The organism is Acinetobacter sp. NIPH 817 (assembly GCF_000368405.1).
GTDB lineage: Bacteria > Pseudomonadota > Gammaproteobacteria > Pseudomonadales > Moraxellaceae > Acinetobacter.
Map to the genome: position 1 here is coordinate 846,323 of NZ_KB849420.1, position 115,343 is coordinate 961,665.

The following is a 115,343-nucleotide window of genomic DNA, read 5'->3' on the forward strand; positions in this document are numbered from 1 at the left end:
CTCGCTGTACTTTGCTTTAATGGCCCATGCAATGAATCTCCAATTCCACGGAAATCAAAGCTTAATACATCATAGCCTTGCTGGCTTAACCATGTAGCAAAAGAATGATAAAAGTTTTTGGTAATACCTGTTGCTGGACAAATCAAAACAGGATGTACCGATTTCTTTGATTGAGTTGGATAAAATTGTGCAGCAAGTTGATAACCATCTTCGCAGGTCATCCAAAATGATTCAAAAGTGTTATCCATAATATTACGTAATAATTGGCTTATTAATGACTTTAATTTACATGAGTTCCAAAACGATACTTGATTAAAATGTGACTATAAAGTCAAGATTTGTGCTATACAGCTCATTAAATTTTTTAATAAAACGAATAATTGGAAAAAAGATGGATTTACCGAAAGCTGTACAGTTGGCAATTGTGTTTAGTGGCATATTTTTATGGGTAGGAATGTTCACTGGGGTGTGGAAGTATTGGCAAATACGGCGTTCAGAGTTACATCGTGCCCACTATTATGTTGATATTGCTCATCGAAGTAGTTTGCTGTATGCGGCTGCTAGTCTCATTCTTGCTGTATTGAGCTATTTTACTGTTTTAAATGAAAATGTTGCTTTGTGGTGTGTGTTAGCTAATATTTTCTTTTTTAGCTTTTCAATATTGGTTTATATCATACATGGGTGTTTACAGGACACGACAAATCAATTCAAAACTCCCCATCGGTTGGGCAGATTTAATTTACCTTCGTGGATGATGTCTTTTATGATGGTGGGATTAATTGTGACTGAACTATTGGCTACAGCTATTTTAGTTATTGGAACAATTTTTTTATTTGTAGGTGTATAAAAATGGATGATTGCTCATCCATTTTTTAAGAATTCAAATTTTGTTGACTAAGACGTCTTTTAGCTAGTTTTCGCATCTTATGATCGACAAAGGCCCACACACAAAATATGAAAGAAACGACCATCGCATACATAAAGTATTCGGGTTTCAGATTTCCTTTAATCATACCTTGAAACAGTAAAGTCAGCATAAGAGCAAGCGGTGTTACTCCATAAACAACTGAATCTTTGCTGTTCAGAGTGTTAATGAAGACTTGTTTGTTGAAATGTAATGATAACATCTCCATCCCTCCTTGTGGTTGCGCTAAAACCTAATGTTTTAGTCAAGAATAAGTTTTAAGTTTAATGTTGTACTGCTATTTTTGATTCAGTTCAATAGCAAATAGAAAATTTTTTGAGCAGTTTTATAAAAACCTCTATATTTATAAAGGTTTAACGTATCAAAAAAGTAAATGTTTAATATTTTTGTATGAAATACTTATTCTTTTAGAAAAGAGAAATTATTTAAATGAAAAGTGCATTAATTTCTCTTTCCTGGGATTTTGCTTTAGCTATTATATTTTTTTAAAAAAACTATCGATCGCATGTTGAGCAATTTCTGCATCTTCAAAAGATTGAACACCCGATACACCAATAGCACCTAAAATTTCACCTTCATAAATAATCGGTATTCCACCTTCTAACATCCCTTGAGCACTAGGCATACTTAAGAAACCAAGACGCCCACTTTTTAGAAGTTCTTCGTAAAATTTTGACGGTCTACCTGATATTGAAGCACATTTTGCTTTTTCTAGGCATAGATGTGTAGTTAGAGGAGAAGCACCATCTAATCGTTTCATGAATAATAGAGAGCTTGTTTCGTCAACAATTGCAATGCTGACTTTAAAGTTGTGTTCAATTGCATATTTTTGAGCTTCTTCCATTAAAAACTCTGCATCTGCTAATGTTAGGTAATATTTAGTTTTCATTGTTGCTCTTCTTTCCTGAGTAGCTAAAAATTATTTTAGTGTAATTTTACAGTAAAAATTAATTATATCTATAGTTGATTTGTCATTAAAAACTAGTGGGGAAATAAAATGCTGGTTGGGTAAACACAGCATTTTATTCAATATATAAAATCATGTTTGGATAAAACTCGATTTCAAAAAAAGTCACTAGATTAAATGCTTTTGAATTTAACTTTGTCGATAATTACGGTAACTGCAAGAACAACTAAAGATGGGATTAACCAAGCTAAGTTTTGTTCATTTAATGGTAAATGCTGAAGGAATTCAGGTAAATAATTGCTGAAGCCTGCAACTTTAAGGCCATCGATAATACCGAAAATTAAAGCAATACTTGTTACTGAACCGACAATGAAAGAAGGTTTATGCCAAAATTTCCAGAAGAAGCTCAGCATAATCACCACAATTGCTGGTGGGTAGATTGCACTTAAGACAGGTACTGAAATAGCAATCAGTTTAGTTAGACCAAGATTCGAAATAACGAAAGAGAAACCAACTAAAATAAATACTAAAAGCTTATATGGTAATTTCGTTAACTGAGCAAAGTACTCACCACACGCACAAGTTAAGCCAATTGCTGTAACCATACATGCTAAAAAGATTAGTCCAGTTAAGAATAATGAACCCATATTTCCAAAAGCATGTTGTACATATGCATGTAAAATTACTGCGCCATTTGCTGCATTTGGTGCTACTTCATGGCTACCTAAACCTAATTTGAATAAGCTTAAATAAACTAAAGTAAGGCCAACACCTGAAATGAGACTGGCAATAATTGCATATTTGGTGACTAACTTTTTATCAGTAACGCCGCGAGAGTAAATCGCTTGAATAATAACGATACCAAATACTAGTGCACCTAACGTATCCATAGTGAGATAACCGTTTACGAAGCCCTCTGAAACCGGAGATGTGACATAATGGTTGATCGGAGCTGGTACGTAACCCGCAGGAATCATTACTGCTGCAATACCTAAAATTGCTAAAGCAATAATTTTTAGTGGGGCAAGTACATGTCCTACAGTATCCAATAACTTGTTTGGATAAAGTGAAACTACAGTTACAAATGAAAAATAAATTGCGCTATAGATTAAAAGACTACTACTTGAGGTTCCAAAATAAGAGGAAAAACCAATTTCATAAGAAACAGTAGCTGTACGTGGGGTAGCAAATAGAGGGCCGACTGATAAATAACAAACAACAGTTAAAATCAGACTTGCTACTCGACCTAAGGGAGAGCTAATAATTTCAATGGAACCCTGCATACGAGAGAGTGCCATGATGGTAATTACAGGTAAGCCGACAGCCGTAATTAAAAAGCCTAGTGCAGCTAACCATACGTGCTCACCAGCTTGTTGAGCAACGATGGGAGGAAAGATAATATTGCCAGCCCCAATAAAAAGGGCAAAGGTCATAAAACCTAAGGCAATAATATCTCCGGTACGAAGATGTTGCATAAATTAAAGATAATAAAAAAAGAAGGAATTTTAGAGCAAAAGTAATCATGATCAAGCGCTAATTTATGTGAAAAAGCTTTTTTTCAGGGGGTTAAAACCATATATAGTGTTATAAGCGTTTGTTTGGTTAAAGTATGTACTTGAAAGGCCAGAAAAAGGGGAAAAGAACTTCTTTTTAAGTTCTGACTTTTTATAAAAAATATGTAAGAATAAAAATATAAATTTTTATTGTGAATGCCGAATATTTAAGCAGTTTAGGCTTTTGGTCTGACTTATATTCATCCTAAAATATTTTGACTTACCTTAGGTTTTTGTAGGGAAGGGCATGTTTCTTGTCTGCGAGGATAGAATTGAATGAGAGCTTCTACTGTTACCATTAAAACTGAACAAGATCTGGAAAAGTTAAGAGTTTCTGGGCGCTTGGCTGCACAAGTTTTAGAAATGATAGAGGCCTATATTAAACCGGGCGTATCTACTGAGTATTTAGATAACCTCTGTAATGACTATATTGTAAATAATTTAAAAGTTATTCCTGCTAATGTGGGATATCACGGTTTTACAAAAACGATATGTACTTCAGTCAATGAAGTTGTTTGCCATGGCATACCATCGCCGAATAAAATTTTAAAAGATGGCGATATTATTAATATTGATGTTGCAATTATTAAAGATGGTTATTTTGGTGATACGAGCCGCATGTATTTTGTGGGTAATGTAAATCCACAAGCAAAAAAATTAGTTGATACAACTTATGAAGCGATGGTTGCTGGTATTCACACTGTTAAGCCAGGAGCTACATTAGGTGATATTGGTTATGCTATTCAGTCGGTTGCTCATCGAGAAGGCTATAGTATTGTTCGAGAATATTGTGGACATGGGATTGGTAAGATCTATCATGAACAACCTAATGTTTTGCACTATGGGCAGCGCGGGCAAGGTTTGGTCTTAAAGAAAGGAATGGTTTTTACCATTGAGCCAATGGTAAATGCAGGTAGACCGCAAGTGAAAGAGTTAAATGATGGGTGGACCGTCATTACTCAAGATCATTCATTATCTGCTCAATGGGAACATATGGTGGCAGTAACGGATACTGGCTTTGAGCTATTAACTCCATGGCCTGAAGGTGTGGGAAACTATCCTGTAATTTAAAAAATATAAAAAAGTTCGATAATTTATCGAACTTTTTTATATTAACGCTCAGAAAGATGTTCAACTAAGTAATCAATGAATACTCGAACAGCGGGTAGCAAACCTCGGCGTGATGGATATACGGCATGTAATATTCCATGAGGTGCTTTCCATTCAGGTAAGATTTGTAAAAGTTGTCCAGACTTCAGAAAATCTTCTGCTGCACTCTCTGGTAGTAAAGCGATACCACAATTTTGACTCGCCAATTGCGCCAACATATGTATGTTCGTACCCATCACAATAGGGCTGACTTTGATTTTCTTCTGCTCATTGTCTGGTCCATGCAAAAGGAATTGCTGATCAAGGTGCTCTTCAGAAAGGCTTAAAATACGATGTTCGCTTAGCTGTTCAGGAGTTTTTATATCACCAAACTCATTTAAATAAGCCTGACTTGCAAATAGGCTCTGTTCTATGACAGCAAATTGTCTAAGTACTAAACTCGGGTCATCATCTAATTTTGAGCGAACTCGTAATGCGATATCAATCCCTTCATTAATCACATCTACTCGACGGTTACTGACCATCAGTTGCAAACGAATTTCTGGATATTTTTTTAAGAAAGCAGGTAGGATTTTTGGAAGTTGATTTTGAGCAACATCAACTGGAACACTAACTTTAACAACACCTCTAGGTTGAATACTTAAGTGATCAACTAAGTCATGGGCAGCTTGAGCAGCATTCATCATGACTTGAGCATGTCTGTAAATATCCATCCCAATATCTGTAACAGCAAAATGACGAGAACTGCGCTGGATTAAGCGAACCCCTAAGTTTTCTTCTAAGCTGTAAACGCGACGACTTAATTTTGATTTTGGTATATCCGTTACACGCTCAGCAGCACTAAAGCCACCATGCTCAACAACAAGAGCAAAACAATAAAAATCATCAAGATCGGTGAGCATTAAAATATCCTATTTCTGCAACAACCATGATTTTACATTATTATTTTTGCAACGATAATTCTTATACTAAATTTTTTGTAAGTGGGGGGTAAATTCATTGCTAATTCATAGAAATATTTTTTGAAATTATATTGTAATTACGTTGTGTGTTTTATGTATGTATAAAAAAGGATTTATAGGTTATCTATAGAACTATTTATCAATCTCTTCTACACTATATTTTTTTCTACTTTTCAAATCTAATGCCTTATCAATTGATAGAACTTAACCATGCCTCTACAAATATTGAATGTCCATTTTGCAAACAAGCGATAATTGACTGGGCACAAGAGCAATATGTTCAACCATGTGAACATACTTTATTTATTGCCATGGATTTGGGCTTTGAATTTGTTGCAGATCGATTTGAAGAGTGCATGAACCAGAGCGTGGATGACTTACACGAAGATCCAAATATGAATATTTTTGAAGCTTTGACTACAACAGCTTATGAAAATTTGATTGTTTTAAAATCTGATTTAGGTGTGGAAGGTTTATTCCGCTATGTTGGGGTAAGCGATCTTTAAAATTAAGAGCATAAAAAAGCCAATCTATTGATTGGCTTTTTTATTATTTACGCTTCTGGTGCAGCGCTATATTGTTCAACTAATGGTTTTAATTCACCATTTTGGAACATTTCTAGCATAATATCGCTACCGCCAATAAGTTCGCCATTTACCCAAAGTTGCGGGAATGTAGGCCAATTCGCAATTGCTGGTAACATTGCACGAATATCAGGATTTTCCAGAATATTTACATATGCAAATGGACGACCAATTTGACTGAGCGCTTCTACAGCACGTGCAGAGAAACCACATTGTGGAAACTGTGGAGTGCCTTTCATGTAAAGTAAAACGGGATGCTTCGCAATTTGATCGCGGATTAACGCTTCAGTATCACGTGCTTGTTCAGTCATAAATAGATCCTCAACTAATCTAGCAGCATTATAGGGGGTGTTTATGTTGCTTTGCAAACCACCTTAATGCCTAAAGTTGCATTGAATATTCAATATTTTATTGTATAAACCGAAGTGATAGCGAAAAGCGGACGAAATTTTAGATAAATGATTGATGAGACTTTTCATCAGAGCCAGTTTTTGTTTATATAAACCCTTCTAAAAACCTCATACAGACAGAGTTCGTTATGACTGATATTACCCTAGCTCCAATACAACCTGATCAACCGTCACACTTAATGGCTACTTATGGTCGCCAAGCGATCAGTTTTGTACGAGGCCGAGGGGCATATCTATATACTGAAGATGGTACAGAATATCTAGATGCTTTAACGGGTATTGCTGTATGTGGTTTAGGTCATGCTCACCCAGTTATTGCAGAAGCAATTGCAGAACAAGCAGCAACACTTGTGCACACAAGTAATCTATTTGAAATTCCTTGGCAAACTGCTGCTGCTCAGAAGCTTGCAGAGGTTTCTGGTATGGAAGAAATCTTCTTTTCAAATAGTGGTGCTGAGTCAAATGAAGGTGCGATTAAGATTGCTCGTAAATTTGGTACTCAACAAGGCGTACGTTTACCAAAGATTATTGTGGCAGAACAATCTTTTCATGGTCGTACTTTAGCAACACTTTCAGCAACTGGTAATAAGAAAGTACAAGATGGTTTTGCTCCTTTAACTAATGATTTTATTCGTGTGCCATTTGGGGATGTAGAAGCAATTCAAGAAGCTGCATTGCAGCATCCAGATATTGTTGCAATTTTGATTGAGCCAATTCAAGGTGAGGGTGGTATTAATACTGCTCCTCAAGGCTTTAGCTATCTTGAAGAAGTCCGTAATATTTGTAATCAGCACAACTGGCTAATGATGTTAGATGAAATTCAAACAGGTAATGGCCGTACTGGTAAATATTTTGCATATCAGCATACCAATATCGTGCCTGATGTTTTGACGACTGCGAAAGGACTTGGAAATGGTTTTCCAGTTGGAGCAGTAATGACACAAGGTAAAGCTGTTGGTTTATTAGGACCTGGTAGTCATGGTTCTACCTATGGCGGTACTGTATTAGGTTCTCGTGTGGTTTATACAGTAATTGACACAATTCAAAAAGAAAATGCTGTAGAAAATGCGGCAGTAGTAGGACGTTATATTGTTGATCAACTTCGCACACAGTTAGCTGACAAGAATGTTCAGGTGCGTGGTTTTGGTATGATGATTGGTATTCAATTACCTAAAGACTGTGCTGAACTCGTTGCCATTGCTCGTGATCAGCACAAGCTTATTATCAACGTTACAGCAGGTTCGGTGGTTCGTCTTTTACCGCCTATTAATATGACTCAAGCGCAGGCTGATGACTTATTAGAACGTTTAGTTGCTTTGATTAATAACTATCTTTAAGTTTCGGTATTAAAAATGGGCATCTATATGCCCATTTTTTATTTCGAATGATTAACCAGAAATATACTGCTTTAACTGTTCAATTAAGTTTTTCTGATCTTCCATTGCTGCTTTTACCAAGTCACCAATAGAGATAAAGCCAACTAATTTTTCATTGTCCAATACAGGTAAGTGACGTAAGTGACGATCTGTCATAAGCTGTAAGCACTCTTCAACTGTGTTGTTTAGGCTTACTGTAAGCACCTTAGATGTCATAATTTCAGCAACTGTAGTGCTATATGAAGAACGTTCCATCAGTGTCACTTTTCGTGTGTAGTCACGTTCAGATAGAATTCCGACAACTTTTTCACCTTCGGCTACCACTAACGCACCAATTCCTTTATCAGCCATGATCTTAATCGCTTCAAGGACAGTGGCTTCAGGAGAAATTGTAAAAATATCTTGCTCTGATTTGTTTTTGATTACTTGTGCAACGATTGTCATTTCTTCTGTCCTGTGTTTTATCATTTTGTTTTAAATTAGCCTGATTTTATAAAAATGCAAAGACTTGGTAGTCATTCAAATACAAGTTTTACACTCAAGCGTTCAAAAAGCATTCTAATAGAGGTTAAGAACCTAAAGAAACTTTAGGCTCCTTGCCAGTGCGGATGTTTAAAAAAGAAATGTTGCATTTGTTGGGTAGATAATTTCAACTTGCGATGAGAAGAATTAAACAAAGCTGGTGTAACGTTGAGTCGAGTTAAGGTTGGTAATAAAGACTCGTGAAAATCTTTAGGAGTAATTCTTCTTGGTTTGTAATGTGGCCAATGTTCTTTAGCGTAGCGATGAGCTTGCAATCCATTGAGCCAGAAGGGAAAAATAAAGTCTTCTTGATCTGATTTAATTGCCCAGCCCTGATGAAATAATCCCCAGAGAACTCCGCAATACATCATCGTTCTTAAAATATAAATTTTGATCATCAAGTCTTTTGAAACCGGTTGCAGATTGCTTAAACTATTCATTGTCAAATTAATGGTTCTTAACTTATCTTGCTTATTATAGAAAAATCAGATGACATTTCAGTTTAAACAGGTATCAAATCGTAAACAAATATTCCCAGCTATAAAAATGCCACATGAGAACGTCAATATGATTAAGGCGTTGACATTAGCGTTAGACAAACGAAGTGCGTAGCAAATTATATTTAGAATGCTTTTTACAGGCGTAAAAAAACGCCACCTGAGCCATGACTGAAGTGGCGAAGTAAGGCTTTATATAAATTGATAACTTTGTGTTTTTACGGGTACAAAAAAACGCCACCTAAGTGACGTCTCTTTATGCTTGCATTGTGGCTAACTTTTGCCAATATTGTGCTTTAAGTGAGTCACGTTCAACACGGAAACCTTGATAATACAATTCTGCTAAGAATAGAGCGGCTTTACCATGCCCAGCGCGAGCAACTTCTTCTAACTGTGTAACTGCATCTTGAAAGTTCATTTGAGAATGAATTGTGTTTACTGCAGTTGCATATACATGTTCTAAATCATGATGAGAGATACGTTGAATCATAGAAAACTCCTTATTGTAATTATGATTACTTTTTTCTAAAGGCTAGTGCCTTTAAATTAATTTAACTTAGAATTATTAAACTAATATTACAAATTGATGGATTTGTCAACTATTTGTCATTTCGTTTAGTTCACTATTAGGATACATGATTAAACATTATTCACAAATAATTTTGATTAAAATCAATATGAGAATAAAAGACAAGGAGAATAAAATATGACAAATACAATCGACGGCTTTGTTTTTGACACGCCTCCTAAAGAGGAACAAATTATAGAACTGGCCCATTATCACCGTAAATTATTAGATGAAGCTATCTTTCATGAGGAAATCCATTTAGGGGATTACTGTCTAGCACAGCGTAAAAGGGTGTTTGATTTTGCTGGTCATTTGGAACCCGCCCAAAAAAACTGGTTTTATCAAGTTTATGATGGGGAGCTTCGAAAAATTGCTGATGAAGACGAATTGCATCCAGCAGATGCAGAAGAAGGGTTAAGTATTTTTGCTATGTTTTTAGTCTTGGTGATTATTGCGGCAATTTTATACTTTTCCGTCATTCGTTCACTAATAAGTTAAACATACTCATACTATCCAGTAAGGTATGATTATTAACCTTACTGGATGTTTGATCTTGTACTTATGAGTATTGAACCCTACACTACACTAATTCGAGGTAGGTCATGCTCATATTCAAACAAAATTTTCTTAAATTAAAGTCTGAGTTAAAAGTTGATCAATGTTTTAACCTGTTTGTGGTTATTGTCATTGGCTGTATTTTTGTGCTGTCATATTTAGCATTACTTCGGCCTATTAGTCCGGATCAATATCAACGAATTATACAACTTTCTCATCAGGCTACTTATCCAAGAACTCAAGACATGGCTGAGTTGCTTATAGCTCAGTCAGAAATTCATCGAGCTGAGTATTTAAAGTTAATGCATGCGTACCAATTTGAGGGTGCTCATATTAAGCAATATCCAGCACTCGCTCAGGAAGATACCCAGTAATTGGATTAATCAGGCTAAATCTTGGTTTCCAAAGCTTTTTGAGCACTATTGTGGCAGGCAAAATTTTGAATTTATGCTAAACTTTATCTTTTTAAACGCGCTGCTTTTCAAGGAATCCGCATGGAGCAACAATCGAATATGCAAAATAAATTCTTGATAGATGCTGAGATCGGTGATGACGATGTCACATTACCTAATTTACCTGCTATCGATGTTCCCATCGTTGAATCTCCTGTTAAATCGCAAGAAAATATTGAAGCAGCCAAAGTTGAATTAGCTTCTACAGAAACTGCGGTTGAACAACCAAAAACTGGTTTTTTTGGCCGAATGAAAGAGGGGTTAACCAAAACTCGTCGTAATTTCGCTGATGGTATGGTCAATATCTTGATTGGCGGAAAAGAAATTGACGATGAGTTACTTGAAGAAGTAGAAGAGCAATTATTAGTTGCAGATATTGGTGTTGAAGCTACTAAAACGATCATTACCAATTTAACAGAGCGTACAGCTCGTGGTGATTTGATCTATTCCCACTCTCTATATAAAGCGTTACAAGAAGAGTTGGTTGCTTTGCTGGCCCCACGTGTTAAACCTTTGCATATTGATCCTAACAAATCGCCTTATGTGATTTTAATGGTTGGGGTAAATGGTGTTGGTAAAACTACAACTATTGGTAAATTAGCGAAACGTTTGCAAGGTGAAGGTAAAAAAGTGATGTTGGCTGCTGGGGATACGTTCCGTGCCGCAGCGACAGAACAATTACAGATCTGGGGTGAGCGTAACGATATCTCTGTGGTAGCTCAAGGTCACGGAGCTGATAGTGCTTCTGTTATTTTTGATGCTTTTGAAAGTGCTCGTGCTAAAGGAATTGACGTATTAATCGCAGATACGGCAGGTCGTTTACATAATAAGAGTAACTTGATGGAAGAACTCAAAAAAGTTAAACGTGTGATGCAAAAAATTGATGCAACTGCACCTCATGAAATTATGTTGGTAGTAGATGCTGGCACAGGGCAAAACGCGATTAACCAAGTGCAAGAGTTTGACCAAGCTGTGGGTTTAACTGGTATTACAATTACCAAGTTAGATGGAACTGCGAAAGGTGGCGTGCTCTTTAATATTGCAAGTCGTACTCATGTGCCAATTCGTTTTATTGGTGTTGGTGAAAAAATTGATGATTTAAGACCATTCTCGGCTAAATCATTTGTTGCGGCGCTGTTTGAAACTGATAAGTAAAACGGTTGCTAGCATTCAAAAGCTTCACTAAATGTGAAGCTTTTTTTATATGTATATCTTTTTTTATTGTTGCGAAAATAAAACGAACTGTCATATTTTTAATGCTGATTATGAAAAATGACTTTAATACACTGTATTCATTCCCAAACAACGGCCCTTGGTCAAGCAATAGGTAGGAAATAACAAAATGTCTACTTTCTTAGATAAAATTAAAAATCGTCGTACTATTTATGCAATTGGTAAAAATGTTGCATTAGATCGCACTAAAATTGAAGAAACAATTCGTGAAGCGGTTAAACATAGTCCATCATCATTCAACTCACAATCTTCACGTGTGGTGACACTATACGGTGAATCACATGCTAAATTCTGGAATTTAGTTCGTGAAGCATTACGTAAAATTGTTCCTGCAGACTCTTTTGCTGGTACAAATGCAAAAATTGATAGCTTTGTTGCTGGCGTTGGTACGGTTTTATTTTATGAAGACCAAGCTGTTATTAAAAGCTTACAAGAGCAATTTGAATTATATGCAGACAACTTCCCAGTTTGGTCTGAGCATTCAACTGCAATTGCACAGTTTGCGACTTGGACAGCACTTTCAGAGCTTGGTTTAGGTGCTTCTTTACAGCACTATAACCCGATTGTTGATGCTGATGCTGCTGAAGCATTTGATGTGCCAGCAAATTGGAAATTACGTGCTCAATTGGTATTTGGTTCAGTGGAAGCGCCAGCAGGCGAAAAAGCATTTATTAATGATGCTGATCGTTTCAAAACTTTCAACTAATTGAAAGTTAAAAAAGAGTACCTACTTAGGTACTCTTTTTTTTTATGTGTTTTTTGAATTAATAAAAAGGTTAAACCAACGGAAATTGATAAAATTCAAATGCATATTTAATAATAATAAATCGAAAAATTAGCGGATCACTGCACTGTCATAAAATAGTCACAATCATATTGCATATTGCTCATGATTTCATAGCTTATCAAATATAGAGAAAGAGACAGATGACTTTAAGATTAGGTGTTGCTGCAATAAGTTTATTACTCAGTAGTTCGGTATTTTCAGCAGTTACAATTACAGCGCCAGAGGAAATTGTAATCCTTGCTGTGAATGGTCAAGAAGTCAATTCTGGGTTATTTCGTTCATCTAAAAATAATTATAAAGTTGATGCGGGTGAAACTAGCTTAAGCGTGCGCTATCAAGAATATTTTGAACATTTAAATGGTGAGCATGACATTGTTAAATCTGGTGTAGTCACAATTCAAACGCCTGCATTGCAAGATGGGAAAACTTATAAGCTTTCGATGGTAGATGTACCTAAAGATTATGAAAATGCGAAAAAATATGCTGAACAACCAACAGTTGCTTTATACAGTGCAAATAATGAATTAATTGTGAAACAAACGGGCGCAAACAATGAAGCTAAGCCATGGTTTGCAACTGGCTTGTTGGGTAAAGTAACTGACTTTACAACTAAATCATCTAAGCCACAGCCTGAAGCAGTATATGCATCGGCTAAACCTGCTTCTGCTCAAGTTGTTGTGCCAACTGCAACGTCTATGGCAGTAACAGGTGGAGCACAAACGAATGATCAACGTTTAGTTGAAACTTGGCAGAAAGCATCTAAAGCTGAGCGTCAAAAATTCATGGCATGGTTAGCTGAACAATCAAATTAATTAATTGCTATTTAAAATAAAGCCGATTTAATATCGGCTTTATTTTTAGAATTTTTATAAATAGCCTAAGTACACTTTATGAATAATTTGAATTTCCGTTTATCTTCATTTGCTGATATTCCACAGCTTGTAGATTTAATTAATAAGTCTTATCGAGAACAGCAGGGTCGAAGTTGGACAACAGAGCTAGAATGGGTAAAAGGACTACGTATTACAGAGCATCAATTAGAAGAGCAACTACAACTTAGGAATTCAACATTATTGGTAGCGGAAACTGAATTTTCTAAAATTATTGCGTGTGTAGGGCTTACATTTGAAAATAGTCAGGTTGAGATTGGAACATTCTGTACGGATCCTCAAGTCCAAAATATGCGAGTGGGTCGGTCTGTTTTAGAGTATGCAGAGCAATATGCATTGAAAGAAGGTCCACATCTGACTAACGCCGTAATGCATGTACTAGATGTCCGTTCTGAATTGATCGCTTATTATGAAAGACGTGGATATGTGAAAACGGGTAATGAACAGCCATATCCAGTTGAGGCAAATGTAGGCATGCCAAGGGTGCCTATTAAGTTGGTTGAAATGAAAAAAGACCTCATTTGAGGTCTTTTTGATTTAGGTTAGAAACCAGATGTAATAGCCTAAAAGCATGAGAGGCCAAGCCACCCATGGGCTAAATAGCCATTTCCATAGCCAGAAGTTGGGGACGAAACCTACTCCGTAAATAAATCCACCAGAAATACCAATCATCACCAGCATAAGCTGGCTATGATTGTAATGTCCGTTAGCATCTAGCATGAGTGAAGGGTAAACCAACAAAATTGCAGCAAGAGGCAATGCCAACAGAAAAGAAAGGGCCATTGCAAATGCTTGAGCTTTTCGATGATTTGATGCTGTCATTGCTTTTGCCATCATTTATTCCTCATCTAAATCTTGATGATGTTCGATATAAAGCGCGCTGAGTACGCCCGCAAAACATGCCATCAAAATGCCTAGGATCCATGCGAAATACCACATTGACTTCTCCTTAATACAAGCTATGCGAGTTTGACTCGATATGTTTGTTAGTGATGACTCCCCACATTTTGTAATAAGACCAACTGGTATAGATCAAAATAAGAGGAACAAATATGCAGGCTGCGACAGTCATAACGCCTAAAGTAAGGTGACTTGATACAGCATCCCACATCGTCAAACTAGAGTTAGGATTGATACTAGATGGAAGCAGGAACGGAAATAGGGCAAAACCAGCAGTTAAAATTGCCCCTACAATCATTAAACTTGTGCCAGTAAAACTTAAGCCCGCCTTTGCTTTTGAAGATGAGAAAATTGCGATGATTGCACCTGAAATTGCCAGAACTGGGGCAACTTTAGTAATTGGATAAGTGCTGTAATTATTCATCCAACCTGGATTGCTATTAGTCACCACTTCTTTAGCTAAAGGATTAAGCGCAGCATTTGGATCTATGGCAACAGCATAGCTATAACCTGGCACTTGTCCGAAATAGAGCCATGCTCCAATCACAAGGAAGCAAATTAAAAATACAATTGCCATAATTTGAGTAGCTTTGGCAGAGCGTTGTTTTAAAACTTCATCTGTACGCAACATGAGCCATGCACCACCATGCGCACAAAGCATAGATAGACTCACAACACCGCAGACTAGAGCAAATGGATTGAGAAGGGCAAAAAAGCTACCTGTATATTCAGAGCGTAATGTGTCATCTAAACTAAAAGGAATGCCTAAGAATAAATTACCAAATGCCACACCAAACACAAGTGCTGGAACGGCACCGCCAATGCAAAGGCCCCAATCCCAAGAATTACGCCATTTTGTATTATCTAGTTTAGAGCGATAATCGAAACCGACCGGTCTTAGGAAGAGTGCGAATAAAACTAACAATAGTGCCCAGTACATGCCAGAAAAGGCAACTGAATAGACCATTGGCCAAGCAGCAAATAGTGCACCGCCCGCCGTAATAAACCAGACCTGGTTCCCATCCCAGTGTGGCGCAATCGTGTTGATTGCAGCACGGCGTTCGCTATCGGTTTTTCCAACGAAAGGCATGAGAGCCATAGAACCCATATCAAAGCCATCAGTCAGAGCGAAGCCGATCAGAAGTACGCCAACTAACACCCACCAAATGATTTTTAATAATTCATATTCAATCATGATAAGGCCTCCCCATTAACAGCTGCTTTTGGTTCTTGCTTTTCAAAATGATATTTGCCAGTGTGCAGAGAGCTTGGTCCTAAACGAGCAAACTTGATCATTAAATACATTTCAATAATTAAAAGTGCTGTATAGAACGCTGCTAAGGCAAGAATCGAACCCCATACATCACCAGTACTTAAACTTGAAGTAGATAGGTGGGTTGGTAAAATTTCTCCAATAGACCAAGGTTGGCGGCCACCTTCAGCAACATACCAGCCTGTTTGGGCTGCAATCCAAGGAAGCGGTAGCGCAAACAATGCGTATTTAAGTAACCAAGGTTTGTTTTCAGCATTTCTTTTTGCTACAGCCCAAGTCGCTAAAATGAAAAGAAGTAGCATTAAGAAACCAGAGGCAACCATTGCGCGGAAAGAGAAAAATAGCGCTGTAACATTTGGAACAGTATCTTTTACAGCAGCTTTAATATTTTGCTCGCTTGCATCAACTACATTTGGTGCATATTTCTTAAGAAGTAGGCCATAACCTAGATCTTTTTGATTTTTCTCAAAAGAAGCCAATAATTCTGGTGAGCGATCGCCTGCACGTAATTTTTCAAGTTCAGCATAGGCAAGCATACCGTTACGAATACGAACTTCGTGCTGCTGCATGAGGTCTTTAAGACCAGTAACTTCTTTGGTTGTTGAGCGAGTTGCAATTAAACCTAATGCATATGGAATTTTAACTGCATAATCTGTCCGCATCTCTTCATGATTTGGTACGCCAAACAAGGTAAACGGAGCAGGAGCAGAGTGAGTATCCCATTCGGCTTCTATCGCAGCGAGTTTAGTTTTTTGAACATCCCCTAACTCATAACCAGATTCATCGCCTAACAAAATTACTGAAAGTGTAGATGCAAGACCAAAAATCGCAGCTATTGCAAATGAACGACGTGCGAAAGGTAGATCACGTTTTTTAAGCAAGTAGTAACTTGAGATAGCAAGTACAAAAATTGCACCAGTTACATAACCCGCAGATACAGTGTGGACGAATTTAACCTGAGCTACAGGGTTAAAGATAAGCGCGCCGAAATCAACTAATTCCATACGCATCGTTTCAAAGTTAAATGCGGCACCTACTGGATTTTGCATCCAACCATTCGCCACTAAAATCCAGAGCGCTGACATGTTAGAACCTAAAGCGACTAACCATGTTACGCCTAGATGCTGAACCTTAGTTAACCGGTCCCATCCAAAGAAAAATAGACCTATAAATGTCGACTCGAGGAAGAATGCCATAAGGCCTTCAATTGCTAATGGTGCACCGAAAATATCACCTACATAGTGTGAGTAATAAGCCCAGTTTGTTCCAAACTGGAACTCCATTGTTAAGCCAGTCGTAACTCCTAAAGCAAAGTTAATACCAAATAATTTTCCCCAAAATTTAGTCATATCTTTGTAAATTTCTTTACCAGAAATGACATAGGTGGTTTCCATGATGGCAAGGATAAATGCCAAACCTAAAGTTAAAGGGACGAAAAGAAAGTGATACATTGCGGTCATTGCAAATTGAAACCGCGAAAGATCAACCACGCTTTCAGAAATCATCAACGTGTCTCCTTAATGTTGGAAATGTTATCGCCAGCAATATGCTCGGCGACCTGATTGTCGAAATTTTTGGGGATGGTGGGAGCATCAAACCAAATATGTTTAATCGTTAAAAGAAGCACTATTTTTATTATTAGAATAATAGTGATTTCTTTAATTAAGCGACTATTAAGATTTTGAAAATTAAGGCTCATTAATTAAACCTCATTTGATATTAATTTTATTATTAATCAAAATATAATAAAAATAAACATTAAATATATTTAAAATGAATATTTAAATTATTAACCTTTATAAAACAATTGCTTAGTAATTTAAAATAAATAACATACTAAAATAGTTTGAATTGATTATTAATTCCCACTAAAACACTTGTAAATAAAATTCTAAAGTTTATTAAAATAGTTTGTTTTAATTAAATACCAACTAAAATGGTTGAGTATAATATTTAGTAATCTTATCTCTAACTAAATTAGTCGGAATAATAAATGATTAATTAAAAAGAGAATAATAAAATCAGGGCGCAATGAAGCCTGCAAAAAGTGATAGGAAACTACGAGAATAATTAAGAGTTAATCGGGTGCAAAAAGATCGTTGGATACAGAAATTTTCTTAGCTACATAATGGCTTTTATGTACTCTGACAAGAATAACTTGAGAGTATAATTCGAGTTCGCCGTATTCTGGTTCTACTTGAACGTAGTGGAGTTGACCAAATTCATCACGCACGCGGGCTTGGGCAGAAAATCCAGGTCTGGCATTACCACTGGAAATCGTCGCTAATCGCCCTAAAAGGTTATAGTTGGTGTGAGTGAGCTTGGGCTTAATTACTTGGTCAAGGCAGTGGATCATGAACACAGTAAAAAATATTGCGATTACAAGAGCTGGGACGATTAAATAAAAAGGGGAAATAAAATAATGCTGTATTGCGAAGAAAGAGAGTTGTAAAAAGTAGCCTGCATAACTGAAATTGATGAGTAAAAAAACGAAAATTAGAGCTTTAGAAAATTTAACATTAAGTAGCGGTGAATTAGAAAGCCAATGGGGCGCAATTTTTTTGAGTAATTGACTTGGACGGAGTCCAATATACATACCAATGGTTTCTACCACGCTGAGCAATATCAAAGCCACTACACTTAAGTGAAATGGCATAAGATAATAATTGAAAAAGAAATCAGCCATGGCAGAAACTCTAATGTTTATAGCTTCAGTCTACGATATAGATACCGCCATCTGAATGTACTTTAAGCTCAACTTTATTTAAAAAATCGCCTAAACATGGTCCAGAAATACATTCACCTGTTTCCACGGTAAATAAAGCACCATGAGTAGAGCATTGGATGTATTCTTGATCTTGATCAAGAAATTGATTTTCTAAATATTCAAGCTCAGTTTGCAAATGAGGGCATAAATTCTGATAAGCATAGAATGCGCCGTCACGTTGCGTAACGAAAATAGTTGTTCCTTGTAAAGTGTCAAAAGCTCTAGCTTCACGCTCAGGAACTTCTTCCGTCATACAGATCCTTTCCATTTCAAGCACATTCCTTCTGAAAATTTTCAAGAAGTTTAGCATAGTCATTAATTGCTAAACGTGGACCAAATTGAGAAACAACTTCACTCGAAATTAAGACAGCTAACTGTGCAGCAGCATTTAAATCTTGATGATGGTTGAGGGCATAAAGGAATGCGCCTGCAAATGCATCTCCTGCACCATTTGTATCAACGGCTTCTACATGACGGCCTGCCACATGGAAATGTTGGGTAGGGTTAGAAACTAAAGCACCTTTAGCACTTTGTGTAATGACTACTGTATGATTTTTAAAACGTAATTGGGCAAGAGCATCTTCTACAGATGTTGTATTTGTATACATTAAGGCTTCTTGTTCATTACAAAATAGTAAATCTACGCCATCATCCATAAGTTCTTCCAAGCCTTCGCGAGCGTATTGCACCATCGCAGGATCTGAAAGAGATAGGGCAATTTTAACACCATTTGCTTTTGCAATTTCTCTCGCTTGTTTTACAGCTTTACGCGCTGTTTCACTTGTAGAAAGATAACCTTCAATATAAAGCCATTTTGCTGTTTTTAATGGTTCAAAATCGATTTGATCTTGAGAGAGTTCAGCAGTGATACCTAAATAGGTGTGCATTGTACGTTCAGAGTCAGGGCTAATGAGTACCATGCAAGTACCTGTCACACCTTCACTGATAGATTTTGGAGTAGTCTTAATGCCAGCTTCATTTAGACCTTGCAGATAGATTGAACCTAAATCATCGTTACCAACGCGGCAACCATAAAAAGCAGTTCCACCTAATGCACTAAAGGCTACAGTAGTATTCGCAGCAGAACCACCACTTGCTTGACCTTTATAGTCTTGGTGCTGTTTTAACTCTGCATAAAGAGCAGCTTGAGTGTCACCATCGGACAACTGCATTGTGCCTTTTTGCAAGCCTTGTTGATTCAGAAAATCATCAGACACTTTAAATTCTTGGTCGATTAATGCATTACCAATTGCAAAAAGATCTACAGTTGCCATATGTGTTGTCACAAATAAAAAAATCAGGTTGCTAAGTTTACACCATTGCTTGGTTTTGCTGTAGTTTGTTGAATAAAATTCAGTTAATTCAAAAAATAATGGAGAAATATTGTTGTTTGAATATTCGTGGGATTAGAAGATAGGTCCTTGATATAAAATTGATAAGCTTTTTATTTAATATCTATCGTATAAATAGAATTAAAAGCTTTTGTTCTGGTAGGATAAAACGTTCATGGCTATGTGCTTGATATCAAAGCCGTGGCAATGAAAACTAATACTCAACAAAAACATAGTATTTTACTTGGCTTTTGTTCGCCAATCTCAAGCTGACTCAGGCTATAATGAGACTTATTCACTTATCCGATATGTTAGGAGATCACATGACTGTAGATGTCACTGAAACCATTTCTCAAACTGTTCACCCTGCGTTTCAGTTGCTACGTCAGCACCATGTAGAAGCATTAGATATTTTAGTGTCTGAATATAAGCATAAAGTCACAGGCGCGGTGCATTATCACTTGGCAACTGACTATGATGAAAATGTATTTCTTGTTGCTTTTAGAACACAGCCTATGGATTCTAAAGGCACGGCACATATTTTAGAACATACCGCTTTGTGTGGATCTGAAAAGTTTCCGGTACGTGATCCGTTCTTTTTGATGATTCGCCGTTCTTTAAATACGTTCATGAACGCTTTTACAGCAGCAGATTGGACTGCGTATCCATTTGCTACTCAAAACAAAAAAGATTTCCAAAACTTACTCTCTGTTTATCTTGATGCGGCATTTGCTGCTAATTTGAATCCGCTTGATTTTGCTCAAGAAGGTATTCGTATTGAACTAGAAAATGGACAACCTGTTTATAAAGGTGTGGTTTTTAATGAAATGAAAGGTGCGATGAGTGCACCGTCTGACCAACTTTATCATCAGTTGGCTCATCATTTATTTCCTGAAACGACCTATCATTACAACTCAGGCGGCGACCCGAAAGATATTCCTGATTTAACGTATGAGCAGTTAGTCGATTTTTATAAGGTACATTACCACCCAAGTAATGCTGTTTTCATGACCTTTGGTAATCAAACAGCATATGAATTACAAGAGCAATTTGAAAAACTAGCTCTGCATAAATTTTCTGCTGGAACAACTCTATATTCTAAGCCGGAAAAACGTTTAGCAGCACCAATTGAAGTAACAGAAAATTATGGTGTTGATAGTGATGATTTAAAAGATAAAACTTATCATGTTCTATCTTGGTTATTACCAGAAGCAAATGATGTGAAATTGCGTTTGGGAATGCGTTTGGTTGAAGGAATTTTGTTAGAAAATTCAGCTTCACCACTGCGTCATTACTTAGAAACTTGTGGTTATGCTCAATCAACAGGTCCATTAATGGGCGTAGATGACAGCAATTTTGAAATGACTTTCTACTGTGGTGTCCAAGGTTCAAATCCTGAACATGCACAAAGCTTTAGAGAGGGTGTTTTAAATATTCTGCGTGATGTTGCTGCAAAACCAATTGACAGTAATTTAGTCGATGCAATCTTGCATCAGATTGAGTTGCATCAGCGTGAAATTAATGGTGACGGTACACCTTATGGCTTAAGTTTAATTTTAAATGGCTTAAGTGGTGCGATTCACCACAACGACCCAATTCAAATTTGGGATGTTGATAGCGCAATTGCACAAGTTAAAGAAGAGTTGAAAGACCCAATGTGGTTATCAAATCTGATACAAACACATTTGCTTGACAACCCACATCGTGTGCAAATGACTCTAGTTCCAGACCCAACTAAGTCTGTAAAAGAACAAGAAGCAGAAAAAGCACGTTTAGCTGCTATTGGTGAAAAGTTAACAGATGCTGATAAGGCTGAAATTGTTGCTAATACCAAGGCGCTAGAGGAACGTCAGGATACTCCAGACAACCTTGAACTATTACCAAAAGTAGGTTTGGAAGATGTACCTGCTGACTTACATATTGTGCAGGGTCAGTTACGCGAAATTCTTTGTAATCGTATGGATACGCCGTTGAATTTGTACCATGCCGGTACGAACGGTATTTACTATCAACAAGTACTCATTCAGATTCCTGATGATATTGTGAAGTCACCTTATTTTAATTTGCTTTCTATCTTGATGGGCGAAGTGGGTGCAGGTGAGTATGACTATCTTGAACTACAAAACTTACAAACGGCGGTAAGTGGCGGTTTAGGAATGGGCGCTTCATTACGTAGTAAAGTTGACGACAAAGATAAAATTAGCGCTTGGTTAACCTTAACGACTAAATCGTTAACTCAGAAGTTTGATGCAATTCATTTATTAAAATTAGCATTTGAACAGCTTCGATTTGATGAGAAAGAGCGAATTATTGAGTTATTGCAACAACGTAAAACACGCTGGCAATCTCGCTTATCTGGAGCAGGTCATAGCTACGCAATGCAAATCGCATCACGTAATATGAGTGCATTGGCTCAACGCGACTATCAAAACACTGGTTTAGGTGCATTAAACTGGTTAGGCGAGCTTGTTACTAAGATTACTCAAGACTCTGCTGCATATGATGATCTGATTGCAGAATTAAAACGTATTCATCGTAAATTATTGCAAGCACCTAAACAGTTCTTGCTTGTATGTGAAGAACATCAGTCTGAACGTTTGGTTGAAGAAGTGCAGAATGTTTGGGATAAACTAAACGTTGATGCAACCGCAACAGAGTTAACTCACGTAGAACAGGCAAATGATAATAATCATGAAGCATGGTTAATTCAGGCAAATGTTCAGTTCTGTGCTTCAGCCTATCAGGCGGTGGATGTGTCCCATCCAGATGCAGCTCCGTTAATGGTATTGGCAGCTTATTTACGTAATGGCTTTTTACACAGCGCCATTCGTGAGAAAGGCGGTGCGTACGGTGGTGGAGCAAGTTATGATGGGAATGCATGTTCATTCCGTTTCTATAGTTACCGTGACCCACGTTTAGCAGAAACTTTTAAAGACTTTGAAGCAAGTGTGCAATGGCTATTAAATGCGGAACAACAGCCTCATCAGCTTGAAGAAGCGATTCTTGGATTAGTTGCAAGTATGGATAAGCCAGGTTCACCAGCGGGTGAAGCGATTACTGCATGTTATGCATTATTGCATGCAAGAACACCAGCTTTCCGCCGTCTCTTGCGTGAGAGATTGTTGCATGTAACTTTAGATGATTTACAACGTGTTGCTCGTCAATATTTGGTTGAGCAAACTCCTGTAAAAGCTGTAGTTGCACCTTTTGCCAAACGTCATGAATTGCAGCAGTTAGGTTTTACCATTCAACAAGTTAATTAAAATAAAAATTGGAGATGAACATGGCGTTCAGACAATTTGAACGCACATCTTTACAGCTAAGCATGGGAATCGTGCTTAGCTGTTTGTGTGCGTCTGTGACATATGCTGACACCTTGGCACCTGTAACCCCCGCGACAGTAGATGCATGTGTTGCTCTTGCTTCGAATGCCGATCGTCTGGCTTGTTATGACTCTGTATTTAAACCGTCAGCTTTACCAGTTATTCAAGCTGCGGCTGTAACTGAGCCTGCTAAAAAAATTGATACACCTGCTGTGCCACCTGAAACCTTTAAAGAAAAGGTGGTAGATACGGTGAGTAATATCAAAATCATTGGTAAAGCACCAAAAATTGAACCTACTACTTCTTTGTTAGATCAACGTTGGGAGTTGTCTGAAAAAAGTAAACTAGGTGTATGGAACATTCGTGCTTATCAGCCAGTCTATTTGCTCCCTGTATTCTGGACCAGTGACAAAAATGAATTTCCACATAGTCCTAACCCAAATAATACGGTGACAGAAGATCAAAATCTGAAATCAACAGAAAGTAAATTTCAGATTTCTTTGAAAACCAAAGCTTGGGAAAATATTTTTGGCAATAATGGCGATTTGTGGCTAGGGTATACACAATCTTCACGTTGGCAAACATTCAATGCAGAAGAGTCTCGTCCTTTCCGTGAAACGAATTATGAGCCTGAAGCAAGTTTAATGTTTAGAACGAACTATGAATTGTTTGGTTTAGATGGTCGTTTGCTTGGGGTTACTTTAAACCACCAGTCAAATGGGCGTTCAGATCCTTTATCGCGTAGCTGGAACCGGGTAATTTTTAATGTCGGATTAGAGCGCGGTGACTTTGCTTTAATGTTACGTCCATGGATTCGTCTCGAAGAAGACAGCAAAGATGATAATAATCCAGATATGGAAAATTACATCGGACGTGGTGATTTAACAGCATTTTATAAGTGGAAGGAAAATGACTTCTCTTTAATGCTGCGTCATTCATTGAAAGGTGGTGATGACTCTCATGGTGCTGTTCAATTTGATTGGGCTTTTCCAATCAGTGGCAAACTACGTGGACACTTCCAATTGTTTAATGGTTATGGGGAAAGCTTAATTGATTATAACCATCGAGCAACTTATGCTGGTTTGGGTGTATCACTATTGAATTGGTACTAAACAGCTATAAAAAAGCCGCTTTTGAAGCGGCTTTTTTATTATCCAATTTGAATGTTGGCTTGAGGGTGTTTGAGTCGACTTTTTTTAGGAGTAGCGATTAAATAAGCCAGTGTTAAAGGACCAAGCCGTCCAGCAAACATGAGGAGGCTTAAAATAAATAAACTACCATTATGTAAATCTGGTGTTATTCCGCGCGAGAGACCCACGGTACATGCTGCTGAAACAACTTCAAAAAGCAAATTCATAAAATCTGCTTTAGGCTCTAAAAGTAAAAGAATAAAGAAGCCCATGAAGATGAGTATGCTCGTAATAGCAGTCACTGCTAATGCTTTGTAAGTCGTTTCGTGTGCGACTGAATAATTAAATATTCTAATTTCATCTGTACGGCGTAAAAATGAAATTACACTGAGCACTAAAATAACAAAGGTTCCGACTTTGATTCCACCCGCTGTACTCAGTGAACCGCCACCAATAAACATCAGTAACATCATGAGTAAAGAACTGCTATTGGTCATTGCACCTGTATCAATAGTATTAAACCCTGATGAGCGCGGAACAGTGGCTTGAAACCAAGCATTTAATGCTTGATCACCTACACTGAGCATTCCTAGTGTATGAGGATTTTGAGCCTCTAAAGCCCATATTAAAATAAAGGCAACTAGATTAATCACTGTAATGGTTGTAAGAATCAGCTTGCTATTCGGGGTGAGTTTTTTCCATTTTTTATTTTGCTTAATGTCCATGAGAACTAAAAAGCCAAGACCACCCAAAGTGTAAAGTACACTAACAGTTATACAAATCATATAATTGCTTTGGAAACTTATTAAACTATTGGAAAATAGTGAAAAACCAGCATTATTGAACGAGGATATACTATAGAAAACTGCATAGTAAAGACCACGTGCAAACCCATATGTTGGTGTAAAAGCAGTAGTGAGAATAATTGCACCAATAAGCTCAAAAATAAGGGTGTAAGTGACAACTCCTTTAGCAACAAAAGTAACTTTTGATAGGCTCGTTTGACCTAGACTATCTTGAGCCATCATTTGTTGTTTAAGACCAACTTTGGGTGACAAACTTAATGCAGCTAAGATGGCAAAGGTCATAAAACCCAAACCGCCAGACTGGATCAACAATAAAATAATGGTTTGCCCAAAGAGGGTAAAAGACTCATGAATATTTAAAACAGATAGGCCAGTAATTGTAACTGCTGAGGTGGCTGTAAAAAGAGCATCCATCCAGCTGACATTGCCTGTATTCGCAAATGGCAATTTAAGCAGTAAAGTACCAAAAATAATAAAGCCTAGAAACCCCAGGGCCAAGAGTGAAGGAGGGCTTAAATTTAATGTTTTATGGGGCTTGGGATATATAGACATATTCTAGATTTCGCCTCTTATATGAAGCAATTAGAAAGTTTCTTTAACTGCGGTAAATGACCTTCTAAAATAAGAATATCATTCGTTTGCAAGGTGAAATTTTCTTCGGTCTCAAACAAAATTTGCTGCTGTCTTTTTACGAGCAATGTTTTAACTTGTGATGCTTGCTGCATAATGCCATATAAGTTAATGCCATTAAGTTTCTCAGGTATTTCAATTTTTATAATGTAGTGATCGTCTTCTAAAGACATATAGCGACTAACCATTGGATAGTTCAGTGCTTGAGCAACTCGTACACCCATATCTTCTTCAGGGTGAATAATTTTATTGATATTGAGGTGAGACAAAATGGTGTGATGTGCTTTGGTTTTTGCCTTTACCCAAATCTTATCCATACCTAAATTTTTTAAATTCAGTACACACAAAATACTTGCTTCAATATCTTCACCAATTGCGACCACAACTGCATCACAATTTTGAATGTTAAGTTCGTCAAGCACGTGTTCGTCAGTCGCATCGGCAATGACGGCATGAGTTAAAACGTCGGCAAGATTTTCAACATTCTTTTTTACCGTATCAATGCCAATAACATCATGATTTAATTTTGTGAGCTCTTGAGCAACAGTTGCTCCGAAACTTCCTAAGCCAATGACTGCAAACTGTGCCATATTGATCCTTGTTTCCTGATTAGACGTTTATTTTTAAGGAAATTTTCTTTGAGATAAAGAGAGGCAATGTAAATATGAGGGGAATATTAAAAGAATTATATGAATAAGCCGACAAATTTGTCGGCTTATTCATCAAAATTGAAAATTATTTCAAGAAACGTTTGTAGCCGACATTATTCGTAATTTCTGCATACGGATAACTAATCTGCTCAAGAGTTTCAATTAGACCATCAGGGTTCTGTTTCGCATCGGTTGCTTGTAAACCTACTAAAACACGTCCTTCTGCTGCGCCATGATTACGGTAGTGGAACAACGTAATATTATGGGTTGGGCCTAAACGAGTTAAGAAGGTTAAAAGGGCGCCTGGACGTTCTGGGAACTCAACACGAAACAATCTTTCATCATCTATATTTGCATGACCACCAATTAAATAACGAATATGTAGTTTGGCAACCTCATCATCAGAGAGGTCATCTACTACATAATTTTGTTGCTTTAATTGTTCTAAAATTTCATGACGTTCTGCATCACCACCTTTTAAGCTAATACCGACGAATACTTGTGCTTCATTTGTATTGTTTGCGCGGTAGTTAAACTCAGTAATGTTGCGTCCATGTAAAGCACGGCAGAAGCCTAAGAATGCACCTTTTTCTTCAGGTAGGGTCACTGCATAAATGGCTTCACGTTGTTCACCTAGCTCGGTACGCTCAGCAATATAACGTAGGCGGTCAAAATTCATATTGGCGCCGCATACAATCGATACAATATTTTTATTGCTGATTTTATGTTCGGCAATATATTTCTTGATCCCAGCAAGAGCCATTGCACCAGATGGCTCAACAATGCTGCGGTTTTCATCAAACGTATCTTTAATGGCAGCACAGATTTCATCTGTATTTACCGTCACAATATCTGGATCAACAATTGGGCCTGAGTTATCAGATTTGCGCAGACGAATAATGTCAAATGGTAAAGCACCAATTTGTGCAACAGCTGTACCATCTGCAAACAAGCCTACATGCGGCAAGATTACGCGCTCATTGGCTTCTAAAGCTGCTTTTAAACATGCAGACTCTTCATATTCAACACCAATAATTTTCACATGGGGTGCTACTTCACCAAGGTAAGCTGCTACGCCTGAAATTAGGCCACCACCACCTACAGCAACAAACACATATTCTACATCACGCCATTGACGTAAGATTTCATTTGCAATTGTGCCTTGACCAGCAATAACAAGTTCATCGTCATAGGGTGGAATGAATACAAGGCCTTCAACTTCGGCACGTTGTTGTGCATATTTATTTGCTACATCAAAACTATCACCATGTAACACAACTTGTCCGCCCAAGCGTTTAACTGCTTGAACTTTAATGTCAGGAGTGGTACTTGGCATAACAATAATTGCTGGAATTCCTAAGCGTTGACCTGACAATGCTACACCTTGAGCGTGGTTACCAGCAGAGGCGCAAATTACCCCGCGTTCGAGTTGTTCTTTAGGTAACTGGCTAATACGGTTATAGGCACCACGTAATTTAAAAGAGAAAACAGGCTGTAAATCTTCGCGCTTAAAACGAATTGTATTATTTAATTTTTGACTAATTCGTGGAGCTGCTTCGAGAGGCGTTTCAATTGCAACATCATAAACCGTTGCTTGTAAAATTTGTCGTACCACACGAGACAGCATGTTCATCTTCCCTATAACAGTTTAAAATAGGAAATTATTGTAGCAAACCCTTGTGCATTTGCGCCGATTATTGGTGCATAAATGTCAAAAAATAGTTGAGTGATGTCATGAGTCTATATGCAACCCAAGATGAAAAGAAACAAGCAGCTGCGAAAGCTGCTTTAAAACACTTACCCAAAGGTGGCATTTTGGGGGTTGGGACTGGAAGTACAGTAAACTTTCTAATTGATTTATTACCTGAATTACAATTAGAAGCTGCTGTGGCAAGTTCTCAAGCAACTGCTGATCGCCTTAAAAAATTAGGCATCGAAGTTGTCGATATGAACCATGTGGGTGGTTTAGATGCCTATGTTGATGGTGCAGATGAAATTGATCGTCATATGCATATGATTAAAGGCGGCGGTGCTGCATTAACACGTGAAAAAATTGTAGCTTCAATTGCTAAGAAATTTGTTTGTATTGTTGACGATTCAAAATGGGTTGATCAACTCGGACGTGATTTTCCACTTCCAGTAGAAGTTATTCCAATGGCTCGTTCTGCTGTAGCTCGTAAGTTGGTGAGTTTAGGTGGTGACCCAGTTTATCGTGAAGGTGTAGTAACAGATAACGGGAATGTAATTCTAGATGTATTTAATCTTAATATTTTAAATGCAATTGATCTGGAAAAAACCATTAACAATATTCCGGGTGTTGTGACTAATGGTATTTTTGCTTTAAACCCAGCAACGATTGCAATTGTTGCAACAAATAATGGTATTGAAGAGCGTACTGCACAGTAATGTCTGTGGAAATGCCAGAAATTAAAATTGTTCGACACGTAAGAGCAAGAAAATTGCGCTTACGTGTTGAGCCTGCTTCAATCCGCCTCACAGTTCCTTTGTTTTGTAGTAAAAAACAAATTCAGCAATTTTTGGCTCAATCTGAACAATGGTTGACCGAGACGTGGAATAAGCAACAAAACGTCCAATCAGCTTCTATTGATATTCCTTCCGAGATTTACTTCTTTAATAAAGAACATCCATTTCAGGTCATTGTTCAAAAGCAGCATCGAGTTTTTCAATTCGATTGGGAAAGTAGTTATTTATTTCTTAAGGACACACAGCCATATTTGGCATTACAAAGTGCAGTGATTGCGTTTGCAAAACAAGAATTGCCAAAACTTTTAAACGAATTAAGTGAACACACTCATTTGGCTTATAGGGAATGTACAATTCGCCGTCCGAAAACTCGGTGGGGAAGTTGTAGTAGTCAGCATAATATTATGCTGCATGCAGGATTAGTGTTGATGCCACATGAGATTGCTCGTTATGTGGCTATTCATGAATTAGCTCATACTAAACATTTTGACCATAGCCCAGCTTTTTGGGCAGAAGTTGAAAAGTACGATCCATATTTTCAAAAACACCGCAGACAACTTAAATCAAATCCGTTGCCTGCATGGTGGTATGTCTCAAATTAACTAAAACTACATTCTAGTTGTGATGTTTGTAAGTTATCTGGTGCTTTTCGGCTGTCTAAACCTGCTTTAGCACTCACGATTTTATTTGCTTTAATCGATAATTGTATAAAGTTGTATTGTTGCGTTGAGTTATTGGGTTCGGCGGAACTTGAATTGAGTAAATAACTTGAGCTTGCAGCATCTGTTTGCAATAAATTATCTGTACTGTCCGCACTTAAAGCAGAGCGATAAGTCTGTGATCCTTTAATAAGTTCGATTTGACCATTCGCACGGAAATTAAGTTGACAACCTGTTGCGGTGTCTTCGTAGTGACCCACTAGATAGTCTGTAGCAGGTAGTTTAGGATCGGAAAGATTAATACTGGTCAAACCTTGTTTGCAAGGATATGCAGAACCGTTGCAGGTGGCTGTAATACCGCTAAAACCTACAGCACGACGATAATCACCAGCACCATCTATGCGGAAATAGTCAGTCGTATTTCCGACAGGTACGACCCCTGAATATAGTTTCTTGTCCAGTAAATCATAGCTCGTCTGATCTAAACTTTGGCTATTGGCCAATTTAAAAGTAGCGGATTTTAAATTGGTTGCGAAATTGTCGCGTGTTGTTTTTTGATTAGCTGCAATATCTAACAGCGTATTTTTGACTGGATCAATATTATCTGGAGAGGAAGTGAAAATAGGGGTGAATGTTGTTTGATCACCATGAAGTTTTTTTCCATCTAAAAAGCCATCTTTTAAATCGGTTGCCAAACTTTTAATGAGCTCTTGGTATGTAGTTGTTTCACCATGAAAAGTTGACCAATATTGTAAGTAGCCAAAGCTAAGATAACTATCTACGTACGTACTCGGCTTTATAGAGGAGTATTGTATGAGGGGGTTAGCTGGACTTAAACTTGGAATATCGGCATCTTTGAATGCATTAAGAAGAGATCTATAAACATCTTCTGAAGCTAAATTGACATGTAATTGTTCAATGAGGGTTAGGTTAACCGTCTCTTGAGGTAGTTGCCCCGAGCGTATCACGGCTCGTTGATAAATCGCTTCACTACTTGGGCTGATGAATAGGGTTCTGCCACTTAAACTGTTGGGTGAAATAAATGCATGATAAATACCAGAAAAATTTTCGTATTTTAAAGTAATTGGATTAAATACAAGAGATGAATTTTGGGTCGTAATTTCTACAAGATATAAATGATTTAATTTGGCGGTAGGAATTTTGACATTAAAGCTGTTTAAACTTGCAATTGAAGTATCTACTAAAACAGAATTGGTGGTGTTGTCATATACTTTGAGTTGGATATTCAGAATTTCTACAGGGGATTTAAGAATAACATCAGTCATTGCCTCGGGAGTAGGATCAACAGGTGTTGGAGTGCTTGGTGAACTAACACTACTACTGCCTCCACCTCCGCAACCTACAAGTGCAGCACTTAAAATTAATGTGCTTAAACCAAGGTAAGTGCGTAATTTTGTTTCTTTTGAGTGATGAAGCATCCTAGCTCTCCAAAATTAAATCTGATATTTGTTTAGTTCTGACAGTTGAATAAGTGCTATCTAATTGTCGCTAAAATTAAAAAAATTAAAATTACCAAGCATGAAATGGTTTTGTAAGCTTGGACATCCTGTCATACTACAGCACAAGTATAGATTCAAAAATTGAGGTAATGCACGTGATTTCTGTCGGAATTGTTGGTGGAACGGGTTATACAGGCGTTGAACTATTACGTATTTTATTACGACATCCTAAAGCGCAGGTTCGAGTTCTTACTTCACGTACAGAAGCGGGCAAACCAGTTGCAGATATGTTCCCTAATTTACGTGGACATACTGATCTTCAATTTTCTGATTTAAATATTGATGACTTAAAAAAGTGTGATGTTGTATTTTTTGCTACACCGCATGGTGTTGCGATGCAGCATGCAAAAGAATTGATTGCTGCTGGTACTAAAGTGATTGATTTAGCTGCTGATTTTCGTTTACAAAACCTTGAGCAGTTTGAGAAATGGTATGGCATGGAACATACGTGCCCAGACGTTTTAGAAAACTCAGTATATGGTTTGGCTGAATTAAACCGCGAAAAAATTAAACAGGCGCAAGTTATTGGTAATCCTGGTTGCTACCCGACTACAGTTCAATTGGGTTTGGCGCCACTTTTGAAATCAGCGCAAGCATTGATTGAAACAAAAAATATTATTATTGATGCGAAGTCAGGTGTTTCAGGAGCTGGCCGTAAAGCAAGCTTAGGCATGATCTATAGTGAAAATGCTGATAACTTCAAGGCTTATGGCGTTGCTGGTCACCGTCACCATCCGGAAATTGTTGAAGCATTAGAAAATATTTCTGGACAAAAAGGTGGCTTCGAAGGGCTCTTGTTTGTTCCTCATTTAGTTCCAATGATTCGCGGTATGCTCAGCACAATTTATGTCGATTTGACAGAAACTGGAAAACAAACTGATATTCAGGCATTGTATGAGCAATTTTACGCAAATGAAAAATTTGTTGATGTGATGCCTGCTAACAGTTCGCCTGAAACACGTAGTGTGCGCGGTGCGAATGAGCTTCGTATTGCTTTATATAAGCCGCAGCCGAATAAACTTATTATTCTTGCGGTACAAGATAACCTTGTGAAGGGTGCATCTGGTCAAGCTGTACAAAATATGAACCTTATGTTCGGCTTTGATGAAGATGAAGGCTTACAAGGGATTGGTTTATTACCATAAAAAACTCTTTTTTGCTTCACACACATTTAAATTTCGATTTAAATGTGTGTCTTGACTCTGATCTTAAACACTGAGATGACGATGCAAAACTCTGGACAGACGACTTCGGCAGAAAGTTCGTTGCAAAAGAAAAATTTTTTAAATACTAATAAACCTTTGTTTATTGGTGCGGCTATTTTAATGAGTGGTTGTCTTGCACTCGGCTATACAATTGGGCACCGTCAAGGTTTAACTGTTGTAGGTTACGATGCAGATGCAGAGCAATTGGTTGAAGTGGTGCAAAAGCAGAAAACAGCTTTAGATGCGGTTAATAAAAGCCTGAACGCTGCGGTACAAGAGCGTGATGTTGCTGTAACAAATGCAAATGATCTGTTTGAAGCCCTTAACCAAGCCAATGCTGATAAAACGCAGCAAGAAGGTATGAGTAATATCTACCGTGAGATCTTGAGGCAGCGCGGTGGTTTAAGCTTGACCATTCAAAATTTGGCAATCAAACCTCTGCCTGAAAATGCTTATGAATATCAGTTGGATCTAGTACAGGTAAGCCCAAGTAAGCGCCGTGCTTCAGGATCAATTGAGATAAGACTCATTAAAGATACAGAAGTTTTAGTTGTACCACTTGAAGCTAAAAGCTTTAACTTTACTGACTTCGAGCGCTTAACAGGTCGTTGGACGATGCCTAAAGGTTTTACACCTCAATTTATTGAGGTACGTTTAACAGGCGGTTCTGATACACCAGTTATTAAACGTTTTAGTTGGCAGCGCGGTAAACCTGTCGAAACATCTTCTGCTTTCGTGGCAGAAATTCCTCAAGCTGAAGCAAATTCACAATAGTAACATCCTATGCGAACAAATAAGCGTCAAACAAACTTAAAAGATATTAAGGCTTCTTTTCAGCAGTCTGGTTATGTCGATTGGCACTTCCATCCACGCTTAAGTGATTCGCAAAACGAAGATCATGACGGAGAGGTTGTTGTACAAACAGCACCTCCTGAACTCAAGCGTCCGCCATTGTATGCAGTCGTATTAATGAATGACGATTACACGCCAATGGACTTTGTAATTGAAATTTTACAACAATACTTTGCAATGAATCTTGACCAAGCAACTCAAGTAATGCTAACAGTACACTATGAAGGTAAAGGTATTGCTGGGGTATATCCAAGAGACATCGCGGAGACCAAAGCAAACCTTGTTAATAATTACGCTCGATCGCAAGGTCATCCATTACTTTGCCAGATTGAGCCTAAAGCATAAGGGGGTTACATGCTCAGTCGTCAATTAGAAGTATCATTACGTTTGGCTGTTAGCATGGCTCGTCAAAAGAGACATGAGTTTCTTACAGTTGAACATTTATTATTAGCACTACTCGATAACGATTCGGCCGTGAATGCTTTAAAAGCATGTGGGGCTGATATAGTTTCTTTACGTAAAGAATTAGAAGAATATGTAGAACAACATACTCCTAAGCTTGGCGAAAATAGCGAGCAAGCGCCTCATCCAACAGAAAGTTTCGACCGCATTTTGCAACGTGCTATTTTCCACGTGCAATCAAGTGGCGGTGATCGTACTGTTGAAGGGGCTGATGTTTTGGTCGCAATGTATTCAGAGCGTGATTCTTTTGCTGTGTATTTGCTTAAACGTCATCAAATCAATCGATTAACATTGACTCAATACTTGTCTCATGGGACACGTAAAGATGAAGTGCAAGTTGAAGAAGAAGTTGAAGATATTGAGGGTGAAACTAGCACGGGCAATGCAGGACCATTAGAGCTTTATACGCTGAACTTAAATGTTGAAGCCCAAAAAGGCAAAACTGATCCACTTATTGGCCGTGAAAAAGAAATTGAGCGTACAGCGCAAATTCTGTGCCGCCGTCGCAAAAATAATCCATTACTTGTCGGTGATCCGGGCGTTGGTAAAACCTCGATTGCTGAAGGTTTGGCATGGTTAATTGTGAATGGTAAGGCACCTAAACCTTTAAGTCAGGCTGAAGTCTATAGCTTAGATATTGGTGCATTAGTTGCTGGGACCAAATATCGCGGTGACTTTGAAAAACGTTTAAAACAATTGCTTAATGCTTTGAAGAAAAATCCAAATGCGATTTTATTCATTGATGAAATTCATATGATCATTGGCGCAGGCTCAAGTATGGGTAGCACAATGGATGCTTCGAATTTGATCAAACCGGCTTTGGCTAATGGTACTTTACGTTGTATCGGTTCAACGACGTTCCAAGAATATCGTCAGGTTTTTGAAAAAGACCATGCGTTATCACGTCGTTTCCAGAAAATTGATGTCAATGAGCCAAGTATTGCTGAAACAATTGATATTTTGCGTGGCTTGAAATCTAAATTTGAAGATTTCCACCACGTACAATATGATGATAAGGCATTGGTATCAGCGGTAGAGCTTTCTGCTAAATTCATTAATGATCGTTTCTTGCCAGATAAAGCAATTGATGTGATTGACGAAGCTGGTGCTCAGCGTCGTTTGAAAGCTGAAAGCGATGATAGTTTGATTACGGTAGAGAATATCGAAGATATCGTTTCTAAGATTGCTCGTATTCCGCCTAAAACTGTTTCTAAAGATGATAAGTCAGTGCTTGAAAATCTTGAGCGTGATTTAAAACGCGTTGTGTTTGGTCAAGACGAGGCGATTACCGCTTTAGGCTCAGCGATCAAGTTGTCTCGTGCTGGGTTGAAATCACCAGATAAGCCAGTAGGTAGTTTTGTTTTTGCTGGCCCAACAGGGGTTGGTAAAACCGAAGTGACTAAACAGCTAGCAAAATTGTTAGGTGTAGAGCTTGTTCGTTTCGATATGTCTGAATATATGGAGCGTCATGCAGTTTCACGTTTGATTGGTGCACCTCCGGGTTATGTGGGTTATGACCAAGGTGGGCTATTAACTGATGCGATTCATAAGAACCCACACTGTGTTTTATTGCTAGATGAAATTGAGAAAGCACATCCAGATGTGTTTAATCTGTTGCTACAAATCATGGATCATGGTGCTTTAACGGATAACAACGGACGTAAGTCAGACTTTAGAAACGTTATTATTGTCCTGACTACGAATATTGGAGCAGAAAGTATTTCTCGTGCGAGTATTGGTTTTACTGAACAAGATCATAGTTCTGATAACCAAGAAGCAATGAAACGCGCTTTCTCACCAGAGTTCCGTAACCGTCTAGATAGTGTTATCCAATTTAAGTCATTACCAACAACTGTGATTGAGTCTGTGGTTGATAAATTCTTAACAGAATTGCAAGCACAACTAGATGACAAGCAAGTTGTACTTGATGTGGATCAAAGTGCTCGTGATTGGTTGGCAACAAATGGTTATGACCGCTTGATGGGCGCACGTCCAATGCAACGTCTCATTCAAGAACACTTGAAGAAACCACTAGCTGAAATGATTCTGTTTGGCGAACTTGCAGATCATGGTGGTAATGTGGCTGTATCAGTGAAAAATGAAGATGGCAAAGCTGTAGGCTTGAAACTTGAAGTTTTTGAAGATCATCATACGGCAGAACCAGCGTAACTTATGTTAATTGATAGTCTTGTGATAACCCGAATACTGAGTGTATTCGGGTTATTTATTATCACAGCAATTGCTGAAATTCTTGGTTGTTATTTCCCTTATCTGATTTTAAGAGAAGGCAAGTCTGCTTGGCTGTGGCTACCTACAGCTTTAAGCTTGGCTGTTTTTGTCTGGCTGCTGACTTTACATCCAGCGGCTTCCGGGCGCATTTATGCTGCATATGGCGGTATTTATATTTTTACTGCTCTCATGTGGTTGCGTTTTGTGGATCAGGTTGGATTAACAAGATGGGATATATTGGGGGGTCTAATCGTGCTGTGTGGAGCTGGCTTAATTATTTTACAACCACAAGGGCTGATTCGTTAACACAATGAATGAATCAAATCTTAAGCGTAAAAATAAGAAGTTTTTTCTAAAAAAAGACTTGTCAAAGCTCTCAACAATGCGTATTTTAGATTTAAGGAACATTTTTTAATATTTGAGATAAAGATGTTAAATCTATCTGTGAACACTAACGCTTACTATTACTTTTGGCAATTTAGATAGTTGCCTGAGCGTATTCGGGCATGAGAAAGTTGCCCATCACAGTTAATACCTGATCGGCAACCCCGATCAGGTTTTTTTATGCTTTATCTTTTTTGAATCGAGGAACTTAAAATGAACAACATGACTTATTCATACTTTAGCAACTTTTATTGGTTTTACTTTTGCTTACCTTTACCAACGAATAGATCCAAAACGCTCAAATAAATGATCGGACTGAATAGATTGCAGTCCCAAGGAAAAACCAATGAATGCCCTAAATACTTTATTGACACAAAGCAATACAAAAGAAACACCAGTTAGTTTACCTGTCCAGTTAAAAGCAAAATATCCGCTTGCACATTCTTTCGTGCGTCAAATTGCCGAACATCGCCAAACTATTCAAAATATTCTTAACGGCAACGATCCTCGGTTAATGGTAATTACAGGGCCTTGTTCAATTCATGATCCGGTTGCAGTACTTGAATACGCTGAAAGATTGCAAAAATTACAAGAAAAAGTAAAAGATCAGATTTTTATCGTAATGCGTGCATACATTGAAAAACCTCGTACAACTGTAGGTTGGAAGGGTTTCATGTATGATCCAAATTTAGATGGTTCATCAAATTTACAACTTGGTTTAGAAAAGTCTCGTGAACTTTACCTTCAAATTATTGAAAAGGGTTTGCCCATTGCGAGTGAAATTTTAAGTCCAATGGCAACAGGTTATTTTGATGATTTATTGGCTTGGGGCGCAATTGGTGCTCGTACCAGCGAGTCTCAGATTCACCGTGAAATATCGAGCCACATGCCATACAGCATTGGTTTCAAGAATGGTACGGATGGTTCAATTCAGATTGCATTAGATGCAATTCAGTCAGCACAAAATGAGCATCAATTTTTAGGAATGAATCAACAAGGCTTACCTTCTGTAATTCAGAGCGCTGGCAATCCATTACCACACTTAATTTTGCGTGGAGCAAATCATGGGCCAAATTACGATTTAGCTTCAATTCAAGCAATACGAGAAAAACACAAACAAAATCTTCCTGCATTAGTTATTGACTGTAGTCATGGTAACAGCAGTAAAGATCCGTTGCGTCAGCCAGAAGTTTTACAGCAAATCGTTGCTGAACGTTTAATAACCCAAGTAAAGGGAGTCATGATTGAAAGTCATTTGGTTGATGGTAGCCAAAAAATTTCTTGTGATATGACTTATGGGCAGTCCGTAACTGATGGTTGTTTAGGTTGGGAAAAAACTGAGCAACTTTTGTTAAGTGTTTCTGAGCAATTAAAAGTGAAAGAGTTAGCTCACTCTGCTTAATCATTTTTCGACTAAAAAGGGATCTGCGAACAGATCCCTTTATTTTTTAAGAAGCATGTTTTAGTTCTGATAAGAATGTAGTAATTTCATGCCCAAATTTTTTCGGCTCGGTTAATAAAGGTGTATGGCCTGAGCGCTCAAAATATATTGCTTTTGCGTGTTCAACACTATGGGCAATAAGTGTCTGTCCGGTTTCTGGATAAAGCGTCGAGTTGCGACCAATAAAGAAGGTTGTTGGGCATTGTAACTGTTGAATGGCCTCACGATAATCTTCATTGTGATAAAGATAATTTTCGACATACCAAAATAAATAATCTAGACGCTGAATTGGTAATAAGTATTTTTGTAGAAATGGCTGTTTGAGTGCTGTTTTAAAAACTAAAGGGCTAAATGGATTGCTACTTTGTAACTCAATAAAATCTACCCAGAGACGAACCAGTTCTTGTCGATCTGGAAGCGATAATTCATAAAGATATTTGGCATTTTTATGCTTTGATAATAATTGATAGATATCATTTAATAATTGTTTGAACTGGATATGTAGAGGACCGAATAGACCATATTCCCATGTTGAATCCACAGATATTTTTGGTGTTTGATCGATATGCAAATAGGCTTTTAATTGCTGCGCCAGATGAGCATGCTTCATACCATGCATGGCCGTTGTAGCACCCATTGAATAACCCATCAAGATAAAGTTATCCAGTTTTAATTGTTCTATTAAATGGGCGACATCTTGCCAGTGACTAGAAATTGCATCTTGTTCAGGGATTGCACAGTTCTTTGACCCCCCAAAACCACGCCAATCTGGAATAATAAATTCATAATCTTTACGGTTTGCATAAATAAAAGGAAGCCATTGCCAGCTTTGCATGCCAAGACCAGATAAAACCAAAACTGGTTCACCACGACCAACACGACGAACAAATAAATTTTCCCGATCGGGCATGGTGTAATATGGCATGACTATTCTCCGGCTAAGCTATCTTGAGCAAAGCGTTTTAATTGAGGGATGACTTGTTCCAACCATTTGATCCATTCACTTTCCATTGTAATTCCAAGTTCTAAGATCATTTTATGGATGTATAACACACGGTCATTTAGATCATCGCTGTCTTTAAAGTCTTTATCATAAATACTTTGATAAAGTTTGAGCTTCTCTTGATGTAAACCAAGATGCCTTAACAGTTCAGGTAATATCTGATTATTGCTCAATTGTGCTTCTGCACGCAATCTAACCATTAAATCATCACGAAGCTGTGCGGGTTCACTTTGTTGAGTCATCCATGAAGCGAGTTCGATACGTCCCAGTTGTTCAACCTGATAGGTTTTTTTTCGACCATTATCCATTTCATTTTCTAAAGTGGAAACCCAACCTTTTTTAAGCATGTTATTGAGTTCACGATAAATTTGCTGGTGAGTGGCATTCCAGAAAAAGCCCATTGAGCGGTCAAAGCGGCGGGCGAGTTCAAACCCTGTACTTGGACGTTCAAGCAAGCTGGTCAATAAAACATGAGGAAGTGACATGGCAATCCAGTTTGTAAGCAAAAGTAAAGTGTGACTGATGAGATTATGCAACATGTTGCATAAAAGTCAAAATTTGATTATAAATTTATGCAACAAGTTGCATTAGCAAGCTTATTGCTAGCCAAAGGAGAAAATATGTCAGCTTATCCGCATTTATTAAAGCCACTTGATTTAGGCTTTACTACTTTAAAAAACCGTGTGCTTATGGGGTCTATGCATATTGGGTTAGAAGAAGCACCGCAGGGATATGAGCGCATGGCTGCGTTTTATGCTGAGCGTGCAAAAGGTGATGTGGGGTTGATTGTAACTGGCGGTGTTTCTCCGAATGATGATGGTGTTGTATTTAGCCATGGTACGAAATTAGATACAGTTGAAGAAGCTGAAAAGCATAAAGTGATTACTCAAGCTGTTCATGAAGCTGGGGGTAAAATTGCTATGCAGATTTTACATACTGGACGTTATTCTTATCAGGCAAATAACGTTGCTCCTTCAGCAATTCAAGCACCGATTAACCCAATTAAGCCAAAAGCTTTAAGTTCTGCCGAAGTGCAGCAGACCATTGATGACTTTGCAAACTGTGCCAAATTTGCTCAGTATGCGGGTTATGATGGCGTGGAAATCATGGGTTCTGAAGGTTATTTAATTAATGAGTTCATTGCCGCGCGTACGAATCATCGTGATGATGAATGGGGCGGTAGTTACGAAAACCGTATTCGTTTTCCTATTGAAATTGTAAAGCGTACACGTGCTTTAGTGGGTGAAAACTTTATCATTATTTATCGCCTATCGATGCTTGATTTAGTTGAAGGTGGTTCAAGTATTGAAGAAGTGATTCAGCTTGCAAAAGAAATTGAAAAAGCAGGTGCAACTATTATTAATACAGGGATTGGCTGGCATGAAGCTCGCATCCCAACAATTGCGACGAAAGTCCCTCGTGCTGCGTTTACATGGGTTACTGAAAAACTTAAAGGTGAAGTCTCTATTCCCTTAGTTACTTCTAACCGAATTAATACACCAGAAATGGCTGAACATGTATTGGCATCAGGTCATGCTGATATGGTTTCTATGGCACGCCCAATGCTCGCTGATGCTGAATTTGTATTGAAGGCAAGCGAAGGCCGTAGTGATGAAATTAATACATGTATTGGCTGTAACCAAGCTTGTTTAGATCACATTTTCTCAATGAAAATTGCAACTTGTTTAGTGAACCCGCGTGCATGTTATGAAACTGAACTAATTTTTAAAGATGCACAAGTTCAAAAGAATATTGCTGTTATTGGGGCAGGACCTGCGGGTTTAAGTTTTGCTGTATATGCAGCTGACCGTGGTCATCAAGTTAAAATTTTTGAGGCTAATCATCAAATTGGGGGCCAATTTAATATTGCAAAGACTGTTCCTGGAAAAGAAGAGTTCTATGAAACCTTACGCTACTTTGCTCGCCAAATTGAGTTACGACCAAACATTGAATTAATTTTGAACCATAAAGCAACTTATGAAGAGTTGAGCCAAGCAAATTTTGATGAAATTGTGGTTGCAACTGGTGTAACACCTCGTCAATTACAATTTGAAGGTATTGATCATCCTAAAGTACTTAGCTATTTACAAGTTTTAAAAGAACGTGTGCCAGTGGGACAGCGTGTAGCCATTATTGGGGCGGGAGGTATTGGTTTTGATACGGCTGAATATCTCACTCACGAAGGCGAAAGTGGCAGTTTAAATCCAGAAAAATTCTACGAAGAGTGGGGAATTGACACTCAATATGAGCATGTAGGTGGTTTAAAACAGCCAAAAGTTGAGACTTCTGAACGAGAAATCTATTTACTGCAACGTAAGACTGCTGTTGTGGGTGCAGGTTTAGGTAAAACTACAGGATGGATTCATCGTGCGGGCCTTAAAAATCGCCAAGTTAAAATGCTTGCAGGGGTTCAATACGACAAAGTGGATGATCAGGGCTTACATATCACTATAGATGGGCAACCGAGTGTGCTTGAGGTTGATCATGTTGTGATTTGTGCGGGGCAAGAGTCATTTACTGCAATGTATGATCAATTAAAAACAGATGGAAAAAATGTTCATTTAATTGGTGGTGCTAAAGAGGCAGGAGAGCTAGATGCAAAACGTGCAATACGCCAAGGCGCTGAATTAGCAGCAGTACTCTAAATTTTAAATGGGCATTTCTTTTAAAGAGAAATGTCCATTAATTCACTCGTCAAATTATAGGATAAAAAAACAATGACACTTGAAACTATAAAACAGTCTTTAGAAAAATGGCATCAAATGGTTAAGGCCGGTAATTTGTCAGATCTAAATGATTTGCTGGCAGATGACGTAGTTTTTCGTTCACCAGTTGCCTATAAACCTTATGAAGGAAAGCAGGTCGTTTTCTTCATTCTTACCAATGTCATCCAAGTGTTCGAAAACTTTACTTATCATCGTGAGTTTTATACTGAAGATGGCGAGAATGTAGTGCTTGAATTTAGTGCCAATGTTAGTGGCAAGTCATTAAAAGGTATTGATATGATTCGTTTTAATGAACAAGGCAAAATTGTTGATTTTGAAGTAATGATTCGTCCAATGAGTGGCTTAGCTGCGCTGGCTGAACAAATGGGTATAAGAATTGCCAAGTTTCAACCACAATAATTTTAGTAAATAGCCTAAGTATGATAGAGGTTAATATAATGTGGTTAAAACTTTCAACTTTAGCATTGTTACCTGTACTGTTTGTGCAGGGAACAAAGGTTCGTAAGAATACACCACGCTTGCTAGAAGCCAGTGGTGAAAGAGAAGGCATGGTTGGCAAGGGCAGACCATTATCTCTGCTTATTTTAGGAGACTCTGCTGCTGCAGGTGTTGGAGTTGAAACCCAAAAAGATGCTTTATCTGGTGCTATTATTTCTGAATTGAAAGATCAATATTCAATACGCTGGAAACTGCATGCAAAAACAGGTGATACAACTAAGCAAGTTTTCCAAGCGGTACAGCATTTAGAGCAACAGAGTTACGATGTGGTTGTTACATCGATTGGTGTTAATGATGTGACAAAATTAACGTCAGCAAATTCATGGATAAAACAACAAAAGCAATTATTTGAATATATACAAGCATGTTTTCAGCCTAAACTCATTATTGTTTCAGGCGTTCCGCCCATGCAACATTTTCCAGCTTTACCCAATCCATTGGCTTGGCTGTTTGGAAAATACGCGGAGCAAATGAATCAAGTATTATATAAATGGGTAGAAGCACAAAACCAATTTAGATTCATTCAATATGATATTGAAAGTTTTCAAGCTTTGAATCTGCCTATGGCAAGTGATGGCTTTCATCCAAGCAAAGAAATTTATGCAATTTGGGGACAGCAGGTTGCGGCATTAGTGCGGCAATCATTTAACTCATAATCAGAGGTCGTGATTGGATATGGGCATATCTACTTTAAATAAAATTAAAGCTTTCGGTTCAGAATTGTTTGACTCAGTACTCGGTGCTGAACAGCCAAAAATCTATTATGACCCACAAGGGAAAATTAAAGATGTTTTGGATAAGTTACCCCAACTTAAGCAGAAATATCGTCCTACACCGTGGTTAAGTAATAATCATGTTCATCTTTTGTACTTTGATATTATTAGAAAAAAAACCATTAAACTTGAATATGATCGAATTGATCAGCTCACCATGAAAGATGGTGGCGTAACTGCCATCGCGTGGTATGGGGATGATCTCCCTGCAGATACTCCTACAGTTGTTATCATGCACACCATTACAGGGACACCTGAAAGTATGCGTGAATTGGTGAGAGATATTCATCAATATACGGGATGGAGAATAGCACTATGCTTACGCCGTGGGCATGCGGGTTTACCTATGCCTGTACCACAGATTTCTCTTTTCGGATCAACCAGTGATCTTAAAGAGCAGCTTACGCATATTCAAAATTTGTTTCCTGAATCGGATTTGTATGCAGTTGGTTCTTCTGCTGGCACAGGATTGTTAGTTCGTTATTTGGGTGAGCAAGGCAATGACACACCATTTAAAGCAGCTTTTGCAATGTGTCCAGGCTACAACACTGAGATTGGCTTTAAAAATGTTCACCCGTTTTATAGCAAAATGATGACAAAAAAGTTATTTAAATATTTTATTCATCCTTATCAAAGTACTTGGAACCAGGTTGCTTCTTTAGAAAAAGTTCTTGCAACGACTAGTCTTGAAGAGTTTGAAAAAGAATACTTTGAAATGGCAGGCTTTCAGGACTATCAAAGTTATTGTCAGGCAATTAATCCCATTTATGTATTTGAAAATGTCAAAATTCCATTAATGATTCTTAATGCTGAAGACGATCCAGTATGCTCTATTAAAAATTTAGAACCATATAAAGAAACTATTCAGCAAATGAGTAATATTGCAGTGGTAACCACTAAAAAGGGAAGTCATTGTGGTTTTTACGAAGGTTGGAAAAGTACTTCATGGGCAGCCAAATTAATATCGAATTATTTTATGGTTGATCATAAACAATGATTGCGTTGCCGTAATTGTTTAAATAAAGCCCATTCAATAGATGGGCTTTATTGTTTCATCGGATCAGGATAAAAGTAATTTTGAATTTTTTAGTCCAATTTTGATTTTAGTACTGGCAACCAGATCTTTTTCGTCAGTTTGGTTAGGATGAAAGTCAAAGCGATAATAGTCAAAAAATTTCGGAGTTAAAACTTTATATTGTGTTGTCATAAAACCAAGAAACTTACGCCAAGATTTAAAATTAAGTAGTTGGCGATCTCGTTTCATAAGAATGAATTGATAGATTGTTGAGAAGCCAGTAATTAAAAATAAACTTAAAGTAAATACGGTGATACGTGGGAGATATGCGCTTAGCCCACTTCCATACAAGTGTTCATAAAGATCAAAGGCTACAGCTTTATGCTCAGTTTCTTCAATACTATGCCATAACCATAAGTTACGAATAGTTGAGTCTGTCATCAGTTCATTAACAGACTGCATCATGCTAACTACAAGTACTGCGGTGTAGTGTTCAAGGCCTACCGTTACAAGTAGGTTCCATTTTTTACTAAAAACTTTTTCAATACTTTTTAAAACAATACCCGTTACTTTTTCTAAAGATTCTGGATCTAAACCATGTTGTTGTGCACTCACATGAAAAGCATGATGTTCTTTAGAATGCATTGCTTCTTGACCAATAAAAGCACTAATTTCACGATCTAGAAGTTCATTCGACTTTGCTTTTGCGCGTAATGCTCGAACTGAACGAACAAAATATGATTCACCCTCGGGGAACAATGTAGATAAACCCGTAAAATAATGTGTAAAAGTGGGTTCGTTATTACACCAATAGCGAGGTACATTTTCAAAATTATAGTCCATACGACGGACTGGAAATGAGGCAGGCACGCGATTTGATACGGTATTCATTTTAAGCTCCAATCTTCTTTTAATTAAAGTTCCAAAAAGGAACTTGATTAAAAATTACATCTCGGAATAGGGAGCGTCAATGTTTTTTGAAGTAAAAGAAGTAGGTTGTCCTGAATTGATATCTAGGGAAACTCTAAAGACAAATTGGAATAAAAAAGTGAAACTAATGAGTGAATTGATAATTTTAATAATATTTAAAAAGCCCAAATCAAGTGTTTAATTTGGGCATATTCATACGAGAACTTAGTTTTTAAGCGCTGGCGTAGCAGCAGCAATTGCAGCGGCAACAGCATCATCTTCAGTTTGAGATGGTTCTGCTGGCTTAGCAGGTTTTGACTGAGCTTTCTCAGGCTTAGGCTCCGCTTTTGGCTCAGGTTTAGGTTCTGGCTTAGGCTTCGGCTCTGCTTTTGGTTGTTCAGAAACAGTTGTTTGTGAATTTTGCTCAGAATTGGCAGGACGAGTTTCACGGCGAATTTCAGTTGTAGTATTCGCTGTTTCTTCGTGATGAACTTCGACTTGCGTTGGTTCCTGAGTTTGAGCTTCTTCAGTTTTAACACTTTCTAAAGACTCAAATTTTGCAGGTTCAGCAGGTTTAGGTTCTGAAACAGCAGTTTCAACCTTTTCTTGCTCTTCTTCTGGTGTTTCTTTTTTGACGCATGCGGTTAACAATAGTCCAGCCGCAATAGCAGCACAGATTAAAAGTTTTTTATTTGCCATTGTCCTAAACAACATTTAATTGAGGAGCTCGCATTATAACAGCAAAAGAGAATGAAAAAATCATGTGAGATTGACCTAATTTTTTATTAAAAATGCTGATAGAATAGCCAGTTGTTTAATGATCTTTGAATTGGTGCGGTTTGACTTTGCTTTATAGGGGCAGAGTACAGTAAAATTGCCCAACATTGTAGGCCGATTTCGGCTTGATTGTACGAGAAACTTAATGACCCATTTTATTTTTGTTACTGGTGGTGTGGTTTCATCGCTAGGTAAAGGTATTTCTGCTGCTTCAGTTGCTGCACTTTTGGAAGCCCGTGGCTTAAAAGTCACAATGGTTAAAATGGATCCTTACATTAATGTCGATCCGGGGACAATGAGTCCTTTCCAACATGGTGAAGTTTTTGTCACAGAGGATGGTGCCGAAACTGATCTAGACTTGGGTTATTACGAACGTTTCCTACGTCGTGCGAAAATGACCAAACTGAATAACTTTACGAGTGGCCGTGTTTATCAAGATGTTCTAAACAAAGAACGTCGTGGTGACTACTTAGGCGGTACGGTTCAAGTTATTCCACATATTACTGACAATATTAAAGAACGTGTACTTCGCGCTGGTGAAGGTTACGACGTTGCAATCGTTGAGATTGGTGGTACGGTTGGTGATATCGAATCACTTCCATTTATGGAGTCAGTTCGTCAGTTAATGGTTGAGCTTGGTCATAAACGTACCATGCTTATGCATTTAACTTTGTTGCCATATATTAAATCGGCAGCAGAGCTTAAGACGAAACCAACTCAGCATTCTGTAAAAGAATTACTTTCAATTGGTATTCAGCCAGATATCTTAATCTGCCGTACTGAATATGATGTAGATGTTGATACTAAACGCAAAATTGCATTGTTCACTAACGTGGAAGCGCGTGCCGTTGTGGTATGTAAAGATGCGAAAACGATTTATCAAATTCCACGTACTTTCTATGAACAAAACGTTGATGACTTGATCTGTGAACGTTTTGGATTTAATGATCTTCCAGAAGCAAACCTAGAAGATTGGGACAATGTAGTCGAAGCATTACTCAATCCTGAATACACTTTGCGTGTAGCTATGGTTGGTAAATATGTTGAATTACCAGACGCTTATAAATCTGTTAATGAAGCATTGTTGCATGCAGGCATCAAAAACCGTGTGAAAGTACAGATTGACTATGTCAATGCTGAAGAGCTTGAAAGCCAAGATGTTTCTATTTTGCAAACTGCTGACGCAATCTTAGTCCCAGGTGGCTTTGGTGAGCGTGGTACTGAAGGCAAAATGAAAGCTATTCAATATGCACGTGAAAACAAAGTTCCATTCTTGGGTATTTGTTTAGGCATGCAATTGGCTGTAATCGAATATGCACGTCATGTTGCTGCAATGCCAGAAGCATCTTCTACAGAGTTTAACCGTTCTACCAAGTATCCATTAATTGGTTTAATTACTGAATGGTTAGATGAGCGTGGCGAGTTACAACAACGTAGCGTTGAGTCTGATTTAGGCGGAACTATGCGTTTGGGTGCACAAAAATCTGAATTAGTTGAAGGCACTAAAACACGTGAAGTCTATGGTAAAGCAGAAATTACTGAGCGTCATCGTCACCGTTATGAAATGAATAACCGTTTCATTGAGGCGATTGAACAAGCTGGTATGAAGATTTCTGGTTACTCTTCGGCTCAACATTTGGTTGAAACTGTAGAAATTCCTGAACATCCTTGGTTTATTGCTGTACAATTCCACCCGGAATTTACAAGTTCACCACGTGATGGACATCCATTATTTGCTAGTTTTATTGACGCTGCGAAAACACAGCATCAAAAAAGTAAGTAATGCGATTTTAAATAAACTGGGAAAGTTTAAATGTCACAATTAAAACCACAAGAAGTTGTACGTTTAGGCGATATACAAATGGCAAATCATTTGCCATTTGTATTATTTGGCGGAATGAACGTACTTGAATCAAAAGATTTAGCTTTCGAAATTGCAGAAACTTATGTTGATATCTGCAAACGCTTAGATATTCCTTATGTATTTAAAGCGAGTTTCGATAAAGCAAATCGTTCTAGTCTGCATTCGTTCCGTGGTCCTGGACTTGAAAAAGGTATTGAATGGTTAGGCGATATTAAAAAACATTTTAATGTTCCTATCATTACCGATGTTCATGAGCCACACCAAGCTGAAGCAGTTGCAGAAGTAGCTGATATTATTCAGTTACCGGCTTTCTTAAGTCGTCAAACTGATCTTGTTGAAGCGATGGCAAAAACACAGGCTATTATTAACATTAAGAAAGCTCAGTTTTTGGCACCTCATGAAATGCGTCATATCCTGAATAAATGTTTAGAAGCAGGAAACGATAAACTAATTCTTTGTGAACGTGGTTCAGCATTTGGCTATAACAACCTTGTTGTAGACATGCTTGGCTTTGACATCATGAAAGAAATGAATGTTCCTGTTTTCTTCGATGTAACACATGCGTTGCAAACTCCTGGTGGTCGTGCTGACTCGGCAGGTGGTCGTCGTGCTCAAATTACAACTTTAGCACGCGCTGGAATGGCAACAGGCTTGGCTGGATTGTTCTTGGAAGGTCATCCAGACCCAGAACATGCAAAATGCGATGGACCTTGTGCATTACGCATGTCGCAGCTTGAGCCATTCTTGGCACAAATAAAAGAATTGGATACTTTGGTTAAAGGATTCAAAAAGTTAGACACCCATTGAGTTTTTACTCATTTACGCTGCTTTAATCGCAGCTCATATTCATTCAACAGAGGAATTGTTCATGAGCCAAATCGTTGACATCCGTGCACGTGAAATTTTGGACTCTCGTGGTAACCCAACCATCGAAGCAGACGTAATTTTAGAATCTGGGGTTGTTGGTCGTGCATGTGCACCATCTGGTGCTTCAACTGGTTCTCGTGAAGCTTTAGAACTACGTGACGGTGATAAATCACGTTACTTAGGTAAAGGCGTTAAAACTGCGGTTAACAACGTAAACACGATTATCCGTGACGCTTTAGTGGGCAAATCAGTATTTGAACAAAAAGACATCGATAATACGATGATCGAACTTGATGGTACTGAAAACAAAGAAAAATTGGGTGCAAATGCAACTTTGGCTGTGTCACTAGCTGTTGCGCGCGCTGCTGCTGATGAAAAGAAAATTCCTCTTTTCCAATACATCGCTGACTTACGTGGTCAAACGATTTTGACTATGCCTGTACCAATGATGAACATCATCAATGGTGGTTCACATGCAGACAACAACGTTGATATTCAAGAGTTTATGATTGAGCCAGTAGGCTTTACTTCATTTGCTGAAGCATTACGTGCTGGTGCTGAAATCTTCCATTCACTAAAATCAGTTTTAAACAAAAAAGGTTTAAACACTGCTGTAGGTGATGAAGGTGGTTTTGCACCAAACTTGCGTTCAAACGAAGAAGCAATCACTGTTATTCTTGAAGCTATCGGTCAAACTGGTTACAAAGCTGGTTCTGATATTATGTTGGCGCTTGACTGTGCATCTTCAGAATTCTACAAAAATGGTCAATATGTTCTTGCAGGTGAAGGCAATAAAGCATTCACAAGCAACCAGTTCTCTGACTATTTAGCAGGCCTTGTAAACCAATATCCAATTATCTCAATTGAAGATGGTTTAGATGAGTCAGATTGGGAAGGTTGGTCTTACTTGACATCTATCCTTGGTGACAAAATCCAATTAGTTGGTGATGACTTATTCGTTACAAACCCTAAGATTTTACAACGTGGTATTAATGAGAAAGTAGGTAACTCTATCTTAATCAAATACAACCAAATTGGTACGTTGACTGAAACTCTTGATGCAATTTACCTTGCTAAAGAAAATGGTTATACAACTGTAATTTCTCACCGTTCTGGTGAAACTGAAGATTCAACTATTGCTGACTTAGCAGTAGGTACAGCAGCTGGTCAAATTAAGACTGGTTCACTTTGCCGTTCTGACCGTGTTTCTAAGTACAACCAATTACTTCGTATTGAAGAATTGACTAAAGCTGCTTACCGTGGTAAAGCTGAGTTTAAAGGTTTAAACTAATCTTTAAATAAAAAGTTAAAATTTGTTTTTTAACATTTTAAGGTGCTATTTCTCTCTTTTAATGGGAAATAGCGCCTTTTTTATTATCCTAGACGACGGGTCTTTAACGACTTAGCCCAACTATGGTGTTTGCAACGAGAACATTCTTGATCGAGAGTATTTAGAATTTTCGTTTCACCACATTTCATGCATGAATAAAAAGTATTGATTTTAAGTACGTCAGCTTTGCAATAAGCATCTGGAAATAGGGGGAGTCCCCATTTTACCTCTTCATCTTCATAGTAAAGTAAACTCAGGATACCGTCAGATTCCAACAAAGCTGTTCTCACTTGACCTAAATGTTCAACATTTTGTTGGCGCATCTCTGAGAAAAACTCATCATGTGAATATGATTGTTTCTGGAAATCTTTGTAAACTAAAAGTCCATCTTTGACTACACAGAGAGCTCTTCCTTCCAATAGGTCTTCAATTTTTTTATTCTTCACCATGGCCCAGGTTACAAGTCGGTAAAGAAAAAGAATAGCCGTAAAAGCCACTAAAGCATGGGCAATAGGTAAGTCCTTAGTGAACATCGGGTCACCAGCGGCTGAACCTAAACATAAAATAATGGCAAGTTCAAAAAGTGAAAGCTGCCGAATTCCTCTTTTACCCGATAACCTTAAAAAACTGATAATAATAATAAACATCACAAAACAGCGAACTAAAATTTCTAAAACAAACTTCCAAGTCGTATCGCCGATGAAAATATTAAAAAAATCCATTTTTTTCTCCTTATTAAAATAGTTAGAAGAAATCCTTGTAAAATTTTTACCAAAGTAAAAAATAAAAAAATATACATTTTAAGTAGTTATTAGTTAATAATTAAAAATATATGTGATTTTGTATGGATCTCACGTTTAAAAAAGATTTATGAAGGAGGCTGTAAAGTTGTGCGAGATAATATTTGCAATAGAGTGGGGGAAGCATTAGAAACTATATTCCAAGGCGTGCTTTCTTATTGTTAAATAAATTAAGCGGAATAACAGTGCAGGCTATAAATATGGTAAATCATAAGAATAAGAAGATCGATTAATGACAATCAGAGGTATAAGGGATCGCGTCTAAACGTGTTTGAAAAATAGAAGAGTTCATAACGTTTTCATACATTTGCTGATATGTTTTTTTGTGATCTTCTATGTTGTGATAATCTATAATTTCTTGGAGTTTATCTTTATATTCTATATGTCCAGCATGGAACATTGCTGCGTAGTGGCCCCATAAAGCATATTGATATCTCAAAGCAGCTTTGGGGATTAAATTTATCTCATTTAAGTAACTATTAGCGGTTTTTTCATAACATGCTTTTATTTCATGAGCATCTTTTTGCATTTTTCTTAAGAAAATACATTGCATCTCTTGTAGTTGTGAACTATCTGTTTTATTTAAAATTTTTTCGGTAACTATATATGCCTCTTTAAGGCAACCTAAGTGAATAAGTACCTTGCGTTTGGTTTTTAAAATATCTAAATTATTATCATTAGAAGGAATTTTTTTTAATAAGTTTTTAAATTTTATATGGGAAGTATCTGGTGGCCGCCCAGCTTTTAGACTGGAAACAATATCATTATATTCAAATATATAAGGGTTAGAAGGTGTATATTGTTTATGATTGCTCTCCATATTAATTATTTTTGAAGAGCTATCATCCGTAGGGTGATCACAAGCGCTTAAACCTAAGCTTACTAAAGAAAACGCTAAAATTTTGTGCACTACAGTTTATACCTTTATTCTCTTTCATGAGATTTATGAAGAATAATAAAATATAAAAGAAAATACTGTGTAGTTTTTTATTTCTCATGTTCATGAGCAGTTCAACAGTCAATTTGAATTTGAAAATTGGGTTATATATTTTTGAATCAATAATATAAAACCCATGGTTTCAGCACCATGATTGAGCAAGATCAGTATTCAATCTGTTAGAAATCCAAATTTTGATGCGTGGATAGCGATTCTTTAATGCAATGATGGATTAGCAATTTAAATTAAATAAATAAGAATAATTATTAACTTAAAGTTGATAACAATTATCATTCGTGTTAATTTTTGTGCCGAACTTTTACTACTGTGTAACAAGGAACAAAGTAGTGGAAGGCTAAAAATATGGTTCAGCACATTGGTTATTATGGAATTTTCTTATGTACAATCCGCCCTTTAGAAAAGTATTTAGAATTCACCCTTTAGCACTTTCTATGGCTTTAACGGTACCTTCATTTGTTTATGCAGAACAAAACGAAACAACCACTTTAGCAACGATAAAAGTACAAGCAGAACAAGAAAATCCAGCCGTTACTGAAGGTTCAGGGAGCTATACAGCAAAAAGCACAAATACTTCTACAAAATTAAATTTATCTCTTCGTGAAACTCCTCAATCGGTCAAAGTTTTAACCCGTGAATATTTAGATGATCGAAAAATCGATTCCTTTCAAGATTTAATGAATAATATTACGGGTGTTTCAACCTCACGTACCGATGAGCGTCAAAGAGTTTATGCACGTGGTTTTGAGGTGGATTATTACTTAATTGATGGAATACCTAGTACTACAAACTTAGGCACTGGAGATTTAGATTTAGATATTTATGATCGTGTCGAAGTCGTAAAGGGTGCAAGTGGCCTAACCACAGGTGCGGGAAACCCAGCAATGGCGCTGAACATGATTCGGAAACATGCAAATTCAAAAGAACTCACTGGTAATGTCAGCACATCTTTAGGTTCGTGGAACTCTTGGAGTAGCTCAGCAGATGTTTCTACGCCACTTAATGCAGATGGATCATTGCGTGGCCGCATGTTTGTAAAGCATTCTGATGAAAAATCATTTATGGATTTCTATGAGAAAGAGCGCAATGTATTTTATGGTGCGGTTGATTATGATTTGAGTGATAAAACAAGCATGTCGCTTGGTGCAACTTATCAAGAATTACATCGTGATGGTATTCGTTGGGGCGGTACACCTGCTTTTTATACTGATGGGACTCGTACCAATTTTTCCAGAAGCTTAACAGTAAGTGCACCTTGGACCTATTGGGATGTAAATACAACGGCAGTATTTGCAAATTTAAAACAGAATTTATTTAATGACGTTAATTTAAATATTGCTTATACCTTCCGTAAAGAAGATACCGCTTCTATGTTGTTGTATACAGCTGGAAAAGTAGACAAGGCAACCAATACCAGTCCATTAAAAAATGAAGAGGGTAAGGATAATGTCTCAGTATATGGCGCAAAAGCTGCAAATGAAGAAAACAATATTGATGTTTTTATCAATGCTCCATTTACGCTATTTAATCGTCCACAAGAAATCATTATTGGTGGATCGTGGAATAAGAATGAAAAAACAAAAGATATTTTTGGCGGATCTAACACCAATCAAGACATTGAAAAGTATTTAGGTGGACCACTTAACTATAATGATATGGCTCAAGAGTTGCTTCAGCCTGTTGTTTTAAACGGTAAAAATGCGCTAAATGAAACCACACAAACTGCCGCTTATATTGCTGGTAAATTTCAGATTCTGGATCCTTTGAAAATTATTGCTGGTGCACGTTTATCTAACTGGGAATATAAGTCTGAAAATGATAAAGGTAACCGTGAATTTAACAATGAATTAGCACCATATGTTGGCGCTATTTATGATTTTGCCCAAGATCATTCTGTGTATGCGAGCTATACAGAAATTTTCAAACCTCAAGAACGTAAAGATGTAAATGATCAATATATAGATCCGATTACAGGTAAGAGTTATGAGGCTGGCTTAAAGAGCGAATGGTTTGGAGGGCGTTTAAATACAGCATTGTCAGTATTCCGAATAGAACAATCTAATTTTGCTGAATTGATACCTGACACGTTTATTATTCGCAATGGTATAAAAACCACAGAGCAGGCCTATCGTGCTGTAGATGGGGTTGAAAGTAAAGGTTTTGAGTTTGAAGCTGATGGCGAGATTAATGACAATTGGGGTATTAACTTTGGTGTTGCTAATTTTGAAGCAAAAGATGCACAAGGCACAAAGGTTAATACGACAAACTCTCGAACAACCTCGAATCTATTTGTTAAATACAAACTTGATCAATGGAGTGCAGGGCTTGGTTTAAATTATAAGAGTAAATACTATACGGGTAGTGGAAGCTCTCGTATTGAGCAAGATGCGTATGTTTTAGCAAGTGCGATGCTTGGCTATCAAGTAGATACAAATATCAAACTTCAATTGAATATAGATAATATTTTTGATGAAAAATATTATGAAGGTATTGGTGCTAACTCAATGAATTGGGGAACGCCGAGAAATGCAACGGTGAGTGTTCGTTATAACTTCTAATTACTGGCTCATTTAAATCTCTATTGAAAAGTCCTCTTGTGAGGACTTTTTTCTATTTATTCAATATAATTTCTTGATACGCAGAATAGCTTTTATATCCATAGAGTGATTTATAAGCAGTTGTACTTATAAATATGATTTCCCTTTCAAATTTCATTCATTTTTGACAAAATGAAACATGTCACAATGGTCAATTTAAAGTAACATGCGCATTAATAGTTTTGCACTGATTTTGCAGGAATTTTGCATGCTCTTTTTAAATTGTTATACAATACAAAAGCTTAATCAAAGTTTTTAATTAAAAATCTTAATGATATGTTAGAAGTATTTCGATCCACTTCAAGCAAACTGATATTGCTACTTGTTATTGTTTTAGTAGCTATCCTGCAATATCAATTTTGGTTAGGTGAGGGTGGCTATATCCCTCATCAAGCTCTCATGCAACAAATTCAGCAACAAGCTGAGGTAAATGAAGAGCTTAAAGAACGAAACCGTATTTTGGCAGCAGAGGTTTTTGACCTGAAAAATGGTACAGAAGCAATAGAAGAACATGCCCGCCTTGATCTTGGTTTGGTTAAACCTCACGAGACATTTGTTCAAATGAGTACGATCAGTACCCATTACAAACCTATTTATATTGACCCGAACGCTAAAGTTGATTTGGAAACGAATGAGACACCTGCATCCCCAGATATCCCAGACTAAATTGTGGGCAGTGATTCCAGCTGCAGGATCAGGAAGTCGTTTTTCTAAAACTGAATTGAAGCAGTATCAATATATTCAGAATAGAACTGTTTTAGAACATACGATTGGCCGTATAAGCCAACTTCCATTAAATGGTTATGTTTTGGCAATTGGTACACAAGATACCTTTGCTCAGACTCTAGCATTTCAAAATATAGATAAGGCACATTTTTGCATTGGTGGAGCTGAGCGAGTCCATTCGGTTTTAAATGCGTTAAATCATCTTTTAAATTTTGCCGATGAAAATGATTGGGTTCTTGTGCATGATGCGGCTCGCCCTTGTGTAACCATTGATTGTTTAAATGCACTTGTGACAAATGCAATTGAATCAAATGAGAGTGCTATTTTAGCAATTCCTGTTCGTGATACTTTAAAGCAGGTTAAGTCAGGCAATCAAATTGATAAAACAGTTAGCCGAGATTTATTATGGCAAGCTCAAACTCCTCAAATTACTAAAATCGGTAAACTAAAAAAAGCAATTGAACATGCTTTAGAAAATAACGTCACTATTACCGATGAGGCAAGTGCACTCGAGTATATGGGTGAAACTGTACAGGTCGTAATGGGTCGTTCGGATAATATAAAAATTACCTATCCAGATGATTTAGAACTTGCACGTTTGATTCTGCAATCTCAGTCTTAATTCTATTATTTTTAACTTGCTTGGTTGATTTGCCCATCTAAGCAAGTTTTCTACATATCTATTTATAACCACTCATATTCTTTTACATTGATAAGTTTTAGGATTTATCAAGATCGGACAACTATACTAGATAATGTTCGATCATCGAACAAAAAATATTTATACCGAACAAAACCATGGTTTGATAACTAGATCAAATTACAAAAATTATCAAGAATGTTTAAAAGGAAATCTAAGGGAAACACTCGGGATTGAGTGAAATATCTATCTGTTCATTCTGCCTCTGTGTGCCTAAATCTCTTATCTATTCCTTCCTGAATGAGCACAATGGAGTTGTCTAATGATTGACAAAAGTAAGTCCTCACTAAGCGAGGTACTATCGCAGATTAAAGATGGTGCAACCATTCTGATTGGTGGTTTTGGTACCGCAGGACAACCCGCTGAACTCATTGACGGACTCATTGAACTGGGTATTAAAGATTTAACAATTGTCAGCAATAACGCCGGTAATGGCGATTATGGTCTGGCTAAACTGCTTAAAGCTGGTTCGGTTAAAAAAGTAATCTGTTCTTTCCCGCGTCAGTCAGACTCTTATGTGTTTGATGAACTGTACCGTGCCGGAAAGGTCGAGCTTGAAGTGGTACCACAAGGTAATCTGGCTTGCCGTATTCAGGCAGCGGGTATGGGTTTAGGCGCTGTATTTACCCCTACAGGCTTTGGAACACTTTTAGCTGAAGGCAAAGAAACCCGCCAGATCGATGGTAAAGATTACGTACTCGAATATCCAATTAAGGCTGACTTTGCCTTGATTAAGGCCTACAAAGGCGACCGCTGGGGCAATCTGGTTTACCGTAAATCTGCACGTAACTTTGGCCCAATTATGGCGATGGCTGCAGATGTCACCATTGCTCAGGTTTCTGAAGTGGTTGAACTCGGTGGATTAGACCCAGAACACATCATCACCCCAGGTATTTTTGTACAGCATGTTGTACAAGTAGCGCCCGCACAATAAGCAATAAGGAGAAATAACATGAGCTACCAGAAACTCAGCCGTGACCAGATTGCAAAACGTGTGGCACAAGATATTCCAGATGGTGCCTATGTGAACTTGGGTATTGGTTTACCAACCAAGATTGCAAGCTACTTACCTAACGACAAAGATATTTTTCTTCATTCTGAAAATGGTTTGTTGGCTTTTGGTCCACCGCCAGCGGCAGGTGAAGAAGACCCTGAACTCATTAATGCGGGTAAAGAGTTTGTGACCATGCTTGAAGGCGGCAGCTTTTTCCACCATGGCGACTCATTTGCCATGATGCGTGGTGGTCACCTTGATATTGCCGTGCTTGGCGCCTTTCAGGTGGCAGCAAATGGTGACTTGGCCAACTGGCACACAGGTGCACCGGATGCAATTCCTGCGGTAGGTGGTGCGATGGATTTAGCTGTAGGTGCTAAAAAAGTATTTATCACTACTGACCATGTGACCAAGCAAGGTGAGCCAAAGATTGTGGCTGAGCTGAGCTATCCAGTTACGGGTAAACACTGCGTTGACCGTATTTACACCGACCTGTGTGTGATTGATGTGACCAAAGATGGTTTAAAGGTGATTGAGAAAGTGGAAGGTCTTAGCTTTGATGAGTTACAGGCTTTAACTGGTGCAACTTTGATTGATGCGACTCAAGGGTAAGGAAGTAGGGAAATGACATTAAAAAACGCTTATATCATCGATGCCATCCGTACCCCATTCGGCCGTTATGCCGGTGGCCTTGCTCCTGTCCGTGCCGATGACCTTGGTGCTGTGCCAATTAAAGCGCTCATGCAGCGTAACCCGAATGTAGATTGGGAACAGGTCGATGATGTGATCTACGGCTGTGCCAATCAAGCCGGTGAAGATAACCGTAACGTCGGCCGTATGTCAGCATTACTTGCAGGTTTACCGTATCAGGTTCCAGCCACCACCATTAACCGTCTCTGTGGTTCTTCACTTGATGCAATTGCTATTGCTGCCCGTGCCATTAAAGCAGGTGAAGCAAACTTGGTGATTGCAGGTGGTGTGGAAAGCATGAGCCGTGCACCTTATGTGATGGGTAAGTCAGACAGTGCTTTTGGTCGTAGCCAGAAGATTGAAGACACCACCATGGGCTGGCGCTTCATTAACCCTAAACTTAAAGAATTGTATGGTGTAGACACCATGCCCCAGACTGCCGAAAACGTCGCTCAACAGTTCAACGTGAATCGTGCAGATCAGGACCAGTTTGCCTTGGTGAGCCAACAACGCACCGCAAGCGCGCAAGCCAAAGGCTTTTTTTCTAAAGAAATCGTGGCAGTTGAAATCCCTCAGCGTAAGGGTGATGCTGTTGTGATTGATACCGATGAACATCCGCGTGCATCAACCACGCTAGAAGCTTTAAGCAAACTTAAACCTGTTGTCAAAGCAGATGGTTCTGTGACTGCGGGCAATGCTTCAGGCATTAACGATGGTGCAGCAGCTCTGCTGATCGCTTCTGATGAGGCAGTTCAAGCTTACAACTTAAAACCGCGTGCCAAGATCGTTGCTTCAACAGCAGTAGGTGTAGAACCACGCATTATGGGTTTTGCTCCGGCACCAGCCATTAAAAAATTACTTAAACAAGCCAACCTGACTTTAGAGCAGATGGATGTGATTGAGCTGAATGAAGCCTTTGCTGCACAGGCTTTGGCAGTTACTCGTGATTTAGGCTTGCCAGATGACTCTGACAAGGTAAATCCAAACGGTGGTGCGATTGCCTTAGGCCATCCTCTCGGTGCATCAGGCGCACGCCTTGTAACTACAGCTTTAAACCAGCTTGAGCAAACAGGTGGTCGTTATGCCTTGTGTTCAATGTGTATTGGTGTAGGTCAAGGCATCGCATTGATTATTGAGAGAGTCTAATCATGAGCCAGTTATATGCCAGCTTGTTTTATCAAAAAGACGTCACTGACATCTTTAGTGATTCATCGTTAATCACATACATGATTCAGGTTGAAGTTGCATTAGCTCAAGCACAGGCACAAGTTGGTGTGATTCCTCAAAATGCAGCGAATGCAATTGCCCAAGTAGCTGAGCAGGCGCTAGAAAAGTTTGACTTTGCGGCCTTGGCAGAGGCAACTGGCTTAGCAGGAAATATTGCAATTCCATTTGTAAAACAACTTACGGCAATTGTTAAAGATGTAGATGAAGATGCTTCCCGTTATGTGCATTGGGGAGCTACTAGTCAAGATATTTTAGATACTGCATGTATTTTGCAATGCCGCGATGCGTTAAAGATTGTGGAAGCACAGCTTCAACAGTGTTACACCACAGCATTACAACAAGCCAAACAGTATCGTTATCAAGTCATGATTGGGCGTACATGGTTACAGCAAGCTTTGCCAATTACTTTAGGACATAAGCTTGCTCGTTGGGCTTCTGCATTTAAACGTGATTTAGACCGTATCCAAGCCATGAAATCCCGTGTACTTACTGCTCAGCTAGGGGGTGCTGTGGGTTCATTAGCTTCTTTGCAAGATCAAGGTTCGCTTGTAGTCAGTGCATTTGCTCAGCAACTGAATCTGACTGTACCGACAAGCACATGGCATGGTGAGCGTGATCGTATTGTAGAAATCGCAAGTGTGCTTGGCATGATTGTCGGGAATACCGGCAAGATGGCACGTGATTGGTCACTCATGATGCAAACCGAAATTGCAGAATTGTTTGAACCAACTGCAAAGGGTCGTGGTGGTTCATCAACCATGCCGCATAAGCGTAATCCAGTTGCAGCAGCTTCAGTACTTGCAGCAGCAAATCGTGTACCAGCGCTTATGTCTAGCATTTATCAAAGCATGGTGCAGGAACATGAGCGTAGCCTAGGCGCATGGCATGCAGAATGGTTAGCAATTCCTGAAATTTTTCAGCTTTGTGCTGGAGCATTAAGTCGTACTGGTGAAGTTTTACAAGGTTTTGAAGTTAATGCTGAGCATATGCAACGTAATCTTGAATGTACCAACGGGTTGATTATGGCGGAAGCTGTCATGATGGCGCTTGCTCCAAAAATTGGACGTTTAAATGCACATCATGTCGTTGAAGCGGCTTGTAAAACAGCAGTAGCACAAAACCAGCATTTATCTGAAGTTGTTAGTCAGTTAGATGAAGTAAAAGAACATTTTAGTCAAACAGAAATTTTGGAAATATTTAAAGCAGAAAACTATTTGGGCAACATTCAAGCTCAAATTGATGCTGTTCTGCAAGAAGCACAAGGAGGAGACATAAAGTGAAACAGCTTATAACCAATCGACAAGGTAAACAGCTCGCTGTATATACCGACGGATTAAAAGATGCTCCAGCACTTGTGTTATCTAACTCGTTAGGAACAGATCATGGAATGTGGCAGCCACAAGTAGATGAGCTTAAAAGTCATTTTAATGTCATTACATACGACACACGTGGTCATGGCGAAAGTGATGTGATCGCTGAAACATCTTTACAAAATTTAGGTGAAGATGTTGCTGATATTTTAGATGCCTTAGATATTGAAAAAGCTCATTTTTGTGGCATTTCAATGGGCGGAATTACAGGGCTTTGGTTAGCTATCCATTACCCAGAGCGCTTTCTAAGCATTACTGTCGCAAATTCAGCGGCAAAAATTGGACAGGCTGAGGCGTGGTTGAGTCGCGCAGAATCAGTAGAACAAAATGGACTGGCTGAATTGGTTAAAACCACGCATACGCGTTGGTTTAGTGAAAAATTCGACTATCAACATAATGTGGTTGCACAAACGACGATTCAAAGTTTGGCAAACACACCAGCACAAGGTTATGCCAATGCGTGTCGTGCTTTAGCACATGCTGATTTAAGAGATGAAATTACGCAAATCCAAGTTCCGATATTGCTCATTGCAGGAACGGCAGATCCAGTGACAACAGTAGTAGATGCTGAGTTTATGCAGAATGCTATTAAGAACAGTCAAATTGCTAAATTGGAAGCATCTCATCTTTCTAATATTGAGCAACCGCAAAGATTTACTCAGGAATTGACTAGGTTTATTCAGCAAATCTAATAGCTTAGTAGTTTAAAAGGAATTGGCCTTAAGGAGGCAAATATGGCGTCTCAGGATTACGCTGCACCAAATAAAAGTATCGATGCTCAAGCATTAATTAATGATGCTCCACTCAGTAAGTATCAATGGATGATCGCAATCATCTGTTTCTTAATTATTTTTACTGATGGTATCGATACTGCTGCAATGGGTTTTATCGCTCCAGCTTTGGCTCAAGACTGGGGCGTTGATCGCTCTCAGTTAGGCCCAGTGATGAGTGCTGCCCTTGGTGGAATGATTATTGGAGCTTTGGTTTCTGGCCCAACAGCTGACCGTTTTGGTCGAAAAATCGTTTTAGCTTTTTCGATGCTTGTGTTTGGTGGTTTTACTTTAGCGTCTGCTTATGCAACCAACTTAGATAGTCTTGTCGTTTTACGCTTTTTGACAGGTATTGGTTTGGGGGCAGCGATGCCAAATGCCACCACATTATTCTCTGAATACTGTCCAACACGCATTCGTTCACTGTTGGTGACATGTATGTTCTGTGGCTACAACTTAGGTATGGCAACAGGTGGCTTTATTAGTAGTTGGCTCATCCCGACCTACGGTTGGCACAGTCTATTTTTACTTGGCGGCTGGTCACCTTTGATCTTAATGGTTTTAGTGATTTTTGTATTACCTGAGTCTTACCGCTTTTTAATTGTTAAAGGTAAGAACCCTGAAAAAGTACGCAAAATCTTAAATCATATCGCGCCAACTCAAGTTCAAAATGCGACTGCATTCCATGTACCTGAAGAGAAAACTGAAACAGCTCAAAAGAAAAATGTTTTTGGAATTATGTTTTCTAAACCATATGCAAAAGGAACACTTTTACTTTGGTTGACCTATTTCATGGGCTTAGTGGTTGTTTACTTGCTTACAAGCTGGTTGCCAACCCTCATGCGTGAAACAGGTGCTTCAATGGAGCGTGCTGCATTTATCGGTGGATTGTTCCAGTTTGGTGGTGTGGTGAGTGCGTTGTTTATTGGTTGGGCTATGGACAAATTTAACCCGAACCGAGTGATTGCCATTTTCTACTTTGCTGCCGGTCTGTTCGCAATTGCTGTGGGTCAAAGCTTAGGAAACTCAACATTACTTGCTGTATTGGTTCTTTGCGCAGGTATCGCGATTAATGGTGCGCAATCTTCAATGCCAGCGTTAAGTGCTCGTTTTTATCCAACGCAGTGCCGTGCAACGGGTGTGTCTTGGATGACCGGAATTGGGCGTTTTGGCGCGGTATTTGGTGCTTGGATTGGGGCTGTATTACTTGGCAATGATTGGTCGTTTACTGCCATTCTCAGTTTATTACTAATTCCAGCGACTGCTGCGGCTGTTGCTGTATTTGTTAAATCACTTGTTGCGCATACCGATGCAACTTAATAGAGGTCTATCACAATGAATGATGAACAACGCTATAAACAAGGCATTGAAGTGCGGACTGAAGTTTTGGGTGAAAAGCATGTTGGTCGGTCTTTGCAAAACCTAAATGACTTTAACCAAGATTTCCAAAATTTTATTAGCCGTTACGCATGGGGTGAGGTGTGGTCTCGTCCAGGCCTGCCACGTCATACACGTAGTTTAGTGACGATCGCAATTTTATTGGCACTTGGCCGTGAAGACGAACTGCGCATGCATTTACGTGCTTGCTTCAACAATGGCGTAACCAAAGACGATTTAAAAGAGTTGATCTTACACAGTTCACTCTATGCGGGTTTACCTGCTGCAAACGCTGCAATGCATATGGCTGAAGAAGTCTTTAAAGAGTTGGGAATAGAAGTCAACTCAGTTGCAGCGAAAGAACAGGATTAAGGAGATAAAGATGTCACAACATAGCTGGGGTGCTTACGCCCAACGTAATACAGAAGATCATCCACCTGCATATGCAGAAGGTTATAAGACAAGTGTTTTACGTTCGCCAAAAAATGCATTGATTTCTATTAATGAGACTTTAACTGAAGTTACTGCGCCGCATTTTTCTTCAAATTTGTTTGGCCCAAAAGATAACGATTTGATTTTGAACTATGCCAAAGATGGTTTACCAATTGGTGAGCGTGTCATTGTTCATGGTTATGTCCGTGACCAGTTTGGTCGTCCTGTAAAAAATGCACTTTTAGAAGTATGGCAAGCCAATGCTTCTGGTCGTTATCGCCATCCAAACGATAAGTTTATTGGTGCAATGGATCCTAACTTTGGTGGTTGTGGTCGTACATTAACTGACGAAAATGGTTTTTATATTTTCCGTACCATTAAACCAGGTCCTTATCCGTGGCGTAACCGTATCAATGAGTGGCGTCCGGCTCATATTCACTTCTCTTTAATTGCTGATGGTTGGGCTCAGCGCCTAATTTCGCAGTTTTATTTTGAAGGCGATACACTCATTGACACTTGCCCGATTTTAAAAACGATTCCTTCTGAAGATCAACGTCGTGCATTGATTGCACTAGAAGATAAAAACAACTTTATCGAAGCAGATAGCCGTTGTTACCGTTTTGACATCACTTTACGTGGACGTCGAGCGACTTACTTCGAAAATGATTTGACTTAATCGGGAGCACGAGCATGAATAACTGGAATTTTCAGGAATTAAAAGAAACTCCATCTCAAACGGGTGGTCCTTACGTTCACATTGGTTTGTTACCACAACAAGCAAATATCGAAGTTTTTGAAAACAACTTTAATAACCAGCTTGTACAAGACCAAACCAAAGGCGAGCGTATCCGTCTTGAAGGGCAAGTATTTGACGGGTTGGGTTTACCACTACGCGATGTGCTTATTGAAATCTGGCAGGCCGATGCAAATGGTATTTACCCAAGTCAGGCTGATACACGTGAGCAAAAAGCTGACCCAGCTTTTCAAGGTTGGGGCCGTACTGGTGCAGACTTTGAAACGGGTATTTGGAGTTTCAATACAATTAAACCGGGTGCAACTGCGGGGCGTAAAGGTTCAACTCAGGCACCCCATATTGCTTTAGTGATTTTCGCTCGCGGTATTAACTTAGGTCTTCACACACGTGTTTATTTTGAAGATGAAGCTGAGGCAAATGGCAATGATCCAATTTTAAATAGCATTGAATGGGCACCACGTCGCCAAACACTTATTGCAAAACGTTCTGAGCAAAATGGTGAAGTTGTTTACCGCTTTGATATTCGTATTCAGGGCGATGACGAAACTGTATTTTTTGATATTTAAGAAACACCTAAGGCTACACCTGATTATTCAAGGATGCGTGTAGCCTTTTTAAGGATGAATGATATGAACATGAAAACATTATTAAGCCTAAGTTTGCTTGCACTCCCATTTTTTACTGCACAGGTGAATGCTGAACCTGTTGCTTTAGCTGCTCAAATACAACCTGCCGCTACAGCCATTAAAACGATTGTTCCGATTACCGCAAAAACTAAAGAACAAGCATTGGCACAAGCTCAAGTCATTGCAAATACTGCAGATGCTGATTTGGCAGAGTTTCGTATCGATTTACTCAGTTTTGCCAGCGAGACAAAACAAGTCATTGCCTTAGGTCATGAGCTGAAAAAGATTTTAGGCAATAAACCAATGATTGCCACAATTCGTACCAAAAACGAAGGCGGTCAGCTTGAAATTAGCGATGCTGATTATGGCAAGTCATATCAGGCTTATTTAAAAAATCCGTTCATGGACTGGTTAGATGTTGAAATGTTCCGTGATCAAAAAGTAGTTTCAGAGATTGTTCAAAAAGCACATCAAAAGAAAGTGTTAGTGGTGATGTCTAATCATGACTTCCAAAAAACGCCAAGCCAAGATGAAATTGAAAAACGCTTGTTAAAACAAGATCAAATGGGCGCAGATATTCTAAAAATTGCCGTAATGCCAAAATCTAAACAAGACGTTTTCACTTTAATGAACGCAACTTTAAAAGTAAGTCAGCAAACAACTAAACCATTGTTAACGATGTCGATGGGGCAATTAGGTACGATTTCTCGTGTTGCCACAGCCAATATGGGCGGAAGTTATAGCTTTGGCATGATTGGTGAAGCATCTGCACCGGGTCAAATTGATGTAACCAAGCTCAAACAGATTTTAAAAACCGTTCAACCAGCAAACCCATAAATCATAAGGACATGATGAAATGAATACATTACGTTTAACTACTCTTGCATTAGGTTTGATGGTTTCAGGAATGGCAGCGGCACAAACTTATGTTGTTGACCGTTATCAAGATGATAGCAATAAAGGTTCTTTACGCTGGGCAATTGAACAAGCCAATGCAAATTCAAGCGAAGCGAGCGAGATCTTGATTCAGGCGGTAGGTAAAGCACCTTATGCGATTAAATTAAATAGCGCACTTCCTGAAATTAAAGTACCTGTCAAAATTATTGGTACCCAGTGGGATAAAACGGGTGAATACATCGCAATTGATGGATCAAATTACATTAAAGGCGAAGGGGCAAAAGCTTGCCCAGGTGCAAACCCTGAACAATACGGAACAAATGTCCGTACCATGACTTTACCCGGATTGGTACTACGTGACGTCAACAATGTCACTTTAAAAGGTTTAGACATTCATCGTTTCTGTATTGGTGTATTGGTTAACCGTTCAAGCAATAATCTTATTCAGCACAACCGTATTAGTAATAACTATGGTGGTGCGGGTGTCATGCTTACTGGTGATGATGGACAAGGTAACCCAACGGCAACCACGACCAATAACAATAAAGTTTTAGACAATCTCTTCCAAGACAATGGCGATGGTCTAGAACTGACACGTGGTGCTGCGTTTAACTTAATTGCGAATAACCATTTTGTTTCAACCAAAGCAAACCCAGAACCATCACAAGGTATTGAAATTTTGTGGGGTAATGACAATGCCGTAGTCGGTAATAAATTTGAAAACTATTCGGATGGCTTACAGATTAACTGGGGTAAGCGCAACTATATCGCCTACAACGAAATGACCAATAACTCGATTGGTTTTAACATGACTGGCGATGGCAACATTCTTGATAGCAATAGAGTGCATGGTAACCGTATTGGTGTCGCGATTCGTTCGGAAAAAGATGCAACTGCAAAAATTACATTGACTAAAAACCTGATTTGGGACAATGGTAAAGATATTAAACGCTGTGAAGCGGGTGGTTCATGTGTACCGAATCAGCGTTTAGGTGCAATTGTATTTGGTGTACCTGCACTTGAGCATGAAGGATTCGTAGGTTCTCGTGGTGGTGGTGTGGTTGTTGATCCATCTAAACAACAAAAAACATGTACTCAACCAAATCAACAAGGCTGTAATGCTCAACCTAATCAGGGTATTAAAGCTCCTAAATTAACTGCGAATAAAGGTTCAGTTGCAGTAGAAGTTAATGGTTTACCAAATCAACGTTACCAAGTTGAATTTTTTGGTAATCAAAATGCGGCATCAAAAGAAGCTGAGCAATATTTAGGGGCAATAACAGTTGCTACAGATGCACAAGGAATCGCAAAAGCGAATTGGAAGCCAACTGTAAAAGTTGCCTCAATTACAGCGAATATCACTGATCGTTTTGGTGCGACTTCTGAGCTTGGTTTTACAAGTGTTAAATAACAATAACGAAAGCGCCTCAAACTGAGGCGCAGCATAGAAATATAGAAATGATAAAAGGGACTTAAAATGCCGAATTTAATGAAACTGAGTGTATTAACAATCGCTGTATTAGGTAGCCAATTTGCGCTTGCGAATGAGCCGTGGTCGCAAGATCGTCAATGGTTGCTTGGCGATTGGAATGGTGAGCGTCAGCAACTAGAGCAACAGGGTTATAAATTTACAGCTTCTATTATGAGCCAAGCTGCCACAAATCTAGATGGTGGTTACAACGACAGCAATACTTTTGAAAATGCTGCACAACTTTCTTTAGGTGCAAACTTCGACTTAGAAAAAATTGCTGGATGGAAAGATACAACAGCGAGCCTAGTCGTGACTAAACGTGACGGGAATGCATTAACTCTCGAGCGTATTAAAGACCCGCGTTCTAGCCAATTGGGTAATGCCCAAGAGATTTATGGCCGCGGTAAAATCTGGCGTTTATCTCAAGCATGGGTCAAAAAAGGTTTTGTTGATAACACAGTACAGGTCAAAGTGGGCCGTATGGGTATGTCAGAGGACTTTAATAGTTCTCAATGTGAGTTTCAGAACTTATTGCTTTGCGGTGGGCAGTTAGGAAAATCAATCGGTTCAATTTGGTACAACTCACCAGTCGGTGTTTGGGCTACAAATGTTAAATATCAGTTTGCGCCTGAGTGGACATTGGGATTGGGTGTTTATGAGGTAAATCCAGACAACATTAAAACCGAATCAAACAGTGATGGTTTTAATCTGGATATGAACAACGTGAAGGGCGCAACCATACCGGTTGAACTTGCTTGGAAACCAAAACTTGCTGCTTTTAATGGCTTACCGGGTGAATATAAAGTAGGGGTGTTGTACTCAACCGCAGAAGCAAATGACATAAAAACAGCGGGCAAAGTTCATGACGGAAAACAAAGTTTCTGGATTAATGCTCAGCAACAACTTACCCATAAAGGTGAAGACCCTAAACGTGGTTTATATGTAAGCTTGAACGGTGTTGTAAATGATAAAGCAACCACCTTTGTTCAAAGTACACAACAACTTGCACTTTGGTATAAAGGGCCGTTTGATAGCCGTCCAAATGATTCGATTGGTTTTGGTATTGCCAATTATGTGGTCAATGATCGTGCTAAAGATAAGCAGATCGCAACGAACGAAAGTCGTGGATATTATAGCTATGATGCGATTGCATCTGACTATATTCCAATTCAAGACGACGAACTAAATGTCGAGTTGAACTATACCTATCAATGGTCTCCGGCCGTTATGTTACGTCCAAACATTCAATATATCCATCAACCTGCTGGTGTAAAAGCGGTCGATGATGCTTGGGTGGCTGGTCTTAGCGTTAAAGTCAATTTTTAACAATGTTGATGGCTGGTTAGACATAGTTTAACTGGCCCAAATGCTTGAACTATTGTGTTCAGTATATGTGGAGTAGGATCTATGTCTGAGTCAGATTCTAAGTTTCATATCTTATTCAAAATATGGTTTTTTCTATTAGGCCTAGTTTTATTGGCTACTGGTGTTTTTTACATCGTAGGCGGTGGCAAGCTAGTTTCATTAGGTGGATCTTGGTATTTCCTAGTCGCAGGACTGTTAATTACCATTTCTGCGTTTAGTATTTTTCGTAAAAAGGCACTTGGTGTCTGGATTTTTGCGGCTGTTTTTGTTGGCACAGTCATTTGGTCATTTGTTGATGCTGGATGGGAATTTTGGCCGTTATTTTCGCGGTTAATGTTTCCTGCGGGTCTTTTTGCCGCATTGTTATTTACCTTGCCTTCAATTCGACGTTACCAATTTCAAACTAGTTTGGCCTCCTCATCTTATGCAGTGGGTGGGTTAGTTGTTGTCGGTATGTTGATTGCGTTCTATCAAATGTTCCAACCGCATCCAACAGTAGCAAGTTCAGGTGAAAAGCTGCCTTTAGTACCAGTTGACCCTGCTAAAAAGCAGGTGAATTGGGAAAATTATGGAAATGATGCAGGTGGTAGTCGCTTTGTTGCTCTCGATCAAATTAACCGAGATAACGTTCATAAATTAAAAGAAGCTTGGCGTTTTAGAACAGGTGATTTTACAACAGGTAGTGGTAATGGTGCAGAAGACCAAATGACCCCGCTACAAGTTGGAAATAAAGTTTTTTTATGTACACCACATAACAACATTTTTGCGATAGATGCTGACTCGGGTAAACAACTCTGGAAAGCTGAAGTGAACTCTAAAGCCGATGCTTGGGAGCGTTGCCGTGGGGTCGCATACTTTGATTCGACCAAGCCACTTGTACAACCAACTTTGGCTGGTGCAAATGCAGTAACCACAGTTGCAACCAATACAGCATGTCCACGCCGTTTATATACCAATACACCTGATGGTCGTTTAATTGCAGTCAATGCAGATAACGGTCAGCGCTGTGCTGATTTTGGTGTAAATGGAACGGTTGATCTGTTAGAAGGTCTGGGAGCTGGAACTAAAGCTCCACGTTTTGAAGTGACTTCTGCACCGACTATTGCTGGAACAACCATTGTGATGGGTAGCCGTATTGCCGATAACGTAGCAGCAGATATGCCGGGTGGTGTTATCCGTGGTTATGACGTTATTACGGGTAAACTTCGCTGGGCGTTTGATGCACGTAATCCAGATCCTAACTATGTTCTTAAACCGGGTGAAACCTATAAACGTAGTTCGGCAAACTCTTGGGCTGCGATGTCATATGATCCGCAAATGAATACGGTGTTCTTACCTATGGGTAGCTCATCTGTCGACATTTGGGGTGGTAACCGTAATCCGTTAGATCATAAATACAATACTTCTGTTTTGGCACTTGATGCGACAACAGGTAAAGAAAAGTGGGTATATCAAACTGTTCATAACGATTTATGGGACTTTGATTTACCAATGCAACCAAGTTTAGTTGATTTCCCATTGAAAGATGGTACGACTAAACCTGCTGTTGTGATTGGAACCAAATCAGGTCAATTCTTTGTGCTTGACCGCGTAACTGGTAAACCACTGACTAAAGTAATTGAACAGCCAGTTAAGCCTGCCAATATTCCGGGTGAGCAATACAGTGCAACTCAACCACGTTCAGTTGAAATGCCTCAAATTGGTAATCAGACTTTAACTGAATCAGATATGTGGGGTGCAACGCCGTTTGATCAACTTATGTGCCGTATTAACTTCAAGTCAATGCGTTACGAAGGTCTATTTACTGCACCGGGTACTGACGTTTCATTAAGCTTCCCAGGTTCTTTGGGTGGCATGAACTGGGGTAGCATTGCTTTTGATCCGACTCATCGTTATATGTTTGTGAACGATATGCGCCTTGGCTTATGGGTTCAATTGATGGAGCAAACTCCTGAAGATATTAAGATTCAGGCGAGTGGCGGTGAAAAAGTAAATACAGGTATGGGTGCTGTACCAATGAAAGGTACACCATATAAAGTGAATAAAAACCGCTTTATGTCTGCTTTAAGCATTCCTTGTCAGAAACCACCATTCGGTACTATGACTGCAATTGACATGAAAACTCGTCAAGTCGCATGGCAAGTCCCACTGGGTACGGTTGAAGACACAGGACCTATGGGCATCAAAATGGGCTTAAAAGCACCGATCGGTATGCCAACAATTGGTGGGCCGATGGCAACTCAAGGTGGTTTGGTTTTCTTTGCTGCAACACAAGATTACTACTTACGTGCATTTGATTCATCTACAGGTAAAGAACTGTGGAAATCACGTATGCCAGTAGGCAGTCAAGGAACTCCAATAAGCTATGTTTCACCGAAAACAGGTAAACAATTTGTTGTTGTTACGGCGGGCGGAGCACGTCAATCACCTGATCATGGTGATTATGTAATCGCTTATAGTTTAGAGAAGTAACTTAATGGGCAAAAGAAGAGTATTCTTCTTTTGCCTTTAACTTTAATATATTTTTTATATTAAAATGATTGAGTAAACTCTATTGTTTTAACTAGATAGCTTTACCAAATAGTAAAAAAGTGTTTTAACTCATTGCAAAACCTAAAATATTCCTCAGATTGATAATGCTTGAACACTAGATGTAGCCGAACGATTAGATGTTTTTTCACAATGTTTTACCTATAAATAAATCTTCTTTGTTTGTTAAGTTTTGTTTAACTTAAAGTTGTGAATTTTAATTAGAAATAAACATTATTGACTTTTTAGTCCTGAAAAGTAGGATTTTTTTGCTGAAAAAACAAGCGTAAATATATATTTATATTATATTTATATAATTTATAGCATTACGTTAGAATAGTCATCGCAGGTTATTACTACCCAGTAATAATTTGTATTTCAGGAATTTAAGCTTTTATTGGCTTAAGGCTCATCGCAAGATGGGCCTTTTTTTATGTGATTGAAATCGTAATATTTGATTATTATAAAAATAGCCTAAGCATTAAGACATATAAATTTATGAAAACAATCACATAAAATAGTCTTTAATGACAAGAAGTGTATGATTTGTTAAATTAAACCTACTTGATAATAATAGGTGATGTAATGAGATTTTTGGTTCTTGCAACTTTATCTAGTTTAGCTTTGATGGGTTGTGCTTCTGTTCAGCAAGCACCGAATACACAAGAAACAATTCGTTATGCTTCTAGCCCATGCTTTGGTGCATGCCCAATCTATTCTGTAGAAGTAACACCTACAGGTTTAATTCGTTTTGAAGGCAAGCAATACACTAAAGCTATTGGTGTTAAAGAAATTCAAGGTAGCGTAAAAGACTATAAAAAACTTGCAGATGATCTAAAAGCTTATCGTCCTGAAACAGGCACACAATCTAAAACTGCGGGTTGTCAGCAAACAGCAACTGATATGTCTAGCTATTACATTTCATGGATTCAACCAAATGGCACGGAAACAAAATTAAGCCATTACACAGGTTGTATGTCTCCTGCAAATAATAGATTAAATAAAGTCATGGAAAAACTGCCAGAACAATTAGGCATTAAAGATCTAATTTAATGACAAAAGCCCCAAAACCTTGGGGCTTTTTCTTGTTAAGAAGAATTATAAACTCAAAAGTTTTATTTTAAGTATTTCTAAAGGAATAAGCGTATAATACACATTATAAAAACATATATTGTTAAGAGTGGTTATATGTCAAATATTGTCTATGCCTTTTTAGGTGGTTTGTTACTCGGAATCGCAACAGTTGGCTATTTATATATAAATGGCCGTATCGCTGGAATTAGTGGATTGCTTGCTCAAGTCATTAATCCTACTAAAGATACTTTTAAAAATTCTGCATTCTGGTTTATTGCCGGACTTGTCATTACACCTTTCATATATGGCTATTTTTATCAGCCTGAAATTGAAATTAAAGCCAATACATTTGCACTTATTTTAGCAGGTGTACTTGTTGGCTTTGGGACACGACTAGGATCAGGCTGTACAAGTGGTCATGGTATTTGTGGGATGAGCAGGCTATCAAAACGCTCAATGATAGCGACAGCAGTTTTTATGTTTGCTGGCATGTTAACCGTTTATATCATTCGTCATGTATTGGGGTAATCCTATGAAAAACATTTTAGCTTTTATATTTGGTGGTTTGTTTTCATTAGGCTTAATGATTTCTGGCATGTCTAATCCTGAAAAGGTATTAGGTTTTTTAGATATCTTTGGGCAGTGGGATATTAGCTTAATGTTTGTGATGTTAGGCGCGATTGCTGTGGCATTTATTCCATTTCAAAAGGCGATGAAAAGCCCTAAAACGCTTTTTAATGAGAAAATTCAATTACCAATGAATACACAGATTGACCAAAGGTTAATTGTTGGTGCTTTTATTTTCGGTATAGGCTGGGGAATAGCAGGGATATGTCCAGCGCCCGCTTTAACGCTTGTTGGATTAGGACATTTTGAAGCGCTTTATTTTATTGTGGCCATGTTATCGGGAATGTTTATTTACCGAGTCTTAAATAAAGGAAATTAAACCTATGCAACAACCTCTAGTAAAAGATTTTTTTGATGAAAATACCAATACTTTTAGCTATGTTGTTGCGGATTTAGCGATTCGTCAATGCGCTATTATTGATAGTGTGCTTGACTACGATGCAGCTTCAGCAACTACAAAAACAACTAATGCTGATCTGATTGTCGATTATGTCTTGGCTCAAAACTTTAAAGTGCAATGGATTTTAGAAACTCATGTCCATGCCGACCATATGACCGCAGCCCAATATTTAAAATCTAAATTGGGCGGTACAGTTGCAATTAGCAAGAAAATTTCTGTTGTACAGGAAACATTTTCGGCTATCTATAATTTTGACTTTAAACAAATCAATGCAAATCAGCCTTTTGACTATCTATTTGAAGATAATGAGCACTTTAAAATAGGGAATATAGAAGCATATAACATTCCTACACCAGGACATACACCAGCTTGTCTCAGCTATATAATTGATGATGCTGTTTTTGTGGGTGATACTCTATTTATGCCCGATTATGGCTCAGCGAGATGCGACTTTCCGAAAGGAAGTGCGGCTGCACTTTATGATTCTGTACAAAAGCTTTATACACTTCCTGATAACATGCGTATGTTCTTATGCCATGACTATAAACCCGAAGGCCGTGATGAATATGTCTGTCAAACAGATATTAAAACTCAAAAGCAAAGCAATATTCATTTAAACCGACGTGTTTCCAAAGACTCATTCATAAAAATGCGTCAAGAACGAGATGCAACTTTGGCAATGCCAAAATTAATTCTGCCTTCAATTCAAATTAATATGAACGGTGGAAATTTTCCGGAGTCAGAATCAAACGGCATTCGTTATTTGAAAATTCCTTTCAACTACTTCTAGAAATAGCCTAAGCATTTATTTTGAATCGTATTCATGCTCTAAATAGCCTAAGCGAATAATGAAATTTATCCTATCAAAATAGCCTAAGTAAAATTTAAAGAACTTGTCTTAAGTCCCGCGAAGTCTCTTGCAATAGCGGCAAAATATGTTGAACTAAATATTCTTCAGTTGTTTTCATGGTCGGAGAGACAATATTTAAAGCTGCAACAACTTTAAAGTCTTGTCCATAAATTGGTACAGCGAGCGCATGAACACCTAATTCGTGTTCTTCACGTGAGTAACACCAATCTTGTTCTCGAATCTCTTGTAGTAACTCTAAAAACTTATCATTTTCGACATGCGTATATTTAGTTAAACGTTGGAGAGGATATTTTTGAAGCCAGTCCAATTGTTCTTGTTGGCTTAAATGTGCCAATAAAATTTTACCCGCAGATGTCGCATGAGCAGGCAGGCGGTTACCTAAGTGCAAACCATATGGATTTACACGGTCAGTTTGTTGGTGGGCAGCACTACGGGCAATGGTAATGGCTTCATAACCATCAAGTACCATCACCGAATAAATAAGTGAAGTTTGGTTAGTTAACAGATTTAATAAAGGCTGAGACACTTTTGGAAGTTGAGCTGCACCTAAATAAGCTCCTGAAAATTTAAGAACTTTCGGGGTTAAATAGTAATAGTGCCCATCTGACTCAAGATAACCTAAATATTCTAAAGTTAATAAATGACGTCTTGCTGCCGCTCGGGTAAGTCCAGTTTTTTCAGCAGCCATAGAAATATTTAGGCGATGTTGATTACTGCTAAAGCTATCTAAGATTGACATGCCTTTACCGATGCCAGCAATGTAATCTTCATGACGAATCGTTTTTTTGTTGTCCTGATTCTGGATTATCCGTTCATCTTTACTCATTACTGGTCCTTGTACGATAGAAGCTTAGTCAATCAATTTGCTTTACTGAAAAAGTTTAATAATTTCATGTCGCAAAAATTGATGTCTTAAATTATCCCTTAAATCTTCGTGCCAAAACATACCCATTTTAATATTGGTTATCTCAAAAGGCAGAGAATGTAAGCAAATTTCAGGACTATAGGATAAATGCTGCAAAATCATACGAGGCATGGTCAATATTGCGTTGGCTTGAGCTCCCAAAACTTGTAGTGCCGTTGAGTAATTTTGACAGCGCATAAATACATTTCTTGAAATTTTTTGGTGTTGATTTAAATAAATATCTTCAAGCAAAGCGCCCGTACGGCGTGACGAAACCCCAATGTGTCGACCACTGATATAACTCGATAAATCGACTTCTTTAAGTTGACTGCAAATGACGAACTCATCTGTTACCAAATGATCAAAGGTAATTTTTGGAGATAAATATTGTTCTAGGTCAATCACGAAATCGAGCTGCTGCGTTGCCAAGTCAGCCATAATATGTTTTCGATCTAGCTTCATACTGACAAACTGCAAATCTAAATTAAGATTTTGAAAATGTTGAGCAAGCCTTGGAAGAATAATCGGTTCAATCTCATCATGAACGGCGATTTTTAAGCTTTTTAAACTGGTTGGATCAAAGACATGTTTCTGTTGGCTAATATTTTGAATCGTTAAAAGTGCTTGCTTAACAGTTGGATAAATCTGTTCTGCAAAAGGCGTTGCAGACATTTTATTGCCTACACGTATAAATACATCATCTTCAAGTTGTTGGCGTAGTCGTTGTAAAGCATGACTTGCTGCTGACTGCGTAATATTGAGACTGCTTGCCGCATTTGAAATACTTTTTTGCTCATAAATTGCGATAAATAGCGGATATAAATTGATATCAATCCGGTGAAAAAAACTTAAGTCTAGGCCATGCAGGTTATGAATATTATTCATGAGGTGTTATTTAATAAAATCATTTCATTCATATTAAATTTCAAGTTATGTTGATGTAAAGACCAAATAATGATGTAAAGGAAAAAGAATGTTTGAACTCTCCAAGAAAGCTCAGGATTTTACTGAGCGAACAAGAAAATTTATTTTAGAAGAAATAGAACCTATCGAAGCAAAATTTTGGGAAGAAGTTCACGAGTTAAATCCAGATGGAAACTGGAAAAAATGGCAATGGCCTGAGCTTTTAGAAAATTTGAAATCTAAAGCAAAGCAAGCTGGTCTTTGGAATATGTTTTTACCCGATGAAAAGCTGGGTGCAGGGTTAACTGTTCAAGAATATGCGCACATAGCTGAATTAACAGGCCGCAGCTTATTGGCACCCACTGTTTTTAACTGTAATGCACCAGATACGGGAAATATGGAATTGTTATGGCGCTATGGCAGTGAGCAGCAAAAAAAGCAATGGTTAGAACCTTTATTGGACGGAAAAATTCGTTCGGTTTTTTGCATGACTGAACCAGATGTTGCGTCAAGCGATGCAACCAATATGCAAGCGACTGCACTCATTGACGGTAATGAAATTGTTTTAAATGGCAAAAAGTGGTGGTCGTCTGGCTTAGGTGATCCAAATGCCAAAGTCATTATTTTTATGGCGCATACTCCAGATGAAACCAAAGACCGTCATCATCAACACTCTATGGTTTTAGTACCGATTGATACGGCAGGTGTTGAAATTCAGCGGATGTTACCTGTGTTTGGTGACTACGATGCACCGCATGGACATGGTGAAGTTCATTTTAATAATGTTCGAGTGCCTATCGAAAACTTTATTGGTGGTGCGGGCCAAGGTTTTGAAATTGCCCAAGGTCGTTTAGGACCAGGACGTATTCACCATTGCATGCGCTGTATTGGAGCTGCTGAAAAAGCTCTAGAACTCATGATTGATCGAGGCATGTCTAGAACGGCGTTTGGCAAAGAAATTTTGAAACTCGGTGGAAACCTCGAACGCGTGGCTGATGCTCGAGTCGCCATAGATCAAGCCAGACTTTTAACCTTGTATGCTGCTTATAAAATGGATACTTTAGGAAATATGGCCGCTTTAACAGAAATATCTGCAATTAAAGTAGTGGCTCCGAGTGTTTTAGAAAAAGTAGTCGATATGGCGATTCAGCTACATGGCGGTGCGGGTGTTTCAAGAGATTCACCATTAACAGGTTTCTTTGCCCAAGCACGTAGCTTGCGTTTAGCTGATGGCCCAGATGAAGTACATAAAGGCATGATTGCCAAATTAGAGTTGGCCAAACGTGGTTATTTCGGTCGTCATAAGAAAGTATAAGTTTAAAGGAAGTGAATATGTCGGTAATTGATATAGGCGGTGAAGTACGTGAAGGTGAAGAGCTTGATATTGGGGCAGTTGAAAACTGGTTAAAAAGCCAAGGTGTTGAGTTGGTTGGTCCAGCAGTTGTTACTCAATATACAGGTGGAGCGTCGAATTGGACTTATCGTTTAAAGTATGAAAATACCGATTTAATTTTACGGCGTCCTCCAAAAGGAACAAAAGTGAAGTCAGCCCACGATATGGCCCGTGAATATATGGTGCAGAAAAATCTTGCACCTTATTATCCTGTGCTTCCTAAAATGGTTGCACTTTGTCAGGATGAATCGGTCATTGGCTGTGATTTTTATGTGATGGAACGCATTGAAGGAATTATTCCTCGTGCAAAATTACCGCCTGAGCTTGGCTTTAATGAAGAAAATGTTCATGAGCTTTGCATAAATGTTATTGATAAGTTGATTGAATTACATCAAGTTCCTTATGAGAAAACGCCTTTAGCTGAACTTGGCAAAGGAACAGGATATTGCCGTAGACAAGTTGAAGGTTGGGATAAGCGTTATGAAAAAGTCCGCACAATCAATGTCCCTTCTTTTAAATATGTCCGAAAATGGCTAAACGATAATATCCCTCAAGACTCTACGACTTGCATTATTCACAATGATTGGCGTTTTGATAATGTGATTTTAGATCCAGAGCATCCAACAGAAGTGATTGGTGTGCTCGATTGGGAAATGGCGACCTTAGGTGATCCATTAATGGATTTGGGCAGTGCTTTGGCCTATTGGGTTGAGCCAACGGATAATATGATTTTTAGATCGACACGCCGTCAGCCGACTCACTTAAAGGGAATGTTCTCTCGTAAAGAAGTCGTTGAGTATTATTTACAAAAAACAGGATTGGAGCCTCAAAACTGGGCTTTTTATGAAGTGTTTGGTGTATTCCGTTTAGCAGTGATTGCCCAGCAAATCTATTACCGTTATTACCACAAGCAAACCCGAAATCCTGCATTTAAAGATTTCTGGATCGTGATTCATGCGCTACATATCAGAGCTTTAAAACTTATCGCACAGCAAAAATTGCAAGAATCTGAATTTGCTCAGCAATCTTTACAGAAAATACAGGGTATTTTAAGAAGATGACCACAATTTATCTAGTAAGGCATGGACAGGCATCATTTGGTAAAAGTAACTATGATGAGCTGTCTGAAAATGGTGAGGCTCAGGCGACTTTGTTAGGCCGTTATTTTAAGCAAATATTGAAAGAACAACCGTATGTGGTTGCTGGAACTATGCAGCGCCATGAGCAGACTGCAAAGCTCGCACTTGATGAATGCTTTCCAGATGCGGTGATTCAACATAATAATTTATGGAATGAGTTTAACCATCAACAGGTTTTTGCCCGTTATGAACCGCGTTTTGAACAGCCTGAACTGTTAAAAGCTGACGTGGCGCAAGAACAGAACCCTCGTGCTTATCTTGCCAAAATATTTGAAGGTGCCATTGGACGATGGACAGATGGTGATTTTCATCATGAATATGATGAGTCATGGCCACATTTTAAAGAAAGAGTCGAAACAGCATTGCAGCAACTTTGTGATGAGTTAGCAAAAACCAAGCCTCGCTATGCAATTGTTTTTACCTCTGGTGGTGTGATTTCTGTAGCAATTGGAAAATTGCTTGAACTGAGCCCCAATCGAACTTTTGCCTTGAATTGGGCAATTGCGAATACAAGCCTCACGACTTTACGTTTGGTTGGAAATGAAGCTCAGGTTTTAAGTTTAAATGAACATCATTTTATAAAAGCTGAGCGTCCAGATTTACTGACATGGATTTAAAATAAGGATAAAAGCATGGCAAAGACAATTTTAATTACAGGTGCAAGTTCTGGATTGGGCGCGGGTATGGCACATGAGTTCGCAGCCAAAGGCTATAACTTAGCGATTTGTGCACGCCGTTTAGACCGATTAGAGTCTTTAAAAACCGAACTAGAAAATCAGTATGGTATTAAAGTAATTGCAAAAAGCTTGGATGTAACTAATTACGATCAGGTTTTTGAAGTATTTCGCGCCTTTAAACAAGAGTTTGGCTATTTAGACCGAATTATTGTAAATGCGGGAGTCGGAAATGGCCGTCGTATTGGTAAAGGTAATTTTGAAATTAACAGAGCTACAGCTGAAACAAACTTTATTTCTGCTTTAGCACAGTGTGAGGCGGCGACTGAAATTTTTAGAGAGCAAAACGCCGGTCACTTGGTGGTGATGTCATCCATGAGTGCGATGCGCGGATTACCAAAACACTTATCGACTTATGCAGCCAGTAAGGCCGCGGTTGCTCACTTGGCCGAAGGTATTCGTGCTGAATTATTAGATACACCAATTAAAGTTTCTACAATTTTTCCGGGTTACATCCGTACCGAAATGAATGATGGTGCTAAACATTTGCCATTTGAAGTAGATGCCAAAACAGGATGTAAGGCTTTGGTCAAAGCCATTGAAAAACAACCCGTGAAAGCGTATGTACCGCAGTGGCCATGGTTACCTATGAGTATTGCTATGAAAGTTTTACCTCTAAAGTTGGTCAATAAATTAGGTTAAAAAATTACCCCCTAAACTTTAGGGGGTAATTTTTATTTAGAATTTTTTGGTGTAATTGACAAAAAAGCGGTCTTCACCAAAGTCATTGCCGTGTTTAACGTTGTAATCAATACGAATGTATTGCAGAGCAACGCCTTTTAAGAAAGGTTGCTGGAACGCATAGTTTAAAATCACATTCGATTCAGTTTCATGGTTCTTTTCACCGTTGGCTGCTTTGAAGTCATGTCCGTACACATATTTAACCATCGCATTTAAGCCCGGTACATAATCTTTAAAGTCATAGCCGTACATCACATGGTAAGACTTTTCATCTTCTTTAAAGAATCCAGTAGCGTTCCAGTTGATGAAATAAGTTTCTGGTAAGAAGCCATCTGGTAGCGGGTAAGCCGACTCACCGATAATTTGCTGGTAACCCAAACCAAAGGTATGGTTTTTTACTTTAAAGGTTTCAAGTAATCCAATGTTCTGCGCATCAATATCAAAGGTATTGCCGTCATCTTTTGCATTAAAGTACTTAAACTTAGAAGTAAGAGCGAAAGTTGGCTGCTTCCACGTATGTTCAAGCCCAACATAATGCTTGTTATACAGATCTTCTAAATTACCAAAATAATATTCACCCTTTAAAGACGGCGTAAATTGATAGCGCAAGTCAATGTAGTTAAGGCCATCAGATTCTTTGGTAATTCCATTTGACGTGAAAGAAAACTTTTTAAAGTCTTCTTCATTTCGGGGAGAAACTTTTTCCACTCGGCCAATTTCGGCATAGAGCTGATCTGAAAGTTGTGACTTTAGGTTGGTTCCCCAATAAGAAGTGAGTAGCTGACGACTAGCATCTACCGCCGTTACAGGTAAATCGAGCCAGAGTTCACCAACACTCAAAAGAGTTTTGTCATAACCCAGTTTTAAGGTTGCACCATATTTTAAATAATCTGAAGCTTGAGATTGCGTTTCTTTATTAAAAGGCAGAACAGTATCTGCGACGTGTTTGTCAGAACTTAAGCGCACAGCATATTGAACAGAAGCATCGGCCCCAATCGTGATTGGCTTATCTGCTATGATTAACGGAGTGTCATGCATTTTTGATTTATAAAATAAAGATGCTGCCTGAGACCAGCTGCCAGTATCTTTTAAGGCATCATTATCAAAATCACGATTGATATATGCATTTTTTAAAGTGAATTTCCATTCATCTTCGGTTTGCTGATTCGGATTTGCAGCCCATGAGCTGCTGCACATAAGTAATAAAGTAGCAACAGCTAAAGTGTGTGGTTTAAAACGGTGAAATAATTCCATAATCCATTTCCCAAATGTATGCCAGTCCTCGGCACTACGTAATTTTGAATATTTCGGTACTCTCAAAGCGTTTAGTTAGAGAGTACATTTTGCAATTTGTGAGACCTATTAATTTAATTTTTCAAGTTTCATACTTTCACTAAAAAATTTGCAGCCTTTAAACAGCAGAATTAAAGCCAGTACACACGACAGACCACCCACAATAGACAAAGAAGAACCCACCATTAACGGACTACCAAAAACTTTATCTGTAATAATGGCTACCAATGTTGTACCAATACCGAGTCCAATTAAGTTACTCACTAAAAGGAAGAGGGCAGAAAGGCGTGCTCTAAATTGGTTTGGAGCTAACATTTGCAAAGCAGTTGCTGAAATCACTAAAGGGAAAGATGCAAAGAACATTGCAGGAATCAGTAAGCTGACTGAAAGCCAAAGCTGATCTGTTTGGGTAAAAAATGCAATTGGAATAATCAGGCCAACAATACCAATCACACCTGTAATCATCGGTGCATCTTGACGCCCTTTTTTAATAAACCAGTCGTTTAGCCAACCTGCACAAAACACGCCTAATGTGTTTGCAATTAATAGAATTGTGCCGAGCATATAACCTGTTTCAGTCGGTGCGAGTTGAAACTTTCGAATATAAAATGCAGGTGTCCAGCTAGTTAGGCTATAGAGCGCCATTGCATAAAAGGTAAAACCTAAATAATGACAAGCAAATGTTTTCGAATGTTTTTTAATAAACTGAAGACATTGTGAAAATTTGACTTGGTCAACTTTTCCATTTTGGTTGAGCTGTTGGCCTTTACGTGCTGGGTCTTTAACGGTCAGAATAAATAGCAGACCAATAATGATGCCGGGTAAACCTACTACAAAAAAGGCAATTTGCCATGCCTTGAGTGCCCCTAATAATGGAACTTCAATGAGTGTCACGCCTTTAAGTAAGTTAATGACATAACCACCAACTAAAAAGGCGATACCGCCCCCTAAAAAAGCGCCAATTGAATAGATCCCGACCGCGCGGCCTAGTTTGTCCTTACTAAACATGTCGCTGAACATTGAATAAGCAGCTGGAGATAACGCAGCTTCACCTACACCGACCGCCATACGGCTCAAGAACAGTTGAATAAAGTTTTTACTTAAACCACAAGTTGCCGTGGCTAGACTCCAAACAATAATTCCAATTGAAATCAGTTTTGGTCGTGAAAAACGATCGGCAATATAAGCTAAGGGTAAGCCCATAACGGCATAAAACAGTGAGAAGGCAAGGCCATGTAACAGGCTAAATTGTGTATCTGAAAGTTGGAGATCTGCTTTAATGGGTTCAATCATCAGCGCCAGAATTTGGCGGTCAATAAATGAAAATATATATGCCAACATACAAAGTGTGACGACATACCATGCATACGCATTGCTTTTCTTTTGTGTCCTTTCAACAGCGATATTACTTTGGTTCATACACTTAATCCTTATGTATAAAACGCTTAAAGAAATTGATATCTAACTTTTATTATTCCTCTGAAGTTTTTGATATTTCCCCCTTTAGATAAGAATAATAAATAGGCTAGAAATGAGTAGTTTGGTCTCGTACAGACCGGAAGAGTGTGTCTAAACCCGATTAGGAGTTAATGGGTTTTTAAATATCATGGAATTATTATTTTCTTTTTATATGTAAAATTCCATTACTTATTGAGTATGTTAGAATACCTAAAAAGTATGTTAAGTAAACAGATAGTAATAATTTATTGAATTAAGAAACTGATTTTTATTTTATTTTTTAATATTGAAACTTCTTTTGATAAAGAGCAGCGAGAAAGGAAGAACTATTTCCTCCATGCTGCTCTTGAGCGTATCTAACCCGATATCAAGTCAAATAATTAACTTGATGGCATGAGGTCAAATAATTTTTTTAACTGGTGATTTAAATTGTGAAGCTCATCTTCTGAAAAGGCATTCAGGATGCCTGCTAAGGTGACCACACTAATTTGATTAATCTGTTCTACCAGCTCAACACCTTTGGCCGTTAATTTCACCATCGAAATTCGTTCATCAGTGGTAGAAGAGTAGACCTCGACAATTCCATCTTCTACTAATCGATATACAGCTTTTGTTGCTGTCGTTAACTTTAAGGTAGAAAGATTAGCGATATCGGTAATACTGGCTTCACCCAAAGCATTAGTACTTAAAATGATTTTACGGCGTGTATTATCAATACCTAGTTTTTTTATTGATTTTTCAATGAGTTGTGAATATTTTCCATTCACTTGGGAAACCCAAAAAAAAGGGAAATTTTGAATACTCGACGGTTCTTTATTAGGAAGAAATTGTTCTAAATGATCAAGCATAGCTAAGCAATAACTTAGTGAAAAAAGGGTAATCCTATTATAAACAAAATTTTGCATATTTCCTTGAGAACAAATTATAAAAAATACTTGACAATTCCATTAAATTTTCTCATATTTTAATTAATAGATAAAAATACATGGAAAAGTGAATGAATATTATTAGCCAAAGCGTGCATAAAGGAAGTGGCAAGCTCAAGGTGATGGTCAAGGACACAATTGATATTCAAGGTCTAAAAACCATTGCTGGTAGTCGAGCTTTATTAAATGTTGAACCTGCGCATGATGATGCTGAGGTGGTTAAAAACATTTTAAAAGCTGACTGTGAAATTATTGCGAAAACAAATTTGCATGAGTTGGCTTTTGGTATTACAGGCATTAACCATGCTTTTGGTACACCCATCAATCCTAAATATCCTGAACTTATTCCAGGCGGCTCTTCGAGTGGTTCGGCTGCGGCAGTTGCTGCTAAACAAGCTGACTTTACTTTAGGTACAGATACGGGCGGCTCTATCCGTATGCCTGCTGCGTGCTGCGGAGTTTTTGGATTAAAGCCAACTTTCGGTCGCGTGAGCAGAAAAGGCGTTTATCCACCGTCAAGTTCTTTAGATTGTGTTGGCCCTTTTGCAAATTCAGTCGAGATGATTGAAAAAGCCATGCAAATTATTGATCCAACTTTTAACCCTACCCCATGTATTAGCACACCGAAACTCGCTGTGCTGGATGTACAAGCAGATGAGGTTGTTTGGAACTGTATTTATCAAGCACTTCAAAAAGCCAATTTACAGACCACTTTAGAAAAAGTTGAACATTTTGAAGCTGCTTTTGATGCAGGCATGCAGATTATTAATTATGAAAATTGGCAAGCTTTTGGTGAGTTAACTCAAACAGGGTTAGTTGGTTCTGATGTAAATGGTCGTTTATTAAAAGCTGCCGCAACAACTTTAGAGCAAGTGAAACAAGCAGAAGTTGTGAAAGCGCAGCTGACCCAAGAACTTGATGCACTACTAGAAAAATATGATGCATTGGTTTTACCGACACTTCCACAAATTCCACCGAAAGTTTCTGAAGCTGAAAACACGGTCGCTTTTTTAAATCTTACGGGTTTAGTTCGACCATTTAATTTATCAGGACATCCAGCCATTTCAGTGCCACTTGAAACCAGTGAAGGGTTACCCGTGGGCCTACAGATCATATCAAAGCATCAAAAAGATGAGCAATTATGCGCTATAGCTAAATTTTGTGTTGATGCAATGCAATAAATTACAAGGAGTTAGATGATGAATAAGTTGTCTAAAATGGAGTTTGCTTCTCAAGACAAAGCAGTTGACTTAGATGCTTTGTGCCAAGAAATACGTGAGCGTGCCTGTACAGGTGAATTCGATAATCAGGCCTACGTGAGCCAAGACATTATCGAAAAACTTAAACAAATTGGCGTTTACCGTGCCTTGGTGCCTAAACGTTTTGGTGGTGAAGAATGGTCACCACGGCAGTTTTGCGAATTGATCGAAACTTTATCTAAAGCTGATGGTTCGGTGGGCTGGGTAGCAAGTTTCGGCATGAGCCCTGCTTATTTAGGAAGTTTGCCAGAAGAAACGCTTAAAGAATTGTATCAAAACGGACCAGATGTGGTATTTGCTGGAGGTATTTTTCCACCACAACCTGCTGAAATTACTGATGAAGGTGTTGTGGTTCGTGGACGTTGGAAATTCTCAAGTGGCTGCATGGGGGCCGACATTGTGGGTGTAGGGATTTCACCACTTAAAAACAATGAAATGCAGGGCTTACCACGTATGGCCGTGATGCCTGCGAAAAAAGCCAAAATTGAAATGACTTGGGACACCGTTGGCCTAAAAGGTACGGGAAGCCATGATTTGGTGGTCGAAGATGTATTGGTCGAAAAGAAATGGACCTTTGTACGTGGTGAACCTTCAAAACTAAGTGAGCCATTTTTTAAATATCCGTCACTGTCTTTAGCGACTCAAGTATTAACTGTGGTAGGTATTGGTGTTGCTGCTGCTGCACTAGAAGAATTTGAAAAATTAGCGCCGGGCAAAGCATCTATTACAGGCGGGTCAGAAATTGCAAACCGCCCAGTGACTCAATATGAGTTTGCTCAAGCTGATGCAGAGTTTCAGTCTGCAAAATCTTGGTTTTATCAAACCATGGATATTGTCTGGAATGAAATTATTGCTGGGCGTGAAGCCACTGCTGAACAAATTAGTGATATGCGTCTGGCATGTACCCATGCAGCTCGAGTTTGCGCCAAAGTCACCCGAAAAATGCAAATGCTCGCGGGTATGACGGCAATCTATACCAACAATCCATTTAGCCGTTTTGTAAATGACACCAACGTGGTGACTCAACATGCCTTTATGGGGGATGCGACCTTACAAAATGCAGCCTCAATTAGTTTCGGGTTAAAGCCAACCCCTGGTTATTTATAAGTTTTAATTTTTAAAAAGGATATTGAGATGGAAGCTAAAAAATCATTACGTGTTTTGTTCTGCATGGGTATTAACCAGAACTTTTTTGACGCCGAACCTGCTGAAGCAAAAGCAGTTTGGGCAGCGTTTGGTGAAATGTGGAACGGCATTCATGACTTACCGGGCGTACATGTTTTTGGAAATCTTGATGATGACCAAAGCATGGTTGGCCCAAGTGGTGGCTGGCCTTGGACAACGTACTTGCTTGCCGATGTTCCGGATATTGAAACAGTACATGCAGCTTGTAACTTGTTTAGAACGACGGTGGTGGGTGAAGGTCCATACAAACTTTGGAAATATTGCAAAGTTGAAGCTCGTGTTGGGCGCGAATTGATTATCCAGCGTTAAGGCGATGGCAATGAATGACAAAGTGAATATTGCAGAAATCTTAGAGCGGTTAGAACAGTTAGAAGCGCACAACGCGATTCGTAACTGTCTGAACCGTTATATGGAAATTTGCGATGAGCTCAATGCAAATACAGATCTTGACGAGTTGATGAATCTTTTTGATCAAGACTGTATTTGGGAAGGTATTGGCGAGAAATATGCCAAATCTTTTGGCCGTTATGATTCTTGGCAGTCGATTTACGACATGTTTAAAAGCTATACCCAAAAAGAATCTCACTTTGTTATGAATGCACACTTTGTCAATTCAGAACAAATTTATGTAAATCAAAATGATGCAAATGCTTCTTGGCTCATGTTGCAAACTTCAACCTTTAAAGATGGCCGTAGTCATCTGAATGCAGCAAAGCTCAATGTGAAGTTTCAAAAGCAAGCAGATGGAACATGGAAAATTAAACATTTCCAAACACAGAATATTTTCAGTCGTCCCGTATCGCATTGGCACAGTGAAGCTGAATTGCCGGTACCTTCCCAGGAATGACCCAGGACATATTTAAAAGGACTATTGATATGAACAGTATTATCCCGACGCATAACATTGGCATTGATTACGATGCTTTGGTTCAAAGTGACCGTGCTCATACTTCTCTTTATAAAGATGAACGCATTTTTGATGAAGAAATGGAAAAAATCTTTTATAGCACTTGGGTGTGGGTTGCACATGCCAGCGAAATTCCAGAAGGCGGAAGCTATAAAACCATTAATATCGGTAAACAGCCTGTGGTTGTGGTACGTGACCGTAAAAAGAAAGTCCATGTACTTTTAAACCGTTGCCGTCACCGTGCAGCAACTGTATGCGAACATAAGAAAGGAAAAACCAACAGTTTTGTATGTCCGTACCACGGTTGGAGTTATGCACTTGACGGTAGTTTGCGCGGTGTGCCATCTCCGGAAAGTTACGGCGATTGTTTAGATAAATCAGAGTTACCGTTGGTGAGTCTACGTGTAGAAGAATATAACGGCATGATCTTCGCTTCATTTAAAGAAGACATTCAACCGCTTGAAGAGTTCCTTGGGCCAGCAAAAAAATGGATTGACCTGTTTATGAAACAAGGTGCAGGTTATCCAATTAAAGTGTTGGGTGAACACCGCTTCCGTTTCCCGGGTAACTGGAAAATCCAGCTTGAAAATACAACCGATGCTTATCACTTCCCATTGGTACACAAGTCATTTTTAAGTTCTGTCGATGAAAAAACCGAAGAACTCTTTAACTTCGAAAACCAACCGGGCTTTGTTGAAGACTTAGGTAATGGTCACAGTGTGATGGTGATGATTCCTGAATTGGTTGATCTAGACGAAGAGCTTATGGAGCGACCAATTCAAGAGCGCTTTGAAGAGTTGGCTCAAGCATTGCGTGACGAAGGGCATGAAGAATTAGAAGTACGCCGTATTGTTCGCGCAGTGGGTGGTTCTGGCTTTAACTTAAATTTATTCCCAAATATTGCATGTTCAATGGCGTTCTTCCGTGTATTACAGCCAATTTCAGTTGCTGAAACAGAAATTCATCACTCGGTAATTACCATGGACGGTGGACCACAAATTGCCAACCAATACCGCCTACGTTTGCATGAACATTTCCAAGGTCCATTTGGCTTTGGTACGCCAGATGACTCAGAAGCTTGGGAGCGCGTACAACACGGCGCTAATGCTGGCAATGATTTATGGATCATGCTCAACCGCGGTTTACCGGGCGAAGTCAAAACCGAAGATGGCTTAAAAAGTGATGTCAGTGCTGAAACAGGTATGCGTGCAGCCTATCAGCAGTGGAAAAAGATGATGACGGCTTAAGGAGAGAGCAATGAATATGAATCTGCAATTATTAAATGAAGTCACTGCTTTCATCTGGGCTGAAGCAGATATGTTAGATCACAGTGAATACCGTGAATGGCTCAATTTATGGAATGAAAAAGGCGTTTATATCATTCCAATTGACCCAAACCTAACGGACTATGAAAACAACTTAAATTATGCCTATGACGATAATCATATGCGTACTTTACGTGTAGAGCGTCTTGAAAATGGTGAAGCAATTTCTACAGCACCTAAAGCAAATACTGTGCGTAGTGTTTCTCGTGTACGTGTTATTCAAGACCAAGATAATGAAATCGTTTTGCGTTGTGCTCAAAACTTACGTGAATTCCGTAAAGAAAACCTCAAGCATTACACCGCAGATATTACTTACCATTTGACTCGTGATGCGGCTACAGGCTTTAAGATTAACCGTAAAATCATTAACTTGGTTAACTCAACCGATACCTTAGCTGGTATTAGCTACATTCTTTAGGAGCGGTAACATGAAACAAGTTGTTTTAGTGACAGGTGCTGCTTCTGGACTCGGTAATGTGATTGCTGAATATTTTGCGAGCCAAGGCCATCAAGTGATTTTGTCAGCGAGTACGCTTGAAAAAGCCGAAAACGCCAAGGCACAAAGTCAAAATGCACAAAATATGTTTCCCTTGAAATTAGATATTTCTGTCGAAGCAGATTTTCATGCTGCCGTGAAATGGATTGAAGAGAAATTTTCTAAACTTGATGTGTTGATTAACAATGCCACCGTCACCAAAGCAACGCCAGTATTAGAAATTACCGCAGCAGATTTTGATTGGGTGACCCAAGTCAACCAACGTGGCACCTTTCAAGCTTGTCAAATTATTGGCCAATATATGGCTAAAAAAGGCCATGGACGCATCATTAATATGGCGTCTTTAGCTGGACAAAATGGCGGTACTGCAACGGGTGCGCACTATGCGGCAACCAAAGGTGCCATTGTGACGTTAACCAAAATTTTTGCCAAAGAGTTTGCGGCAAAAGGGGTGACCGTCAATGCAGTTGCACCGGGACCGATGGAATCACCAATCGTTCATAGCGTGGTGTCTGACGAAAAAATGGAACAGTTCATCCAGAATATTCCAGTTAAAGCCTTAGGAAGTATGCACTTTATTGCTGAAACTTGTGGCTTGCTCGCGAGTCCAAATGCGGGGTTTGTGACTGGTGCAACATGGGATATTAACGGTGGTTTATTCATGCGTTAAGCCACGAGCTTAACCATGAAAAGGGAGTTGAATCATGACTACACTTTATGATGTTGTCGTTAAAAATCGCCATGTGGAAGGTGGAAATATTGCAGTCATGGAATTTGAATCTGCAACTTCTGCAACCTTGCCAAAAGTTGAAGCGGGTGCACATATTGATGTGCACTTACCAAATGGCATGGTACGCCAGTATTCACTTTGCCAAAATCCAAATGACAAAGGTAAGTTTCGCCTTGGAATTTTACGTGACCCTGAATCACGTGGTGGCTCAGTCTCGGCTTTTGATGAAATTAAAGATGGCATGCAAATTCAGGTCAGTGAACCAAAAAATTTATTTCCACTTTTAAAAGCCAAACACAGTGTATTGATTGGCGGTGGAATTGGAATTACGCCGTTAATCACGATGGCATATCAACTTGCACACGAAGGCGAATCGTTTGAGCTTCACTACTGCGGTGCTAGCCCTCAAAACTGCGCTTTTGTTGATGAAATTAAAAATGGTGAGTTAGCCAAGTACACAACTTTTCATTTTAAATCCGAAGGTGCAAGCCACAGAGCATTTTTTGAATCTGCCATTAAAGATATTGACCTTGAGAGCCATATTTATACCTGTGGTCCAGTCGGTTTTATGGACTGGGTGATTAACCTTGCCACGACTCACGATTTTCCTGAGCAGCAAATCCACAAAGAATATTTCCAAGTTGAAACTGATACTTCTGGAGATTCATTTGAGGTGGTGGCTGAGCGTAGCGGAAAAATTATTATGGTTGAAGCTGGCGAAACCATTTTGCAGGCTTTAGCTAAAGAAGGGATCGACATTGAAATGTCTTGTGAGCAAGGCGTATGCGGAACCTGCATGTGCGATGTGATTGAAGGCGAACCTGATCATCGAGATGTTTATTTTACTGATGAAGAAAAAGCCAGCAATGAACAAATATTGGTGTGCTGTTCGCGCTCTAAAACACCGAGATTAGTTTTAGATATCTAATGCTCTCGCGATTTATATGGATGTAAGAGAAGGTTTAGGAGAAAGATGATGAATGTATTACAACAAATAGATGAGTTTACGGTCGATCCACTACAGTTCCGACGAGCATTAGGAAATTTTGCAACAGGCGTTACCATTGTTACTGCACAAAATGCACAAGGTGAGAAAGTGGGTGTAACCGCAAATAGTTTTAACTCGGTGTCACTCGACCCACCACTTATTTTGTGGAGTATTGATAAAAAATCTTCAAGTTTTTCAGTGTTTGAAGAAGCAACACATTTTGCAGTTAATATTTTATCGGGCACGCAAATTGAGCTGTCTAATAAGTTTTCGAGACGCAATATTGATAAATTTGCAGACACCAATTTTCAACTTGGTGCAGGACGCGCACCCATTTTAGAAAATTGTTCTGCGGTGTTTGAGTGCGAACGCTATCAAGTGATTGAAGGCGGTGACCACTGGATTATTGTTGGTAAAGTGGTTCGTTTCCATGACCAAGGCCGGAGTCCATTGGTTTATCATCAAGGCGCATATTCTTGTGTCATGCCGCATCCAAGCCTTCAAGTTAAGCAAACTGAAGAGAACGGCGTAGACCAAACACATTATGGGCACTTATATAATAATGTCTGCTATTTGATGAGTCGTGCATTTAAAGCCTATCAAACCGACTATATTCCTAAGCAAATGGCTTCTGGTTTCCGTACCAGTGAATCACGTCTTTTACTCGTTTTAGCCAGTGGTACTGCTTCAAGTAAAGAAGATTTACCGCGCGATATTGCTATGCCAATGCAAGAAGTTGAAAGGTCGGCTGAAATTCTAAAATTTGAAGGCTTATTGGTTGATCACGATAATTTGTACGCACTGACCGAGAAAGGTAAACAAACGGCGCAGTATTTGTTTGATATTGCCGATAGCCACCAAAATGAGGTGTTTAAAAAGTATTCTGAGGAACAAAAGGATATTTTTATTACCATGCTACGAGATTTCGCAGGAGTAGCATAAGTCCCATTAAGCTGATAAATTGAATTGATTTATCAGCTTCTTTACATCTAGCTGACTATCATCAAAACAATTCCAAGGATAAGGAATTTTTGGCACACAATTTGTTTATCAATAAAACAAGATTGCAAATAAGCCAAGACAGTGCACCACCACAAACGCAAAATTTTGAGCGGTGGCACATGTATAGAGAGGTAAGGGATGAACCAATATGTAAGCGATGCATTACTCACATGGACGCACCATATTAAAAGTGTGTGCGGCAATTTTGAAACCGATTTTGACGGAACCCGTAATTTATTCATTGGTGAAGTTCAGTGCTTTTTATTGGGTGACACCGAAATTGCTTTTATCAAAAACAATGCCAATAAAATTGTCCGAAAAGCCGATGAAATCGATCGAGTGAATAATCGTTTTTGTTTTTTGATTTTGCAGTATTCGGGAAAAATGCTGCTTGAGTATAAAAATGAAACCTTAAGCCTGAATGAAGGCGATATTGTGTTGGTCGACCCAGTCGAAACAATTTCAATGTATCCGCAAGGCTTGGTGAGTCAGATTTCAGTACACCTGTCGCGTGAAAAATTACTTAAAGAAAATATTAGTACCGAATATTTTGGAAAACTGATTACTCAAAATATGAGTGGTTTTTTACTCAAGAATATTTTGAAAAACATGTCTGCTGAAAATATCAAACTTTGGTACGCAACCGAAGATGGTAATGCTTTTGAAGATGCACTGATTGCCTTAATCAAACCCACAATCAATTATAAAAATATTAATAGTTCAAATAACCTGATGGAAAAAGCCGAGCGCTATATTATAGAAAACTTAGCAAAACCGGATTTAACACCTAAATTAATTGCAGAACATATAGGGGTATCGCTACGTCATCTCTATCGTCTGTTTCTTCAAGAAAATCTATCTATTAACAAATATATACAGCTCAAACGCTTAGAAAAAGTCAAAGCAGATTTACTTGATAAAAGAAATAAACAAAGCTCGATTACCCAAATTGCTTTGAAATGGGGCTTTTGGGATGGCGCGCATTTTTCAAAAATCTTTAAGAAGACTTATGGTATTTCTCCTAAAGAATTTAGAGAGGGTGTGTCGGCTTAAACCTTTCATCTTTTGATGTCATTTTTAGACAAGTTCTAGGTCATTCTTAAACAAGCTAGCCCTATGTAACTGTGTTGAAATTAAATTAATTAGAACAGGTTAGATGAGCTTAATAAGTTTAAAACTATTAAGTTGGTCTAATAAATTTCACACATAGGAAAGTGCATATTAACTGTCTGATTCAGATAGTTCAGGGATAGATGAAAAGGATGAAACCAATGCGTAAACAACGATTATTGAATGACATACAAAAAATATTGGCACTTAACTTATCAATCGCTGCAAGCTTTTGGGGATTAAATACTCAAGCTTTTGCTCATGGTGGAAAGGCCGAAATGGTATCTCTTTACCAAAACATGAGTGAGCAAGGTGCTAAAGTTGTCAAAGACGATTTTACTAATACTTATATGATTACCAAAGGCTCTATGGTAGTTCGAGCTAAGCCAAATTCAAATCAGGTTTTAGTGAATGGAAAACCTCTAAAATTAAGCGTCCCACTATTAATTAAAGATAATAAACCTGTGATCGGAAAAGACTTCTTTAATGAAGTATTTCAGTCTGGTTTAGATCAAACTTTTAAAGTTGAAAATACGTTTCATCCGCTCAATAGTTTAAATTCTGACGAAATTAAAAAGACATTTGATGTGATTAACCGCTCAAAATACGCCTATAAAAATATGCGTTTTGCCGAGTTAAAACTAAAAGAGCCAGAAAAAGCAAAAGTTTGGGATTACTTTATTAATCACAAAGAATATAAAGACGATCGAATTGCATCTTTCATTTTGTTAAAAGGTAACCAAGCGATTGAAGGTGAAGTTAATCTTAATACTCAGCAAGTCACAAAATGGAATGTACTTAAAGACACTCATGGAATGGTTTTGCTCGATAACTTTGAAACTGTACAGCGTGTGATTGAAGCGAGTAAAGAATATCAGGATGCTTTACGCAAACGTGGTGTAACCGATGTTAAGAAAGTCATTACCAATCCATTAACCGTGGGATATTTCGGTGGTAAAGATGGCTTGGATAAACAGCTTAACGTTTTAAAAGTTGTGTCGTATCTAGATACTGGTGATGGTAACTATTGGGCACATCCAATTGAAAACTTGGTGGCTGTGGTTGATTTAGATAAAGAAAAAATTATTAAAATCGAAGAAGGGGCCTTGATTCCTGTTCCGATGACGGATCGACCTTATGCCACTAAAAATACCAAACCACCGAAAATCAAACCCCTGAATATTAGTGAACCCGAAGGTAAGAACTTCTCTATTACAGGACAAACGGTACATTGGGGTAATTGGTGTTTCCATGTCGCACTAGACTCTCGTGTTGGCCTGCAACTTTCAACCGTGACGTATAAAGATAAAGGCGTAAAACGTAAAGTCATGTATGAAGGTAACCTTGGTGGAATGGTGGTTCCATATGGTGACCCTGACATGGGATGGTACTTTAAGTCTTATCTGGACTCAGGTGAGTACGGAATGGGAACACTCACATCAGCCATTCAGCTTGGGACCGATGCACCAGAAAATGCGGTTTTACTTGATGCTGTCATTGCAGACTATAAAGGCCAGCCACAAGTGATTCCAAATGCGATTGCAATTTTTGAGCGTTATGCTGGGCCTGAATATAAACACCAAGAAATATTTGGTGATCAAGATGCAAGTGAAGCACGCCGTGAACTTGTAGTGCGCTGGATTAGTACAGTGGGTAATTACGATTACATGTTTGACTGGGTATTTGCTCAAAATGGCGTGATTGGCATTAATGCGGGTGCTACAGGGATTGAAGCGGTTAAAGGCGTTAAAGCACGTACTATGCATGACAGTACTGCGAAAGAAGACACTAAATATGGAACTTTAATTGACCATAATATTGTTGGGACAACCCATCAACACATTTATAACTTCCGCTTAGACATGGATGTAGATGGGGAAAACAACAGCTTTATGCATATGGACCCTGTGGTGAAAGCCAATGACAAAGCTGGTGTTCGTACAAGCTCAATGCAAATTGATAGTAAAGTCATTACGAATGAGCAAAATGCAGCTGAAAAATTTGATCCGTCTACCATTCGCTTACTTACGAATTTCAATAAGGAAAATAAATTAGGCAATCCGGTTTCTTATCAACTCATTCCTTTTGCAGGTGGAACACACCCTGTGGCGAAAGGAGCCAATTTTTCTAAAGATGAATGGTTATTTAAGCGTTTGAACTTTATGGATAAGCAAATTTGGGTGACTCAGTACAATCCAGACGAACGTTACCCTGAAGGGAAATATTCAAACCGTTCAACTCATGATACAGGGTTAGGACAGTTCATTGGCAACAATGAAAATATTGAAAATAAAGACCTAGTGGTGTGGATGACAACAGGAACAACCCATGTGGCACGTGCTGAAGAATGGCCAATCATGCCGACAGAATGGGTGAATACACTCATCAAACCTTGGAACTTCTTTGACAACACCCCGACTTTAAATTTGGGTGAAGAAGAGCAAAACACACAGCACGACCATCATTAAACAGGTGCATGATCTAGAGTGGGTAATGAATCGGTTACCCACACCTGAGTACGGTTAGACCGTTCGCAAAAAAGGAATTTCTCAATGAAAAATTTATTTTCTCAGGTTGTGAGAGGGACTCTCTTTGTCTCATTTTTTTCAACTGTGCATGCTGGTGAAATTGAAATTAAACCGACTTTTGAAGCAACTTTTGGGGCTTTTAGTAGTGGTAAAAGCTATAACGGCGAAAACCTAGATGATGAAAGAGTCAATTGGCAAGAAGGTCATCTTAAATATGGTGCGAAGGGAAATTACACCTTTAAAAACAATCAGCTCTATGCAAGCCTAAGTGGTATTAGCTCGGCAACATTTGGTGATGGTGACGCCGGCCAAAATAGTAATGGCAAAGAACGTAAAACAGATGTGAATGAATGGATCATTGGTTTTAAAGACGGCACCAATAAAGATGAGTTAACGACCTACGATTTAAGTATCGGTCGACAAAATATCATGATTGGTGATGGGTTCTTTATTGCGGGGGATGCGTTAAACCTCGGTAAAGCGCCTGCGGACGGCACACTAGATCGGGGCGGAGCATATTATTTGGCAGCTCGTCGAAGCTTTGATTTTACAAGTTTGCTTCAATACAAACCGCAAGAGAATACAACGCTAAAGCTGGCTTATTTAAAGTCCGACAATAAAGCACAATTTTCACCTGAACTCTTTGTGACTGATCTGATGTATCAGCTTAAAGATAAGGGCGTTGGGTTTACCTATTTAAACGTATTAGATCTTAAAGATGCTGAGCAAGTTTCAGGGCGCGAAGATCTTAAGAATTATGCTTTACGCTTGAATTATCAACCTTTGCCAGAGTTACAAGTTAAAACTGAGTTTATAGTTCAAGATAAAAAAGATAGCCACGAAAATGCTGGCTACTTAGCGCTGAACTATAACTTTTTATCTTCAAAATATACGCCCTCATTAGGCTACCGTTTTAGTCATTTTTCAGACCAATACGACCCTATGTTTTATGGAAATACAGTCGGCTTTGGTACATGGTTTCAGGGCGAAGTTGCCGGAAACTATGCTGGTCCATTCAATAAAAATGCAGATATTCATCAAGTTTCTTACATGATGAACTTGAAAGAAAATTTTATGTTGGGTGCTTTGGCCTATAAGTTCAAAACAGTAAATAAGTCTTTAACCAATGTGGATGGACATGAGCTGGATGTATTTTCAGTCTGGTCGGTTAATAAAAAATTCAATGTTATTCCTTTAGTGGGACTCTATAAACCAAAACACGATATCCATAGTGGTGGTACTCAAAACTACGATGACAAGACCAATGTATATGCGCAGTTGATTCTGCAATACATCTATTAAATTAGAGCGAAGGAGATCGTGTTTATTGGCGGTACATTCATAGAAATAAAATTAGGATGAAATTAGATGAATCAACAATATGACTATATCGTGATTGGTGCTGGCTCAGCAGGCTGTGTGGTCGCAGCACGACTATTAGAAGCCAAGGCAGGGCGTGTTCTTGTTCTAGAGGCTGGAAGCCGAGATAGCAGTATGTTTCATACTATACCTGCAACAGTAGTTAAAGTATTCCAGCAAAAATCATGGCAATACATGACTGTTCCGCAGAAATATTGTAATCATCGTGAAATGATCCTTGCACAAGGAAAAGTGTTGGGAGGTGGAAGCTCGGTCAATGGAATGATCTATTGCCGAGGCCAACGTCAGGATTATGATTTATGGGCCTCAGAGTGGGGATGCAATCAGTGGTCTTATCAACATGTACTGCCTTTTTTTAAGAAAGCAGAAAAAAATGAAAGTCTTGCTGATGAATATCATGGACAAGATGGCATTTTACCTGTCAGTGAAAACCGCTATCGCCATCCTTTAACGCTTGCTTGTATTAAAGCAGGTCAACAAATGGGGATGAATTATGTCAATGACATTAATGGTTGGGATCAGGCGGGTGTAGGATTTTATCAAACTACTACTCAAAACGGTTCTCGGGCGAGTACCTCAAAAACTTATTTAAAGTCAGTCGAAAACCACCCAGATCTTACGGTCATTACAGATGCCTTGGTACATAAAATTGAAACTCAAGGTGATCAGGTTACTGGGGTTACTTATAGTGTTGGGGGAAAATCACCGATTACGGTACAGGCTCAAAAAGAAGTCATTCTGAGTGCTGGTGCAATTGGTAGTCCTAAGGTTTTATTACTTTCGGGAATTGGTCCAAAACAGCATTTAGATGAACTCGGAATAGAATGCATTCGTGACTTACCTGTAGGTGACAATTTTCACGATCATTTGCATATGTCGGTTAATGCGACAGTAACAACCAATAATAGTCTGCTCGGTGAAGACCAAGGTTTAGCCGCAGTACGACATTTTTTACAATGGTGTTTTACGCGTTCAGGATTGTTAACCACCAATATTCTAGAAGGTGGTGGTTTTATTGACACCAATAACAATGGTCGACCTGATGTCCAATTTCATTTTTTACCTGTGCTGGATAATTTCGATAATACCCCAGGTGAAAAAGCAGTGGCTCAGGCACATGGCCTTACCATTAAAGTCGGACATGTACAGCCAAAAGCACGTGGGACTTTACGTTTAAGCAGTAAAGATCCAAAAGATTTGCCTGTCATTGACCCTAATTATCTAGGTCATCAAGAAGATATTGACGCAAATATCCGTGCCGTACAGGCAGGACTTCGCCTATTACAACAACCAGCATTGAAAGCGATTGTCAAAGAAGTGATTGAGCCTGCAAATATCGATCCTGATGATATTGAAGCGATTGATAAATGGATGCGCCAGAACATTAAAACGGTCTATCACCCCGCTGGTAGCTGCAAAATGGGTAATGCCCCGCAAGATTCGGTCACAGATCAGGCCCTTAAAGTACATGGTTTTAAAAACTTACGCGTGGTGGATTGTTCTATTTGCCCACAAGTTCCAAGCGGTAATACCAATGCAATTGCCATCATGATTGGTGAACGCGGTGCCGACTTTATTTTGAATCAAGTCGCTTAGTTGCTGTCATATCAATATTTAGAAATGAAAAGAGGAAAAGAAAATGAGTGAAGTTCAGATTTTAGAAAGCGTACAGCAATTTATGGCGCGTCAACATGGACATTTTATTGATGGAAAGTTAGTTGCTGCCGAGCTTTTAGATAAAGTGGATATTGTAAATCCATCGACTGAACAAGTCGTTGCTCAAATTAGCATTGGTAGCCAACAAGACGTCGAAAGTGCGGTGAAAAGTGCTGAACATGCTTTCCAAAATGCTTGGGCTGAAACTACGCCTTATGAACGTGGCGTTAAATTGAACAAGCTTGCAGATTTAATTGAGCAATATGGTGAGGAACTTGCACAACTCGAGTCGTTGTCTACTGGAAAACTCATTAATATTTCCCGCCATCTGGAAGTCGCTCAATCTGTTATTTTCTTAAGATATTTTGCTGGTTGGGCAACCAAAATTAATGGTCAAACCATGCAACCATCAATTCCATCAATGCAAGGTGAAAAATATACGGCTTTTACTTTAAGACAACCGATTGGTGTGGTTGCAGGGATTGTGCCTTGGAATTTTTCACTCATGATTGGTGTTTGGAAAATTGGTTCAGCTTTAACAACTGGCTGTACTATTGTGCTTAAACCAAGTGAGTTTGCCAGCTTATCTTTATTACGCTTAGCTGAACTTGCTATTGAGGCAGGTATTCCAGCGGGTGTAATTAATGTGGTTACGGGTAAGGGGGAGACAGGACAATATTTAATTGAGTCGCCGCTGGTTAAGAAAGTCTCTTTTACAGGTTCAGTGCCCACAGGTATTGCGATTGGTAAACTTGCGATGAGCAGCGATTTAACCCGTGTAAGTCTAGAGTTGGGCGGTAAAAATGCTATAGCTGTTTTGGCTGATGCAAATGTCGATGAGATTTTACCGACTTTGTTGCAAGCAACTTTTGTGCATCAAGGCCAAGTTTGTGCATCCCCAGAGCGGTTTTTTGTACACCGTACAAAATACGATGAATTGGTGGAAAAACTCTCTAAAGCACTCTCTGGTTTCAAAATTGGGTCGGCCATGGATGAGGGAAGTATGTTTGGTCCACTTTCTAACCAACCACATTTTCATAAAGTAAAACATTATTTAGATATGGCAAAAGCCAACAACCAGATTATTGCTGGTGGTGCGGCTCTAGATCAGACTGGTTATTTTGTACAGCCGACTTTAATTTCCTTTAAAAATACCGATGATCCTTTATTTTCAGAAGAAACCTTTGGCCCAGTGGTCGGGGTAATGCCATTCGAAACTGACGAAGAGCTTATTAAGTTGATGAATCAGTCGCGCTTTGGTTTAACCGCAAGTATCTGGACAAATGATTTGTCTAAAGCGTTACGTTTAATTCCTAAAATTGAAGCAGGCACCTTGTGGGTCAATATGCATACGTTCTTAGATCCCTCAGTTCCATTTGGCGGAGTAAAAGCTTCAGGAATTGGTAGAGAGTTTTCAGATGCATTTATTGAAGATTACACCGAATTAAAATCAGTCATGATTCGATATTAATTTTAAAAACTAAATGCAGATATAAAAAATGGCCCCTATAGGCCATTTTTTTTGAATCATTAAATTAACCTAATAAAAAATCTTTTAAGATTTTATTAAAAGCCTCTGGTTGCTCTACATTTGAAATATGAGAGGCATCTATTTCTGCAAGTTTTGCTTGTGGAATACGTTGCTGCATAAATTGTCCATCTGCAACGGTTGTTACAGGGTCTTGAGTTCCAGCAATTACTAATACTGGAACTTTGATATCTTTTAATTGCTCACGGACATCCGCTTTAGCCAAAGCCTCACAACAATTGGCATAGCCCATTGCGCTGCCAGCACTTAAGTCGTTACACAGGTTGTTGACAATTGAAGGATGACTTTGGATAAAGGGATCTGTAAACCATCGCGAAGCTGCTGTAGCTGCGATCGGTTGTAAACCTTGCTCACGCACTAATTTTGCACGATCAAGCCATGCCTGTTCTTGCCCAATTTTAGCGGCAGTATTTGCCACAATGACATGACTAAAGCGGTCAGGGTAGTGAATTGCAAGCCATTGCCCAGTTAAACCGCCCATTGAAATACCACAAAAAGCAGCTTTAGTAATATTTAGATGATCAAGTAAACGGACAACATCTTCACCTAATTGCTCTACAGTGTATGGGCCGTCAGGTGTAGATGATGAACCGTGACCACGTGTGTCATAACAGATCACAAAAAATTGATCTTTTAATTCATTAAACTGTTTTTGCCACATGCCATAATTGGTGCCCAAAGAGTTGGAAAACACCAGAGCAGGGGAAGATGGCTCGCCAAAGGTTTGATAGTTAATTTGTGCATCGGCAGATTGAAAAGATGGCATTTGTTTCTCCTTAAAGTGCTTCGACACGTTCAATAATCAAAGCGATGCCTTGACCTACACCAATACACATTGAACACAAGGCATAACGACCACCTGTCTGTTCAAGTTGGTTTAAGGCTGTGGTCACAAGGCGTGCACCTGATGCACCGAGAGGATGGCCTAAGGCAATCGCACCACCATTTGGATTTACCTTGTTGCTATCGTCTGGCAAGCCTAAATCACGAGTAACTGCCAAAGCCTGTGCAGCAAAGGCTTCATTCAGCTCAATCACATCCATCTGCTCTAAAGTCAGGTTGGCTTGTTTAAGTAATTTTTTAATGGCTGGTGCCGGAGCAAAACCCATAATGCGTGGTTCTACACCTACTGCTGTTGAAGCAACGATCTTGGCACGCGGTTTTAAATTGTAAGCTTGAACTGCCTCATCAGAAGCAATCAGCAGAGCCGCAGCACCATCGTTAATGCCCGAAGCATTCCCCGCAGTGACGGTGCCGTCTGCTTTGACCACAGGTTTAAGTTTGCTTAAAGCTTCAAGTGTGGTCGATGCACGAGGATGTTCATCAGTATCAATCACAACAGCATCACCCTTACGCTGAGGAATTTCAACTGCCACGATTTCTTTAGAAAAAAAGCCTTTGGCTTGCGCGCTTGCGGTGCGTTGTTGGCTCACCAAGGCAAACTGGTCCTGATCTGCACGATTCACGTTGAACTGTTGAGCGACGTTTTCGGCAGTCTGGGGCATGGTGTCTACACCATACAATTCTTTAAGTTTAGGATTAATGAAACGCCAACCCATGGTGGTATCTTCAATCTTCTGGCTACGGCCAAAAGCACTGTCGGACTTACCCATCACATAGGGTGCGCGGCTCATGCTTTCTACACCACCTGCAATCACCAAGTTTGCTTCACCGGCTTTAATGGCACGGGCAGCAATGGCAATTGCATCGAGTGAAGAACCACACAAACGGTTAATGGTGGTTGCTGGTACTTGATACGGTAAACCTGCAAGCAGTGCTGACATACGGCCCACGTTACGGTTGTCTTCACCGGCTTGGTTAGCACAGCCATAGATCACATCATCGACCTGTTCCCAATCTACATTCGGGTTACGCTGGATTAAAGCTTTAATCGGTACAGCGCCAAGGTCATCGGCACGGACAGGAGCAAGACCACCGGCATAACGGCCGAATGGAGTACGGATGGCATCGATGATATAAGCGTTTTTCATTCTAACTTTTGTCCTTTACTTCAGGCCTTTTTAGCCATTCTCCGTAAGTATTTCGTGGTGGCGACATGGATGTCGCCGTGTTGCTCAGCACAACAGGGAGGTTGTGTCTGAGTAACAAAGGTTTTTGGTTACTTTTTTTAAAAAGTGACACGAATTAGCTGGTGGCATCTGGCTTAAACAGATAAGACCCCGTTTGATGATTTATAAATTTTCATATCAACGGATAACATCACGGCTGTAATCTACTGTGATATCCGTAGGTCTGTTGCATAAGCGATACCTTACTTTTGAAAGGTCAAAAGTAACAAAAACCTTTGTTGAACAGAGGAGGCTTCCTTGCCTCCCTGTCCAACGGGCGACATCCATGTCGCCTGTCACCATAGTGAATGTTGCAGTAATTCTTTGCCGTATAAACCTTACCCTTGAGTCGCATCAATCAAAGTTGCACCCGTTAAAGCCTGTAACTCATCAAAGCTAAGACCTTCAACTTTCTCAATCACCTTTAAACCATCTTTAGTCACGTCAATCACACACAGGTCTGTGTAAATACGATCAACACAGTGTTTACCCGTTACTGGGTAAGTCAGCTCAGCCACAATCTTCGGTTCACCTTGCTTGGTCACATGGTCTGTAGTGATAAATACTTTTTTAGCGCCTACAGCTAAATCCATTGCACCACCTACCGCAGGAATTGCATCCGGTGCACCGGTGTGCCAGTTCGCCAAGTCACCATTCGCAGCAACCTGAAATGCGCCCAGTACAGCAATATCAAGGTGACCACCACGCATCATCGCAAAGGAGTCGCCATGGTGGAAAAAGCTGCCACCCTCAAGCATGGTCACAAATTCTTTACCTGCATTAATCAGTTCCGGGTCTTCTTCACCTGCCGCTGGCGGTGGGCCAAAAGCTAACAGGCCATTTTCAGAATGAAGGAAAATATCTTTGTCGTTAGGTAAGTAGCTTGCAATCTTGGTTGGTAAACCAATACCCAAGTTCACATAGGCACCATCTGGAATATCTTGTGCCACACGTTTTGCAATCTGGTCACGGCTGAGTTTCTGGTAGCTCATGTTATTTCTCCTTATTGCTTACTGTGCTGGCGCTACTTGTACAACGTGCTGTACAAAAATACCTGGGGTGATGATATGTTCTGGATCTAAGCCACCGAGTTCAACCACTTCAGACACCTGAACAATCGTGACATCCGCAGCCATGGCCATAATCGGGCCAAAGTTACGTGCAGATTTACGGTAAACCAGATTGCCCCAGCGGTCGCCCTTGTAAGCCTTAATTAAGGCAAAGTCAGCCTTGATCGGATATTCAAGTACGTAATCTTTCCCATCAATCTCACGGGTTTCTTTGCCTTCAGCTAAAAGTGTTCCAAAACCTGTTGGGGTAAACACAGCACCTAGTCCCATACCTGCTGCCTGAATACGACAAGCCAGATTACCTTGCGGAACTACTTCAAGCTCGACTTTTCCGGCACGGTAAAGTTCATCAAACACATAAGAGTCTGACTGACGCGGGAAAGAACAAATCACTTTTTTAACTGAGCCGGCTTTAAGTAGTTTAGCCAAGCCATAATCGCCATTACCGGCATTGTTGCTGACAATTGTTAAATCTTTAATACCCAGTTCAATTAGTCCGTCAATGAGTTCAGCGGGTTGTCCTGCGGTACCAAAACCACCAATCAGAATGGTTGCACCATCTTTAATCTGCGATAGTGCCTCGCTTAGTGAGGACTTACTTTTGTCAATCATGTGAGAAACCTTAGAGCATGAGGTAACGTGATGTATTACTACCGCTAAAAATTTATTTAAATTCTTAATGGTAGTAATAAATGGAATAAATTTTGTGAGTCAAAAGCGAACTTTCAACTCACATATACTTTCAATTAAGCGCTAGCGCGACGACGTTCAACTTCAGTTGAAGGAGCGGCAGCAGCATCTTTAACAAGTTCGATGTTAAATGTGATGTGTTTGAAAGCGTGATCTAAACCACGGCGTTGGATTTCAGCTGGGTCAGTTACATCAACTGCTGTTGCCACTAAGCCATCACGGGTTGCGAAAGCAAAGTCGTCCCATAAGTACTCATCACCCTCAATGTTGAATTGAGTTGTAAGCTTGCGATAACCCGGTGCGGAAACGAAGTAGTGAACGTGAGATGGGCGATTACCATGACGGCCTAATTTGTTAAGAAGGGCCTGTGTTGTACCTTCTGGCGGGCAACCATAACCAACAGGCATCGTCGTTAATGCAACATATTTACCATCAGCATCAGTCAAAATACTACGGCGTAAGTTGAAGTCAGATTGTGACTTATCAAAGAATGAGTAGTTACCCAAACTGTTGGCATGCCATACTTCAACTTTAGCATTTTCAATGATATTGCCATCAGTATCAGTCACAGTACCTTCAATAATTAAGGTATCGATTTTGCCAGATTCAGTGCCATCATCCATACGAGCAAAACCAACGGTTTCAGGCGCGCCAGCTACATAAAGCGGGCCTTCAATGGTACGTGGTGTGCCACCAGTAACACCAGCTTTTGCATCAGCTTCATCTGCACGTAAATCAAGATAGTGCTCAAGACCTAAGCCAGCTGCTAAAAGCCCAAGTTCGTTTGCTTGGCCTGCGTCTGTGAAATATTCCAGACCTTTCCATACTTCTGAAGGTTGGATGTCTAAGTCTTCGATGGCTTGAAATAAATCCCCGAGAAGGCGCACTACAATTTGCTGAACACGTGCATCGACTTCGCCTTTAGCTGTGTCGATATTCATTTGTTTTACAAGCGCATCAATTTGTTGACGGTTCATACTAAAACTCCTTAAGTATGCAATACGGTTTTGGGTGGCAGCGGTGCTGACATTTTGTTTTGCTAGCGAATAATGACTGCCACGTTCCTTGTTACCTTTTGAATCAATGTATTTAGTTTTTAAGTGTGTTTCAGACCACACACTCAAACTATTTTCTTAAATTACGAATCATCATCCCGGACAGAAGAAGGGTGGCGATTAAGTGCCATCACTTCGATGTTCATGTAAGGATAGAGAGGTAATCCTTGTAAAATGTTGTGCAATTCTTCATTGCTCTCAACATCAAAAATACTGATGTTTGAGTACTGGCCTGTAACTCGCCAGATGTGACGCCATTTACCTTGGCGTTGTAAATCTTGCGAATAAGCCTTTTCAACGGCCTTAATTTCATTCGCTTTGTCGGCTGGCATATCAAGTGGAATATGCACATCCATACGTACATGAAATAACATGGGAAACTCCTTATCCTGTTGCCTTAACGACGTAACTTTTCAACTTTATCTTCATCAATTTCAATGCCTAAGCCTGGAGCTGTTGGCAAGTGCAATTCAAAGTTTTCGTAGCGTAGTGGTTCTTTAAGAATTTCTTCGGTAAGTAATAATGGACCAAATAATTCAGTACCAAACGCTAGTGTTTCAAAGGTTGCAAACGCATGAGCAGAAGCCATGCTACCTACAGGGCCTTCAAGCATGGTGCCACCATAAAGATCAATGCCAGCTAAACCTGCAATCTTGGCAACTTCACATGCTTCGATCAGACCACCTGATTGTTCTATCTTCACCGCAAATACATCCGCACCATGACTTTTTGCAATACGATATGCGCTGTCAGGGCCAGTTAAAGCTTCATCAGCCATAATTGCGACATCAAAACGGCGTGTTAAACGAGCAAGCGCTTCAGTATTTTGAATAGCACAAGGCTGTTCAATTAAATCAATTCCGCCATCTTGCAGTTGTTGAATACCTTGAATACATTCCAGCTCTGACCATGCACGATTTACGTCAACACGTACACTAATATCTGCACCTAATGCTTTTTTAATTGCAATCACATGATCAACATCGTGTTGCAAAGGTCGTGCACCGATTTTGAGTTTGAACGTGTTATGACGTTTCAACTCAATCATTTTTCGAGCTTCAGCAATATCTTTTTCTGTGTCACCAGACGCGAGCGTCCAAAGTACAGGTAAACTATTACGCAGACGGCCACCTAAAACTTCACTTAATGGCACGCCTAAACGTTTTGCCTGAATATCAAGTAGGGCGGTCTGAATGGCACATTTCGCGAAACGGTTACCATTAATATTCTTACGAATCAATTTTAGTGTTTGAGCCACATTTAAATCTTTAACTGATGCGAGTAATGGTGCAAAGTAAGTATCAATATTGGCTTTGACACTTTCAGGACTTTCTTCACCATAGTTCAGTCCACCAATGGTGGTCGCTTCACCCCAACCGACAATACCATCCGTGGTCGTAATTTTAACGAGCACCAAAGTCTGAATACGCATTGTTGTTACAGACAGCTGGTGAGGACGGATAGTTGGAATATCCACAAGTATGGTTTCTATGGTTCTATACATGAAGTTTCAACTATTTCAAACTTGTTTACATACCATAGAAGAATGTAATAGCCTAAAATAGATATAGAACGGTATTTTAAGATACTAAAAAGGTATATTAATGGAATTAAGACATCTACGTTATTTTGTTACCGTTGTGGAAGAACAAAGTCTGACAAAAGCGGCTGAGAAGCTTTTTATTGCCCAGCCACCACTCACGCGTCAAATCAAAAAACTAGAAGAAGAATTAGGTATTGATTTGTTTGTGAAAGGCTCACGTCCATTAAAAGTGACAGAGGCAGGGCTGTTTTTTTACCAACATGCTGTTCAGATTTTAACGCATACGGCTCAAGCTGCTTCGATGGCTAAAAAAATGAAGTTAGTCGAGAACGTCGTTAAAGTAGGTTATGTGAGTTCGCTTCTTTATGGGCGATTACCGCAGGTCATTTATCTATTTAGACAAAAAAACCCTGATATTCATGTCGAGCTTATTGAATGTGGTACACGAGATCAGGTCGAGGCTTTAAAGTTAGGAAAAATTGATTTAGGTTTTGGCCGATTGCCAATTAGTGATCCTGCCATTAAGAGACTTTTACTTCGAAAAGAAAAATTAAAACTGGCGATTCATAAAAAACATCCTTTAAGTGAGTTGCAAGAGTCAGGAATTTATTTATCTCAAATTATTAATGAGACAATTTTTTCTTATCCAACCACACCTAAGCCGAATTTTTCGACCACTATTCAAGCTTTATTTACCAAATTAGGTCTTGTTCCTGCCAAACTGACTGAAGTCCGCGAAATTCATATGGCACTTGGCTTAGTGGCATCTGGAGAGGGTATTTGTATTATTCCTGAAAGCGCCTGTGACATTGGAATGAAGAATTTAACTTATTTAAATATCTTGGACTTAGAAGCTTATAGTCCTATTTCTCTATCCATGCGCAACATGGACCAAAGTTCTTATATTCCTAAAATCTTAGACTGCATTGAAGAGATCTACACCCAAGAAGAAGTGTCTAGAAATTTAAATTTATAACTTTTTAATACGTTTTAAATTGAATTATCATGTTATTTTAAAACTTTAAGATTATAGGTAATATTTAAAAGGAATTATTGAATGAGAAAAATTTTAGGGATAGCTTCTCTCATTATGTCTACCTGTGTTGTACATGCTGAACAATTAAATGAACAAGAAAAAATTTCTCCATACAGTGCTAATGTCACCTTCGCAAGTCAATATATATCACGTGGTTTTCAACAAACTTGGGGCAAGCCGGCATTACAAATAGGTTTCGATTATACTAATCCAAATGGATTATTTGTGGGAACTTGGGCATCGAATGTAAGTTCTAACTATCTTAGAGATGCTTCAGTTGAGTGGGATTTTTATACAGGTTATATCAAAACTTTCGATAAGTTTTCGGCCGGAATGACGGTTTTTTATTACTACTATCCGGGAGCTGAAAGCACGCCTGAAACGGGGAGTACCAGTTATAACTATGGCGAAATCGTGCCTCAAATTGGTTATGGACCTTTGACTCTTAAATATTATATTACCTATACCCCAGATTATGCAGGCTATAACTCCGATACGATGGGCGGCCCTGAGGGTAAACGTTCACGGGGAACAACTTATTTAGATCTAACTTTTACTCAGCCTATCAATGAGACTTGGACTTTTGGTGCTCATTATGGCTATGAAAAAATTAAAAATTTCTCGGAAGCTAATTTTCAGGATATAAAAGTCGAGCTAATTAAAGATTTAGGTGATGGCTGGACTACTGGTTTAGCCTATACCAAAGCTTGGGATAAAGATGGGTTCTATAAGAAGTATAGTAATGGTGAACCCGATGCACCCATTTCAAACCCGATTGATTCGACTTTTACTGTCGCAGTTAAAAAAGTGTTCTAATGTATAAATAAAAAAGCCTGATGGTTTTATTTTGAATTATCAGGCTTTAAGTAATGAATATATAAAAATTATTTTTTAATTAAATCGTAAGCCATTTTGGTGTCGTCTAACTGAACGAGTGAAGCATGGCGAGCAGAAAGCGGATCTTTATTTTCAATTGCGGTTAAAATTGCTTTATGTCTAGGTAGTGAATGGCCTTGTAAATTTGGACGTAGACTGGTGACTTGAATCGATTGTTGTAAAGGTAAGACCAGCATTTTCGACATATAAGCCAGCAAGTCATTATGGGTTGCTTTAGCAATTGCTAAGTGAAATTGAATATCTGGCTCTATAAATTCTTCAACTGTTGTCGCTTTTTCCATCCCATCATAGGCATGTTTAATGCGTTCAATATCTTCTTCGTTTGCCGTACTTGCCGCAATATAAGCAAGCTCAGGTTCCAAAACGCGTCGTACGGTAGAAAGGGTTTTAAAAAACTCGTGTTCAGGCGTGGTTTGAATCAACCAAAACAATACATCCGGATCGAGCAAATGCCATTCTTCTTTAGGCCTTACTACAGTTCCGATTTTTGGTCTTGAGTAAGTTAAGCCTTTAGCGTTTAAAACACGGATTGCTTCGCGAAAGACAGGGCGGCTGACTTTATATTCCTCACATAAATCAACTTCACTCGGGAGCTTTTCATTTTCTGAGATTTCACCAGAAACAATTTTTAATCCCAATTGTTGAACAATTAATGCATGTTGGCTTTTGCTTGGAATAGGATTTTTATAGTCAGCTTTACTCATATTTCACTATTACGACATGTTGAATATCCTATGGTATAGATGACCTTGTGTTTTAACAAGATCATCTTTTTCAAGAATAAATATTAATGGGAATGACGTGGAACTTCTGAGCCTCGACAACCGACCAAGAAATCAAAATCACAACCTTCATCTGCTTGTAGAACATGTTCTACATAGAGTTTGCGGTAGCCGCCAATAAAACTTGGCGGTGCTGGAGGCGCTAAATTCTCAAGACGTTGCTTAAGTTCTTCATCACTCATTTCCAGATGAAGTTTTCCTTCATAGGCATCGAGTTCGATAAAGTCACCATTTTGAACTACAGCTAAAGGCCCGCCAGCCATAGCTTCAGGCGCAACATGTAACACTACCGTGCCATACGCTGTACCGCTCATACGTGCATCGGAAATACGAACCATGTCGGTAATGCCTTTAGCTAAAATCTTTGGTGGCAACCCCATATTGCCAACTTCTGCCATGCCTGGATAGCCTTTAGGGCCTGCATTTTTCATGACTAGAATGCAAGTTTCATCGACATCAAGGTCTGGATCATTAATGCGGGTTTTATAATCATCAAAGTTTTCAAATACGACTGCACGACCGCGATGTTTCATCAGTTCTGGTGTTGCAGCAGAAGGTTTAAGCACCGCACCTTTAGGCGCTAAATTACCGCGTAAAATACACATGCCGCCATCTTGGCGAATTGGGTTATCTATTTCTCGAATCACTTCATCGTTATAAATAGGTGACTGCTGGCAATTTTCCCAAATGGCTTGACCATTTACGGTTAAAGCTTGTGGATGTGGTAAGAGATTGGCTTCGCCCATACGACGGATCACGGCTGGTAACCCACCGCTATAATAGAACTCTTCCATGAGAAAACGACCAGAAGGCTGCAAGTCAACAATCGTTGGCATGCCTCGGCCGACACGGTTCCAGTCATCGAGTTGTAAATCAACCCCAATACGTCCAGCAATGGCCTTTAAATGAATCACGGCATTGGTTGAACCACCAATAGCGGCATTGACTTTAATGGCATTTTCGAAAGCTTCTTTGGTTAAGATTTTAGAAAGACGTAAATCTTCATGAACCATGTCAACAATACGCATGCCAGAAAGATGAGCTAGCACATAACGACGAGAATCTACTGCTGGAATGGCTGCATTGTGTGGTAAAGAAGTGCCTAAGGCTTCAGCCATACACGCCATGGTAGAAGCAGTGCCCATGGTGTTACATGTACCCGCTGAGCGTGACATACCAGATTCGGCTGACAGAAATTCATTTAAATCAATTTTGCCTGCTTTAAGTTCTTCATGCATTTGCCAGACAATTGTACCCGCACCAATATCTTTACCTTTGTGCTTACCATTCAGCATTGGCCCACCAGTTACTACAATGGCAGGAATATCACAGCTTGCTGCACCCATTAATAATGCAGGTGTAGTTTTATCACAACCTGTTAGTAACACCACACCGTCAATAGGATTACCACGGATAGCTTCTTCTACATCCATACTGGCCAAGTTACGTGTAAACATGGCAGTAGGACGTAAATTCGACTCACCATTTGAAAACACAGGAAACTCAACAGGGTAGCCGCCAGCTTCTAAAATCCCTTTTTTTACATGTTCGGCAATTTTTCGAAAATGGGCATTACATGGTGTGAGTTCAGACCACGTATTACAAATCCCAATAATCGGTTTGCCTTGAAACTCATGATCTGGAATTCCTTGGTTCTTCATCCAGCTACGATACATAAAGCCATTTTTATCCGTTGTACCAAACCAAGCAGCCGAACGAAGAACTTGTTTGTTATTCATACAAATTTCCCTATATAGTATTACTATTGTAATTAATTAAATTAAAAATACACCATAAATTTTATTTTTAAAAGGTTTGAAATTTAAATAGTATTACTATATTTTAAATTGAAAGGATAATTTACGAGCAAGATGCTCTATAAGTAAATAATAGGAAATGGAGTCGAACATGGATTTCGAAAAGGATGTAATACGGACGGTCACGTTTAAGCTGATACCTGCATTAGTCATACTATATCTGGTGGCATACATTGATCGTGCCGCTGTTGGGTTCGCTCATTTGCATATGGGTGCCGATGTCGGAATTGGTGATGCAGCCTATGGTCTAGGAGCAGGCTTATTTTTTATTGGTTATTTTCTTTTTGAAGTTCCAAGTAATTTGCTTTTAGACAAATTTGGTGCCCGTAAATGGTTTACCCGCATTTTATTGACATGGGGTTTAATCACTATGGCCATGGCGCTCATTGAAGGGCCGAAAAGCTTTTATCTCTTACGGTTTTTACTTGGTGTAGCGGAGGCAGGTTTTTTCCCGGGTGTTTTATACCTCATCACTCAGTGGTATCCCGTGCGTCATCGCGGAAAAATTATGGGAATGTTTGTGCTTTCACAACCCATTGCCATGATGATTGCGGGGCCTTTAGCTGGTCTATTACTTGGAATGGATGGCATTGCAAACTTATATGGTTGGCAATGGTTATTCATTGCAGTCGGCTTACCTGCGGTTTTATTGGCTTTACCAACATTCCTGTGGTTACCCGATAACATTGATAAAGTGAAATGGTTAAGCATTGAACAAAAACAATGGCTTAAAAATGAACTTGTTAAAGATGAAGCCGAATACGATCAAACTCGACACGCCAATCCTCTGCATGCTTTAAAAGACAAACGCGTACTTTTATTAGCATTGTATTACCTACCAGTGACTTTAAGTATTTACGGTTTAAATCTCTGGTTGCCTTCTATTATCAAACAATTTGGAGGCGGTACTGATCTTCAAATTGGCTTCTTATCTAGCATTCCCTACGTTTTTGGAATTATTGGACTTCTTATTATTCCACGTAGTACCGATCGTCTAAATGATCGCTATGGACATTTAAGTTTTCTCTACGCACTGGGCGCTTGCGCAATGTTTTTAAGTGCTTGGCTCAATTCTCCAGTCATGCAGTTGGCTGCTTTGGCTGTGGTTGCGTTCTGCCTATTTTCATCAACTGCTGTGTTTTGGACATTACCGGGCCGTTTCTTAACAGGCGCAAGTGCAGCGGCTGGCATTGCCTTAATCAATTCTTTTGGAAATTTAGGTGGCTATGTTGGGCCATTTGGCATCGGACTTTTAAAAGAATACACAGGAAATATGGCTGCAGGCTTGTATTTCTTATCTATCGTCATGCTTTTTGGTCTGATTTTGACATACATCGTCTATGCCAAGCTCGAACGTCAAAAAACTCAAACAGTGAATATTCAAAAGCCTTTGTAAGGAATAAAACATGCAAATTATTCAATTTGAAAATCGTGCAAATCAACGTGCCGTTGCCAAAGTAGAAGGTAACATGGCATATCCGGTTAAAAATATTCAATCGGTTCGTGATTTAGCACTTTTGGCAATCCACAATAAAGTTTCATTAGAGCAACAAGTTGAGACATTAGGGTTTGAATCAGAGACCTATGATTATTCATCTTTATTAGCAGATTTAAAGGTACTGCCGCCTTTAGATCATCCAGATCCAACGCACTGTTTAGTTTCCGGTACAGGTTTAACTCATTTAGGTTCTGCATCAGCACGCGACAAAATGCATCAGCAAAATTTAAGCGATGACAGCTCAGTGACCGACACCATGCGGATATTTCAATGGGGGCTACAAAAGGGCCGTCCACCAGAAGGTCAAGTCGGTGCACAGCCAGAATGGTTTTATAAAGGCGATGGTTCAATTGTGGTGAGACCGGGAGCGGAGTTACCTTTACCTCCATTTGCTGAAGACGGTGGCGAAGAACCTGAAATCGCAGGCCTATATGTGATTGGAGAAGACTTAAAGCCTTACCGAATTGGGTTTGCACTGGGTAACGAATATTCTGACCATGTAATGGAGCGTCGTAATTATTTATATCTGGCCCATTCAAAATTACGTTTTTGTAGTTTTGGTCCAGCTTTACGAACAGGCGAATTACCGAAACATTTAGTGGGAACCAGCCGCTTGCGCCGTGATGGACAAATTATTTGGGAAAAAGAGTTTTTGTCGGGTGAGGACAATATGTGCCATAGCTTGGCAAATCTGGAATATCACCACTTTAAGTATCAACAATTCTTAAAAGCAGGGGATGTTCATATTCATTACTTCGGTACAGCCACTTTATCTTTTGCCGATGGTATTCAGGCACAAGTCAACGATGAGTTTGAAATTGAAATGAAAGAATTCGGTCTTCCCCTTAAAAACAAACTTGCTCATACACAAGCAGAGCTACCGATCGGTTCAGTTATAACACTTTAAGGAATTTAAAATGGTCATTGGACACAACTTTATTGGCGGTTCACGTAGTGCACAAAGTACAACTTTATTGAAAAGTGTGAATGCAACAACTGGTGAGGCTTTGCCTTATGAGTTTCACCATGCAACCGAACAGGAAATTAATCAGGCCTGTGAAGCAGCTAGCCAAGCCTTTAAAACTTACCGTCATACTTCACCTGAACAGCGTGCCACCTTTTTAGAAAACATTGCCCATGAACTCGATGCCTTGGGCACCGATTTTCTAGAGACTATTTCTCAAGAAACCGCTTTGCCACTTGCCCGTTTACAAGGTGAACGTGGCCGTACCAGTGGACAAATGCGCCTGTTCGCTAAAGTGTTGCGTCGTGGTGATTTTTTAGGGGCCCGTATTGATACAGCTTTACCTGAGCGTCAGCCTTTACCTCGCCCAGATCTACGCCAGATTAAAATTGGTGTTGGCCCTGTGGCAGTCTTTGGGGCAAGTAACTTTCCACTCGCTTTTTCAACTGGGGGTGGCGACACCGCTTCGGCACTCGCCGCAGGCTGCTCTGTAGTGGTGAAAGCGCATAGTGGCCACATGGCGACAGCAGACTTTGTAGCTCAAGCAATCGAACGTGCCGTAGAAAAATCAAATATGCCTAAAGGCGTATTTAACATGATCTATGGGAATGGTGTGGGTGAACCACTGGTTAAGCATCCTTTAATTCAGGCTGTGGGTTTTACAGGTTCTCTTCGCGGTGGACGAGCTTTATGTGACATGGCCGCAGCCCGTCCACAACCAATTCCAGTGTTTGCTGAAATGAGCAGTATTAACCCGATGCTGATGTTGCCGGAAGCCTTGAAAAACCGTGGTGAAAAAATTGCACAGGACTTGGCCGACTCAGTTGTTTTAGGCTGTGGTCAGTTCTGTACCAATCCGGGTTTAATTTTAGGTATTAAATCAGCTGAGTTTAGCCAGCTCATTAACAACCTAACTGAAATTATGGGTGGCAAACCTGCACAGACTATGCTGAATGCCGGAACCTTAAAAAGTTATACCGCAGGTCTTGAGCACTTAACCCAGCATCAAGGTATTAAGCATTTGGCAGGTCAAACCCAACAAGGCAATCAGGCACAGCCACAACTATTTAAAGCTGATGTGGAGCTGTTATTGGCAGGTGATCAGCTTTTACAAGAAGAAATCTTTGGGCCAGCGACTGTCATCATTGAGGTTGAAGATAAAGCCCAACTCATTCAAGCTCTACAAAGCATGAATGGTCAGCTCACTGCAACTTTGATTGCCGATGAAGCAGACTTAACTGAATTTGCAGATGTGGTTCCTGTGCTAGAAGAAAAAGCAGGCCGTTTACTCATCAATGGTTATCCAACGGGTGTTGAGGTGTGTGATGCCATGGTGCACGGCGGACCATACCCAGCAACCTCAGATGCAAGAGGTACATCAGTTGGAACTTTGGCAATAGACCGTTATTTACGCCCAGTCTGTTACCAGAACTACCCGCAAAGTTTGTTGCCGGAAGCCTTAAAAGACAGCAACCCATTGCAGATTTTAAGACTGGTCAATGGTGAGATGACCAAAGCAGCGATCTAAAAATGAAAAAGAGACCACTAGTTGGTCTCTTTTCATATCCTAAAAATAAATCTATAGCGGAGTAGGCAAATTAAGCACGACTTGAGCATCTTCAATAACATCTAAGCGGAGAATTCTTGAGGCACCTAGCTCATTTAGCAATGTAGTTAAAGGCCCTTCATTTTTCTCGAGTTGAACATTCTTTGGAAAAAGCTTTTGCGCGAAAGAAAGAATGTTGGACTGAACTTCTGTTTGATGCCATTTCCCATCAACAACATGTAACATAGTGGCTTTGTTGATATGTGTTTCAGAAGCGACATGTTTTAAAGTCGGTACTAAGGTTTTCAAGCTTAAATCTAATTTTCCATTAACATCGAAAATTTTCGCTTGAACTTCTTTTGAACTAATGTTGACATCAATTTTAGTCAGCCATTTTGGAAGTTGGTAACCATATACACCACGAACTCTGGCAATTTCCGTATCGACAGGTAAAGCTAAAACATGCGCATAAAAATGACGTTGACGCATCGATTTCATCAACTCTGCAATATGTGGTCCACGAGCATTAGGTTGACGTACAACAATCGCAATCGACACTTCGTTATAAGGGTCGTTATCACAAACTGAATAGGTAAAGAACGTAACAGCGACCAACCCATAACCCGGAAATGGTTGTAATGGAGTTAAAGCCGCAGGAAGTTTTGCCTTAATGAGCTTAATTGGAGCAAGCATTAAAAGCTGTACATTTGCACTACGATAATAAAAGTTAGGTGCCCAGACAGGACCTACACGTGACTCTACAATTTTTTTAGGAATATGGCGGAAAAAATCGATGTTGCCCGCAGCAGGGTCTTGAGCGACTTCGTTTAGATCAGGGTTCATTCTAAAACGGTCGTAATAACCATCTTTGGGTACTTTGACTTTTTGTTGCCCAAACTCAACCTCAGTAAACTGTTGTTTTATATTCATGAGAGTTCACCTTTAATATTTAATGACCGAGTAGCTACTGTTGTCCATATCCAGCATGTTAATTAATAGCCAATGTGGGCACTATAAGATTAAAGCTAGCTTTAAGGTCAAGGCTTTAATTTTGATATGTCAAATCTTTGACATTTAGAAGAAATAAAATAAAAACAATTCAAGATTAAAAAGATACAAAGTTGAGTAGAGTCTTCATATAAATTTTATTCTTAAAATATGATTTAAGATGATTGACCTTAAAGTTAACTTCAAGCTTAGTATAAATATTCAAACTTTTATAACGAATCTATAAACAGTTTTCAGCAGGAGAACAAAGATGGGATATGTAACAACAAAAGACGGTGTAGAAATTTTTTATAAGGACTGGGGACCACGCGATGCCCAAGTTTTATTTTTTCATCATGGTTGGCCTTTAAGTTCAGATGATTGGGACACACAATTGCTTTTTTTCCTTAAAGAAGGTTTTCGTGTAGTTGCTCATGACAGACGTGGGCATGGGCGTTCAAGTCAAGTGTGGGATGGTCATGATATGGACCACTATGCAGATGATGTCGCAGAAGTGGTTAAACATCTGAACATTAAAAATGCAATTCATATTGGTCACTCAACGGGTGGTGGTGAAGTAGCTCACTACATTGCGCGTCATGGTGAAGAAAATGTTGCGAAAGCTGTACTTGTCAGTGCAGTACCGCCGCTTATGGTTAAAACTGAAAATAATCCTGAAGGTTTACCAAAAGAAGTTTTTGATGACCTGCAAAATCAAGTTCTCACAAACCGTGCGCAATTTTTCCGTGACCTTCCATCAGGTCCGTTTTATGGTTTTAATCGACCTGATGCGAAGCCATCTGAAGGCATCATTTCTAACTGGTGGCGCCAAGGCATGACAGGCAGTGCAAAAGCACATTACGACGGTATTGTGGCATTCTCACAAACTGACTTTACTGAAGATTTAAAGAAAATCACGGTTCCTGTTTTGGTGTTGCATGGTGACGATGATCAGATCGTGCCTTATAAAACTTCTGGCGTGAAATCTGCTGAGTTACTTCAAAATAGCCAACTCAAAATCTATCCAGGTTTTTCTCATGGCATGTTAACTGTTAACCATGAAGTAATTAATGCGGACTTGTTGGCTTTTATTCGTGAATAATTAAAAGCGTTTAAACTTCAAAAAAGAGGCCTAAAGAGTGCCTCTTTTTTTATATAAAAAATTAATAAAGTCAAAATATTAAATATAGAAATACTAAAAGGTATTGACATTAAAGTTAGCTTTAATCTTAAAGTAAAGCCATACTGAATGAGGTCATTCCAATGAAAGTGTTCGAAAAATTAGTATTCCCAAATGGCTCATATGTTCCTAACCGTATTGCCAAAGCGGCAATGGAAGAAAACATGGCTGATTTAAACCATGCACCGTCAGAAGAGTTAATGCGTTTATATCAAGCTTGGGCAAATGGTGGCGTAGGTCTAATTATTACTGGAAATGTGATGGTAGACCGT

At 39.0% G+C, this 115,343-nt stretch carries 114 protein-coding genes (2 of these 114 running past the window's edge); 72 read left to right on the forward strand and 42 right to left on the reverse strand.

All coding sequences use genetic code 11. The features are described from left to right. Positions 1-248 carry the beginning of an alpha/beta hydrolase family protein gene (locus F968_RS07705; protein ID WP_004791915.1) on the reverse strand. Its footprint begins 610 nt before the window's first position, so the window shows 248 of its 858 coding nt (coding positions 1-248); its start codon is at positions 246-248; the stop codon falls past the left edge of the window. 143 nt (positions 249-391) lie between these two features. Here F968_RS07705 and F968_RS07710 point away from each other — a divergent pair, with 143 nt between their 5' ends. Continuing rightward, positions 392-847, forward strand: coding sequence for a hypothetical protein (locus F968_RS07710; RefSeq protein WP_004791917.1), 456 nt, complete (start codon positions 392-394; stop codon positions 845-847). Between the two features lie 25 nt (positions 848-872). On the opposite strand, the gene F968_RS07715 is transcribed toward F968_RS07710, so the two are convergent. The 3 genes from F968_RS07715 to brnQ all read right to left on the reverse strand — a co-directional run bounded on the left by F968_RS07715 (position 873) and on the right by brnQ (position 3,307). Then, positions 873-1,127: a hypothetical protein gene (locus tag F968_RS07715; RefSeq protein ID WP_004791919.1), complete on the reverse strand. Its 255-nt coding sequence runs from the start codon at positions 1,125-1,127 to the stop codon at positions 873-875. Between the two features lie 273 nt (positions 1,128-1,400). Next, positions 1,401-1,814 (reverse strand): GlcG/HbpS family heme-binding protein, encoded by a 414-nt coding sequence (locus F968_RS07720; protein ID WP_004791921.1) that lies wholly within the window; start codon positions 1,812-1,814, stop codon positions 1,401-1,403. 191 nt (positions 1,815-2,005) lie between these two features. Next, positions 2,006-3,307 carry a branched-chain amino acid transport system II carrier protein gene (brnQ, locus tag F968_RS07725; protein ID WP_004791923.1) on the reverse strand — a complete coding sequence of 434 codons (1,302 nt, stop codon included), beginning with the start codon at positions 3,305-3,307 and terminating at the stop codon, positions 2,006-2,008. A gap of 354 nt (positions 3,308-3,661) precedes the next feature. On the opposite strand from brnQ, the gene map reads away from it, so the two are divergent. Continuing rightward, a complete protein-coding gene (map, locus tag F968_RS07730; protein WP_004791925.1) occupies positions 3,662-4,456 on the forward strand; it encodes a type I methionyl aminopeptidase in 795 nt (264 codons plus the stop codon). A gap of 41 nt (positions 4,457-4,497) precedes the next feature. Here the strand turns inward: map and F968_RS07735 are convergent, their stop codons facing one another. Further along, on the reverse strand, positions 4,498-5,397 hold the full coding sequence (locus F968_RS07735) for a LysR family transcriptional regulator (protein ID WP_004791928.1): 900 nt from the start codon (positions 5,395-5,397) through the stop codon (positions 4,498-4,500). Positions 5,398-5,639: 242 nt separating this feature from the next. On the opposite strand from F968_RS07735, the gene F968_RS07740 reads away from it, so the two are divergent. Next, positions 5,640-5,963 (forward strand): hypothetical protein, encoded by a 324-nt coding sequence (locus F968_RS07740; RefSeq protein ID WP_004791930.1) that lies wholly within the window; start codon positions 5,640-5,642, stop codon positions 5,961-5,963. Positions 5,964-6,010: 47 nt separating this feature from the next. On the opposite strand, the gene grxD is transcribed toward F968_RS07740, so the two are convergent. Further along, positions 6,011-6,352, reverse strand: a complete 342-nt coding sequence (gene grxD / locus F968_RS07745) for a Grx4 family monothiol glutaredoxin (RefSeq protein ID WP_004791933.1) — start codon at positions 6,350-6,352, stop codon at positions 6,011-6,013. Positions 6,353-6,579: 227 nt separating this feature from the next. On the opposite strand from grxD, the gene F968_RS07750 reads away from it, so the two are divergent. Then, positions 6,580-7,788 (forward strand): aspartate aminotransferase family protein, encoded by a 1,209-nt coding sequence (locus tag F968_RS07750; protein ID WP_004791935.1) that lies wholly within the window; start codon positions 6,580-6,582, stop codon positions 7,786-7,788. Positions 7,789-7,839: 51 nt separating this feature from the next. Here the strand turns inward: F968_RS07750 and F968_RS07755 are convergent, their stop codons facing one another. From F968_RS07755 to F968_RS07765, 3 genes are all read right to left on the reverse strand, one after another. After that, positions 7,840-8,271, reverse strand: a complete 432-nt coding sequence (locus F968_RS07755) for a CBS domain-containing protein (RefSeq protein WP_004791938.1) — start codon at positions 8,269-8,271, stop codon at positions 7,840-7,842. 143 nt (positions 8,272-8,414) lie between these two features. Next, positions 8,415-8,789, reverse strand: a complete 375-nt coding sequence (locus F968_RS07760) for a DUF2750 domain-containing protein (RefSeq protein WP_004791939.1) — start codon at positions 8,787-8,789, stop codon at positions 8,415-8,417. 313 nt (positions 8,790-9,102) lie between these two features. Next, positions 9,103-9,336, reverse strand: coding sequence for an SEL1-like repeat protein (locus F968_RS07765; protein WP_003652111.1), 234 nt, complete (start codon positions 9,334-9,336; stop codon positions 9,103-9,105). Positions 9,337-9,552: 216 nt separating this feature from the next. Between F968_RS07765 and F968_RS07770 the strand changes: the two genes are divergently transcribed. The 6 genes from F968_RS07770 to F968_RS07795 all read left to right on the forward strand — a co-directional run bounded on the left by F968_RS07770 (position 9,553) and on the right by F968_RS07795 (position 13,856). Then, positions 9,553-9,912 (forward strand): hypothetical protein, encoded by a 360-nt coding sequence (locus tag F968_RS07770; protein WP_004791942.1) that lies wholly within the window; start codon positions 9,553-9,555, stop codon positions 9,910-9,912. Positions 9,913-10,016: 104 nt separating this feature from the next. Further along, positions 10,017-10,343, forward strand: coding sequence for a hypothetical protein (locus F968_RS07775; RefSeq protein WP_004791944.1), 327 nt, complete (start codon positions 10,017-10,019; stop codon positions 10,341-10,343). A gap of 120 nt (positions 10,344-10,463) precedes the next feature. Continuing rightward, positions 10,464-11,576: a signal recognition particle-docking protein FtsY gene (gene ftsY / locus F968_RS07780; protein WP_004791946.1), complete on the forward strand. Its 1,113-nt coding sequence runs from the start codon at positions 10,464-10,466 to the stop codon at positions 11,574-11,576. A gap of 187 nt (positions 11,577-11,763) precedes the next feature. Continuing rightward, the gene (locus F968_RS07785) at positions 11,764-12,360 is read left to right on the forward strand and encodes a nitroreductase family protein (protein WP_004791948.1); all 597 of its coding nucleotides are present in this window, start codon (positions 11,764-11,766) and stop codon (positions 12,358-12,360) included. Positions 12,361-12,581: 221 nt separating this feature from the next. Beyond that, complete coding sequence (locus tag F968_RS07790; protein WP_004791950.1) at positions 12,582-13,253, forward strand: YccT family protein; 672 nt, start codon at positions 12,582-12,584, stop codon at positions 13,251-13,253. A 78-nt stretch (positions 13,254-13,331) separates the two neighbouring features. Continuing rightward, positions 13,332-13,856: a GNAT family N-acetyltransferase gene (locus tag F968_RS07795; RefSeq protein WP_004791952.1), complete on the forward strand. Its 525-nt coding sequence runs from the start codon at positions 13,332-13,334 to the stop codon at positions 13,854-13,856. A 12-nt stretch (positions 13,857-13,868) separates the two neighbouring features. Here the strand turns inward: F968_RS07795 and F968_RS07800 are convergent, their stop codons facing one another. The 8 genes from F968_RS07800 to F968_RS07835 all read right to left on the reverse strand — a co-directional run bounded on the left by F968_RS07800 (position 13,869) and on the right by F968_RS07835 (position 19,545). Beyond that, the gene (locus tag F968_RS07800) at positions 13,869-14,168 is read right to left on the reverse strand and encodes a cyd operon YbgE family protein (protein ID WP_004791954.1); all 300 of its coding nucleotides are present in this window, start codon (positions 14,166-14,168) and stop codon (positions 13,869-13,871) included. After that, positions 14,169-14,270 carry a cytochrome bd-I oxidase subunit CydX gene (gene cydX / locus F968_RS19690; protein ID WP_002120988.1) on the reverse strand — a complete coding sequence of 34 codons (102 nt, stop codon included), beginning with the start codon at positions 14,268-14,270 and terminating at the stop codon, positions 14,169-14,171. It abuts the gene before it with no gap. Between the two features lie 10 nt (positions 14,271-14,280). Next, on the reverse strand, positions 14,281-15,426 hold the full coding sequence (gene cydB, locus F968_RS07810) for a cytochrome d ubiquinol oxidase subunit II (RefSeq protein WP_004791957.1): 1,146 nt from the start codon (positions 15,424-15,426) through the stop codon (positions 14,281-14,283). Beyond that, complete coding sequence (locus F968_RS07815; RefSeq protein WP_004791959.1) at positions 15,423-17,009, reverse strand: cytochrome ubiquinol oxidase subunit I; 1,587 nt, start codon at positions 17,007-17,009, stop codon at positions 15,423-15,425. Before F968_RS07815 ends, cydB begins: the two co-directional genes overlap by 4 nt. Further along, the gene (gene cydP, locus F968_RS07820; protein ID WP_003652097.1) at positions 17,009-17,203 is read right to left on the reverse strand and encodes a cytochrome oxidase putative small subunit CydP; all 195 of its coding nucleotides are present in this window, start codon (positions 17,201-17,203) and stop codon (positions 17,009-17,011) included. The genes F968_RS07815 and cydP overlap by 1 nt, the downstream gene beginning before the upstream one ends. A gap of 378 nt (positions 17,204-17,581) precedes the next feature. After that, on the reverse strand, positions 17,582-18,190 hold the full coding sequence (locus F968_RS07825) for an OB-fold-containig protein (protein ID WP_004791961.1): 609 nt from the start codon (positions 18,188-18,190) through the stop codon (positions 17,582-17,584). 25 nt (positions 18,191-18,215) lie between these two features. Further along, positions 18,216-18,524: a Rieske (2Fe-2S) protein gene (locus tag F968_RS07830; RefSeq protein WP_003652095.1), complete on the reverse strand. Its 309-nt coding sequence runs from the start codon at positions 18,522-18,524 to the stop codon at positions 18,216-18,218. 16 nt (positions 18,525-18,540) lie between these two features. Beyond that, positions 18,541-19,545 (reverse strand): adenosine kinase, encoded by a 1,005-nt coding sequence (locus F968_RS07835; protein ID WP_004791963.1) that lies wholly within the window; start codon positions 19,543-19,545, stop codon positions 18,541-18,543. A 380-nt stretch (positions 19,546-19,925) separates the two neighbouring features. Here F968_RS07835 and F968_RS07840 point away from each other — a divergent pair, with 380 nt between their 5' ends. Further along, positions 19,926-22,865 carry an insulinase family protein gene (locus F968_RS07840; protein ID WP_004791965.1) on the forward strand — a complete coding sequence of 980 codons (2,940 nt, stop codon included), beginning with the start codon at positions 19,926-19,928 and terminating at the stop codon, positions 22,863-22,865. Positions 22,866-22,885: 20 nt separating this feature from the next. After that, positions 22,886-24,037 carry a phospholipase A gene (locus tag F968_RS07845; protein WP_004791967.1) on the forward strand — a complete coding sequence of 384 codons (1,152 nt, stop codon included), beginning with the start codon at positions 22,886-22,888 and terminating at the stop codon, positions 24,035-24,037. A 38-nt stretch (positions 24,038-24,075) separates the two neighbouring features. Here the strand turns inward: F968_RS07845 and F968_RS07850 are convergent, their stop codons facing one another. The 3 genes from F968_RS07850 to ilvA all read right to left on the reverse strand — a co-directional run bounded on the left by F968_RS07850 (position 24,076) and on the right by ilvA (position 27,774). Continuing rightward, positions 24,076-25,413 (reverse strand): TrkH family potassium uptake protein, encoded by a 1,338-nt coding sequence (locus F968_RS07850; protein WP_004791970.1) that lies wholly within the window; start codon positions 25,411-25,413, stop codon positions 24,076-24,078. Positions 25,414-25,430: 17 nt separating this feature from the next. Further along, on the reverse strand, positions 25,431-26,081 hold the full coding sequence (locus F968_RS07855; protein WP_004791972.1) for a potassium channel family protein: 651 nt from the start codon (positions 26,079-26,081) through the stop codon (positions 25,431-25,433). Between the two features lie 145 nt (positions 26,082-26,226). Then, a complete protein-coding gene (ilvA, locus tag F968_RS07860) occupies positions 26,227-27,774 on the reverse strand; it encodes a threonine ammonia-lyase, biosynthetic (protein WP_171065148.1) in 1,548 nt (515 codons plus the stop codon). Positions 27,775-27,875: 101 nt separating this feature from the next. Here ilvA and rpiA point away from each other — a divergent pair, with 101 nt between their 5' ends. Both rpiA and F968_RS07870 read left to right on the forward strand, forming a co-directional pair. Then, the gene (gene rpiA / locus F968_RS07865; RefSeq protein ID WP_004791976.1) at positions 27,876-28,547 is read left to right on the forward strand and encodes a ribose-5-phosphate isomerase RpiA; all 672 of its coding nucleotides are present in this window, start codon (positions 27,876-27,878) and stop codon (positions 28,545-28,547) included. After that, positions 28,547-29,227, forward strand: coding sequence for a M48 family metallopeptidase (locus F968_RS07870; RefSeq protein WP_004791978.1), 681 nt, complete (start codon positions 28,547-28,549; stop codon positions 29,225-29,227). Before rpiA ends, F968_RS07870 begins: the two co-directional genes overlap by 1 nt. Here the strand turns inward: F968_RS07870 and F968_RS07875 are convergent. Further along, entirely contained in the window at positions 29,224-30,723 is a 1,500-nt protein-coding gene (locus tag F968_RS07875) for a hypothetical protein (protein ID WP_004791980.1), read from the reverse strand. The two genes, F968_RS07870 and F968_RS07875, sit on opposite strands and share 4 nt — an antisense overlap. Positions 30,724-30,893: 170 nt before the next feature. On the opposite strand from F968_RS07875, the gene argC reads away from it, so the two are divergent. The 6 genes from argC (at position 30,894) to F968_RS07905 (ending at position 37,338) form a co-directional block, all read left to right on the forward strand. Then, complete coding sequence (argC, locus tag F968_RS07880) at positions 30,894-31,949, forward strand: N-acetyl-gamma-glutamyl-phosphate reductase (RefSeq protein ID WP_081399501.1); 1,056 nt, start codon at positions 30,894-30,896, stop codon at positions 31,947-31,949. Between the two features lie 75 nt (positions 31,950-32,024). Next, positions 32,025-32,783, forward strand: a complete 759-nt coding sequence (locus tag F968_RS07885) for a DUF6776 family protein (RefSeq protein ID WP_081399502.1) — start codon at positions 32,025-32,027, stop codon at positions 32,781-32,783. A 9-nt stretch (positions 32,784-32,792) separates the two neighbouring features. Continuing rightward, positions 32,793-33,206 carry an ATP-dependent Clp protease adapter ClpS gene (gene clpS, locus F968_RS07890; protein ID WP_002121129.1) on the forward strand — a complete coding sequence of 138 codons (414 nt, stop codon included), beginning with the start codon at positions 32,793-32,795 and terminating at the stop codon, positions 33,204-33,206. A gap of 9 nt (positions 33,207-33,215) precedes the next feature. Beyond that, the gene (gene clpA / locus F968_RS07895) at positions 33,216-35,492 is read left to right on the forward strand and encodes an ATP-dependent Clp protease ATP-binding subunit ClpA (protein WP_004791985.1); all 2,277 of its coding nucleotides are present in this window, start codon (positions 33,216-33,218) and stop codon (positions 35,490-35,492) included. A 3-nt stretch (positions 35,493-35,495) separates the two neighbouring features. Then, positions 35,496-35,858: a YnfA family protein gene (locus F968_RS07900; RefSeq protein ID WP_004791987.1), complete on the forward strand. Its 363-nt coding sequence runs from the start codon at positions 35,496-35,498 to the stop codon at positions 35,856-35,858. 424 nt (positions 35,859-36,282) lie between these two features. Next, positions 36,283-37,338, forward strand: a complete 1,056-nt coding sequence (locus F968_RS07905; RefSeq protein ID WP_004791989.1) for a 3-deoxy-7-phosphoheptulonate synthase — start codon at positions 36,283-36,285, stop codon at positions 37,336-37,338. A 46-nt stretch (positions 37,339-37,384) separates the two neighbouring features. On the opposite strand, the gene F968_RS07910 is transcribed toward F968_RS07905, so the two are convergent. Together F968_RS07910 and F968_RS07915 are read right to left on the reverse strand one after the other, a co-directional pair. Further along, positions 37,385-38,302, reverse strand: coding sequence for an alpha/beta fold hydrolase (locus tag F968_RS07910; RefSeq protein WP_004791991.1), 918 nt, complete (start codon positions 38,300-38,302; stop codon positions 37,385-37,387). A 2-nt stretch (positions 38,303-38,304) separates the two neighbouring features. Next, complete coding sequence (locus F968_RS07915) at positions 38,305-38,865, reverse strand: PadR family transcriptional regulator (RefSeq protein ID WP_004791992.1); 561 nt, start codon at positions 38,863-38,865, stop codon at positions 38,305-38,307. 135 nt (positions 38,866-39,000) lie between these two features. Here F968_RS07915 and F968_RS07920 point away from each other — a divergent pair, with 135 nt between their 5' ends. From F968_RS07920 to F968_RS07935, 4 genes are all read left to right on the forward strand, one after another. Beyond that, entirely contained in the window at positions 39,001-41,025 is a 2,025-nt protein-coding gene (locus tag F968_RS07920; RefSeq protein ID WP_004791994.1) for an NADPH-dependent 2,4-dienoyl-CoA reductase, read from the forward strand. Between the two features lie 72 nt (positions 41,026-41,097). Next, positions 41,098-41,505 carry a nuclear transport factor 2 family protein gene (locus tag F968_RS07925; protein WP_004791996.1) on the forward strand — a complete coding sequence of 136 codons (408 nt, stop codon included), beginning with the start codon at positions 41,098-41,100 and terminating at the stop codon, positions 41,503-41,505. 38 nt (positions 41,506-41,543) lie between these two features. Beyond that, positions 41,544-42,260, forward strand: coding sequence for an SGNH/GDSL hydrolase family protein (locus tag F968_RS07930; protein WP_004791997.1), 717 nt, complete (start codon positions 41,544-41,546; stop codon positions 42,258-42,260). A gap of 19 nt (positions 42,261-42,279) precedes the next feature. Continuing rightward, complete coding sequence (locus tag F968_RS07935; protein ID WP_004791998.1) at positions 42,280-43,374, forward strand: YheT family hydrolase; 1,095 nt, start codon at positions 42,280-42,282, stop codon at positions 43,372-43,374. A 63-nt stretch (positions 43,375-43,437) separates the two neighbouring features. On the opposite strand, the gene F968_RS07940 is transcribed toward F968_RS07935, so the two are convergent. Both F968_RS07940 and F968_RS07945 read right to left on the reverse strand, forming a co-directional pair. Then, positions 43,438-44,283, reverse strand: coding sequence for a metal-dependent hydrolase (locus F968_RS07940; RefSeq protein WP_004791999.1), 846 nt, complete (start codon positions 44,281-44,283; stop codon positions 43,438-43,440). Positions 44,284-44,526: 243 nt separating this feature from the next. After that, the gene (locus tag F968_RS07945; RefSeq protein WP_034596188.1) at positions 44,527-45,000 is read right to left on the reverse strand and encodes an internalin; all 474 of its coding nucleotides are present in this window, start codon (positions 44,998-45,000) and stop codon (positions 44,527-44,529) included. 223 nt (positions 45,001-45,223) lie between these two features. Between F968_RS07945 and F968_RS07950 the strand changes: the two genes are divergently transcribed. From F968_RS07950 to eno, 3 genes are all read left to right on the forward strand, one after another. Next, a complete protein-coding gene (locus tag F968_RS07950; protein WP_004792002.1) occupies positions 45,224-46,861 on the forward strand; it encodes a CTP synthase in 1,638 nt (545 codons plus the stop codon). Between the two features lie 30 nt (positions 46,862-46,891). After that, positions 46,892-47,749, forward strand: coding sequence for a 3-deoxy-8-phosphooctulonate synthase (gene kdsA / locus F968_RS07955; RefSeq protein ID WP_003652054.1), 858 nt, complete (start codon positions 46,892-46,894; stop codon positions 47,747-47,749). Positions 47,750-47,810: 61 nt separating this feature from the next. Continuing rightward, the gene (gene eno / locus F968_RS07960; RefSeq protein WP_004792004.1) at positions 47,811-49,100 is read left to right on the forward strand and encodes a phosphopyruvate hydratase; all 1,290 of its coding nucleotides are present in this window, start codon (positions 47,811-47,813) and stop codon (positions 49,098-49,100) included. Between the two features lie 83 nt (positions 49,101-49,183). Here eno and F968_RS07965 read toward each other — a convergent pair whose 3' ends face one another. Both F968_RS07965 and F968_RS07970 read right to left on the reverse strand, forming a co-directional pair. Beyond that, a complete protein-coding gene (locus F968_RS07965) occupies positions 49,184-49,861 on the reverse strand; it encodes a DUF421 domain-containing protein (RefSeq protein WP_004792006.1) in 678 nt (225 codons plus the stop codon). A gap of 307 nt (positions 49,862-50,168) precedes the next feature. Then, positions 50,169-50,849 (reverse strand): hypothetical protein, encoded by a 681-nt coding sequence (locus F968_RS07970; protein WP_004792008.1) that lies wholly within the window; start codon positions 50,847-50,849, stop codon positions 50,169-50,171. A 425-nt stretch (positions 50,850-51,274) separates the two neighbouring features. Between F968_RS07970 and F968_RS07975 the strand changes: the two genes are divergently transcribed. From F968_RS07975 to F968_RS08070, 20 genes are all read left to right on the forward strand, one after another. Next, positions 51,275-53,452, forward strand: a complete 2,178-nt coding sequence (locus tag F968_RS07975; RefSeq protein ID WP_004792010.1) for a TonB-dependent siderophore receptor — start codon at positions 51,275-51,277, stop codon at positions 53,450-53,452. 315 nt (positions 53,453-53,767) lie between these two features. Beyond that, positions 53,768-54,157: a cell division protein FtsB gene (ftsB, locus tag F968_RS07980; protein ID WP_004643028.1), complete on the forward strand. Its 390-nt coding sequence runs from the start codon at positions 53,768-53,770 to the stop codon at positions 54,155-54,157. Continuing rightward, positions 54,123-54,839, forward strand: a complete 717-nt coding sequence (gene ispD, locus F968_RS07985; protein ID WP_004792011.1) for a 2-C-methyl-D-erythritol 4-phosphate cytidylyltransferase — start codon at positions 54,123-54,125, stop codon at positions 54,837-54,839. Before ftsB ends, ispD begins: the two co-directional genes overlap by 35 nt. Positions 54,840-55,179: 340 nt before the next feature. Then, entirely contained in the window at positions 55,180-55,851 is a 672-nt protein-coding gene (locus tag F968_RS07990) for a 3-oxoacid CoA-transferase subunit A (protein WP_004792014.1), read from the forward strand. Between the two features lie 18 nt (positions 55,852-55,869). After that, complete coding sequence (locus F968_RS07995) at positions 55,870-56,523, forward strand: 3-oxoacid CoA-transferase subunit B (protein WP_004792017.1); 654 nt, start codon at positions 55,870-55,872, stop codon at positions 56,521-56,523. Between the two features lie 12 nt (positions 56,524-56,535). Next, on the forward strand, positions 56,536-57,747 hold the full coding sequence (pcaF, locus tag F968_RS08000) for a 3-oxoadipyl-CoA thiolase (protein WP_004792019.1): 1,212 nt from the start codon (positions 56,536-56,538) through the stop codon (positions 57,745-57,747). 2 nt (positions 57,748-57,749) lie between these two features. Beyond that, positions 57,750-59,108, forward strand: a complete 1,359-nt coding sequence (gene pcaB / locus F968_RS08005) for a 3-carboxy-cis,cis-muconate cycloisomerase (RefSeq protein WP_004792021.1) — start codon at positions 57,750-57,752, stop codon at positions 59,106-59,108. Continuing rightward, a complete protein-coding gene (pcaD, locus tag F968_RS08010) occupies positions 59,105-59,890 on the forward strand; it encodes a 3-oxoadipate enol-lactonase (RefSeq protein ID WP_004792023.1) in 786 nt (261 codons plus the stop codon). Before pcaB ends, pcaD (F968_RS08010) begins: the two co-directional genes overlap by 4 nt. Positions 59,891-59,932: 42 nt before the next feature. Beyond that, complete coding sequence (locus F968_RS08015; protein WP_004792024.1) at positions 59,933-61,288, forward strand: 4-hydroxybenzoate transporter PcaK; 1,356 nt, start codon at positions 59,933-59,935, stop codon at positions 61,286-61,288. Between the two features lie 15 nt (positions 61,289-61,303). Next, entirely contained in the window at positions 61,304-61,717 is a 414-nt protein-coding gene (pcaC, locus tag F968_RS08020; RefSeq protein WP_004792026.1) for a 4-carboxymuconolactone decarboxylase, read from the forward strand. A gap of 10 nt (positions 61,718-61,727) precedes the next feature. Continuing rightward, on the forward strand, positions 61,728-62,453 hold the full coding sequence (gene pcaH, locus F968_RS08025) for a protocatechuate 3,4-dioxygenase subunit beta (RefSeq protein WP_004792028.1): 726 nt from the start codon (positions 61,728-61,730) through the stop codon (positions 62,451-62,453). Between the two features lie 14 nt (positions 62,454-62,467). Beyond that, positions 62,468-63,097, forward strand: a complete 630-nt coding sequence (gene pcaG / locus F968_RS08030; RefSeq protein ID WP_004792030.1) for a protocatechuate 3,4-dioxygenase subunit alpha — start codon at positions 62,468-62,470, stop codon at positions 63,095-63,097. Positions 63,098-63,166: 69 nt separating this feature from the next. Further along, positions 63,167-63,994: a type I 3-dehydroquinate dehydratase gene (aroD, locus tag F968_RS08035; RefSeq protein WP_081399631.1), complete on the forward strand. Its 828-nt coding sequence runs from the start codon at positions 63,167-63,169 to the stop codon at positions 63,992-63,994. Positions 63,995-64,013: 19 nt separating this feature from the next. Next, positions 64,014-65,465: a NosD domain-containing protein gene (locus tag F968_RS08040; protein ID WP_004792032.1), complete on the forward strand. Its 1,452-nt coding sequence runs from the start codon at positions 64,014-64,016 to the stop codon at positions 65,463-65,465. A 66-nt stretch (positions 65,466-65,531) separates the two neighbouring features. Beyond that, positions 65,532-66,851: a carbohydrate porin gene (locus tag F968_RS08045; protein WP_004792033.1), complete on the forward strand. Its 1,320-nt coding sequence runs from the start codon at positions 65,532-65,534 to the stop codon at positions 66,849-66,851. 81 nt (positions 66,852-66,932) lie between these two features. Further along, positions 66,933-69,362: a glucose/quinate/shikimate family membrane-bound PQQ-dependent dehydrogenase gene (locus F968_RS08050; RefSeq protein ID WP_004792034.1), complete on the forward strand. Its 2,430-nt coding sequence runs from the start codon at positions 66,933-66,935 to the stop codon at positions 69,360-69,362. A gap of 651 nt (positions 69,363-70,013) precedes the next feature. After that, positions 70,014-70,472, forward strand: a complete 459-nt coding sequence (locus tag F968_RS08055) for a DUF6438 domain-containing protein (protein WP_081399632.1) — start codon at positions 70,014-70,016, stop codon at positions 70,470-70,472. Between the two features lie 135 nt (positions 70,473-70,607). Then, entirely contained in the window at positions 70,608-71,021 is a 414-nt protein-coding gene (locus F968_RS08060; RefSeq protein ID WP_004792036.1) for a YeeE/YedE family protein, read from the forward strand. Between the two features lie 4 nt (positions 71,022-71,025). Next, positions 71,026-71,439, forward strand: coding sequence for a DUF6691 family protein (locus F968_RS08065; RefSeq protein WP_034596192.1), 414 nt, complete (start codon positions 71,026-71,028; stop codon positions 71,437-71,439). 4 nt (positions 71,440-71,443) lie between these two features. Next, entirely contained in the window at positions 71,444-72,310 is an 867-nt protein-coding gene (locus F968_RS08070; RefSeq protein ID WP_004792038.1) for an MBL fold metallo-hydrolase, read from the forward strand. 94 nt (positions 72,311-72,404) lie between these two features. Here the strand turns inward: F968_RS08070 and pcaU are convergent, their stop codons facing one another. Next, positions 72,405-73,217, reverse strand: coding sequence for an IclR family transcriptional regulator PcaU (gene pcaU, locus F968_RS08075; protein WP_004792039.1), 813 nt, complete (start codon positions 73,215-73,217; stop codon positions 72,405-72,407). A 42-nt stretch (positions 73,218-73,259) separates the two neighbouring features. Further along, on the reverse strand, positions 73,260-74,180 hold the full coding sequence (locus F968_RS08080; RefSeq protein WP_004792040.1) for a LysR family transcriptional regulator: 921 nt from the start codon (positions 74,178-74,180) through the stop codon (positions 73,260-73,262). A gap of 88 nt (positions 74,181-74,268) precedes the next feature. Between F968_RS08080 and F968_RS08085 the strand changes: the two genes are divergently transcribed. The 4 genes from F968_RS08085 to F968_RS08100 are packed head-to-tail and all read left to right on the forward strand — an operon-like array spanning position 74,269 to position 78,106. Continuing rightward, a complete protein-coding gene (locus F968_RS08085) occupies positions 74,269-75,513 on the forward strand; it encodes an acyl-CoA dehydrogenase family protein (protein ID WP_004792041.1) in 1,245 nt (414 codons plus the stop codon). Between the two features lie 17 nt (positions 75,514-75,530). Beyond that, a complete protein-coding gene (locus F968_RS08090; RefSeq protein ID WP_004792042.1) occupies positions 75,531-76,652 on the forward strand; it encodes a phosphotransferase family protein in 1,122 nt (373 codons plus the stop codon). Further along, positions 76,649-77,347 (forward strand): histidine phosphatase family protein, encoded by a 699-nt coding sequence (locus F968_RS08095; RefSeq protein ID WP_004792043.1) that lies wholly within the window; start codon positions 76,649-76,651, stop codon positions 77,345-77,347. The genes F968_RS08090 and F968_RS08095 overlap by 4 nt, the downstream gene beginning before the upstream one ends. A 15-nt stretch (positions 77,348-77,362) precedes the next feature. After that, positions 77,363-78,106, forward strand: coding sequence for an SDR family oxidoreductase (locus tag F968_RS08100; protein WP_004792044.1), 744 nt, complete (start codon positions 77,363-77,365; stop codon positions 78,104-78,106). A 36-nt stretch (positions 78,107-78,142) separates the two neighbouring features. On the opposite strand, the gene F968_RS08105 is transcribed toward F968_RS08100, so the two are convergent. From F968_RS08105 to F968_RS08115, 3 genes are all read right to left on the reverse strand, one after another. After that, positions 78,143-79,399 carry an OprD family outer membrane porin gene (locus tag F968_RS08105; protein ID WP_004792045.1) on the reverse strand — a complete coding sequence of 419 codons (1,257 nt, stop codon included), beginning with the start codon at positions 79,397-79,399 and terminating at the stop codon, positions 78,143-78,145. Between the two features lie 108 nt (positions 79,400-79,507). Further along, complete coding sequence (locus tag F968_RS08110) at positions 79,508-80,857, reverse strand: spinster family MFS transporter (protein WP_004792046.1); 1,350 nt, start codon at positions 80,855-80,857, stop codon at positions 79,508-79,510. A gap of 419 nt (positions 80,858-81,276) precedes the next feature. Then, positions 81,277-81,744 carry a MarR family winged helix-turn-helix transcriptional regulator gene (locus F968_RS08115; protein ID WP_009392094.1) on the reverse strand — a complete coding sequence of 156 codons (468 nt, stop codon included), beginning with the start codon at positions 81,742-81,744 and terminating at the stop codon, positions 81,277-81,279. 149 nt (positions 81,745-81,893) lie between these two features. On the opposite strand from F968_RS08115, the gene F968_RS08120 reads away from it, so the two are divergent. The 14 genes from F968_RS08120 to F968_RS08185 all read left to right on the forward strand — a co-directional run bounded on the left by F968_RS08120 (position 81,894) and on the right by F968_RS08185 (position 97,859). Next, positions 81,894-83,003 carry an amidase gene (locus F968_RS08120; RefSeq protein ID WP_004792048.1) on the forward strand — a complete coding sequence of 370 codons (1,110 nt, stop codon included), beginning with the start codon at positions 81,894-81,896 and terminating at the stop codon, positions 83,001-83,003. Between the two features lie 36 nt (positions 83,004-83,039). Beyond that, positions 83,040-84,188 (forward strand): acyl-CoA dehydrogenase family protein, encoded by a 1,149-nt coding sequence (locus F968_RS08125; protein ID WP_081399633.1) that lies wholly within the window; start codon positions 83,040-83,042, stop codon positions 84,186-84,188. A 27-nt stretch (positions 84,189-84,215) separates the two neighbouring features. Continuing rightward, the gene (locus tag F968_RS08130) at positions 84,216-84,575 is read left to right on the forward strand and encodes a hypothetical protein (RefSeq protein ID WP_004792051.1); all 360 of its coding nucleotides are present in this window, start codon (positions 84,216-84,218) and stop codon (positions 84,573-84,575) included. A gap of 4 nt (positions 84,576-84,579) precedes the next feature. After that, positions 84,580-85,113: a nuclear transport factor 2 family protein gene (locus F968_RS08135; protein WP_081399504.1), complete on the forward strand. Its 534-nt coding sequence runs from the start codon at positions 84,580-84,582 to the stop codon at positions 85,111-85,113. Positions 85,114-85,142: 29 nt separating this feature from the next. Beyond that, a complete protein-coding gene (locus F968_RS08140) occupies positions 85,143-86,420 on the forward strand; it encodes an aromatic ring-hydroxylating oxygenase subunit alpha (RefSeq protein ID WP_004792054.1) in 1,278 nt (425 codons plus the stop codon). 10 nt (positions 86,421-86,430) lie between these two features. Beyond that, entirely contained in the window at positions 86,431-86,916 is a 486-nt protein-coding gene (locus F968_RS08145; RefSeq protein ID WP_004792056.1) for an aromatic-ring-hydroxylating dioxygenase subunit beta, read from the forward strand. A gap of 10 nt (positions 86,917-86,926) precedes the next feature. Next, entirely contained in the window at positions 86,927-87,664 is a 738-nt protein-coding gene (locus F968_RS08150) for an SDR family NAD(P)-dependent oxidoreductase (RefSeq protein WP_004792057.1), read from the forward strand. 34 nt (positions 87,665-87,698) lie between these two features. Then, complete coding sequence (locus tag F968_RS08155; protein ID WP_004792059.1) at positions 87,699-88,652, forward strand: PDR/VanB family oxidoreductase; 954 nt, start codon at positions 87,699-87,701, stop codon at positions 88,650-88,652. Between the two features lie 45 nt (positions 88,653-88,697). Further along, complete coding sequence (locus F968_RS08160) at positions 88,698-89,654, forward strand: p-hydroxyphenylacetate 3-hydroxylase reductase component (protein WP_080592267.1); 957 nt, start codon at positions 88,698-88,700, stop codon at positions 89,652-89,654. A 198-nt stretch (positions 89,655-89,852) separates the two neighbouring features. Beyond that, positions 89,853-90,767 carry a transcriptional regulator FeaR gene (gene feaR, locus F968_RS08165; protein ID WP_004792063.1) on the forward strand — a complete coding sequence of 305 codons (915 nt, stop codon included), beginning with the start codon at positions 89,853-89,855 and terminating at the stop codon, positions 90,765-90,767. A gap of 209 nt (positions 90,768-90,976) precedes the next feature. Continuing rightward, positions 90,977-93,292 carry a primary-amine oxidase gene (gene tynA / locus F968_RS08170; protein WP_081399505.1) on the forward strand — a complete coding sequence of 772 codons (2,316 nt, stop codon included), beginning with the start codon at positions 90,977-90,979 and terminating at the stop codon, positions 93,290-93,292. A gap of 144 nt (positions 93,293-93,436) precedes the next feature. Continuing rightward, the gene (locus F968_RS08175; RefSeq protein WP_081399634.1) at positions 93,437-94,654 is read left to right on the forward strand and encodes a hypothetical protein; all 1,218 of its coding nucleotides are present in this window, start codon (positions 93,437-93,439) and stop codon (positions 94,652-94,654) included. Positions 94,655-94,720: 66 nt separating this feature from the next. Continuing rightward, on the forward strand, positions 94,721-96,328 hold the full coding sequence (locus F968_RS08180) for a GMC family oxidoreductase (protein WP_004792069.1): 1,608 nt from the start codon (positions 94,721-94,723) through the stop codon (positions 96,326-96,328). A 43-nt stretch (positions 96,329-96,371) separates the two neighbouring features. Continuing rightward, on the forward strand, positions 96,372-97,859 hold the full coding sequence (locus F968_RS08185; protein WP_004792071.1) for an NAD-dependent phenylacetaldehyde dehydrogenase: 1,488 nt from the start codon (positions 96,372-96,374) through the stop codon (positions 97,857-97,859). Between the two features lie 64 nt (positions 97,860-97,923). Here the strand turns inward: F968_RS08185 and pcaD (F968_RS08190) are convergent, their stop codons facing one another. The 7 genes from pcaD (F968_RS08190) to F968_RS08220 all read right to left on the reverse strand — a co-directional run bounded on the left by pcaD (F968_RS08190) (position 97,924) and on the right by F968_RS08220 (position 104,325). Next, complete coding sequence (gene pcaD / locus F968_RS08190) at positions 97,924-98,703, reverse strand: 3-oxoadipate enol-lactonase (protein WP_004792072.1); 780 nt, start codon at positions 98,701-98,703, stop codon at positions 97,924-97,926. A 10-nt stretch (positions 98,704-98,713) separates the two neighbouring features. After that, entirely contained in the window at positions 98,714-99,928 is a 1,215-nt protein-coding gene (gene pcaF / locus F968_RS08195; protein WP_004792074.1) for a 3-oxoadipyl-CoA thiolase, read from the reverse strand. 416 nt (positions 99,929-100,344) lie between these two features. Further along, positions 100,345-100,998 (reverse strand): 3-oxoacid CoA-transferase subunit B, encoded by a 654-nt coding sequence (locus F968_RS08200; protein ID WP_004792076.1) that lies wholly within the window; start codon positions 100,996-100,998, stop codon positions 100,345-100,347. 18 nt (positions 100,999-101,016) lie between these two features. Further along, complete coding sequence (locus F968_RS08205; RefSeq protein WP_004792078.1) at positions 101,017-101,688, reverse strand: 3-oxoacid CoA-transferase subunit A; 672 nt, start codon at positions 101,686-101,688, stop codon at positions 101,017-101,019. 134 nt (positions 101,689-101,822) lie between these two features. Then, on the reverse strand, positions 101,823-102,743 hold the full coding sequence (gene catA, locus F968_RS08210; protein WP_004792080.1) for a catechol 1,2-dioxygenase: 921 nt from the start codon (positions 102,741-102,743) through the stop codon (positions 101,823-101,825). A 161-nt stretch (positions 102,744-102,904) separates the two neighbouring features. After that, a complete protein-coding gene (gene catC / locus F968_RS08215; RefSeq protein ID WP_003651954.1) occupies positions 102,905-103,195 on the reverse strand; it encodes a muconolactone Delta-isomerase in 291 nt (96 codons plus the stop codon). A gap of 23 nt (positions 103,196-103,218) precedes the next feature. Continuing rightward, positions 103,219-104,325, reverse strand: a complete 1,107-nt coding sequence (locus tag F968_RS08220) for a muconate/chloromuconate family cycloisomerase (RefSeq protein WP_004792082.1) — start codon at positions 104,323-104,325, stop codon at positions 103,219-103,221. A 100-nt stretch (positions 104,326-104,425) separates the two neighbouring features. Here F968_RS08220 and F968_RS08225 point away from each other — a divergent pair, with 100 nt between their 5' ends. After that, positions 104,426-105,340, forward strand: coding sequence for a LysR family transcriptional regulator (locus F968_RS08225; protein ID WP_004792084.1), 915 nt, complete (start codon positions 104,426-104,428; stop codon positions 105,338-105,340). An 81-nt stretch (positions 105,341-105,421) separates the two neighbouring features. Beyond that, positions 105,422-106,216, forward strand: a complete 795-nt coding sequence (locus F968_RS08230) for a TorF family putative porin (protein WP_004792086.1) — start codon at positions 105,422-105,424, stop codon at positions 106,214-106,216. 68 nt (positions 106,217-106,284) lie between these two features. Here the strand turns inward: F968_RS08230 and F968_RS08235 are convergent, their stop codons facing one another. Further along, a complete protein-coding gene (locus tag F968_RS08235) occupies positions 106,285-107,001 on the reverse strand; it encodes a FadR/GntR family transcriptional regulator (RefSeq protein WP_002113901.1) in 717 nt (238 codons plus the stop codon). 83 nt (positions 107,002-107,084) lie between these two features. Further along, positions 107,085-108,818 (reverse strand): IlvD/Edd family dehydratase, encoded by a 1,734-nt coding sequence (locus F968_RS08240; protein WP_004792088.1) that lies wholly within the window; start codon positions 108,816-108,818, stop codon positions 107,085-107,087. Between the two features lie 169 nt (positions 108,819-108,987). Here F968_RS08240 and abaQ point away from each other — a divergent pair, with 169 nt between their 5' ends. Genes abaQ through F968_RS08255 form a run of 3 tightly spaced genes read left to right on the forward strand, consistent with a single transcriptional unit; the run spans position 108,988 to position 112,886 of the window. Further along, positions 108,988-110,292 carry a multidrug efflux MFS transporter AbaQ gene (gene abaQ / locus F968_RS08245; RefSeq protein WP_004792090.1) on the forward strand — a complete coding sequence of 435 codons (1,305 nt, stop codon included), beginning with the start codon at positions 108,988-108,990 and terminating at the stop codon, positions 110,290-110,292. A 10-nt stretch (positions 110,293-110,302) separates the two neighbouring features. After that, positions 110,303-111,301, forward strand: coding sequence for an AraD1 family protein (gene araD1 / locus F968_RS08250; RefSeq protein WP_004792091.1), 999 nt, complete (start codon positions 110,303-110,305; stop codon positions 111,299-111,301). 10 nt (positions 111,302-111,311) lie between these two features. After that, positions 111,312-112,886, forward strand: coding sequence for an aldehyde dehydrogenase (NADP(+)) (locus tag F968_RS08255; protein ID WP_004792093.1), 1,575 nt, complete (start codon positions 111,312-111,314; stop codon positions 112,884-112,886). A gap of 51 nt (positions 112,887-112,937) precedes the next feature. Here the strand turns inward: F968_RS08255 and F968_RS08260 are convergent, their stop codons facing one another. Further along, complete coding sequence (locus tag F968_RS08260) at positions 112,938-113,834, reverse strand: hypothetical protein (RefSeq protein ID WP_004792095.1); 897 nt, start codon at positions 113,832-113,834, stop codon at positions 112,938-112,940. A 328-nt stretch (positions 113,835-114,162) separates the two neighbouring features. On the opposite strand from F968_RS08260, the gene F968_RS08265 reads away from it, so the two are divergent. Both F968_RS08265 and F968_RS08270 read left to right on the forward strand, forming a co-directional pair. After that, the gene (locus tag F968_RS08265) at positions 114,163-114,993 is read left to right on the forward strand and encodes an alpha/beta fold hydrolase (protein WP_004792098.1); all 831 of its coding nucleotides are present in this window, start codon (positions 114,163-114,165) and stop codon (positions 114,991-114,993) included. 161 nt (positions 114,994-115,154) lie between these two features. Beyond that, positions 115,155-115,343: the start of an NADH:flavin oxidoreductase/NADH oxidase family protein gene (locus F968_RS08270; RefSeq protein ID WP_004792101.1), read on the forward strand. Its footprint extends 1,050 nt past the window's final position; 189 of the gene's 1,239 nt are visible here — the first part of the coding sequence; the start codon lies at positions 115,155-115,157; its stop codon lies off the right edge, out of view.

Coding starts and splice junctions, on each gene's coding strand:
- F968_RS07710 (WP_004791917.1), top strand. CDS start 392: ATGGATTTACCGAAAGCTGTACAGTTGGCAATTGTGTTTAGTGGCATA.
- F968_RS07715 (WP_004791919.1), bottom strand. CDS start 1,127: ATGTTATCATTACATTTCAACAAACAAGTCTTCATTAACACTCTGAAC.
- F968_RS07720 (WP_004791921.1), bottom strand. CDS start 1,814: ATGAAAACTAAATATTACCTAACATTAGCAGATGCAGAGTTTTTAATG.
- brnQ (WP_004791923.1), bottom strand. CDS start 3,307: ATGCAACATCTTCGTACCGGAGATATTATTGCCTTAGGTTTTATGACC.
- map (WP_004791925.1), top strand. CDS start 3,662: ATGAGAGCTTCTACTGTTACCATTAAAACTGAACAAGATCTGGAAAAG.
- F968_RS07735 (WP_004791928.1), bottom strand. CDS start 5,397: ATGCTCACCGATCTTGATGATTTTTATTGTTTTGCTCTTGTTGTTGAG.
- F968_RS07740 (WP_004791930.1), top strand. CDS start 5,640: ATGCCTTATCAATTGATAGAACTTAACCATGCCTCTACAAATATTGAA.
- grxD (WP_004791933.1), bottom strand. CDS start 6,352: ATGACTGAACAAGCACGTGATACTGAAGCGTTAATCCGCGATCAAATT.
- F968_RS07750 (WP_004791935.1), top strand. CDS start 6,580: ATGACTGATATTACCCTAGCTCCAATACAACCTGATCAACCGTCACAC.
- F968_RS07755 (WP_004791938.1), bottom strand. CDS start 8,271: ATGACAATCGTTGCACAAGTAATCAAAAACAAATCAGAGCAAGATATT.
- F968_RS07760 (WP_004791939.1), bottom strand. CDS start 8,789: ATGAATAGTTTAAGCAATCTGCAACCGGTTTCAAAAGACTTGATGATC.
- F968_RS07765 (WP_003652111.1), bottom strand. CDS start 9,336: ATGATTCAACGTATCTCTCATCATGATTTAGAACATGTATATGCAACT.
- F968_RS07770 (WP_004791942.1), top strand. CDS start 9,553: ATGACAAATACAATCGACGGCTTTGTTTTTGACACGCCTCCTAAAGAG.
- F968_RS07775 (WP_004791944.1), top strand. CDS start 10,017: ATGCTCATATTCAAACAAAATTTTCTTAAATTAAAGTCTGAGTTAAAA.
- ftsY (WP_004791946.1), top strand. CDS start 10,464: ATGGAGCAACAATCGAATATGCAAAATAAATTCTTGATAGATGCTGAG.
- F968_RS07785 (WP_004791948.1), top strand. CDS start 11,764: ATGTCTACTTTCTTAGATAAAATTAAAAATCGTCGTACTATTTATGCA.
- F968_RS07790 (WP_004791950.1), top strand. CDS start 12,582: ATGACTTTAAGATTAGGTGTTGCTGCAATAAGTTTATTACTCAGTAGT.
- F968_RS07795 (WP_004791952.1), top strand. CDS start 13,332: ATGAATAATTTGAATTTCCGTTTATCTTCATTTGCTGATATTCCACAG.
- F968_RS07800 (WP_004791954.1), bottom strand. CDS start 14,168: ATGATGGCAAAAGCAATGACAGCATCAAATCATCGAAAAGCTCAAGCA.
- cydX (WP_002120988.1), bottom strand. CDS start 14,270: ATGTGGTATTTCGCATGGATCCTAGGCATTTTGATGGCATGTTTTGCG.
- cydB (WP_004791957.1), bottom strand. CDS start 15,426: ATGATTGAATATGAATTATTAAAAATCATTTGGTGGGTGTTAGTTGGC.
- F968_RS07815 (WP_004791959.1), bottom strand. CDS start 17,009: ATGATTTCTGAAAGCGTGGTTGATCTTTCGCGGTTTCAATTTGCAATG.
- cydP (WP_003652097.1), bottom strand. CDS start 17,203: ATGAGCCTTAATTTTCAAAATCTTAATAGTCGCTTAATTAAAGAAATC.
- F968_RS07825 (WP_004791961.1), bottom strand. CDS start 18,190: ATGGCTGATTTCTTTTTCAATTATTATCTTATGCCATTTCACTTAAGT.
- F968_RS07830 (WP_003652095.1), bottom strand. CDS start 18,524: ATGACGGAAGAAGTTCCTGAGCGTGAAGCTAGAGCTTTTGACACTTTA.
- F968_RS07835 (WP_004791963.1), bottom strand. CDS start 19,545: ATGGCAACTGTAGATCTTTTTGCAATTGGTAATGCATTAATCGACCAA.
- F968_RS07840 (WP_004791965.1), top strand. CDS start 19,926: ATGACTGTAGATGTCACTGAAACCATTTCTCAAACTGTTCACCCTGCG.
- F968_RS07845 (WP_004791967.1), top strand. CDS start 22,886: ATGGCGTTCAGACAATTTGAACGCACATCTTTACAGCTAAGCATGGGA.
- F968_RS07850 (WP_004791970.1), bottom strand. CDS start 25,413: ATGTCTATATATCCCAAGCCCCATAAAACATTAAATTTAAGCCCTCCT.
- F968_RS07855 (WP_004791972.1), bottom strand. CDS start 26,081: ATGGCACAGTTTGCAGTCATTGGCTTAGGAAGTTTCGGAGCAACTGTT.
- ilvA (WP_171065148.1), bottom strand. CDS start 27,774: ATGAACATGCTGTCTCGTGTGGTACGACAAATTTTACAAGCAACGGTT.
- rpiA (WP_004791976.1), top strand. CDS start 27,876: ATGAGTCTATATGCAACCCAAGATGAAAAGAAACAAGCAGCTGCGAAA.
- F968_RS07870 (WP_004791978.1), top strand. CDS start 28,547: ATGTCTGTGGAAATGCCAGAAATTAAAATTGTTCGACACGTAAGAGCA.
- F968_RS07875 (WP_004791980.1), bottom strand. CDS start 30,723: ATGCTTCATCACTCAAAAGAAACAAAATTACGCACTTACCTTGGTTTA.
- argC (WP_081399501.1), top strand. CDS start 30,894: ATGCACGTGATTTCTGTCGGAATTGTTGGTGGAACGGGTTATACAGGC.
- F968_RS07885 (WP_081399502.1), top strand. CDS start 32,025: ATGACGATGCAAAACTCTGGACAGACGACTTCGGCAGAAAGTTCGTTG.
- clpS (WP_002121129.1), top strand. CDS start 32,793: ATGCGAACAAATAAGCGTCAAACAAACTTAAAAGATATTAAGGCTTCT.
- clpA (WP_004791985.1), top strand. CDS start 33,216: ATGCTCAGTCGTCAATTAGAAGTATCATTACGTTTGGCTGTTAGCATG.
- F968_RS07900 (WP_004791987.1), top strand. CDS start 35,496: ATGTTAATTGATAGTCTTGTGATAACCCGAATACTGAGTGTATTCGGG.
- F968_RS07905 (WP_004791989.1), top strand. CDS start 36,283: ATGAATGCCCTAAATACTTTATTGACACAAAGCAATACAAAAGAAACA.
- F968_RS07910 (WP_004791991.1), bottom strand. CDS start 38,302: ATGCCATATTACACCATGCCCGATCGGGAAAATTTATTTGTTCGTCGT.
- F968_RS07915 (WP_004791992.1), bottom strand. CDS start 38,865: ATGTCACTTCCTCATGTTTTATTGACCAGCTTGCTTGAACGTCCAAGT.
- F968_RS07920 (WP_004791994.1), top strand. CDS start 39,001: ATGTCAGCTTATCCGCATTTATTAAAGCCACTTGATTTAGGCTTTACT.
- F968_RS07925 (WP_004791996.1), top strand. CDS start 41,098: ATGACACTTGAAACTATAAAACAGTCTTTAGAAAAATGGCATCAAATG.
- F968_RS07930 (WP_004791997.1), top strand. CDS start 41,544: ATGTGGTTAAAACTTTCAACTTTAGCATTGTTACCTGTACTGTTTGTG.
- F968_RS07935 (WP_004791998.1), top strand. CDS start 42,280: ATGGGCATATCTACTTTAAATAAAATTAAAGCTTTCGGTTCAGAATTG.
- F968_RS07940 (WP_004791999.1), bottom strand. CDS start 44,283: ATGAATACCGTATCAAATCGCGTGCCTGCCTCATTTCCAGTCCGTCGT.
- F968_RS07945 (WP_034596188.1), bottom strand. CDS start 45,000: ATGGCAAATAAAAAACTTTTAATCTGTGCTGCTATTGCGGCTGGACTA.
- F968_RS07950 (WP_004792002.1), top strand. CDS start 45,224: ATGACCCATTTTATTTTTGTTACTGGTGGTGTGGTTTCATCGCTAGGT.
- kdsA (WP_003652054.1), top strand. CDS start 46,892: ATGTCACAATTAAAACCACAAGAAGTTGTACGTTTAGGCGATATACAA.
- eno (WP_004792004.1), top strand. CDS start 47,811: ATGAGCCAAATCGTTGACATCCGTGCACGTGAAATTTTGGACTCTCGT.
- F968_RS07965 (WP_004792006.1), bottom strand. CDS start 49,861: ATGGATTTTTTTAATATTTTCATCGGCGATACGACTTGGAAGTTTGTT.
- F968_RS07975 (WP_004792010.1), top strand. CDS start 51,275: ATGTACAATCCGCCCTTTAGAAAAGTATTTAGAATTCACCCTTTAGCA.
- ftsB (WP_004643028.1), top strand. CDS start 53,768: ATGTTAGAAGTATTTCGATCCACTTCAAGCAAACTGATATTGCTACTT.
- ispD (WP_004792011.1), top strand. CDS start 54,123: ATGAGACACCTGCATCCCCAGATATCCCAGACTAAATTGTGGGCAGTG.
- F968_RS07990 (WP_004792014.1), top strand. CDS start 55,180: ATGATTGACAAAAGTAAGTCCTCACTAAGCGAGGTACTATCGCAGATT.
- F968_RS07995 (WP_004792017.1), top strand. CDS start 55,870: ATGAGCTACCAGAAACTCAGCCGTGACCAGATTGCAAAACGTGTGGCA.
- pcaF (WP_004792019.1), top strand. CDS start 56,536: ATGACATTAAAAAACGCTTATATCATCGATGCCATCCGTACCCCATTC.
- pcaB (WP_004792021.1), top strand. CDS start 57,750: ATGAGCCAGTTATATGCCAGCTTGTTTTATCAAAAAGACGTCACTGAC.
- F968_RS08015 (WP_004792024.1), top strand. CDS start 59,933: ATGGCGTCTCAGGATTACGCTGCACCAAATAAAAGTATCGATGCTCAA.
- pcaC (WP_004792026.1), top strand. CDS start 61,304: ATGAATGATGAACAACGCTATAAACAAGGCATTGAAGTGCGGACTGAA.
- pcaH (WP_004792028.1), top strand. CDS start 61,728: ATGTCACAACATAGCTGGGGTGCTTACGCCCAACGTAATACAGAAGAT.
- pcaG (WP_004792030.1), top strand. CDS start 62,468: ATGAATAACTGGAATTTTCAGGAATTAAAAGAAACTCCATCTCAAACG.
- aroD (WP_081399631.1), top strand. CDS start 63,167: ATGAAAACATTATTAAGCCTAAGTTTGCTTGCACTCCCATTTTTTACT.
- F968_RS08040 (WP_004792032.1), top strand. CDS start 64,014: ATGAATACATTACGTTTAACTACTCTTGCATTAGGTTTGATGGTTTCA.
- F968_RS08045 (WP_004792033.1), top strand. CDS start 65,532: ATGCCGAATTTAATGAAACTGAGTGTATTAACAATCGCTGTATTAGGT.
- F968_RS08050 (WP_004792034.1), top strand. CDS start 66,933: ATGTCTGAGTCAGATTCTAAGTTTCATATCTTATTCAAAATATGGTTT.
- F968_RS08060 (WP_004792036.1), top strand. CDS start 70,608: ATGTCAAATATTGTCTATGCCTTTTTAGGTGGTTTGTTACTCGGAATC.
- F968_RS08065 (WP_034596192.1), top strand. CDS start 71,026: ATGAAAAACATTTTAGCTTTTATATTTGGTGGTTTGTTTTCATTAGGC.
- F968_RS08070 (WP_004792038.1), top strand. CDS start 71,444: ATGCAACAACCTCTAGTAAAAGATTTTTTTGATGAAAATACCAATACT.
- pcaU (WP_004792039.1), bottom strand. CDS start 73,217: ATGAGTAAAGATGAACGGATAATCCAGAATCAGGACAACAAAAAAACG.
- F968_RS08080 (WP_004792040.1), bottom strand. CDS start 74,180: ATGAATAATATTCATAACCTGCATGGCCTAGACTTAAGTTTTTTTCAC.
- F968_RS08085 (WP_004792041.1), top strand. CDS start 74,269: ATGTTTGAACTCTCCAAGAAAGCTCAGGATTTTACTGAGCGAACAAGA.
- F968_RS08090 (WP_004792042.1), top strand. CDS start 75,531: ATGTCGGTAATTGATATAGGCGGTGAAGTACGTGAAGGTGAAGAGCTT.
- F968_RS08095 (WP_004792043.1), top strand. CDS start 76,649: ATGACCACAATTTATCTAGTAAGGCATGGACAGGCATCATTTGGTAAA.
- F968_RS08100 (WP_004792044.1), top strand. CDS start 77,363: ATGGCAAAGACAATTTTAATTACAGGTGCAAGTTCTGGATTGGGCGCG.
- F968_RS08105 (WP_004792045.1), bottom strand. CDS start 79,399: ATGGAATTATTTCACCGTTTTAAACCACACACTTTAGCTGTTGCTACT.
- F968_RS08110 (WP_004792046.1), bottom strand. CDS start 80,857: ATGAACCAAAGTAATATCGCTGTTGAAAGGACACAAAAGAAAAGCAAT.
- F968_RS08115 (WP_009392094.1), bottom strand. CDS start 81,744: ATGCTTGATCATTTAGAACAATTTCTTCCTAATAAAGAACCGTCGAGT.
- F968_RS08120 (WP_004792048.1), top strand. CDS start 81,894: ATGAATATTATTAGCCAAAGCGTGCATAAAGGAAGTGGCAAGCTCAAG.
- F968_RS08125 (WP_081399633.1), top strand. CDS start 83,040: ATGGAGTTTGCTTCTCAAGACAAAGCAGTTGACTTAGATGCTTTGTGC.
- F968_RS08130 (WP_004792051.1), top strand. CDS start 84,216: ATGGAAGCTAAAAAATCATTACGTGTTTTGTTCTGCATGGGTATTAAC.
- F968_RS08135 (WP_081399504.1), top strand. CDS start 84,580: ATGGCAATGAATGACAAAGTGAATATTGCAGAAATCTTAGAGCGGTTA.
- F968_RS08140 (WP_004792054.1), top strand. CDS start 85,143: ATGAACAGTATTATCCCGACGCATAACATTGGCATTGATTACGATGCT.
- F968_RS08145 (WP_004792056.1), top strand. CDS start 86,431: ATGAATATGAATCTGCAATTATTAAATGAAGTCACTGCTTTCATCTGG.
- F968_RS08150 (WP_004792057.1), top strand. CDS start 86,927: ATGAAACAAGTTGTTTTAGTGACAGGTGCTGCTTCTGGACTCGGTAAT.
- F968_RS08155 (WP_004792059.1), top strand. CDS start 87,699: ATGACTACACTTTATGATGTTGTCGTTAAAAATCGCCATGTGGAAGGT.
- F968_RS08160 (WP_080592267.1), top strand. CDS start 88,698: ATGATGAATGTATTACAACAAATAGATGAGTTTACGGTCGATCCACTA.
- feaR (WP_004792063.1), top strand. CDS start 89,853: ATGAACCAATATGTAAGCGATGCATTACTCACATGGACGCACCATATT.
- tynA (WP_081399505.1), top strand. CDS start 90,977: ATGAAACCAATGCGTAAACAACGATTATTGAATGACATACAAAAAATA.
- F968_RS08180 (WP_004792069.1), top strand. CDS start 94,721: ATGAATCAACAATATGACTATATCGTGATTGGTGCTGGCTCAGCAGGC.
- F968_RS08185 (WP_004792071.1), top strand. CDS start 96,372: ATGAGTGAAGTTCAGATTTTAGAAAGCGTACAGCAATTTATGGCGCGT.
- pcaD (WP_004792072.1), bottom strand. CDS start 98,703: ATGCCATCTTTTCAATCTGCCGATGCACAAATTAACTATCAAACCTTT.
- pcaF (WP_004792074.1), bottom strand. CDS start 99,928: ATGAAAAACGCTTATATCATCGATGCCATCCGTACTCCATTCGGCCGT.
- F968_RS08200 (WP_004792076.1), bottom strand. CDS start 100,998: ATGAGCTACCAGAAACTCAGCCGTGACCAGATTGCAAAACGTGTGGCA.
- F968_RS08205 (WP_004792078.1), bottom strand. CDS start 101,688: ATGATTGACAAAAGTAAGTCCTCACTAAGCGAGGCACTATCGCAGATT.
- catA (WP_004792080.1), bottom strand. CDS start 102,743: ATGAACCGTCAACAAATTGATGCGCTTGTAAAACAAATGAATATCGAC.
- catC (WP_003651954.1), bottom strand. CDS start 103,195: ATGTTATTTCATGTACGTATGGATGTGCATATTCCACTTGATATGCCA.
- F968_RS08220 (WP_004792082.1), bottom strand. CDS start 104,325: ATGTATAGAACCATAGAAACCATACTTGTGGATATTCCAACTATCCGT.
- F968_RS08225 (WP_004792084.1), top strand. CDS start 104,426: ATGGAATTAAGACATCTACGTTATTTTGTTACCGTTGTGGAAGAACAA.
- F968_RS08230 (WP_004792086.1), top strand. CDS start 105,422: ATGAGAAAAATTTTAGGGATAGCTTCTCTCATTATGTCTACCTGTGTT.
- F968_RS08235 (WP_002113901.1), bottom strand. CDS start 107,001: ATGAGTAAAGCTGACTATAAAAATCCTATTCCAAGCAAAAGCCAACAT.
- F968_RS08240 (WP_004792088.1), bottom strand. CDS start 108,818: ATGAATAACAAACAAGTTCTTCGTTCGGCTGCTTGGTTTGGTACAACG.
- abaQ (WP_004792090.1), top strand. CDS start 108,988: ATGGATTTCGAAAAGGATGTAATACGGACGGTCACGTTTAAGCTGATA.
- araD1 (WP_004792091.1), top strand. CDS start 110,303: ATGCAAATTATTCAATTTGAAAATCGTGCAAATCAACGTGCCGTTGCC.
- F968_RS08255 (WP_004792093.1), top strand. CDS start 111,312: ATGGTCATTGGACACAACTTTATTGGCGGTTCACGTAGTGCACAAAGT.
- F968_RS08260 (WP_004792095.1), bottom strand. CDS start 113,834: ATGAATATAAAACAACAGTTTACTGAGGTTGAGTTTGGGCAACAAAAA.
- F968_RS08265 (WP_004792098.1), top strand. CDS start 114,163: ATGGGATATGTAACAACAAAAGACGGTGTAGAAATTTTTTATAAGGAC.